Annotated in this window: 101 protein-coding genes; 36 read left to right on the top strand and 65 right to left on the bottom strand. The window is 65.2% G+C overall.

The window, feature by feature from the left end:
- Both AC1VNY_RS16520 and AC1VNY_RS16525 read right to left on the bottom strand, forming a co-directional pair.
- A partial coding sequence (locus AC1VNY_RS16520) for a GMC family oxidoreductase (RefSeq protein WP_482405947.1) occupies positions 1 to 995 on the bottom strand: 995 nt, incomplete at its 3' end.
- Complete coding sequence (locus AC1VNY_RS16525; protein ID WP_482405948.1) at positions 995 to 2122, bottom strand: mandelate racemase/muconate lactonizing enzyme family protein; 1128 nt, start codon at positions 2120 to 2122, stop codon at positions 995 to 997. The genes AC1VNY_RS16525 and AC1VNY_RS16520, both read right to left, overlap by 1 nt.
- A gap of 122 nt (positions 2123 to 2244) precedes the next feature.
- Between AC1VNY_RS16525 and AC1VNY_RS16530 the strand changes: the two genes are divergently transcribed.
- The 3 genes from AC1VNY_RS16530 to AC1VNY_RS16540 are packed head-to-tail and all read left to right on the top strand — an operon-like array spanning position 2245 to position 4823.
- On the top strand, positions 2245 to 3000 hold the full coding sequence (locus AC1VNY_RS16530; protein ID WP_225163506.1) for an ABC transporter permease: 756 nt from the start codon (positions 2245 to 2247) through the stop codon (positions 2998 to 3000).
- The gene (locus AC1VNY_RS16535) at positions 2997 to 3806 is read left to right on the top strand and encodes an ABC transporter ATP-binding protein (protein WP_482405949.1); all 810 of its coding nucleotides are present in this window, start codon (positions 2997 to 2999) and stop codon (positions 3804 to 3806) included. The genes AC1VNY_RS16530 and AC1VNY_RS16535 overlap by 4 nt, the downstream gene beginning before the upstream one ends.
- Before the next feature lie 21 nt (positions 3807 to 3827).
- Positions 3828 to 4823: an ABC transporter substrate-binding protein gene (locus AC1VNY_RS16540; protein WP_028335663.1), complete on the top strand. Its 996-nt coding sequence runs from the start codon at positions 3828 to 3830 to the stop codon at positions 4821 to 4823.
- A 23-nt stretch (positions 4824 to 4846) separates the two neighbouring features.
- Here AC1VNY_RS16540 and AC1VNY_RS16545 read toward each other — a convergent pair whose 3' ends face one another.
- The 10 genes from AC1VNY_RS16545 to AC1VNY_RS16590 form a co-directional block, all read right to left on the bottom strand.
- Complete coding sequence (locus AC1VNY_RS16545) at positions 4847 to 6355, bottom strand: glycerol-3-phosphate dehydrogenase (RefSeq protein WP_482405950.1); 1509 nt, start codon at positions 6353 to 6355, stop codon at positions 4847 to 4849.
- Positions 6352 to 7080, bottom strand: coding sequence for a class II aldolase/adducin family protein (locus tag AC1VNY_RS16550; RefSeq protein ID WP_170991820.1), 729 nt, complete (start codon positions 7078 to 7080; stop codon positions 6352 to 6354). The genes AC1VNY_RS16545 and AC1VNY_RS16550 overlap by 4 nt, the downstream gene beginning before the upstream one ends.
- Positions 7081 to 7097: 17 nt before the next feature.
- Positions 7098 to 8138 (bottom strand): 2-hydroxyacid dehydrogenase, encoded by a 1041-nt coding sequence (locus AC1VNY_RS16555; protein WP_482405951.1) that lies wholly within the window; start codon positions 8136 to 8138, stop codon positions 7098 to 7100.
- Positions 8131 to 9711, bottom strand: coding sequence for an FGGY family carbohydrate kinase (locus AC1VNY_RS16560; RefSeq protein ID WP_482405952.1), 1581 nt, complete (start codon positions 9709 to 9711; stop codon positions 8131 to 8133). The genes AC1VNY_RS16555 and AC1VNY_RS16560 overlap by 8 nt, the downstream gene beginning before the upstream one ends.
- Before the next feature lie 2 nt (positions 9712 to 9713).
- Entirely contained in the window at positions 9714 to 10829 is a 1116-nt protein-coding gene (locus AC1VNY_RS16565) for an ABC transporter ATP-binding protein (protein ID WP_482405953.1), read from the bottom strand.
- Positions 10830 to 10841: 12 nt separating this feature from the next.
- On the bottom strand, positions 10842 to 11945 hold the full coding sequence (locus AC1VNY_RS16570) for an ABC transporter ATP-binding protein (protein WP_482405954.1): 1104 nt from the start codon (positions 11943 to 11945) through the stop codon (positions 10842 to 10844).
- A gap of 4 nt (positions 11946 to 11949) precedes the next feature.
- Entirely contained in the window at positions 11950 to 12807 is an 858-nt protein-coding gene (locus tag AC1VNY_RS16575) for a carbohydrate ABC transporter permease (RefSeq protein WP_018273209.1), read from the bottom strand.
- A gap of 14 nt (positions 12808 to 12821) precedes the next feature.
- Entirely contained in the window at positions 12822 to 13751 is a 930-nt protein-coding gene (locus AC1VNY_RS16580) for a carbohydrate ABC transporter permease (protein WP_482405955.1), read from the bottom strand.
- 117 nt (positions 13752 to 13868) lie between these two features.
- Complete coding sequence (locus tag AC1VNY_RS16585) at positions 13869 to 15308, bottom strand: extracellular solute-binding protein (protein ID WP_482405956.1); 1440 nt, start codon at positions 15306 to 15308, stop codon at positions 13869 to 13871.
- Positions 15309 to 15336: 28 nt separating this feature from the next.
- Positions 15337 to 16353 (bottom strand): sugar-binding transcriptional regulator, encoded by a 1017-nt coding sequence (locus AC1VNY_RS16590; RefSeq protein ID WP_028341201.1) that lies wholly within the window; start codon positions 16351 to 16353, stop codon positions 15337 to 15339.
- A 134-nt stretch (positions 16354 to 16487) separates the two neighbouring features.
- On the opposite strand from AC1VNY_RS16590, the gene AC1VNY_RS16595 reads away from it, so the two are divergent.
- The 3 genes from AC1VNY_RS16595 to AC1VNY_RS16605 are packed head-to-tail and all read left to right on the top strand — an operon-like array spanning position 16488 to position 19674.
- Positions 16488 to 17768: an FGGY-family carbohydrate kinase gene (locus AC1VNY_RS16595; protein ID WP_482405957.1), complete on the top strand. Its 1281-nt coding sequence runs from the start codon at positions 16488 to 16490 to the stop codon at positions 17766 to 17768.
- Complete coding sequence (locus tag AC1VNY_RS16600; RefSeq protein ID WP_482405958.1) at positions 17765 to 18634, top strand: TIGR01459 family HAD-type hydrolase; 870 nt, start codon at positions 17765 to 17767, stop codon at positions 18632 to 18634. The genes AC1VNY_RS16595 and AC1VNY_RS16600 overlap by 4 nt, the downstream gene beginning before the upstream one ends.
- An 11-nt stretch (positions 18635 to 18645) precedes the next feature.
- Positions 18646 to 19674, top strand: a complete 1029-nt coding sequence (locus AC1VNY_RS16605) for a class II aldolase/adducin family protein (protein ID WP_482405959.1) — start codon at positions 18646 to 18648, stop codon at positions 19672 to 19674.
- Positions 19675 to 19702: 28 nt separating this feature from the next.
- On the opposite strand, the gene ilvA is transcribed toward AC1VNY_RS16605, so the two are convergent.
- The 5 genes from ilvA to AC1VNY_RS16630 all read right to left on the bottom strand — a co-directional run bounded on the left by ilvA (position 19703) and on the right by AC1VNY_RS16630 (position 26647).
- On the bottom strand, positions 19703 to 21244 hold the full coding sequence (gene ilvA / locus AC1VNY_RS16610) for a threonine ammonia-lyase, biosynthetic (protein WP_482405960.1): 1542 nt from the start codon (positions 21242 to 21244) through the stop codon (positions 19703 to 19705).
- A gap of 334 nt (positions 21245 to 21578) precedes the next feature.
- A complete protein-coding gene (locus AC1VNY_RS16615) occupies positions 21579 to 22769 on the bottom strand; it encodes a M24 family metallopeptidase (RefSeq protein ID WP_482406024.1) in 1191 nt (396 codons plus the stop codon).
- 19 nt (positions 22770 to 22788) lie between these two features.
- On the bottom strand, positions 22789 to 24207 hold the full coding sequence (locus AC1VNY_RS16620; RefSeq protein WP_482405961.1) for an MFS transporter: 1419 nt from the start codon (positions 24205 to 24207) through the stop codon (positions 22789 to 22791).
- Between the two features lie 18 nt (positions 24208 to 24225).
- Positions 24226 to 25017: an alpha/beta fold hydrolase gene (locus AC1VNY_RS16625; RefSeq protein ID WP_482405962.1), complete on the bottom strand. Its 792-nt coding sequence runs from the start codon at positions 25015 to 25017 to the stop codon at positions 24226 to 24228.
- 10 nt (positions 25018 to 25027) lie between these two features.
- Positions 25028 to 26647, bottom strand: a complete 1620-nt coding sequence (locus AC1VNY_RS16630) for an FAD-dependent monooxygenase (RefSeq protein WP_482405963.1) — start codon at positions 26645 to 26647, stop codon at positions 25028 to 25030.
- Positions 26648 to 26756: 109 nt separating this feature from the next.
- Here AC1VNY_RS16630 and AC1VNY_RS16635 point away from each other — a divergent pair, with 109 nt between their 5' ends.
- The 7 genes from AC1VNY_RS16635 to AC1VNY_RS16665 all read left to right on the top strand — a co-directional run bounded on the left by AC1VNY_RS16635 (position 26757) and on the right by AC1VNY_RS16665 (position 32587).
- Positions 26757 to 27653, top strand: a complete 897-nt coding sequence (locus AC1VNY_RS16635; RefSeq protein WP_482405964.1) for a LysR family transcriptional regulator — start codon at positions 26757 to 26759, stop codon at positions 27651 to 27653.
- A gap of 288 nt (positions 27654 to 27941) precedes the next feature.
- On the top strand, positions 27942 to 29315 hold the full coding sequence (locus tag AC1VNY_RS16640) for an aromatic ring-hydroxylating oxygenase subunit alpha (protein WP_482405965.1): 1374 nt from the start codon (positions 27942 to 27944) through the stop codon (positions 29313 to 29315).
- Entirely contained in the window at positions 29312 to 29830 is a 519-nt protein-coding gene (locus AC1VNY_RS16645) for an aromatic-ring-hydroxylating dioxygenase subunit beta (RefSeq protein WP_482405966.1), read from the top strand. The genes AC1VNY_RS16640 and AC1VNY_RS16645 overlap by 4 nt, the downstream gene beginning before the upstream one ends.
- Positions 29831 to 29838: 8 nt before the next feature.
- Positions 29839 to 30165 carry a non-heme iron oxygenase ferredoxin subunit gene (locus AC1VNY_RS16650; RefSeq protein ID WP_482405967.1) on the top strand — a complete coding sequence of 109 codons (327 nt, stop codon included), beginning with the start codon at positions 29839 to 29841 and terminating at the stop codon, positions 30163 to 30165.
- Between the two features lie 40 nt (positions 30166 to 30205).
- Positions 30206 to 31519 carry an MFS transporter gene (locus tag AC1VNY_RS16655; RefSeq protein ID WP_482405968.1) on the top strand — a complete coding sequence of 438 codons (1314 nt, stop codon included), beginning with the start codon at positions 30206 to 30208 and terminating at the stop codon, positions 31517 to 31519.
- A 77-nt stretch (positions 31520 to 31596) separates the two neighbouring features.
- Positions 31597 to 32109: a MarR family winged helix-turn-helix transcriptional regulator gene (locus AC1VNY_RS16660; protein WP_028341210.1), complete on the top strand. Its 513-nt coding sequence runs from the start codon at positions 31597 to 31599 to the stop codon at positions 32107 to 32109.
- 196 nt (positions 32110 to 32305) lie between these two features.
- The gene (locus AC1VNY_RS16665; RefSeq protein WP_028341211.1) at positions 32306 to 32587 is read left to right on the top strand and encodes a hypothetical protein; all 282 of its coding nucleotides are present in this window, start codon (positions 32306 to 32308) and stop codon (positions 32585 to 32587) included.
- Between the two features lie 136 nt (positions 32588 to 32723).
- Here AC1VNY_RS16665 and AC1VNY_RS16670 read toward each other — a convergent pair whose 3' ends face one another.
- The 9 genes from AC1VNY_RS16670 to AC1VNY_RS16710 form a co-directional block, all read right to left on the bottom strand.
- Positions 32724 to 34826: an adenylate/guanylate cyclase domain-containing protein gene (locus AC1VNY_RS16670; protein ID WP_482405969.1), complete on the bottom strand. Its 2103-nt coding sequence runs from the start codon at positions 34824 to 34826 to the stop codon at positions 32724 to 32726.
- Positions 34827 to 34847: 21 nt separating this feature from the next.
- Positions 34848 to 35873, bottom strand: coding sequence for a SphA family protein (locus tag AC1VNY_RS16675; RefSeq protein WP_482405970.1), 1026 nt, complete (start codon positions 35871 to 35873; stop codon positions 34848 to 34850).
- Positions 35874 to 35922: 49 nt separating this feature from the next.
- Positions 35923 to 36957 (bottom strand): DUF1254 domain-containing protein, encoded by a 1035-nt coding sequence (locus tag AC1VNY_RS16680; protein ID WP_482405971.1) that lies wholly within the window; start codon positions 36955 to 36957, stop codon positions 35923 to 35925.
- Positions 36958 to 36968: 11 nt separating this feature from the next.
- Positions 36969 to 38435: a DUF1254 domain-containing protein gene (locus AC1VNY_RS16685; protein WP_482405972.1), complete on the bottom strand. Its 1467-nt coding sequence runs from the start codon at positions 38433 to 38435 to the stop codon at positions 36969 to 36971.
- A 26-nt stretch (positions 38436 to 38461) separates the two neighbouring features.
- Complete coding sequence (locus AC1VNY_RS16690; protein ID WP_482405973.1) at positions 38462 to 39403, bottom strand: HlyD family secretion protein; 942 nt, start codon at positions 39401 to 39403, stop codon at positions 38462 to 38464.
- Positions 39403 to 39642 carry a DUF3302 domain-containing protein gene (locus AC1VNY_RS16695; protein WP_092086125.1) on the bottom strand — a complete coding sequence of 80 codons (240 nt, stop codon included), beginning with the start codon at positions 39640 to 39642 and terminating at the stop codon, positions 39403 to 39405. The genes AC1VNY_RS16690 and AC1VNY_RS16695 overlap by 1 nt, the downstream gene beginning before the upstream one ends.
- Before the next feature lie 59 nt (positions 39643 to 39701).
- Complete coding sequence (locus AC1VNY_RS16700) at positions 39702 to 39992, bottom strand: HdeA/HdeB family chaperone (protein WP_482406025.1); 291 nt, start codon at positions 39990 to 39992, stop codon at positions 39702 to 39704.
- A 201-nt stretch (positions 39993 to 40193) separates the two neighbouring features.
- On the bottom strand, positions 40194 to 41735 hold the full coding sequence (locus AC1VNY_RS16705) for a DUF1254 domain-containing protein (RefSeq protein ID WP_482405974.1): 1542 nt from the start codon (positions 41733 to 41735) through the stop codon (positions 40194 to 40196).
- On the bottom strand, positions 41621 to 43024 hold the full coding sequence (locus AC1VNY_RS16710) for a DUF1254 domain-containing protein (RefSeq protein ID WP_482405975.1): 1404 nt from the start codon (positions 43022 to 43024) through the stop codon (positions 41621 to 41623). Before AC1VNY_RS16710 ends, AC1VNY_RS16705 begins: the two co-directional genes overlap by 115 nt.
- 502 nt (positions 43025 to 43526) lie before the next feature.
- On the opposite strand from AC1VNY_RS16710, the gene AC1VNY_RS16715 reads away from it, so the two are divergent.
- Positions 43527 to 44537, top strand: coding sequence for a helix-turn-helix domain-containing protein (locus tag AC1VNY_RS16715; protein ID WP_482405976.1), 1011 nt, complete (start codon positions 43527 to 43529; stop codon positions 44535 to 44537).
- A 6-nt stretch (positions 44538 to 44543) separates the two neighbouring features.
- Here the strand turns inward: AC1VNY_RS16715 and AC1VNY_RS16720 are convergent, their stop codons facing one another.
- The 11 genes from AC1VNY_RS16720 to AC1VNY_RS16770 form a co-directional block, all read right to left on the bottom strand.
- Positions 44544 to 45530, bottom strand: coding sequence for an HAD family hydrolase (locus AC1VNY_RS16720; protein WP_482405977.1), 987 nt, complete (start codon positions 45528 to 45530; stop codon positions 44544 to 44546).
- A gap of 37 nt (positions 45531 to 45567) precedes the next feature.
- On the bottom strand, positions 45568 to 47235 hold the full coding sequence (locus AC1VNY_RS16725; protein ID WP_482405978.1) for an arylsulfatase: 1668 nt from the start codon (positions 47233 to 47235) through the stop codon (positions 45568 to 45570).
- Between the two features lie 85 nt (positions 47236 to 47320).
- The gene (locus tag AC1VNY_RS16730; protein WP_482405979.1) at positions 47321 to 48715 is read right to left on the bottom strand and encodes a BatD family protein; all 1395 of its coding nucleotides are present in this window, start codon (positions 48713 to 48715) and stop codon (positions 47321 to 47323) included.
- The gene (locus AC1VNY_RS16735) at positions 48712 to 50229 is read right to left on the bottom strand and encodes a VWA domain-containing protein (RefSeq protein ID WP_482405980.1); all 1518 of its coding nucleotides are present in this window, start codon (positions 50227 to 50229) and stop codon (positions 48712 to 48714) included. Before AC1VNY_RS16735 ends, AC1VNY_RS16730 begins: the two co-directional genes overlap by 4 nt.
- Entirely contained in the window at positions 50222 to 51220 is a 999-nt protein-coding gene (locus AC1VNY_RS16740; RefSeq protein ID WP_482405981.1) for a vWA domain-containing protein, read from the bottom strand. Before AC1VNY_RS16740 ends, AC1VNY_RS16735 begins: the two co-directional genes overlap by 8 nt.
- On the bottom strand, positions 51213 to 51704 hold the full coding sequence (locus AC1VNY_RS16745; RefSeq protein ID WP_482405982.1) for a DUF4381 domain-containing protein: 492 nt from the start codon (positions 51702 to 51704) through the stop codon (positions 51213 to 51215). Before AC1VNY_RS16745 ends, AC1VNY_RS16740 begins: the two co-directional genes overlap by 8 nt.
- On the bottom strand, positions 51697 to 52683 hold the full coding sequence (locus AC1VNY_RS16750) for a DUF58 domain-containing protein (RefSeq protein WP_482405983.1): 987 nt from the start codon (positions 52681 to 52683) through the stop codon (positions 51697 to 51699). Before AC1VNY_RS16750 ends, AC1VNY_RS16745 begins: the two co-directional genes overlap by 8 nt.
- An 8-nt stretch (positions 52684 to 52691) precedes the next feature.
- Positions 52692 to 53702 carry an AAA family ATPase gene (locus AC1VNY_RS16755; protein WP_482405984.1) on the bottom strand — a complete coding sequence of 337 codons (1011 nt, stop codon included), beginning with the start codon at positions 53700 to 53702 and terminating at the stop codon, positions 52692 to 52694.
- Positions 53703 to 53792: 90 nt separating this feature from the next.
- Positions 53793 to 55436: an arylsulfatase gene (locus AC1VNY_RS16760; protein ID WP_482405985.1), complete on the bottom strand. Its 1644-nt coding sequence runs from the start codon at positions 55434 to 55436 to the stop codon at positions 53793 to 53795.
- A gap of 17 nt (positions 55437 to 55453) precedes the next feature.
- A complete protein-coding gene (locus tag AC1VNY_RS16765; protein WP_482405986.1) occupies positions 55454 to 56446 on the bottom strand; it encodes a formylglycine-generating enzyme family protein in 993 nt (330 codons plus the stop codon).
- A 21-nt stretch (positions 56447 to 56467) separates the two neighbouring features.
- Positions 56468 to 57007, bottom strand: a complete 540-nt coding sequence (locus AC1VNY_RS16770) for a hypothetical protein (RefSeq protein ID WP_482405987.1) — start codon at positions 57005 to 57007, stop codon at positions 56468 to 56470.
- A 454-nt stretch (positions 57008 to 57461) separates the two neighbouring features.
- Here AC1VNY_RS16770 and AC1VNY_RS16775 point away from each other — a divergent pair, with 454 nt between their 5' ends.
- Positions 57462 to 58415: an AraC family transcriptional regulator gene (locus tag AC1VNY_RS16775; RefSeq protein WP_482405988.1), complete on the top strand. Its 954-nt coding sequence runs from the start codon at positions 57462 to 57464 to the stop codon at positions 58413 to 58415.
- 131 nt (positions 58416 to 58546) lie between these two features.
- Here the strand turns inward: AC1VNY_RS16775 and AC1VNY_RS16780 are convergent, their stop codons facing one another.
- Positions 58547 to 59416, bottom strand: a complete 870-nt coding sequence (locus AC1VNY_RS16780) for a DUF2066 domain-containing protein (protein ID WP_482405989.1) — start codon at positions 59414 to 59416, stop codon at positions 58547 to 58549.
- 202 nt (positions 59417 to 59618) lie between these two features.
- Here AC1VNY_RS16780 and AC1VNY_RS16785 point away from each other — a divergent pair, with 202 nt between their 5' ends.
- The gene (locus AC1VNY_RS16785; RefSeq protein WP_482405990.1) at positions 59619 to 60632 is read left to right on the top strand and encodes a zinc-dependent alcohol dehydrogenase family protein; all 1014 of its coding nucleotides are present in this window, start codon (positions 59619 to 59621) and stop codon (positions 60630 to 60632) included.
- A gap of 260 nt (positions 60633 to 60892) precedes the next feature.
- On the opposite strand, the gene AC1VNY_RS16790 is transcribed toward AC1VNY_RS16785, so the two are convergent.
- A complete protein-coding gene (locus AC1VNY_RS16790) occupies positions 60893 to 61666 on the bottom strand; it encodes an enoyl-CoA hydratase-related protein (protein WP_482405991.1) in 774 nt (257 codons plus the stop codon).
- 104 nt (positions 61667 to 61770) lie between these two features.
- Between AC1VNY_RS16790 and AC1VNY_RS16795 the strand changes: the two genes are divergently transcribed.
- Both AC1VNY_RS16795 and AC1VNY_RS16800 read left to right on the top strand, forming a co-directional pair.
- On the top strand, positions 61771 to 63360 hold the full coding sequence (locus AC1VNY_RS16795) for a gamma-glutamyltransferase (protein WP_482405992.1): 1590 nt from the start codon (positions 61771 to 61773) through the stop codon (positions 63358 to 63360).
- A 422-nt stretch (positions 63361 to 63782) separates the two neighbouring features.
- Entirely contained in the window at positions 63783 to 64154 is a 372-nt protein-coding gene (locus AC1VNY_RS16800; RefSeq protein ID WP_482405993.1) for a PaaI family thioesterase, read from the top strand.
- Between the two features lie 12 nt (positions 64155 to 64166).
- Here the strand turns inward: AC1VNY_RS16800 and AC1VNY_RS16805 are convergent, their stop codons facing one another.
- From AC1VNY_RS16805 to AC1VNY_RS16835, 7 genes are all read right to left on the bottom strand, one after another.
- Positions 64167 to 64862 (bottom strand): class I SAM-dependent methyltransferase, encoded by a 696-nt coding sequence (locus AC1VNY_RS16805; protein WP_482405994.1) that lies wholly within the window; start codon positions 64860 to 64862, stop codon positions 64167 to 64169.
- Positions 64863 to 64869: 7 nt separating this feature from the next.
- On the bottom strand, positions 64870 to 65280 hold the full coding sequence (locus AC1VNY_RS16810; RefSeq protein ID WP_482405995.1) for a hypothetical protein: 411 nt from the start codon (positions 65278 to 65280) through the stop codon (positions 64870 to 64872).
- 132 nt (positions 65281 to 65412) lie between these two features.
- On the bottom strand, positions 65413 to 68643 hold the full coding sequence (locus AC1VNY_RS16815; RefSeq protein ID WP_482405996.1) for an AAA family ATPase: 3231 nt from the start codon (positions 68641 to 68643) through the stop codon (positions 65413 to 65415).
- Between the two features lie 80 nt (positions 68644 to 68723).
- On the bottom strand, positions 68724 to 70016 hold the full coding sequence (locus AC1VNY_RS16820) for an NAD(P)/FAD-dependent oxidoreductase (protein ID WP_482405997.1): 1293 nt from the start codon (positions 70014 to 70016) through the stop codon (positions 68724 to 68726).
- 14 nt (positions 70017 to 70030) lie between these two features.
- Positions 70031 to 70762, bottom strand: coding sequence for an amino acid ABC transporter ATP-binding protein (locus AC1VNY_RS16825; RefSeq protein WP_482405998.1), 732 nt, complete (start codon positions 70760 to 70762; stop codon positions 70031 to 70033).
- Positions 70759 to 71412, bottom strand: coding sequence for an amino acid ABC transporter permease (locus tag AC1VNY_RS16830; RefSeq protein WP_057015170.1), 654 nt, complete (start codon positions 71410 to 71412; stop codon positions 70759 to 70761). The genes AC1VNY_RS16825 and AC1VNY_RS16830 overlap by 4 nt, the downstream gene beginning before the upstream one ends.
- Before the next feature lie 157 nt (positions 71413 to 71569).
- Positions 71570 to 72337, bottom strand: a complete 768-nt coding sequence (locus tag AC1VNY_RS16835; RefSeq protein WP_482405999.1) for an ABC transporter substrate-binding protein — start codon at positions 72335 to 72337, stop codon at positions 71570 to 71572.
- Between the two features lie 182 nt (positions 72338 to 72519).
- Here AC1VNY_RS16835 and AC1VNY_RS16840 point away from each other — a divergent pair, with 182 nt between their 5' ends.
- Positions 72520 to 73167 (top strand): cupin domain-containing protein, encoded by a 648-nt coding sequence (locus AC1VNY_RS16840; RefSeq protein ID WP_482406000.1) that lies wholly within the window; start codon positions 72520 to 72522, stop codon positions 73165 to 73167.
- A gap of 175 nt (positions 73168 to 73342) precedes the next feature.
- Here the strand turns inward: AC1VNY_RS16840 and AC1VNY_RS16845 are convergent, their stop codons facing one another.
- The 3 genes from AC1VNY_RS16845 to AC1VNY_RS16855 are packed head-to-tail and all read right to left on the bottom strand — an operon-like array spanning position 73343 to position 77154.
- Entirely contained in the window at positions 73343 to 75610 is a 2268-nt protein-coding gene (locus tag AC1VNY_RS16845) for a xanthine dehydrogenase family protein molybdopterin-binding subunit (protein ID WP_482406001.1), read from the bottom strand.
- A gap of 3 nt (positions 75611 to 75613) precedes the next feature.
- On the bottom strand, positions 75614 to 76660 hold the full coding sequence (locus AC1VNY_RS16850; protein ID WP_482406002.1) for an FAD binding domain-containing protein: 1047 nt from the start codon (positions 76658 to 76660) through the stop codon (positions 75614 to 75616).
- On the bottom strand, positions 76657 to 77154 hold the full coding sequence (locus AC1VNY_RS16855; protein ID WP_482406003.1) for a (2Fe-2S)-binding protein: 498 nt from the start codon (positions 77152 to 77154) through the stop codon (positions 76657 to 76659). Before AC1VNY_RS16855 ends, AC1VNY_RS16850 begins: the two co-directional genes overlap by 4 nt.
- 153 nt (positions 77155 to 77307) lie before the next feature.
- On the opposite strand from AC1VNY_RS16855, the gene AC1VNY_RS16860 reads away from it, so the two are divergent.
- Complete coding sequence (locus AC1VNY_RS16860) at positions 77308 to 77958, top strand: TetR/AcrR family transcriptional regulator (protein WP_482406004.1); 651 nt, start codon at positions 77308 to 77310, stop codon at positions 77956 to 77958.
- Between the two features lie 263 nt (positions 77959 to 78221).
- On the opposite strand, the gene AC1VNY_RS16865 is transcribed toward AC1VNY_RS16860, so the two are convergent.
- Together AC1VNY_RS16865 and AC1VNY_RS16870 are read right to left on the bottom strand one after the other, a co-directional pair.
- Positions 78222 to 78665 (bottom strand): hypothetical protein, encoded by a 444-nt coding sequence (locus tag AC1VNY_RS16865; protein ID WP_482406005.1) that lies wholly within the window; start codon positions 78663 to 78665, stop codon positions 78222 to 78224.
- Positions 78666 to 79055: 390 nt separating this feature from the next.
- On the bottom strand, positions 79056 to 79388 hold the full coding sequence (locus AC1VNY_RS16870; protein ID WP_482406006.1) for a hypothetical protein: 333 nt from the start codon (positions 79386 to 79388) through the stop codon (positions 79056 to 79058).
- A gap of 160 nt (positions 79389 to 79548) precedes the next feature.
- Between AC1VNY_RS16870 and AC1VNY_RS16875 the strand changes: the two genes are divergently transcribed.
- Both AC1VNY_RS16875 and AC1VNY_RS16880 read left to right on the top strand, forming a co-directional pair.
- Positions 79549 to 79752, top strand: coding sequence for a hypothetical protein (locus tag AC1VNY_RS16875; protein WP_038382835.1), 204 nt, complete (start codon positions 79549 to 79551; stop codon positions 79750 to 79752).
- A gap of 390 nt (positions 79753 to 80142) precedes the next feature.
- Positions 80143 to 83274 carry a multidrug efflux RND transporter permease subunit gene (locus AC1VNY_RS16880; protein ID WP_482406007.1) on the top strand — a complete coding sequence of 1044 codons (3132 nt, stop codon included), beginning with the start codon at positions 80143 to 80145 and terminating at the stop codon, positions 83272 to 83274.
- A 23-nt stretch (positions 83275 to 83297) separates the two neighbouring features.
- Here the strand turns inward: AC1VNY_RS16880 and AC1VNY_RS16885 are convergent, their stop codons facing one another.
- On the bottom strand, positions 83298 to 84563 hold the full coding sequence (locus tag AC1VNY_RS16885; RefSeq protein WP_482406008.1) for a D-amino acid dehydrogenase: 1266 nt from the start codon (positions 84561 to 84563) through the stop codon (positions 83298 to 83300).
- Positions 84564 to 84669: 106 nt separating this feature from the next.
- On the bottom strand, positions 84670 to 85998 hold the full coding sequence (gene aptA, locus AC1VNY_RS16890; RefSeq protein WP_038377699.1) for an omega-aminotransferase AptA: 1329 nt from the start codon (positions 85996 to 85998) through the stop codon (positions 84670 to 84672).
- Positions 85999 to 86158: 160 nt separating this feature from the next.
- On the opposite strand from aptA, the gene AC1VNY_RS16895 reads away from it, so the two are divergent.
- Positions 86159 to 86707, top strand: a complete 549-nt coding sequence (locus tag AC1VNY_RS16895; protein ID WP_018273259.1) for a cupin domain-containing protein — start codon at positions 86159 to 86161, stop codon at positions 86705 to 86707.
- A 67-nt stretch (positions 86708 to 86774) separates the two neighbouring features.
- Positions 86775 to 88307: a lysozyme inhibitor LprI family protein gene (locus AC1VNY_RS16900; RefSeq protein WP_482406009.1), complete on the top strand. Its 1533-nt coding sequence runs from the start codon at positions 86775 to 86777 to the stop codon at positions 88305 to 88307.
- Between the two features lie 300 nt (positions 88308 to 88607).
- On the opposite strand, the gene AC1VNY_RS16905 is transcribed toward AC1VNY_RS16900, so the two are convergent.
- Entirely contained in the window at positions 88608 to 89360 is a 753-nt protein-coding gene (locus tag AC1VNY_RS16905) for a Crp/Fnr family transcriptional regulator (protein ID WP_482406026.1), read from the bottom strand.
- 139 nt (positions 89361 to 89499) lie between these two features.
- Here AC1VNY_RS16905 and AC1VNY_RS16910 point away from each other — a divergent pair, with 139 nt between their 5' ends.
- Positions 89500 to 89931 (top strand): hypothetical protein, encoded by a 432-nt coding sequence (locus AC1VNY_RS16910; RefSeq protein WP_051447905.1) that lies wholly within the window; start codon positions 89500 to 89502, stop codon positions 89929 to 89931.
- A gap of 120 nt (positions 89932 to 90051) precedes the next feature.
- Positions 90052 to 90456, top strand: coding sequence for a DUF4864 domain-containing protein (locus tag AC1VNY_RS16915; RefSeq protein ID WP_482406010.1), 405 nt, complete (start codon positions 90052 to 90054; stop codon positions 90454 to 90456).
- Positions 90457 to 90463: 7 nt separating this feature from the next.
- Here AC1VNY_RS16915 and AC1VNY_RS16920 read toward each other — a convergent pair whose 3' ends face one another.
- Both AC1VNY_RS16920 and AC1VNY_RS16925 read right to left on the bottom strand, forming a co-directional pair.
- The gene (locus AC1VNY_RS16920; RefSeq protein ID WP_439711115.1) at positions 90464 to 91621 is read right to left on the bottom strand and encodes an MFS transporter; all 1158 of its coding nucleotides are present in this window, start codon (positions 91619 to 91621) and stop codon (positions 90464 to 90466) included.
- 187 nt (positions 91622 to 91808) lie between these two features.
- Positions 91809 to 92135, bottom strand: a complete 327-nt coding sequence (locus AC1VNY_RS16925; RefSeq protein ID WP_482406011.1) for a hypothetical protein — start codon at positions 92133 to 92135, stop codon at positions 91809 to 91811.
- On the opposite strand from AC1VNY_RS16925, the gene AC1VNY_RS16930 reads away from it, so the two are divergent.
- From AC1VNY_RS16930 to AC1VNY_RS16950, 5 genes are all read left to right on the top strand, one after another.
- A complete protein-coding gene (locus AC1VNY_RS16930; RefSeq protein WP_482406012.1) occupies positions 92125 to 92385 on the top strand; it encodes a hypothetical protein in 261 nt (86 codons plus the stop codon). The two genes, AC1VNY_RS16925 and AC1VNY_RS16930, sit on opposite strands and share 11 nt — an antisense overlap.
- 126 nt (positions 92386 to 92511) lie before the next feature.
- Positions 92512 to 92721, top strand: a complete 210-nt coding sequence (locus AC1VNY_RS16935) for a hypothetical protein (protein ID WP_482406013.1) — start codon at positions 92512 to 92514, stop codon at positions 92719 to 92721.
- Between the two features lie 101 nt (positions 92722 to 92822).
- Positions 92823 to 93119 carry a hypothetical protein gene (locus AC1VNY_RS16940; RefSeq protein ID WP_482406014.1) on the top strand — a complete coding sequence of 99 codons (297 nt, stop codon included), beginning with the start codon at positions 92823 to 92825 and terminating at the stop codon, positions 93117 to 93119.
- Positions 93120 to 93536: 417 nt separating this feature from the next.
- Positions 93537 to 95669 (top strand): flagellar biosynthesis protein FlhA, encoded by a 2133-nt coding sequence (gene flhA, locus AC1VNY_RS16945; protein ID WP_304496722.1) that lies wholly within the window; start codon positions 93537 to 93539, stop codon positions 95667 to 95669.
- A gap of 385 nt (positions 95670 to 96054) precedes the next feature.
- The gene (locus tag AC1VNY_RS16950) at positions 96055 to 96255 is read left to right on the top strand and encodes a hypothetical protein (protein WP_028341260.1); all 201 of its coding nucleotides are present in this window, start codon (positions 96055 to 96057) and stop codon (positions 96253 to 96255) included.
- Between the two features lie 193 nt (positions 96256 to 96448).
- On the opposite strand, the gene AC1VNY_RS16955 is transcribed toward AC1VNY_RS16950, so the two are convergent.
- The 4 genes from AC1VNY_RS16955 to fliI form a co-directional block, all read right to left on the bottom strand.
- Complete coding sequence (locus tag AC1VNY_RS16955; protein WP_482406015.1) at positions 96449 to 97420, bottom strand: anti-sigma factor; 972 nt, start codon at positions 97418 to 97420, stop codon at positions 96449 to 96451.
- A gap of 3 nt (positions 97421 to 97423) precedes the next feature.
- Positions 97424 to 97969 (bottom strand): sigma-70 family RNA polymerase sigma factor, encoded by a 546-nt coding sequence (locus AC1VNY_RS16960; protein WP_482406016.1) that lies wholly within the window; start codon positions 97967 to 97969, stop codon positions 97424 to 97426.
- 201 nt (positions 97970 to 98170) lie between these two features.
- Positions 98171 to 98590, bottom strand: a complete 420-nt coding sequence (fliJ, locus tag AC1VNY_RS16965) for a flagellar export protein FliJ (protein ID WP_016848565.1) — start codon at positions 98588 to 98590, stop codon at positions 98171 to 98173.
- A gap of 108 nt (positions 98591 to 98698) precedes the next feature.
- Positions 98699 to 100024 carry a flagellar protein export ATPase FliI gene (fliI, locus tag AC1VNY_RS16970; RefSeq protein WP_482406017.1) on the bottom strand — a complete coding sequence of 442 codons (1326 nt, stop codon included), beginning with the start codon at positions 100022 to 100024 and terminating at the stop codon, positions 98699 to 98701.
- 367 nt (positions 100025 to 100391) lie between these two features.
- Between fliI and ctrA the strand changes: the two genes are divergently transcribed.
- From ctrA to AC1VNY_RS16995, 5 genes are all read left to right on the top strand, one after another.
- Positions 100392 to 101093 (top strand): response regulator transcription factor CtrA, encoded by a 702-nt coding sequence (ctrA, locus tag AC1VNY_RS16975; RefSeq protein WP_016848562.1) that lies wholly within the window; start codon positions 100392 to 100394, stop codon positions 101091 to 101093.
- 167 nt (positions 101094 to 101260) lie between these two features.
- Positions 101261 to 101665: a DUF350 domain-containing protein gene (locus AC1VNY_RS16980; protein WP_057015189.1), complete on the top strand. Its 405-nt coding sequence runs from the start codon at positions 101261 to 101263 to the stop codon at positions 101663 to 101665.
- 16 nt (positions 101666 to 101681) lie between these two features.
- Positions 101682 to 102113, top strand: a complete 432-nt coding sequence (locus AC1VNY_RS16985; protein WP_482406018.1) for a hypothetical protein — start codon at positions 101682 to 101684, stop codon at positions 102111 to 102113.
- A gap of 105 nt (positions 102114 to 102218) precedes the next feature.
- The gene (locus AC1VNY_RS16990) at positions 102219 to 102440 is read left to right on the top strand and encodes a hypothetical protein (protein WP_482406019.1); all 222 of its coding nucleotides are present in this window, start codon (positions 102219 to 102221) and stop codon (positions 102438 to 102440) included.
- A gap of 32 nt (positions 102441 to 102472) precedes the next feature.
- Positions 102473 to 103630, top strand: coding sequence for a glutathionylspermidine synthase family protein (locus tag AC1VNY_RS16995; RefSeq protein ID WP_482406020.1), 1158 nt, complete (start codon positions 102473 to 102475; stop codon positions 103628 to 103630).
- A 161-nt stretch (positions 103631 to 103791) separates the two neighbouring features.
- On the opposite strand, the gene AC1VNY_RS17000 is transcribed toward AC1VNY_RS16995, so the two are convergent.
- The 5 genes from AC1VNY_RS17000 to AC1VNY_RS17020 all read right to left on the bottom strand — a co-directional run.
- On the bottom strand, positions 103792 to 104664 hold the full coding sequence (locus AC1VNY_RS17000) for a CheR family methyltransferase (RefSeq protein WP_482406021.1): 873 nt from the start codon (positions 104662 to 104664) through the stop codon (positions 103792 to 103794).
- Positions 104661 to 105827, bottom strand: a complete 1167-nt coding sequence (locus AC1VNY_RS17005; RefSeq protein ID WP_482406022.1) for a protein-glutamate methylesterase/protein-glutamine glutaminase — start codon at positions 105825 to 105827, stop codon at positions 104661 to 104663. Before AC1VNY_RS17005 ends, AC1VNY_RS17000 begins: the two co-directional genes overlap by 4 nt.
- Before the next feature lie 75 nt (positions 105828 to 105902).
- Complete coding sequence (locus AC1VNY_RS17010; RefSeq protein ID WP_018273268.1) at positions 105903 to 106268, bottom strand: response regulator; 366 nt, start codon at positions 106266 to 106268, stop codon at positions 105903 to 105905.
- A 63-nt stretch (positions 106269 to 106331) separates the two neighbouring features.
- Positions 106332 to 106802: a chemotaxis protein CheW gene (locus AC1VNY_RS17015; RefSeq protein ID WP_155262142.1), complete on the bottom strand. Its 471-nt coding sequence runs from the start codon at positions 106800 to 106802 to the stop codon at positions 106332 to 106334.
- Positions 106803 to 106824: 22 nt separating this feature from the next.
- The coding region (locus tag AC1VNY_RS17020) for a response regulator (RefSeq protein ID WP_482406023.1) at positions 106825 to 108203 on the bottom strand (1379 nt) is incomplete at its 5' end.

The raw sequence follows: 108203 nt of genomic DNA on the forward strand, positions 1-108203 counted from the left end.
CGCCCGGCCAGCATCCATTGCAGCCCCATCTTCGCGAGCTCGACAGGATGGCGGACCTGGTCATTGAGCGAGATCCGCTCCTTCAGGCGCACGATCAGCCGTGCCTGGTAATGGTCCTGCAGATTGGAGCCGACTTCGGGCGAGTCAGCGACGACGGCAATGCCGTGCTTGCGAAGCAGGTCGGCCGGCCCGATCCCGGAAAGCTGGAGGATTTGCGGCGATTGCAGCGCGCCGCCGGACAGGATGACCTCGCGATCGGCTGTCGCGCGATGAACCTGCCCCTTGCTGATCCACTCGACGCCGGTCGCGACGCAGCCGTTGAAGGTGACTTTGCTCACCTGTGCGTGCGTGATGACGGTCAGGTTGCGACGGTCGGCAATCGGTCGAAGAAAGGCGGACGCCGAGCTGGTCCGCCAATGCCGCCCGATGCCGAGCTGATAGGACCCGACGCCAAGCGTCGTCGCGCCGTTGAAGTCGGGATTGCGCGGCAGGCCGAACTGCACGCCCGCCTCCACCCAGGCCCTCGACGCCGGATTGTCGTTCCTGAGGTCGGAGACCTCAAACTCTCCGAGGCCGCCGTGAAACTGGCTCTCGCCGCCGCGGTAGCGCTCGTAGCGCCGGAAATAGGGCAGGACGTCGCGATAGCTCCAGCCGTCGGCGCCGAGACGTTCCCAGTCGTCAAAATCCTCGTGCTGGCCGCGGATGAAGATCAGGCCGTTGATCGACGACGATCCGCCGAGCACGCGGCCGCGCGGCCAGACGATGGCGCGGCCGCCGCTTCCTTCCGACGGCTCGGTCTTGAACAGGCGCGAGAAGCGCTCGTCGTACATGGTCCGGTAATACCCGACCGGCAGCTTGAGCCAGAAATTCCGGTCCGATCCGCCGGCTTCGAGCAGCAGCACGCGGCAGGCAGGATCGGCCGACAATCTGTTTGCGACCACACAGCCGGCCGACCCCGCACCGACGATGATGTAGTCGTAGCCAAGCCCCGACATCAGGCGGTCCGGTATTGTTCGATCGAGGCAAGATCGGGGGTGATGCCGAGACCCGCCTCGTCGCCGAGCTCGATCATGCCATCGCTGACGTCAAGCACGGGGCCGCAGAATTGATCCCGCAGCGGGTTCTCATTGCTGTCGACCTCCAGCAGTCCCTCGCCGCCGACGCCCGCCAGCAGATGCGCCGACGCCAACAGGCCGATGCCGGCGCCGAGATAGTGCGGACAGAACATCTTGCCTGACGTCAGGATGTCGCGGGCGATGCCGGCGCAAGCCGAAAGCCCGCCCCACTTGGCGATGTCAGGCTGGACGACACCGAGAACCGGCTCGCTCAGCACCTCGGCAAAGCCGGCGTGGCTCGCGATGTTCTCACCGGCCGCCAGCGGAAAACGGATCGTCTCGTGCAGCTGCTTCCATTCCCGCCGCGGACGGTCCGCGCGGATCGGCTCCTCGAGCCAGGCAAGGCCGAACGGCTCGAGCTGCGGCGCACGCTCGAGCGCCTGCGCGATGGTCCAACCCTGGTTGACATCGGCCGCAAGCATGCCATCGCCGACGAGGCGGCGCAGCGCGGCGAGGTTGGCCCGGTCGCCCGCCGGATCGAAGCCGATCTTCAGCTTCAAGGCGCGGTAGCCGCGGCCGAGGGCTGCTTCCGCCGCCCGCTCAGATCCGACTGGATTGATGCCGCTGGCATAGACCTTGATCCGCTTCCGCGATCCGCCGAGCAGTTTCCACAACGCAACGTTCCGGCGGCGCGCATGGAGATCCCAGACGGCGAGATCGATGCCGGCGATCGATTGCGCGAACGGGCCCGCTTCGCCGGATTGCAACGCGAGCACCGAAGTTCCCCGCGTCAATCGCTCGAATGCGGCACCAGGTTCGCTTGCCCTGAATCCGACAAGCGCCGGTGCCAGGACCTCGTTGACCAGCCGAACACGATGCTCGGCGCCCGGCGCGGGAAAGTTGCACCAGACCTCGCCCCAGCCCGCGTAACCATCCGTGTCCTCGACCCGAACGAACACGGCGGGCCGGTCTCCCATCCGCCCGAACGAGGTGATGACCGGTGTCGTCAGCGGATAGCGGAAGCCAAAGGCCTGGACGCTCCGGATAGTGAAAGGCGGCGATGTCATGCGCGGAAAAGCCTGCGGCGCCTACGACCAAAGCGGCGCTTGTATGGTCATCCTATTTATAATATGACTTGGGCAAACATCAACTGCAATCTGGGTGGATGCGTCGAATGGACGGAGCTGGCGTGAGACGCTTTGGTCTCGGGTTGATACCATGGGTCGGAGCGATCCTGCTCTGGTATGCCGTGCGCTGGAGCGGCTTCGTCAACGCGTCGCTGATCCCTGCCCCGCACCAGGTCGCCGCGAAGTTCGTCGAGCTTCTCACCAAGGAAGGCCTTTTGATCGACATCTTCGCCTCGACCAGGCGCGTCTTTTTCGGCGTCTCGCTTGGAATCCTCGTCGCGGTGCCCGTCGGCTTTCTGCTCGGATGGTATCGCCCGGCCCGCACCTTCGCCGACCCCATGATCAACTTCTTCCGCGCGCTGCCGCCGATCGCGCTGATCCCGCTTGTCATCGTCTATTTCGGCGTGGACGAGCTCGCAAAGCTCGTCATCCTGTTCTACGCCTCGTTCTTCTCCGGCGTGATCGTCATGTATGAGGGGGTCTCGCAGATCACGCCGCTCTATATCCGCGTGGCGCAGACGCTCGGCGCCAATCAGGCGGAAATCTTCCGCAAGGTCATCATTCCCCTCACCGTTCCGCACATCCTCACCGCGCTGCGGGTCGCGCTTGGGGTAGCCTGGGCGACGCTGGTGGCATCCGAACTGATCGCAGCCCAGCGTGGGCTTGGCGCCATGATCCAGAATGCGTCGACCTACTTCCTGCTCGACGTCATCTATGTCGGCATCATCTGCATCGGCCTGATCGCGCTGATCATGGACATGATCCTGCGCAAGATCACGGCCCGGTTGCTGGTCTGGCAGGATCGGGCCATCGCATGACCACGCGTGCACGGTTCGACAAGGTTTCGCTTGCCTTCGAGACCCCGAAGGGACGCCTCAACGTCGTCGAGGATGTCAGCTACGATATCAACGATGGCGATTTCATCGCGGTGATCGGCCCTTCAGGCTGCGGCAAGACCACGATGATGAGCATGCTCGCCGGCTTCCAGAAGCCGACGACCGGAAGCGTGCTATTCGACGGACAGCCGGTCGCGGGTCCCGGTCCCGAGCGCGGCGTCATCTTCCAGGAATATGGCGTCTTCCCATGGCTGACGGTGAAGCAGAACATCGCCTTCGGCCTGACGCTCCGGGCCAATCACGTCGCGGCCGACGAGCGCGATTCGATCTGCGATCACTATCTCGGCCTGATGGGGCTGTCCGACTTCGCCAACTCCTATCCGAAGCATTTGTCCGGCGGCATGCGTCAGCGGCTCGCGATCGCGCGCGCTTACGCCGTCAAGCCGCAGTTCCTGCTGATGGACGAGCCGTTCGGTGCGCTCGACGCCCAGACCCGCTCCAACATGCAGAACCTGCTGCTCAAGGTGCTCCAGACCGAAGGCAAGACGGTCATGCTGATCACCCACTCCGTGGAGGAGGCGATCTATCTCGCGTCCCGTATCGTGGTGGTCACCGCTCGGCCGGCGCGGATCAGGCAGATCATCGACGTGCCGTTCGCCTATCCGCGCGATGAATCGATCCAGGAACGGCCCGAATTCGGCGAGCTGCGAAGCCATATCAAGCATCTGGTGATGGACGAGTATCGCGCCCAGCAGGCGCAGATGCGTCCGGTCTCATTCTCGGAATAGCAACACAGCGGAGGACGACCTATGGATCGGCGACAATTTCTGACCACCACGGCCGGGCTTGCCCTGGGATCCTTCACCGCCGCAGCGCCCGCGATTGCGCAGGCAAAAACAAAAGTTCGCGTCGGCTATCTGCACACCGTTGCCGTCGACGGCCAGATCTGGACCGGCATGGACCGCGGCTCCTTCGAAAAGCAGGGGCTGGATCTCGAGCTGCGGCAGTTCAATACCGGTCTCGAAATCTTCCAGGCGCTGATCGGCGGCAGCCTCGACGTGCTGGCGACGGGCGCCGTGCTCTCGAACTTCCCCGCCCGGGGCCAGGGCAAGGTCTTCCTCATCAACGACATCGAGGTCGCGACCGCGCAGCTCTGGGTGCGCGGCGATCAGGGCATCAAGTCATTCGAGGATCTGAAGGGCAAGCGGATCGCAACTGCGACCGGCACCACCGCGCATGTGTTCCTGGACACCGCGCTGCGCGCGAACAAGGTCGATCCCAAACAGGTCGAGCTCGTCAACCAGACCATGCCTGCCGCCGTAACCGCCTTCATTTCGGGCGCGGTGCCTGCCGTTGCGCTCTGGGTGCCCTTCAACGTGACGGTTCGCGACAAGGTGCCGGGCGCGGTCAAGCTCGCCGACGCCTCAGCCTACTATCCAAAGGCCGCGATCATCGGCGGCTGGGCCGCGGCCAACGACTATTACGAGCCCAACAAGGAAACGCTGGCGAAGCTGATCCGTGGCTGGGCCGATGCCAACGACTACATCATTGCGAACAGCACCGAAGCGATGGAAAAGCTGCAGAAGGGCCATTACAGCCAGACGCCGATGGCCGACATCGACGAATCGTTCAAGGCGCAGAAGATGTTCTCGTCGCGGGACTGGAAGCGGATGTATTCCGACGGCACGGTCACCAACTGGCTGCAGCAATCGACCGACTTCTTCATGGCCAATGCCGGCATCAAGGACTTTACGCCGGCAAGCAAATATTTCGACCCGAGCCTGTATTTGAAAACGATTGCGTGACGCATCTGGATGCGGATGCCGTCCTAGAGGTAGCTCTCGAACGCGAGGCGCTGCGCCGGCGTCAAATGCAGGCCGTGCTTGGTGCGTCGGTCCAGGAAGTCGGCAGGCTTCCTGGCCCACTCGTTCTCGCGGAGATAGACCGCTTCGCATTCATAGAACTCACCGCCGAAATGACGGCCCAGGTCGACGGCGCTGCGGACCGGACCCAGCAGCTGGCGCGCACGCGTCCCATGGAGACGGGCGTAGTGATGGATGAGCGTTCGCGGCAAATCGGGATAGTCGCGCGCCAGCCCATTCGCGAATTCTTCGAAGCTGCCGCCGATGTCGCCGCCCGGCAGCGGCCGATGCGCGGTCCAGGCCGACGACAGCTTCGGAAACCACGGCGCGAGGCGCTGCAGCGCCTGCTCCGCCAGTCGGCGGTAGGTCGTGATCTTGCCGCCGAAGATCGATAGCAGCGGCGGCACGTCCTCGGCGCCGTGAACCTCGAACACATAGTCGCGCGTCACCGCCGACGGATTGTCGGCGTTGTCGTCATAGAGCGGCCGGACTCCGGAGAACGCGTGCACGATCGCGCTCGGCTGCGGCGGCGTTCGGAAATAGCGGCGCAAGACCTGCAACAGGTAATCGGTCTCGTCCTCGCCGATCGCGACGTCCTCGGCGCGGCCGTGATAGGGAATGTCTGTCGTGCCGATCAACGCGAGATCGTCCTCATAGGGGTTGACGAAGATCACCCGCCGATCGCTGTTCTGCAGCAGGTAGGCCTGCGGCCCGCTCCAGAATTTCGGCACCACGATATGGCTGCCCTTGACCAGCCGCACGCTCTGGGCCGAGTTCAGGCCCGCCACGCCCTGGATGACATCCTGGACCCACGGCCCGGCGGCATTGACCAGCGCGCGCGACCGCACGACCTGCGTTGTGCCGTCGTCGCCCTGCATGTCGAGCAGCCAGGCCTCGCCGTCGCGGCGCGCACGCACCGCCCGCGTGCGCGGCAGGATGCGGGCGCCGTTCTGCGCGGCATCGATCAGATTGAGGATCACCAGCCTGCTGTCATCGACCCAGCAGTCCGAATATTCGAAGCCTCGCCGGAACTCCTGACGCAGCGGCGTCCCCTCCGGCGCGCGCGACAGATCCAGGCTGCGGCTCGCCGGCAGCTGCTTGCGGCCACCGAGATGGTCGTAGAGCAACAGCCCGGTGCGGACCAGCCACGCCGGCCGCTGCTCCGGCGAATGCGGCAGCACGAAGCGCATCGGCCAGATGATATGCGGCGCCGACGCGAGCAGCACCTCGCGCTCGATCAGCGCCTCGCGCACCAGGCGGAACTCGTAATATTCGAGATAGCGCAGCCCGCCATGGATCAGCTTGCCCGAGCGCGACGAAGTGCCCTCGGCGAAATCATCCTTCTCACAGAGCAGCACCTTCAAGCCGCGGCCGGCGGCGTCGCGGGCGATGCCGGCACCGTTGATGCCGCCACCGATGACCGCGATATCGACCAGCCCGTGATCCGTACCTGCGACCGGCGCAGTGCCCGTCATCGCTTGCTGCTACGCCGTTTCTCGGCGCGGCGCGGCGCGGCCTTTGCCGTTGCGCGGGCCTTGTTCGGCTTCGGCGCCTGCAGACCGTAAGTGGAGAATCCCTTCGCGGTGTCGGCAATCTCCTCGTCGGTCAGGATGACGCGCGAATCGAGCGCGAGCGAGAGGTAGTACTGCCGCGCGATGGTCTCGAGCTCGACCGCGAGCCACATCGCCTTGTCGAGATTGGCGCCGAGCGCGATCATGCCGTGATTGGCGAGCAGGCAACCATTGCGGCCTTCGAGCGCCGCGATCGCATGGTCGGACAATTCCTTGGTGCCGTAGCGCGCATAGCCGGCGCAGCGGATCTCGGTGCCGCCGAACGCCGCCATCATGTAGTGGCAGGCCGGGATCGGCTTGCGCGCGATGGCGAGCACGGTCGCGTAGGTCGAGTGAGTATGGACGATGGCGCCGACGTCGGGCCGGGCACGCGTGATATCGAGATGGAAGCGCCATTCGGTGGACGGCTGCAGCGGCCCCTCCCACGCGCCATAGTCGCCCTCGAGCGGCATCGAGGCGATCATCTCCGGCTTCATCGAATCGTAGGGCGTCGCCGACGGCGTGATCAGCATCCGGTCCTTGTAGCGGGCGGAGATGTTGCCCGACGTCCCCTGGTTGAGACCCGACGCATTCATCCACCGGCACTTGGCGATAACAGCCTCGCGCAATTGTCGTTCCTCACGGGTCATACGAACTGCCTTTCTCTTCAGCACGGATTGCGTGGCGGCTCGCCGGCCAGGAAGCGACGAACCTCTTCGGCCGCCTGCCCGGCGGCCACGGTGACGGTACGCACGGAGGCGCCGGCGACGTGCGGCGTCAGCGTGACGTTGGGAAGTCGCAGCAGCGGCCAGTCCGCCGGAACCGGCTCGACCGCGAAGGTGTCGAGCATGGCGCCGCCGAGATGCCCCGATGCCAGCGCATCATGCAGCGCCTCGTAGTCGACCAGCGGCCCACGCGCGGTGTTGATCAGGAACGCGCCCGGCTTGATCCGCGCCAGCGCCTCGCGTCCGATGAAACGGGTGGTCTCGGGCGTCACCCGGGCGTGCAGCGTGACGACGTCGGCGCGGCCGAGCAATTCGCCGAGCGCGACATGTTCGACGCCGTCATTGCGGTCTTGGGCGCTGAGCTGGACATAAGGGTCGGCGACCAGGATCTTGCAGCCGAAGGCCTTCAGCAGCTTGACCACCCGGCTGCCGATCGCGCCATAGCCGATAATGCCGACCGTCATCTCGCCGAGCTCGCGCCCGGTGCGATCGGCCCGATAGAGATCGCCGCGCCATTCACCGCCACGCAGCGCCTCGTGACCGCTGCGGATCAGGCGCGTCTCGGCCAGAATGGCGCCGATGGTGAACTCCGCGACCGCGCTCGCATTGCGGCCGGGCGTATTGACCACCAGCACGTTGTGGTCGCGCGCCGCCTGCATGTCGATGTTGACCGGGCCGCCCCGCGACACCGCGATGAACCTCAGCTTCGGCAGCCGCTCCAGCATCGACCGCGAGATCGGCGCCAGATGCGTGACGAGCAGCTCGGCATCGCCGATGAAGCCGATGATCTCGTCGGGCTGCCCCATGAATTCCTTCAGGCCATCGAGCTTCGAGCCGGCGTAACCGTGCTCCATCGGCTCGTCCGGCCAGGGCTGCTCCAGGGTGCGGATATCGACGCCATCGCCGCAGGCTGATCGGATGTGCTCGGCGAACACCGAGGGCAGCATGAAGCGGTCGCCGACGATGGCGATGGACTTAGACATGATCGCCTCCGGCGCGCAGCGCGGCGAGTTGCTTCCAGACCGGCCGCGACGCCAGCCTTGCCTCGAGATAGGTCGGGAAGATGCTGGCATAGCGCTTCGCCAGCGCGGCGTCCGGCGATTGCGGCGCACTTAGATGCGGCGCGACCCACTGCTCGGCGCAGGCGCGCATGTCGGGATGAGCATCGATCGCGACCGCCGCGATCATCGCAGCACCTGCTGCACCGGCCTCGGCGCGGCTGCAGATCCGGACGTCGCAATCCAGCGCGGCCCCGAGGATGGCGCCAAGCGCACGGCTCTTCGCCGCGCCGCCCGTGATCCTGACATCGCGCGGCAGCGACCCCATCGCCGCGTAACAATCCCGTGCGGCGAAGGCCAGGCCCTCCATCACGCCGCGCATCAGGTCGCTATAGCGGTGGCGCGAGCGCAGGCCGAAGAATTGCGCGCTGGCCTCATGCGCGACGAACGGACCACGCTCGCCGGCATCGGAGATGAACGGGTGGAACAGCACCTCGCCGGGCCTCGCCCGCAGCACCTGATCGTCGAGCCGGCGGATCAGTTCGGCGCGCGTGCGCGTCACGCCTTCCGCCGCCAGCATGTCGCAGGCGAGATCGAGCATCCAGTCGATATTCAGCGTCGCCGCCATATTGGACTGCATCTGGGCATAATGACCCGGCACCGGGAACGGCATGGTGTAGCCGGTTGCCTCCCGATTCAACGTCACCGCGTCGGCGCTCGGAACCAGCCGCATATGCATGCCGGTCGAGCCGATGATCGTGCAGCCGACATCGGGTGACGGATCGTAGAGGCCAGCGCCGAGCGCATTGCAGATCACGTCCACATAGCCGAGGCAGACCGGCACACCTTCCGGCAGGCCGATCTCGATGGCGGCGGCCGCTGTCAGCGGATGCGTCATGACCGCGCCGTCGACGACCGGCGGGAACAGGCGCGTCAGGTCGGCGATACCGATCAACCGCGCGGTTTCCTCATCGAATGCTCGCCTGCGGAAATCGCCACAGGAGAAGGTGGCTTCCGATGGATCGGTTGCGCGTTCACCGGTCAGCAGGAAATAGAGCCAGTCCTTGCAGTGGAAGGCCGTTGTCGCCCTGGCGATCGTGTCGGGCATGTGGGCCTGCAGCCACGCCAATTGCGGTCCTTGCTGGCAGGCATTGAGCCCGGAGCCGGTTCGACGGTAAAGGATCGCGTTGTGCTCGCTGCCGCGAATCTCCTCGACCAGCCGCCCGGCGCGCGAGTCAAGCCACAGCAGCGCCGGCGCAACCGGCCAGCCGTCGTCATCGATCAGCCAGGTGCCGTCGCCCTGCCCGGTCACCGCGATCGCCGCGATCCGCGCCGACAGGTCAGGCACTGACTTCGCCAGCGTGCGAATGACGGCGACCGTGTCGCTCCAGGTCCGCGCCATGTCCTGCTCGACATGGCCGCCGGCCAGGCTGCTATACGCATTCGGCCGCGAAACATCGGCAAGCTGCTCGCCGGTCAGCGTGAACGCCACCGCCTTGATCAGCGAGGTGCCGGCATCGATGCCGATGATGACGTCGCGGCTTGCGGAAGCGGTCATCGTCACGCTACCTCCGCATGGCGAATGCAGGTTCCGTCGCTGCCGAAGATGTGCAGGTGACGCGGCTCCAGCGCAAACGAGATGATCTCTCCCGGCCGCGCGGCGACGCGGCCCGGCGTGACCGCGATCAGCATGCGGCCGCCGCAATCGCCGGCGACATGCGATTGATCGCCGAGCCACTGGTTGGAGACGACCTTGACCCTGACGTCACCGGTCCCGACCACGATCTTCTGCGGACGAATGCCGATCCGCACCTGCGGCGTGGCCACGAGCGTCTTCGCCGCCTCAACGTCGAGTCCGGCGCCGGCAATATCGAAACGCATGTCGGTTCCGACCGACAGGCGGAAGCCGCCATCCGACCGCGTCACGCCAGCGTCGAGCAGGTTCATCGGCGGCTCGCCGATGAAGCTCGCGACGAACAGATTGGCGGGCCGGCCCTTCAGCTCCTTCTCGCTGGCGAACTGCTGCAGCACGCCGCCTTCCATGACAGCGATGCGGTCGGCCAGCGCACTCGCTTCGGTCTGGTCGTGGGTGACGAAGATCGCGGTCATGCCGCGCTCGGCAAGCAAGCTCTTGATCCGGCCGCGCAGCACCGCGCGCAGCTGCGGTTCGAGCTGCCCCATCGGCTCATCGAGCAGATAGAGATCGGCGTCGCGCACCAGCGCCCGCGCCAGCGACACGCGCTGCTGCTGGCCACCCGAGATCGCGCGCGGATAGCTGTCGAGGATGTCCTCGATCTCGACCAGGCGGGCGATCTCGTCGACGCGACGCGTTACCTCCGCGCGCGGCAGCTGGGCGGATTTCAGCGCGAACGCGATGTTCTCGCGGACCGTCAGCGGCGGATAGAGCGAGTAGCCCTCGAACGCCATCGCGACCTTGCGACGCGCCGGCGGCAGCTCGTGGATCCGCCGCCCGCCGAGCGCAATCGATCCGGCCGAGACGTCCTCGAAGCCCGCGATCATGCGCAAGGTCGAGGTCTTGCCGCAGCCCGACGATCCCAACAGCGCGACGATCTCGCCCTTCTCGACCGCCATGTCGAGCGCGCGCACCGCATGCACCGGCTCTTTGCCGCGGCTGCGATAGACCTTGTCGATGCCTCGAAGCTCGAGCATGTCCATGACCATCCGCTCCTATGCCGCCTTGAGCCGGTGGGACGCCCCGATCCGCATCCCGGTCGCGCGATCGAACAGCATCGCGGCGTCGGGCGCGAAGCGAACGAAAACGGCATCGTCGGCCGCGCCCTGCGGTGCATCCGGCGGCAGTGCCGCCAGCCATTCCGTTCCGTCGGCAAGACGGAGCAGCAGCACCGCCTTCTCATGCATCGGCGTGACCGCGAGAATGCGCGCCGGGACGGCGTCATCAGTGAACGCCGACGAGACCGCGAGATCCTCGGGCCGGACGCCGAGCCAACAGGCACCGGCAGGTGCTGCGCCATCGGCCGCCCCGAGCCGCATCCTGGCGCCGGCGATGTCAGCCGACAGCATGCCGTGCTCCGCTACTGGCGAGACCTCCGCGAGGTTGATGGTCGGATCGCCGAACAGGCGCGCGACCGCGACCGATGCGGGCTGGGCGTAGATATCGGCAGGCGTTGCGACCTGCGCGAGCCGGCCGTCGATCAAGACCGCGATGCGGTCGGCGATCGCCATCGCCTCGCGATAGTCCTGGGTCACGTAGAGCACCGCGGCAGTACCGCGGCGCAGCAGGTTCGGCAGCTCGAGCCGCATCTCGTAGCGCAGCTTGGCGTCGACATTGCGCAGCGGATCATCCAGCAGCAGGACATCCGGATTGCCGATCAGCGCCCGTGCCAGCGCGGTGCGTTGCTTCTGTCCGTTCGACAATTCGCGCGGCGCGTGGCCGAGCACGTGCTCGATCTTGAGCAGCCTGCTGATCGCGGCAACCCGGCCGGCGACATCGCCGCCGCCGGCCCTGGCGCGCAGGCCGCTTGCGATATTGTCGCGGGCGGTCATGTGCGGGAACAAGGCAAAGTTCTGGAATGCCATGCCGATCCCGCGCCGTTCGGGCGGAGCGCCGACGACCGAGCGGCCGCCGACCAGGATGTCGCCGTCGTCGGGCTCGAACATGCCCGCGATCATGCGCAGCAGCACGGTCTTGCCGCTGCCGGACGGTCCGAACACCGCCACGATCTCGCCGGGCTCGACCGCCAGCGACAATCCGTCGGCGGGCCGTGCCGCACCGAATGCCTTGCTCACCGAGTTGATCTCGAGACGCGCCATCGGATCAGCCTTTCACCGCGCCGAGCGAGAGACCCTCGACCAGATAGCGCTGCGCATAGAGCGCAAGCAACAGGGTCGGCGTCACCGACAGCACGATCGCCGCCGCGATCTGGCCGTACTGGATGCCAGACGCGGTGACGAAGGCAAGCGCGCCGACCGTCACCGGCTGCTTGTCGGCAGAGGCCAGGATCAGCGCGAAGACGAAATTGTTCCAGCAGAAGATGAACGACAGCAGCCCCGCCGCGGCGATCCCCGGCCCCGCCAGCGGCACCGCGATCCTGGTGAAGGCCTCGCGCCAGGAATGGCCGGCGAGCCGGTAGGCATGCTCGATATCGGGGCTGATATCCTCGAAATAGCCGCGCACGATCCACAGGATCAAGGGCAGCGCGATCAACTGATAGACCCAGACGATCCCGAAGTAGGTGTCGTTGAGGCCGAGCTCCTGGTAGTACAGCGACAGCGGCAGCAGCACGAGCAGCGGCGGCGCGAAGCGGAACGACAGCAGCGTGAAGGCGATGCTCTCGCCGAGACGGAATTTGAAGCGCGCAAAGGCGTAGGCCGCGGGCACGCCGAGCAGCAGCGCCAGCAGCACCGCCGCGCTCGACAGCACGACGCTGTTGAACAGATTGCGCATGAAGGAGATCTGCAGATTGCCCGCCGCGGTGCGCAGCTGGCCGGAGATCAACGCCTCGTAATTCGCAAGCGTCGGCTCGAACAGGATTCGCGGCGGAATCCTTAAGATCTGCTCATTGGTCTGGAACGACATCAGGAAGATCCAGACGATCGGGAACATGAAGAAGATCAGGATCAGCGTGAGTGCCACGCCGCGGAAGATGCGACCGGCAAGGCTGGAATGTTCCATCGTGCCCCTCCCCGTCACGCGTGGCCGTGCGCACGCGCGCGCAACCGCAGCCAGTTCTTGATGAAGATGTTCGACAGGATGTTGGTGATGAGCCAGAGGATCATCAGCAGCGCCGCCGACCTGCCGACATTGGTGTACTGGAAGAATTCCAGATAGGCCTGCACCTGGAACACCATCAGCCGGTCGCCCGGCCCGCCCTGCGTCATCGCATAGATGATGTCGAACTGCTGGATCGAATCGAGCAGCCGGAACAGCGACGCTGTGATGATGTAGGGCGCAAGCATCGGCAGCGTGATGCGAAAGAACACGAAGCTCGCCGGCACGCCGTCGAGCGCCGCGGCCTCGAACGGCTGCCGCGGCAGCGAGCGCAGGCCCGCGAGCAGCAGGATCATGATGAACGGCGTGTAGACCCAGACGTCGACCAGTACGACCGTGAACAGTGCCGTCGACGGATCGGACGCCCATTTGAAATCGGTGACGCCGAACAGACTTACGAAATAGGACAAGATGCCGAAGCTCGGATTGGTCATCAGCTTCCACATCAGCGCGGCGATCGCCGGCGCCGTCATCAGCGGCAGCAGCAGCATGATCGACACCGCATTGTGGAAGCGGGTCGGCCGGCGCAGCAGCAGCGCGATGCCAAGACCGAGCAGCAGCTCGAGCACGACCGTCAGCACGGTATAGGTGATCGAGACCTGGAACGTATTCCAGAACGCCGGATCGGACAGGAAGTCGATGTAGTTGCCGGCGCCGATGAAGCCGCGCAGGTAAGGCAGGTTCAGCCGGTAGCGCTGCAGCGAATAGACCGCCGCGGTCACGAACGGAACCAGGATCGCCACGCAGACGAGCAGCGCCGGCAGGCTGAGCAGATAGGGCAAGAGGCGCACGCGCGGCCTTGGTTTGGCCGGCGCTGCCTGCGCGTTCGTCTGGAGAAGTTGGACCATGCTCATGATGATAAGAGATCGCGCTCGGCTGGCAAACGCCGCCGGCTCGGATGGGACAAGGGTCCGAGCCGGCGGATGGGTGCGGTGCGGGGGATCAGGCACCGCACAGTTGATCCGTCAGCCGAGACCGGCCTGCTTGAGCTGCCGGTTGATGCTGTCGGCGAGCTTGTCGAGTCCCTCGTCGACGCTGACCTCCTTCGCGACCATCTTCTGCAGCGAGGCGGCCCATTCCGTCGTCAGGTCGAAGAACAGCGGCTGCGCCGTGAAGTAGATCTTGGCGCCGGGCGACGACATGTCGTGCTGCTCGAGATAGCCGGGATAGGATTTCGCGATGCGGTCGCGGAACTCGCTGTCCTTCCACACCGATGCACGCACCGGATTGACGAAGTCCATCTTGCGCGCGCCGAACAGGTCGTGCTCGACGGATGCCGCCCACTGCATGAACAGCCAGGCCGCCTCCTTCTGCTTGGAGAAGCTCGACATCGCGAGCGACCAGATCCAGACGTTCGGGGTCGGCGCCTTGGCGGCCGGATTGGCCGCGAACGGCGCATAGCCGAGATGCCCCTTCTCCTTGTTGTCGCCGCCGTTCATGAAGTAGCCGAGGATGTCGGCATCGAAGATCATGCCCGAGGCGCCGGCGCCGAGATCGGTGCCGACCTGGTACCAGGTGTAGGTCGACCAGTTCTTCGGTCCCGAGGTCTGGATCATCTTGACCCATTTGTCGTGGAAATCCTTCGAGGCCTTGGTGTTCATCGCGGCCTTCAGCTTGCCGCCCTCCATCACGAAATCCTTCTGGCCGAAGTTCGAATAGGCCGACAGGAAGCCGGGATGGATGGTGGCCCAGGAGCGCGAGCCACGCACGCCGACGCCGTAGGGACCGCCGGCGTCCTTGGTGATCTTGGCCGCGACCTCCAGCATCTCGTCGAGGTTCTTCGGCGGCTTGACGCCCACCTTGTCGAAGACGTTGCGGTTGTAGGTGATGTTGTTGAGCTCATAGCCCCAGGGGATGCACCATTGCTTGGCCTTGCCCGAGCCGAGCTCGGAGCCGGCGACGCCGTCCCACGCCGTCGAGGCGCGAAGGCCCGGCAGCACGTCGTCCCAGGCGAAGGCCGGATTAGTCTTGTCTGGATCCTTGATGTAGGTGTTGAGGTCTTCGATCCAGCCCGCTGGACCATAGGTCCAGGTCATGTAGGCGCCGGTCATGAAGGCATCGTACTGGTCCGACTTCGACGACAGCGCCGCCGTCACCTTGTCGAAATAAACGTCCTCCGGGAAGATGTCGTAGGTGACGTTCATGCCGGTGAGCGACTTGAACGCCTCGATGTCGCCGATCATCGCATCGACATAGGGGTGCTTGTTGAGCAGCAGCTTGACGCTCTTGCCGCTCTGGGCCTTCCAGTTGAAGTCGGCGGCCATCGCCTTCGACATCGAGGAGGCGAAGGCGGCGTTGGCGGCGATGCCCGCGATGCCGAGCTTGGCGGCGCCGTCCAGGAGATCGCGGCGGCTGATGCGTTTGGCAGCGTAGGAGTCGAACAGATTCTTCTCGCGATCGAACATGTATTTCCTCTCCTTGTTGACGCTTGTTTTATGTGTCCTTCCGGGTCTTGCTTCTTGTCTTGCCGGATGTGGTCTCCGGCTTGTCGGTGGCGAGCGCCTTTGCGGTCGCTTCGTCGATGATGAGGCCGTGCAGCACGCCGCTGCGCAGCACGCCGCGCAGCGCGGTCACCTTGGCCGGCCCGCCGGCGATGGCGACGATGCGGTGTTTCCTGAGATCGGCCATGCTCATGGAGGTGGCGCGGGCCGACAGATCGGTGTCCAGCACCGTTCCGTCGGCGCTGAAGAAATGTCCGAGCAGGTCGGCGCAGGCGCCGACGCGCTTCAGCTCGACGACCTCGTCGGGCTTGATCATGCCGCTAGACACCAGGAAGCCGTCGCGGCTGACCTGGCCGATGCCGACGAACAGCAGCGAGGCCTTGCGCGCCAGCGCGAACACGTCGGCGATGCCGAATTGCTGCATCAGCACGGCGCGGTCGGCGACCGAATTGGCGAATACCGGCACCGGCAGCAGATAGGCTTCCGCGCCGGTGCGCTCGGCGAGCTTGTGAATCACGTCGAACGGATTGGCGGCAAATTTCCGCGTCAGTCCGCCGAGCAGCGACACGAATTGCGCGTCGCGCGCCGGCGTCTGCGGCATCTGCTCCACGACCGCCGCGAGCGTGCGGCCATGGCCGAAACCGATCACCTTGTCCTGGCCGCGCTCGAGTGTCTGGCGCAGGAAACTCGCGCCTTCCAGCGCCAGCGCCTTCAGCGGCAGGTCGCTCTCGCCGAGATCAGGCGCGACGCGGCAGAACGAGAGGCCGAAGCGCTGCGCGAGATCGTTTTCCAGCGCGACACATTCCGCGACCGGCCCCTCGACGAACACACGGATCATGCCCTCGCGGCTGGCGCGCGCGATCAGGCGATGCGCCTTGGTGCTCTGGATGTTGAGGCGGTCGGCGACCTCCGACTGCGTGAGTCCCGCCGCGAAATACAGCCACGCCGCGCGCGTCGCGAGCGACGCCTCGCCGTCGATTACCGGCAGCCTGTCGGGCGGGGGTGCCATATCAGGAAAAGTCCGCTTGCAAATTTCTTCACGTCCTGCAAAAAATTGCAGAGGCCGAACGGGGCGTCAATCCCCCAAACGTGCTGCAGCGCAACCAACATCGACGCGCGCGCACCAGAGAGCGATGAGGTCGCATGGGAGGTTTGTATCTCGGCATCGATGTCGGAACCGGCGGCGTGCGCGCCTGTGCCATCGACGCGCAGGCCGGCATCCGCGGCTTCGCGTCCGTCGCGCTGCCCGCACCGCGCGTCGACGGCAACGCCATCGACCAGACACCGGAGTTGTGGTGGCAGGCTACGGTTGCGGCCATCCGCAAGCTCGGCGTGAGCGTCGGTCTCGACGATGTCACGCGCATCGTCGTGGACGGTACGTCGGGCACGCTGCTGCTGGTCGACGCCGCCGGCCGCCCCTGCTCGCCGGGGCTGATGTACAATGATGCACGCGCCACGCGGGAAGCGGCGCGCGTCGCGGCGGTCGCTCCGCGCGAGAGCGGCGCGCATGGCGCGAGCAGCGCGCTCGCCAAGCTGCTCTATCTGCTGAGCCATGACTATATCGGCGATGCGCGCCATGCCGTTCACCAGGCGGACTGGATCGCCGGCCGGCTCGCGAGCCATCACGGCATCAGCGACGAGAACAACGCGCTGAAGCTCGGTTACGACCCGGTCGCGCGCGTCTGGCCGCCCTGGCTTGACCAGCTCGGCGTGCGAGACGATCTGCTCCCCGAAGTGCTGGTGCCGGGCACGCCATTCGCCGAGATCGATCCGCAAATCGCGCGGTCGCTCGGACTGCCGCCCGCAGCGCAGGTCGCTGCCGGCACCACCGATGGCGTTGCGGCCTTCATCGCAACGCGCGCCGACCAGCCTGGCGATGCCGTCACCTCGCTCGGCACCACGCTGGTGGTGAAGCAGCTTGCGACCCAGCCGATCTTCGCGGCCGACCAAGGCATCTATTCGCACCGGCTCGGTGAGCGCTGGCTCGCCGGCGGCGCCTCGAACTCCGGCGGCGCCGCGCTGCTGGTGCATTTCACCGCCGCCGAGATGGAACGGCTGACACCGCAGCTGACGCCGGACCAGCCGACCGGGCTCGACTATTATCCACTTCCAAAGCCCGGCGAACGCTTTCCGATCGCCGATCCAGCGCTGGCCGCGCGGATCACGCCGCGTCCGGCTGAGGACTGCCGCTTCTTCCAGGGGCTGCTCGAGGGTATCGCCTCGGTGGAAGCCCTCGCCTACCGCCAGCTGTCGCGGCTCGGGGCGCCGCGCCTGCGCCGCGTCATCGGCATCGGCGGCGGCGCGAAGAACGACGCCTGGACCCGGATCCGACATCGCGTTCTCGGCGTTCCCGTCTCGGTCGCCGAGCAGACCGAAGCAAGCTATGGCGCCGCGCTGCTCGCGCTGAACGGAGGCCCGCCATGAAGGCCGACGCGACCGCAATCGCCGGCCTTCACGCCATCGCCGACCGCTTCGATCATGTGCTGCTCGACCAGTGGGGCACGCTGCATGAGGGACTTGCGGTGTTCCCTGCGGCGCTGGATTGCGTGGCGCGGCTGCGCGAAGCCGGCAAGCGCATCCTGATCCTGTCCAATTCCGGCAAGCGCGCCGGCAGCAACCAGCGGCGGCTCGCGACGCTCGGCCTGCCGCCCGACGCCTATGACGGCGTGTTGTCCTCGGGCGAGGTCACCTGGCGCGGCCTGCATGCGCGCGAGCAGGCTCCCTTTGCCGAGCTCGGACGCGCCTGCTTCCTGATCTCGCGCGACGGTGACCGCTCGATCGTCGACGGTACGGACCTTGTGGTGGTCTCGAACATGCGCGACGCCGACTTCATCCTGCTCGGCGGTCTCGACGATGACGCGGCCGAGCCCGAACGCTGGCGTGAGCCGCTTGCAACCGCTGCCGCACGCCAACTGCCAATGCTGTGCGCCAATCCCGATCTCGTGATGTTCGGAGTCGCGGGGCTGATCCCTGCGCCGGGCGCACTCGCCGCATTCTACCATTCGCTCGGCGGCACCGTGCTGTTCGTCGGCAAGCCGTATCCACCGATGTTTGCCGCCGCGTGCGATCAATTGGGACGGCCGCCGCCGGACCGGATCCTCGTCATCGGCGACTCCCTCGATCACGATATCGCCGGTGGACGCACCGCCGGCATGCTGACCCTGCTGATCGGCTCCGGCGCCCACCGCGCGACGCTTGCGCAGGCGAGCGATCTGCCGCGGGCGATCAAGACCGTGGCCGGCACGGCGGCGCGGATGCCGCACTGGACGATGGACCATCTGACCTGGTGAGAACAGCCCCGATGCGACCGCCTCAAATGCTGGATGAACTGCGCCGCATGTCGGCACGCGTCGGCAGGAATATGCTGCTGGTGCAAGGTGCCGGCGGCAATTCGTCGGTCAAGGATGGCGACGTGCTGTGGGTGAAGGCGTCGGGTACCTGGCTCGCCGATGCCGAGGACAGGGAGATTTTCGTGCCGGTCGCCTTGTCGGCCGCGCGCACAGCGCTGCTGCATGGCGACGAACGCGTGCCGCTGGCGCCGAACGCCGCCACGACGCTGCGCGCCTCGATCGAGACCTCGCTGCATGCGCTGATGCCGCAGCGGATCGTGCTGCACGTCCATTCCGTCAACACCATCACATGGGCGGTGCGCACCGACGCCCGCGACGAGTTTGCCCGGCGACTGGACGGACTGGCGTGGCGTTACCTCGACTATCACCACCCGGGGCTGCCGCTCGCACGCGCGGTCAGCGAAGCGATCGCGCACGATGCGGTCGACGTCCTGATCCTCGGCAATCATGGCCTGGTGGTCGGTGCGGCCACCTGTGACGCGGCGGAGGCATTGGTCGCCGACGTCGAGCAACGCCTCGCGCTGGAGCAGCGCAGCGCGCCGGCGGCAGATCATGACGCGCTCCGCGCGATCTGCGCGGGCACCAACTATCGCCTGCCGCGGGATCCTCGCGGCCACGACATTGCCACCGACCGCTACAGCCGCGCGATCGCGACCAGCGGCTCGCTGTATCCTGATCACGTCGTCTTCCTTGGCCCCGGCCTGCCGGTCCTGGAGCATCGCGAGAAGCTGAGCGGCATGATCGCGCAGACCGCCGCGAACGGACTGCCGCCGCCGGTTGCGCTTCTTGTCCCAGACCTCGGCAGCCTCATCCGCGAGGATGCGAGCGACGGCGCGGAGGCGATGCTGAGCTGTCTCGCACTGGTCACCTGCCGCCTGCCCCTGACCGCACGGGTCAATTATCTGACGGCAGAGAACGAGCATGCGCTGCTGAACTGGGACGCCGAGCGCTACCGCCAGCAACTGACGGCCGATCGCTGACCGTTGGTCGACGGAACCGCTCGATGCTTCATCCCTTCTCGGCGGAGAGAAACAGGCGATAGGCCGGATTTTCGCTCTCGTTCCAGTAGGGATATCCGAGCGCATCCAGCGCCTGAACGAACCGGGTGCGCTCGTGAGGCTTGACCTCGATGCCTGCCAAAATGCGTCCGTAGTCGGCGCCGTGATTGCGGTAGTGGAACAGCGAAATATTCCAGTCGGGCGCCAGGCTCTCGAGGAATTTCAGCAGCGCGCCGGGGCGCTCCGGAAACTCGAAGCGGTAGATGACCTCGTCCTTGAGCAGCGGAGCGCGACCGCCCACCATGTAGCGCACATGGTCCTTGGCCATCTCGTTCTCGCTGAGATCGAGGATCGGATAGCCTTCGCGCCGAAGCAGCTCCATGACTTCCCGCTTCTCGACCTCGCCGCGGCTGAGCGCGATGCCGACGAACAGTTGCGCCGGCGCGGTGGTCTCGGCAAAGCGGTAGTTGAATTCCGTGATCGCGCGCGAGCCGAGGATGCGGATGAAGTGCCGATAGCTGCCCGGCTTCTCCGGCACGGTCACGGCAAGCAGCGCCTCGCGATGTTCGCCGACCTCGGCGCGGTCGGCGATGGTGCGCAGCCGGTCGAAATTCAGATTGGCGCCGCTGTTGACGGCAATCAGGCTGCCGTCACTGAGCGCGCCGCGCTCGGCGTAGGCCTTGAGGCCGGCGAGCGCCAACGCCCCGGAGGGCTCGGCGACCGATCGCACGTCGTCGAAGATATCCTTGATGGCGGCGCACATGGCATCGGTGTCCACCGTGACGACCTCGTCGAGCAGATCGCGGCAGAGCCGGAAGGTCTCGGTTCCCACCTTGCGGACCGCGACGCCGTCGGCGAACAGTCCGACCTGATCCAGCGCGACGACGTTGCCCTTGGCAAGCGCGGCCGCCATCGACGCGGCGTCCGCCGGCTCGATGCCGACGACCTTGATCGACGGGTTGAGGAATTTCACGAAGGCGGCCACGCCGGCCGCCAGTCCGCCTCCGCCGATCGGCACGAAAATCGCCTCGATCGGATCGGGATGCTGGCGCAGGATCTCCATCCCGACCGTTCCCTGGCCGGCGATCACATCGGGATCGTCGAACGGATGCACAAAGGTCAAACCACGCGCGGCCTCGATCTCCCTGGCCTTTGTCTGCGCGTCGTCGAACGTATCGCCATGCAGGACAACGTCACCGCCCAAACGCCGGACGGCCTCGACCTTGATGGCGGGCGTCGTCCTCGGCATGACGATCGTCGCCGGAATGCCGAGCTTGCGCGCCGACAGCGCCACACCCTGCGCATGATTGCCCGCCGAGGCGCAGATGACGCCCAACCTGCGCTGCGCGTCCGGCAGCCTGACGATCTTGTTGTAGGCACCGCGAAGCTTGAAGGAGAAGATCGGCTGGAAGTCTTCCCGCTTCAGCAGCACGGCGCGCGACAGGCGCTCCGAGAGCCGCGGCATCGGGTCGAGCGGCGTCTCGACCGCCACGTCGTAGACCCGTGCGGTCAGGATGCTTTGGGCGTAGTCGCGGAGCGCGTTGGCGGTCATCGAGTCGCTTCTGTCGATGGGAGGCAATCCTTATCGGTTGCACCTGCCCATCGTCGGCGCCGACCTGGCGAGCAGACGGCACGGAGCCGCCGCTACATCCAGCTCGAAGCATCGCATGGCCGGAGGCTGGAGTGAAGCAAAGACAGTCGCTGCCAAAATATCGAAAACAACCCCATGCAAAGTAGCCGGCGGCGGCCGGCGTCGACCGGGCCACTTGACACGTCGGGCAATTCAGGGATCTATTTCTAGTATTCCGAACTTGGCCGGCGAGCGCCTCCAGCACCGCAGCTGCGTCGGTGACCCAGCCAAAGTTACCGCCCTGGCGTTGACCGCTTCACGCCATGAGAGGCGATGAATTCCATCCCCTGCCATGGTCACCGGGCGCCTTCCAGCCCGTTTCGGAGACGATCAGCGTGTCCTCGAGCTTGATGTAACCGCGCGCGGGATGCAGCAGCGCGGTTTCGATCGAGATCACCATCCCGCATTCGAGCGGCCGGTCGGCGTCGTACGGCGCGTAAGGGACCGGGCCGGTCGCGGTGAGGCGCGGCGCTTCGTGACTGACCAGCCCAATGCCGTGTGCGGTGAAGTCGAGCACGGCGCGATGCGGGGAAGCTTTGACGGCCGCCTCGCCCGCCACGATGATGTCGCCACCCATGGCGCCCGGCCGGATCGCGCGGCGGGCCACCTGCTGGATGTCCTCGATCTCTTGCAGCAACTCGCTAAGCTCGCTGTCGGGCTCACCCAGGACGCCCATGCGGCTGAGATCGCCGATATAGCCCCGGTAGTTTCCTCCGGAATCGATCGAGATCACGTCGCCCTCCGCAAGACGTTGGTTCGACGGCGCGCGGTTATGGCTCTTGCCCGCGGCAATCAGGCAATATTCGAAGACGAGATCACGTTCCTGCTCCTCGCGGCGCAGACGAGCGACGACGTCATTCTTGGTCATGCCTGGCACGCAGACCCTGAATGTGGCCATCATCGCGTCGACGACCCGTTCGGAAGCCTCCCTGATGAGGTCCAACTCGGCGACAGATTTGACGGCACGAAGGCGCTCCAGCGTGAAATGGGCCTCACGGAATTCGGCGTTGTTCAAGCCCGAGAGCAGATGATCCCTGGCGTCGGCCGGCAGGAAACCTGTCTCGATGCCGATACGCAGGGCCGCGCCCCCGAGCTTTCTCACATGCTCGATCGCGAGGCCGACCGCATCGATCGTTCCCCACGCCTCTGCTCTGACAGTCGGCGCCCATATCCGTCCGAGCTGCTGCTCGAACTTCTCCATCCGATTGCCTACGTAGATGGAATTTTCCGGGTGCCCTTTCTGATAGACGAACACCGGCAGATAGCGGCTGGTGCCTATCGCCTCCATCACGTCGAAGAAGAAGAAGCGATATCCACCGAGCAAATACTGCACATTGTGACGCGAAGTGACGATCAGGATGTCGAGCCCTGCCTCATCCATCAGCCGATCGAGCTTTGCAGTATCGAACGGCGCTGCCGTTGCGATCGTGTCGAGCGCATGGTCCATCGTATACCCTTCCGTCTTTTCACTGTCCCGCTGCCGCTTTTGCGGCCAGCGGCTTCGGTGCGGCGCTCGCGCCGGCGTTTTCGCCAAACAGAGCCACCGGGCGCCCATGTGGCTCGACGCCGAGGAACGTAAAGGCAAGCCCGATCAGGAGACCCGCGCCAGCGAGAAAGCAGAACGCCGGCATCACCGCCGCGGCCGTCGCACTTGGGTGCACGAGATTGTCCGCACCGGCGATCAGCGCGAGACACAGGGGACCTACGATCTTGCCGATCCCGTTCGAGAGCTGGGCAAGGCCGACCGCACGTCCCGAAAGCTGGACCGGGAAAATTTCCGCGGGATAGGGCCCGATGTTCGAAAATCCACCGTCGAAGAACACGGCGCCGACGACCAGGAAGACCAGGAACAGCGGTACCGAGCCGGCAAAGTCGTTGTGAAAATAGGCGGCGAGCGCCAGCGAAACCGCGGTGCCATAGCCCATCAACTGGCCACAGGGCTTGCGGCCGATCCGATGGGCGAGGAAGGCGAAGCCGGTGCGGCCGAGCACGCCGGCGAGGCTGACATATATGAACATCTTGGCCGCATCCTGAGGAGAGACGCCAAGCAGCAGCGCCACGATCGTCGGTCCCCACAAGAACACACCGTAATTCGCCGTGCTGGCGCCGAACCAGATCAGGACTGTCAGCCAGAAGCGCCGTTGCTCGGCAAAGAGATCGGCAAATGTCGCGGAGTTCGCCGGCGGCAGCGTGGGCAGGACGAACGCATCGCCGCCGACCCGATAGAGTTTTCGGATGCTCGCCTGCGCCTCGCGGACGCGGCCCTTGCTGATGAGCCAGCGCGGCGATTCCGGCATGATGATCATGGTCAGAATCCCGAGGATGATCGGCAAGAACCCGACCGCCGCCAGTCCACGCCAGCCAACCAGCGGCAGCAGGAAGCTCGCCGTCACCGATGCCGACAGCACGCCAAAGGCGACCGGGACGACCACGAGGCTCGTGACCAGCGTGCGATGGCGGGTCGGTGCGAATTCGACGATGGCAGGAACCGCCGCCGCCGCGCCCGCGGCAAGGCCGAAGCCGACGAAGAAGCGCAGGATCGCAAACGCAACCCAGCCGTCTTCCGGAATGAACGCGATCGCACCCGAGGTCAGGCCGCAGAGCAGAACGCCTGATATCGCCAGCGGCTTGCGCCCGAAACGATCCGCGAGGATGCCCGCGACGAACGCCCCCAGCATCGCCCCGATACCGGCGCTCATCAGCATGATCGAGGTTTGCCCAAACGTCAGGTGCCATTTCGGCGCCAGCACCGACACCAGAAATCCGACCACAAAGAAGTCGAAAAAATCGACCACGCCGGTTACGGCGAAGATGATGATCGATAGCCAATAGCGCGCCGTCACCGGCGCTTCATCGAACGGCACTGCGTTCGCTTGCTCAGCCATGGTCTCCCCCTGTTGGTGTCAAGCCGCCTTCTTTTTTGAATTCAGAAATGCCGTCACCGCCTCCGCAACCCGCTCGGGGGCCTGGATCGACGCGACGTGGCCGGCGTCCGCGATGGTCATCGTCTCGACGCGCGCAAGGTCGCGGGCGAGCGCAAATGTCTCTGGATTCGGGATCAACCGGTCGTCGCCGCCCGCCAGCAGCAGCGTCGGGCGATCGAAGCCTGTCAAATCGGCGTCGACAGGCTGCGCGAGCAAGGCGCCGCGTCGCGCCTTCTGGCCCTCGTCGCGGCTGGAGCCACGGAAGATGTCGATCAGTTCTGGCCGCGCGCGCAGGTATGCTGGCGGGAAGAAGAACTCGGCAATCTTCGACGCATTGGCGATGGTGTCCGCGCGCCAGGAAGCGAGCTTGCGGAACACATCCGCATTGACGTCGAGCGGGCTTCTGTTGACCTTCCAGGTGCTGCTCAGGATCAGGCGGTCGATGCGATCGGGATGACGGGCCGCCAGCACCTGCGCGATCTGCCCACCCAGCGAGGTTCCAAAGACATGGGCACGATCGTAACCGAGCCCTCCGATCAAGGCCGCGGCGTCGTCGGCCAAATCGGCCAGCGAATAGGACGACGGAGGGTTTCGGGTGGCACCGGAGTCGCGCTGGTCGTAAGCGATCACCGTGAAGTTTGCCGCCAGGACCGGCGCGAGGCCGTCAAACATCGAATGATCGGCCTCGCCGCCATGCATCAGCACGATCGGTTCGCCATGTCCGGTTTTCTCAAACGCCGTGACGACGCCGTCGGATTCGAACGATTGCATCGGAGAGCCCTCAATGCAGCAGCGTGGAAAGCGCGCCGGCCAGTTCCTTCGCCGGATCCGACGGAAGCCACGGCATCCGCCACGCCACATGCCCATCGGGGCGCACCAGCACGGCGCCGCGCATGCCCAACTGGAATCCGTCCGCCGGATCGGCTGAGGGCAACTGCTTCAGCGACAGCGGCAAGGCGGTCTTCCCGGATACCTGTTTTCCCGCTTCCAGCCACTCGCTGCCGAGTGGCCCCGCGACGACGGTGAACTCTTTGTCGAACCAGTCGAGCGTCGATTTCTTGCGCGAAGGCTCGAGCCACATATGCGGAAAGCGCGCGCCGGGACGGTCGGTCGGCGTGTAGTAGCGGGAGTTCAACGCCTTCGCGACGGTGCCATCGGGGATCACCGCGCCCTCCTCGTAGTTGTGGCCGAGGTTCTGGCCGATGCTGTGCAAATGATTGTCCATGTCGTTGATCCAGAACCTGATCCGGTCCGGATCGCGCGACCGCACGGCGTCGTCGGTCAGCCCGAAACGCAGCCTGTTGCCGTAGCTGAAATTGGCATTGGACTGCGCGATCGGGCGGCGCTCGCTGGAATAGCTGTCGAGCAGCTTTTCATCCGCCAGACCCTTCAACACGAAGGCGAGCTTCCAGGCGAGATTATGCGCGTCCTGAACGCCGGAGTTCAGGCCGAAGCCGCCGGTCGGCGGAAAGCGATGGGCGCAGTCGCCGACGAGAAACACCCTTCCCTTTCGAAAACTCTCGGCCACCTGCATGCTGACGCGCCAGATCGAGCGGTTCAAAAGCGTGACGTCGAGGTCCGGAATGCCGACATGGCCGCGCGCGATCTCGATGAACTCCTGGTCGGTCCAAGGGCGCTCGCGATCGTCCTTGGTCAGGCCGATTTGCGTCACGGTCAGCCAGCGATCGCGGCCATTGGTGTTCAGGATGCCGGCGCGCGGCAGATCGGGCTTGTCCGGGATGATGATGAAGCCGGCGGCCTCGCGCGCGATCGGCAGCCGCGACAGATCGGCACGCCAATACTCGTTCGACATCACCGCCAGCGTCGAGGGCCCGACCATCTCGATCCCGGCGCTGCGCCGGGTCTGGCTGCCTGCACCATCGGCGGCGATCAGGTAGGTCGCCGTCCACTGCGTCACCTCGCCGGTCTTTTCGCAACGTGTCGTGACGTTGACGCCGCTGTTGGTCTCCTCGAACGATTCACAGGCCGTGTTGAACAGAACCGTGGCGTGCTTGGACTTTTCGACCACCCGCAGGATCTCCTCCTCGACGGCGTCCTGGGCGACCAGGCTCTTCCAGGCGGGGGTATGGCCGACATTCGGCTCGGGACGGGTGCGGCCGAACTCGTGACCTGCGATGCTGTCGAGGAACACGAACATGTCGGAATTGTCCTGCAGGCCGCGGTCGCGGATCGCCTGCTCGATCCCCCACTGCCGGAAGATCTCCATGGTGCGGACCCAGCAGCCGCGCGACTTGGGATGATCTGTGGTGGTCGGGCTCTTCTCGACCACCACGCAGTCGATGCCGAAGCGATCGAGCAGCAGCGACATCGCAAGACCGACCGGCCCGCCGCCGGCAATGAATACGGACGTCTGGCGTGCCTCATCGGTGGCGATGCCCATCCTCGTCTCTCCTCCGTTTGATCGTTGCGAGGAGACTGCTCCTTTTTCGGTATCTCACAAGAATATGTTTGATATGGTATCCATCTCGATTTGAGATGGAGTGCCCGTCATGGACCTGCGGCAGATCCGCTATTTCGTCGCCGTCGCCGAGCGTGGCGGCTTTGCCGCGGCGGCGAGCACGCTGAATGTCGCCCAGTCGGCGCTCAGCCGCCACGTCAAGGAACTCGAAGACGAACTCGGCGGCACCTTGCTCGAACGCGGCGCGCGCGGTGTCTCGGTTACGGAATCCGGCAAGGTGCTGCTTGCGCGCGGGCGCTGGCTGCTTGGGACGATCGACGACATCAAGGCCGAGGTGCGCACGGAAAATCGGGAGCCGAGCGGTACGGTGCGGATCGGCGCGCCACCGAGCCTCGGCGATATCCTCTACCCGCCGCTGGCCCAGACCTTCGTCAAGCAATTTCCACGCGTGCGGCTCGAACTGAGTGAGGGCCTGACGGAAAGCGCATCCGAACGCCTGCTGCGCGGTGAACTCGATCTGGCGATCGTGACGACGCCGTCGCCCAACGATCATCTCGACTATGAAACGCTGGTCGTCGAGCAGGTGTTCCTGATCGGACCGTCGCGCGATCCGCTGCTGAAGCGCGGCCGACTGACCCGCAAGGAGTTCGACGCCTTGCCATCCGCGGTGGCCCCGCTCAGTCGCAATCCGTTCCCGTCGACCATGCTCTGCGCGGTGCGGGTCGATAACAGCACACCGATGAAGCGCATGGTGGCCTCGGGTCTCGGCTACGCGCTGCTGCCCTTCTCCGGCATTCACCAGGAGGTGGCCGCCGGCGTGCTGTCGGCGGCGCTGTTGCCGTGGATGCGCGCCGAGCGCGTTCTGGCGCTTCCGCGCGGGCGGCCGGTGAGCCGGGCAACGCGTGAAGCGATCGCCGCGCTGAAGAAGATCTGCCGCGCCCTGATCGATGACGGAATCATCCTGACCGCGCCGGCGCGCAAGAGCTGAACACGCCTCGCCACGGCAAACGATCCGCTCGTTCCGCGCCGTAGCCCGACGCGCGGGCCGTATCCGTTGCATCCGGCCGTCCGTTCCAGACGGCGGGGCGGGCGCCCCACCGCGTCCAGCTCCGGCGTCCGATCAAGCAACCGCCTTGACCATAGTTGTCATGACAACTATAGAGTCACTCCAAGATTGGCGATCAAGCCGGCTGTTCCCGCCGTGAGAAGACGCGAGCCGTGACGCGGCTCTGCGGGCGACTTTTCGCGACCGGCGGTTAGTCGAAGGGAGGACGTTATGAACGCTGCTTCGCAGACCCACGCGGCAAGGCTGAGCGAGATTTCCCGGCTCATCGACGACCGCCCCGGCGAACGCATCTTCGCAGTCGATCGCCGGATCTTCACCGATCCGGGCGTGTTCGACGCCGAGCTGCGATATATCTTCGAGGCCACGTGGAATTTCATCGGCCTGGAATCCCAGATCGCCCGCCCCAACGACTTCGTCACCACCCATATCGGCCGGCATCCCATTCTGGTGATGCGGAGCGCCGAGGGCAAAGTCGGCGCATTCCTCAACACCTGCCGGCATCGCGGAACGATCGTCTGTCCCTTCAAGCAGGGCCGGCAGAAGTTTCACGTCTGCCGCTATCACGGCTGGGCCTACGACTCGGGCGGGCGCAACATCTCCGTGACGGAAGAAGCGAGCGGGCAGTATCCGCCGTCGTTCTCGAACAGCAATCACGACCTTCTTCCTGTCGCGCGGCTGGGTTCGTATCGCGGATTCCTGTTCGCGAGCCTCTCAGTCGACGTTCCGCCGCTGGAGGAATTTCTCGGCGACACCCGCGCGTTCCTCGACCTCATCATCGATCAGAGCGACAGCGGTGAGGTCGAGTTCGTGCCGGGCGCCAGCACCTACACGTTCGATGCAAACTGGAAGCTGCAGTTCGAGAACGGTCTCGACTACTATCACTTCGCGACCACGCACAGCTCCTACGTCGATATCCTGAAGAAGCGCAATGCCAGCGCCGGACCGGATGCCGGGTTCACGGTTGAGCCGGAAGGCGAGCAGGAAGGGCAAGGCAGCTTCAGCTTCGATTACGGCCACGCCGTCAACTGGTCGATCAAGCGCACGCAGCTCTATGGCCGGCCGCTCGGCATGGATCCGGCGCGTCTCGATGCCGTGCGGCAGCGCGTCGGCAGCACCCGCGCCAAATGGATGCTTCGCCAGCGCAACCTCACGATTTTTCCGAACCTGCAGGTCATCGACATCCTGTCGGCGCAGGTGCGGACCTGGCGGCCGCTGGCGCCCGACAAGACCGAGATGGTGTCGCATTGCCTGGCTCCGGTCGGCGAAAGTGTCGCCGCGCGCACGCTTCGCATTCGCAACTACGAAGATTTCTTCAATGCCTCCGGGTTGGCTAGCTCGGACGACAACGTCATGTATGAGTTCTGCCAGACCGGCTACTACGCGACGACCGCCGCGCCCACGCAGGGTTATCTGCGCGGCGTCGCGGAGATCGGCCACGGCGAGAGCGCGCACACGCGCGAGCTCGGCATCACCCCTTCCGAATGGTCGTTCGGTCCCACGAGCTTCGGCGGCGAGACGAACTTCCATCCCGGGTATCGCGAGTGGCGCAGGCTGTTGCAGCATGCCGCCGGGGAGACGGCATGATCGCTGCCAGCGCAATCAGGCAAACCGATGCCCACGCGGTCGCAGCCGCGATCATCTTCCGCGAGGCGCGCCTGCTCGATACCGGCGAATGGGCCGACTGGGTCGCGATGTACAGCGAGGATGCCGTCTATTGGGTGCCGGCATGGCTCGATGAATATACCACCACCAGCGATCCCGACACGCAGGTCTCGTTGCTCTACCACGATGCGCGGCGCGGGCTGGAAGAGCGGATCGCGCGAATCGAGTCGCGCAAATCGATCACCGCGCTGCCGCTGCCGCGCACCGTGCACCAGATCTCGAACCTCGAAGCGTCCGAAACCGGGCCTGAACAGATCACCTGCCACTCGGTGTTCTCGGTCCACGTCTACGACCCGCGCGTCGCCAAGGAGCACCTGCGCCACGGGCGTTACGAGCACACGCTGCGGCGTGACGGCGAGACCTGGAAGATCGCGCGCAAGGTCATCACGCTGGTCAATGACCGCGTCCCGACCGTGCTCGATTTCTACAGCATTTGAGAGGGCACATGACGGATGATCAGGGGACCTGGCACGAAGCTGCCGCACTCAGCGCGTTGAACGAGGGCGAGCCGTACGGCATCGAAATCGGCCGCCACCACGTCGCGCTCTATCGCGTCGGCAACGAGTATTACGCGACGAGCAATATCTGCACCCATGCGGAGGCGCTGCTGTCCGACGGCATGCTGGACGGTTGCGAGATCGAATGCCCGCTGCATATGGGCCGCTTCGATATCCGGACCGGCGAAGCGCTGACCAGTCCGGTCGAGATCGACATCCAGACCTATCCCGTCCGCGTGGCGGGCGACCGGCTGGAAGTCTGCCTGCCGGCATAAGGCAACCGCTCAAAAATCAAGAAAATCGGGGGAGACAGGGATGACCGAAATCGTGATGGACAAGGCGGCGAGTACGACCGCCGATCCGGAAATCGAACGCAGCACGATCCGCAAGGTCGCGCTGCGCCTGATGTGGTTCGTGATGGCGCTGTACTTCCTCGCCATTCTCGACCGCGGCAACATCTCCTTTGCCGCGCTGCAGATGAACAAGGAGCTCGGGCTCAATGCCGAGAAGTTCGGCATCGCGGTCGGCATCATGTACTTCACCTATTCGATCTTCGAGATCCCGAGCAATCTGATCCTCAGCAAATACGGCGCGCGCATTACGCTGACGCGGATCGCGATCCTGTGGGGCATTGCCACGGTGCTGATGGCGTTCACGCAGGGCCCGCTCAGTCTCTATGCGTTCCGCGGCTTCCTCGGCTTTGCCGAGTCCGGCCTGTTTCCCGGCGTGATGCTGCTGCTGAGCCTCTGGTTTCCGTTCAGCTACCGCGCCCGCTACAATGCGATGTTCAACTATGCGGTGCCGATCTCCTATATCTTCGCCTCGTTGATCTCCGGCGTCATCCTCGAGCTGAACGGAACGTTCGGCATTTCAGGCTGGAAATGGCTGTTCATCCTCGAGGGCCTGCCGCCGATCATTCTCGGCATCGTCGGCATCTTCTATCTGACCGACCGCCCGCAGCAGGCGAGCTGGCTATCGACGGCGCAGCGCAACTGGCTGATGGGCGCGCTGGAGCGCGATGCCAAGGCAACCGGCGTGGTGCATGCCGAAGGCGTGCTCAGGACCATCACCAAGCCGATGGTGCTGCTGTTCGGCCTGTGCAATTTCGGCCTGTTCTGTGGCCTGGCTTCGCTGTTCCCGTGGCTGCCGCAGATCATCAAGTCGTTCGGGCTGCCGAATTCACAGGTCGGTTTCGTGACCGCGATCCCGCCCGTCGCCGGCCTGATCGGCATGATCGCGTTGTCGCGGCACTCCGACCATGTCGGTGAGCGCTTCTATTATGCGGCCATGACCTTCGTGATCGCAGCGGCCGGCTTCGCAATGGCGGCCTTTTCAACGTCGCCGCTCTGGATCATCATCGGATTCATGGTTGCCAATGTCGGCGTCTATGGCACGCAGGCGGTGTTCTGGACCATCCCGCAGTCCTACATGTCGCGGCAGAGCGCGCCGGGCGCGATCGGCCTGGTCAGCACCATCGGCAGCATCGGGGGCGCCACGATCCCGATCGTGATCGGACGCGCCAAGGACGCCTCGGGCAGTTTCACCACCGGGTTCCTCGTGGTAACAGGCGTTCTCCTCGTCGCGGCGGCCCTGGTCCTGATCGCGCGCACTCAACTCGTGAAAGAATGAAGAGCCGGACTGCAACAAACCGCACCAGCGCCCCTGCCCCGCGCCGCGCCCCGCAAGGGGACGCGAGCTCGGAGCTGGTGATCGATTTCGAACGTTACGTGCCGACCGTGCTCTCGAGCCTGGTGGCGAAGTTGCGCGCCAATGCCAACGCGTTCTTCCCGCAGGCCTACGGCGTGTCGCTCGCGGAATGGCGGGTGCTGTCCTTTCTCAGGGAGCATGAACCGGCAAGCGCCTACGACATCTGGACCAATGCGCAACTGGACAAGGCTGTCGTCAGCCGCGAGACGACCTCGCTGAAGAAAAAGGGCCTGATCGAGCTGACCCCCGTGCGAGGCAGCGCCCGGAACCGCACCGAGATCCGGCTGACATCGCAAGGCGTCGCCCTACTCGACCGCAGTCTGGATGAAATCCTGCGCCGGCACAGCAACCTCACGGCCGGCCTCGACGCCAAGGCGCTGGACGGCTTCTTCCGCGTCGTGGCGCATATCGAGCACCGCATTCCCCACATGGCCGACCAGACATCGAATGCCGTGCCGGCCCATGCGCCGGTCAAACGCATCGCGAAGCGGAGACCGCCGACCGGCGCCTAGAGCTTTTCCCGTTCCGATGGAATCGGAACGGGGCTCTAGATTCTTGTTTTGACGCGTTTTCTTCACGCGAACCGGTATCCACTTCGCTCGAAAACGCTCTAGCGATACTTGTCCGGTGAGGAACCCGCGTAATTTATGTTTCAGTAAGCAAGTTGTAGCTAGGATCGATCAGTGAGTTGCGTATGGGAGACTTCCAGTGATCGACTTTGACGAACTTCGTAGTATCGCCGCGGATGTTCGTATCTTTATCGACGCGTCGGAAGACAAGGGTGGCGCCTTGAAGGCCATCGTCGAGGCCTACGACGTCGTTCTGGGGATTTTTCCGGCCGGCCCGGGAATGGAACTTCACGTGGTCAAGGGCACTGAGGTCCTCAATCACATCGCGCAGACCCAGGCCTCGTCGGGCTTTACCCACACCGCCATCGCATTCCAGACCCGTGAGCAGGCTGTTGCGCTTCAGCAACTGATGGCTGCCTAACCACCGGCGTTGCGCTCCCGCATTGCGGGGCGGCTGAAGCGATCGCATCGGCGATCGCGCGATCCCGATCGATGACCGGAGCGGCCCTTGGCCGTCGAGAGCTCGAGGGTCGGATCAAAATGCTTCGACCTGCATCTCAGGGTACCGACAGATCAAGTAGCGGCTGCTGAACGGCATTGCGCAGCCGTTCGGCATGGTATTGCGCGACACAATCCCAGGGGTACTCGACCAGGAAATCGGCGATGCGCAGCGCCGCCGCGGCGGGCTCCGCGTACCGGATCGAACTGTAGACGGCTTCCCAGCGCGCGCAGAACGTCAGCTCCGAATCGCCGCGTTCGCCGCACAGCTCGTAGACCGTGATCGCGTCGGCAAAGCCCTTCGGCCGGATCTGGTCGACGCTGCGGAACGCAAATCTGTGTTCGGCACGCGCCCTGACGGCCGCGCTCACCAGGACCTGCGTGCCGTAATTCTTGTTGAGGCCTTCGAGACGCGAGGCCAGATTGATGGTGGCGCCGAGCGCAGTGTAGCTCATGCGGGCGGCGGAGCCGACATTGCCGACCACGGCATCGCCGAGATGCAGGCCGAACCGCGTGGTATAGGCCGGCCAGCCTTCGCTGCGGAAGGCCCGGTTGAGCTCGGCGTTGCGGTGAATGCAGTCCAATACGGCCTCGCAGGCATGAACGACGTGATCGGGATCCTCGTCCGGCGCGTTCCACAGCGCCATCACCGCATCGCCGATGAACTTGTCGATGGTGCCATGGTGTTTCATGATCGCCTCCGACATCGCGGCGAAATAACGCGAGGTGAAGATCATGACCTGCGACGGGTCCGCTTTCTCCGTCTTCGCGGTGAAGTCGGCGACGTCGGTGAAGAGAACCGTGACCTCGCGCCTGATGCCGCCGAGCTGCAGCGAGGCTCCGGACTGCATCAGCTGACGGACGATCGGCTGCGGGATGAAGCTGGAGAAGTTGCGCACGACGGTCCGCATCGTAAACACCGAGCGGCCGAGCTCGTCGATCTCGTCGATGGCCGATTGCATGCGCGGCCGGTCCGCGAGCTGGAAGTGCTGGATCTCGTCGGTCTGCCGCGCCAGCTCGCGCAGCGATCGGGCGAGCAGCGAGCCGAGCCAGAACGCGAACGGCAGCATCGCGATCACAAAGCCGAGCGCGATGGCGAACAGCGCGCGCCGCTCCGAGATGATCTTGGCAAAAAACTCGTCGAGCGGGGCGACCACCGCGAGGTGGATATTGGCCGCACCGGCCGTCTCGATGCGGTGAAAGGCCGCCACAAGGGTCCGCCCGTCGGCGTCGGTGAAGAATTGCTGGGCGAGCCCGTCGCTGCGCCAGGACTGGATCGCCGCGGACAGGCCGGGAAGCTTGATGGCGTCGATCCGGGGCAATGCGTCGCTGCGTTCCGTCATCAGCTCGCGCATCTCGGGATGGCCGACGATGCGGTCGGCGTCGTTGAACAGGAAGGCCAGCCCGGATTTTCCGAGCTTTTGCCGGCTCAGCATCTCCTCGAGGCGATTGAGCAGCAGGTCGGCGGCCACCACCCCGCGGCGGCCCTCCCTGAGCGGCGTGCGCAGCGTGTAACCAGGCTCCCCGGTCGCGTAGAACACATAGGGCCCGGTGAGCAGCGTCTTGCGATCCTTCAGGGCATCGACATACCAGGGACGCTTCCGCGGGTCGTAGCTGTGCGGCCCCGCCACCTTCGCGACCTGGGTCAGGTTTTCCGACAGGAACAACGTCACCGGCGCCGCGGCGTCCGCTCCCGATCGGGCAATGACGACGACGCGGTAGACGGCGTCGGGGGCGACATTCAGCGCCGTGCGGAATTGCGGCTTGGCACGATCGATGACGTCCATCTCCAGGAAGGAGCCGTCTTCATAGCCGACATAGAGATTGAAGATCTGCGGATTGTTGCGCAGCATCGAGGCCAGCAGGGCGTAGAGCCTGACATTGTCGGCGACGTCGGCCTCCTGGATGGCCGGCAGGCCTGCCAGGATCTCGAGGTTGTCGCGCACATTCTTGAACTGCGCGTCGATGCGATCGGCGCCGATCTGCCCCACCTTGTCGATGAAGGTGCTCGCAGCCATCTGCGTGATCGACGAGACCCGCCTGAAGCTGAGATAGACCAGCGTCAGTCCGACCACCAGCACCGCGGCGATGACAACCGTGATGATCGAGGTGCGGAAGCCGATACGAATCGGCCCCCGGCCGGTCTCGCGCGCATCACTCATCGAGCTCGTCGTTCGCCTCCGCTAATACTTGCGCACGATCGGCTTCGTCGGTGTCGCAGCCGGCGCGGCCGGCGAGAGCTGGAACGTCACCCATGCCGTCCACCCTTCCGGCCGATTCTCTGCGGCGAAATCCTTGTAGCCTCGGAGGTTCAGATAGCCCTGATAGCCATCGGCAACCGGAAAGATGAATCCCACCTGCGGGCCGATGCCGGCAACGCGTCCCTTGAAATCGCCGAGCTTGGCGCCGGCTCCGCTGTCTCCGGTGAGCTGCTGGAAATAGTAGCCGGCCACACCGACATGCACGTTCTTGGCGACGAACTTCGAGAGTCCCCAGTCGACGTGGAAGTCGATGCCGTTCTGGTACTGCAGATCCTTGTTCATGCCATTGTAGGTGACGCCCGCCAGCACCGAGAACTCCTGGCCGGATTCCGGATTGAGATAAGTATAGGCGCCGCCGACGTCGATCGCGGTGAATCCGAAGCTGAGATTGGCGAGGCGGCTGCTGTCATAAGTCCCGCTCGGGATGTTGCCGAAGATGTAGAACATCTCGTTGTTGACACCCTGATTCCATTTCAGCGTGCCCTGGTAGAAGACATCGGAGACCGTGTTGCGGTTGTCGGTCGCGACGCCCGAGACCGTATTGCCCCGCGGCCCCGTCAGCGTCGCGTCGACGCCGACGCCGATATTTCCCGGCGCGGTAAGGACGGTTACGGCCGCCTGGCCTCCCAGGACCGACTGAGCCCAGGTATAGGTGAACCCTTCGATGAGAACGTCGGCATGCGCGTTGAGACCGGCGACGACGGACCCCGGCACGCGGTTGCCGATGACAAAATTCTTTCCCGCGTTGGCGCTTGTGTCGAGGTGAATGTAGATCGTCTCATACGCCCAGCCGGGCACCGCCGGTGCTGCCGTCAGGCTGGCGAACGCTCCGGGGAGCCAGAAGCTCAATCCACCGGCGTCGGCCAGCGCCGTGCGCGGCATCGCCGACAGCGCGATTGCGCCAATGATGCCGAGAACGGCGCCCTTGTGATTCCTGACGGTCTTCATCCCGAGCTCCCCATTTCGTTCAAGACATCATAGCGGATTCGCGTGCGTCTCAATTCACCGCCTGCGCCTCCGGGAATTTCCACTTCCCGTTCAGGATCTCCGGGCGCGGCCGGTAGAGCCGGACCGTGTAGTTCCAGCCCTTCATGACCGGGAGGCAGTTCGGGATCTTGCCGTCGCAGCCGCCGAACTGGATTGCGATCGACCCATCGGCGGATTTCTTCGCCGTGATGTTGTTCAGCGTGTACGCGTCGTAGGGATTCTTCTCGAAATATCCCTTCGCATCGTACACGCTGATCGACCAGAATGCGTCGACCGGCACGTCCCTGACGGTCAGCTTGTAGACCGTCGTGCCGTCGTTCCGGGCGGGCGTGATGCTGAGATAGGACGCGTCCTTGTCGGGATTGCCGCCCCAGCCGGCGGCGGTGCCGATCAAGTGCCTGACCGGATCGACCTGCCCCCTGGCCCCGAACGCGCGGGCGAAGCCGCCGGTATGGTCATTCAACACCAGAAGCGCGTCACGGATGCTCTTCTGGCCGGCCTGGTCCCAGTTCGGTGCCTCGAACTTGCCTTGTGCCTTCTGGCTGACCTTGATCGCGTCTTGCAGCGCATGGACCTGGGCGACGTCCTTTGGGTCGTTGGGATCGACCAGTGTGCGCAAACCGATCAGCATGTAACGCGTTCCGGCCTTCGCCCTGTCGTAGGTGAAGGTGCCCGGGCAATATTCGACGTTGCCGACCACATAGTGATCCTCGTTGATTGCCATCAGCGAGCGGAAGCGCTTGCCTGCATCCGGCAGCGTGATGGTCACCGGGCCGGCATCGAGGTCGAAGACACCAGAGGAGTAAAGCGTATCGCGATTAGCCCGGATCACCACCTGCTTGTCGATCGACATCGGCTCGCGGTGATGGAAGAGCTTACCCGTTCCGCCGGTATCCTTGATGTTGTTACCGAAGTAGAGATCGGATTCGGCGCGGGCGAAATTGTCGACCGTGACCGGCACGGCACTGCCGGCGGGCGACTGCGCTTGAGCGTTCGTGATCGCTGCAAAAGTTACCAAGCCAAAAGCAATTTCTCTGATCGTCATCTGTCAGTCCCCTACGAAACCTGCTGCATCGGCGGCGCCTTCCATTGGCCGGAGAGCGCCGCGGGCTTCGGCCAGTACAGGCGCATTGCCGCGAGGAACGGCCCCTTCGGCGCCGGCAGCCAGTTGGCTTCCTTGTCCTGACCGGGCGATTCGTTCTGGACATAGAGCGTGATCCCGCCATCGGCATCGCGCTTCAGGTTCGGCAACATCGGCGAATTGATCAAATAACGGTTGAGCGGGTTGGCATAGAGCAGGCTCGCCGGCAGCTGGTACATCGTGAGCGACCAGAATGCGTTGACCGGCGGCAGCTGGCCCGGAGCGAAGCGCATCGTGTAGCGATTGGCACCGTCGAGCTTCCGCTTGTCCGAGTCGACGAAATACACGGGATACATTGCCTCTTGCTTCGAATTTCCATAGATCCCGAGCACCGCCGCCGACATCCGCTGCATGTAGTCGTTCCTCAGATGCTCCCGCGTCCCGAAGCCATCAGCGCTCGACGATTTGCCGGTATCGATCTTCGTCGCCTTGAATTCGGCAAAGGCCTTCCAGGCATCGGCCATGCCATCCTGCAAGGCCTTCCGGGTCTCCGGCGCCAGCGAATTGGCATCAAACGGTTTCCCCGCGCCGATCCCAATCCTGGCAAAGCGCGCCATCAGCGCCTTCTCGCTCGGATGGGTCGGACAGAACTGCAAGATGAAGTTGAGGATGCCGAAGAATTCGAGCGAGCTGCGCTCCTGCTCGGCAGTGATCGGCTTGATGAACGCAACCTCGGGCGCAGCCGCGGGCGCCGGCTTGCCGAGAAACTGCGACAGCGTCTGCACCTTGTAGCCGGCCTGAATCTTCTTCACATTCTCGATGTCGCCGGGGTTGAAGAGCTGGGTGCGATAAAGCACGAAGGCAAACTGGGTCTCGCAGCGAATGACCTTCCTGATCCCCTTCGGCTTCTGGCCCTTCCAGGTCGGCCCCGCCAGCAGGTAGCTCCCTGCGCCATTGCCGGTGGCGCGGCTGCCGACATAGGCGAAGTCGAAGGTGTACATGTCGATGAATTGCAGCGAGTAGTAGCGGCCCTTCTCGACGGCCGGCACCGTGAACACGATCGGCTCGGCACGCAGGTCCGCGCCGACATAGGAATACGGCGTGTCCGAATTGGGGGTCTGGATCGCCTTGTCGTCGGGCGTGTAGACCCGCGCGTTGTTGAAGATCGTGTTCCACGGCGCCTTGTATTCGGCACCGCCACGATCGACGAAGTAGGAGTATTGCACCCGATAGCTGTCGACGAGCGGAAAGCCGTAAATGTAGGCATCCTTGGCGATCGCGCGCGCATCGTCCGCCGACCCGGATTGAGCCCAGGCGCGAGATGGCGCCAGCAGCCCGCTGGTCAGGAGCGCGGCGGCGCCGAGCAGCGTCTGCCGCCGATTCACGACGCCTCGCCCGTCGCGCCGCGGCAACGCCTCGTCTTCAGCAGATGATTTCCCCATCGATATCGTGCCCCTTCCCTGCCCGCTCAAAACGGATTGACATAATTGATGATCGCGACCTGGCGCAGCAGCACGCGACGGACCACATGCGTCGGCTTCAAATGCTCCGTATAGATTGCCGCCGTCCCGGCGCTGCCCGCAGGCAACCGATTAGCAAAGGTAGCATCGTCGAGCTTCACACGCACGACGAAAGGTGCCGCCTCGATCGCTTTCGGCGCCACGGCGGTGCCTGAGGTCTGGGTCTGGCCGGTCGCGATCGCCTGCAGCACGCTCTCGACCTTGCCGGAATAGATCTGCCCGGGCGCAAACTTGAAGGTGACCTCGACCTCCTGTCCCGGCGCGACGTAACGGGCATCGATCTGGTTGATCTCGACGCCGATGATCGTGTTCGAGGTATCGATGAACGCCATCACCGGCGACAGCGGCAGATTGGTTACCCGCGCGCCCTTGCGCAGCGCAACATTGGTGACGTAGCCGTCGGCCGGCGCCTTCACCACCGTCTTGTCGAGATTCCACTGCGCCGCCTCGAGCTGGCCGCTGAGCTGGTCGACTTCCGACTGGCGCTGCTCGACGTCGAAGCCGCGCCCGGCGTCGCGCTCGAAAAGCGTCGTCATCTGCGTCAGCCGTGTCTTCGACAGCTTGAGCTGCGCCGTGATCGCCATGACCTGTGCGTCGTAAGGGGTCGGATCGATCTTGAACAGCACATCACCGGCCTTCAGCGGTGCGTTGGCGGTGACGGGCACCTCGGTCACTTCGCCGGCGACGTTAGGCACGATCGACACCGCATTGCGCACCACCAGCGCCGAGCCCTGCGGGGCACCCCAGTTCATCGGGACCAGGAGACCGAACAGCACCAGGACCAGCACGATGAACGGCGACAGCTTCCAGAACAGGTTGAAGCGCACGATCTTGAAATGCACCAGCAGGAACAGCAGCACCAGATAGGTGTTGATGATCGCGACGCCCATCACACCGCTCCACTCTTGCGTTGGGGCACGTCGACATAAGCCCAGATCAGCGCGATCGGCCACAGCGCGAAGCCGAACAGCAGCGTGATCCAGCCTGCCACCGTCACGGCCTGCGCGTAGGGATGGTTGCGCGACTTCGCGATATGCCCGGGCAGCCAGCCCGCGATGCAGAACACCCCGATCGCGCTGGCAAGCAGGATGACCAGCACGATCCAGGCGAAGATGTCGTATCCGCTCATCGTTATTCCCCGCTGCTGGCCGACCACGCGGGACCAGAAGTCCCGCGTGGCTGCTCCACCTACTTCCCTTCGTTCTTCAGCAGAAGGTCGATCGCCTCGATGATCTTCACGCTGGGATGAGCCTTGCAGTAGACGATCAGTTGGTGCTCGCCTGACTTCGCCCGGGTGATGTGTGCGTAGTGCTTCTTGGCGAGGCCATTGTACCAACCGCTGTACCAGGCGGCCAGCATGTCGGCGTCTTCCTGATAGGTGCCGGCGAGCTGCGCACAGGTCATCGCCTGGACATCAATAAAGCCATTCGCATCCGCGTAGGCTGAGAGCGGGGTTTGCGCTTTCGCGGGCAAAAGCATCAGCAGACAAGAAACGACCGCCAGGCCCGTGTAACTTCCGATTTTCATGTTCTATCCTCCGTTTTGAAGTCGCTTCAACGCGCCGACAGCTCTCGTCGGCAAAATGACCGGCACGATCCAGGCGTAGATGTCATAGCCGCTCACGGCACCACCTCACATGACATCAGACCGACCAGACATGCCGTCGTCCGCACTTGCCCCTCAATTCGACTTGGCCACGTCGGGCGGTGTCCACTTTCCTTGAAGGAATTCCTCGCGCGGCGAGTAGAGGCGCATCAGCAGCGTGAACGGCGCCTTGCCGACCGGGAGCCAGTTGGCTTCCTTGTCGTTTCCGGGCGAGTCGGCCTGGAGGTAGAGATCAACGGAGCCATCGGCGTTGGCGATGAGCTTGTCGCGATCGCCGATGGCCTGACGCTTGATCGGGTTCGGGATGAAGTAACCCTCGATGTCGTAGGCCGTCACGGACCAGAACGCGTCCACCGGCGGCAGCTTGCCCTTGTCGAAATGCAGGACGTACTTGTTGGCGCCATCCAGCGCCCGGCCATCGCTGTCCGTTGACAGCGCGGGGTAGACCGCGTCCTGCGGCAGGTTCTCGCCGAGACAGCACTGGGCGATCGCGGCGCGGTAGAGATAGTCCACGCCATAGGCGCCGCTGCGGGTGGTGTAGATCCAGCCCTTGCCACCGATGCCGCTGGCCTTCTTGCCCTCGGCCAGCACCAGGGCCTTGCCGTCGGCAGAGCCGCGATTGAATGCCTGCTGGATGTTTGCCGGCGCTTTCGCAAGATCGAAGCTTTGGCCGACCTTGAAGCCCACACGTTCAAGGCGATGGATGATCGGATAGTCGACCGGGTTCGGTGGATTCTCCTTGAGCAACTCAGCGAAGCTGCCGAAATAGGTCGCCGCGTCCATCCTGTCGACCGCCACCGGCGGCGCCGCCTTCATGTCGATGTTGGGATCGATGGTGCCCTTGGCCGGGACATAATCCGCCTTGCCCCAGGCCGAGAGCGGCGTGAGCTTCATGCCGTCCTGAACCTTATGAACGTTCGTATAGTCGGCGACCCCATTGGTCTGGGTACGGCCGATGATCCATACATAGCGCGTGGGGCTTTTGATCACCTCCAGGCCCGCCGGCGCATCGCCGCGCCACTGCGGGCTTACCACCAGGAAATCGCGCGCCGTATTCCTGCCCGTCGTTCGCGTTCCGGGCACAGCGAAGACATCGCTCCACAGGCTCAGCATCGGCAGCATGAAATAGCGATCGGCCGACGGTACCGAGAGCACCATCGGCTCGGCCTTCAGGTCGAGGACGCCAGCCGAGTACAGCGTGTCCACATTGGTGCGGATGACAAGCTTTGCTTCGGGGTTGGCAAAGGCCCGCACATGATGGAATTGGTTCGGCGGCCCGTAGGCATCACCTTCGACGGGCTGCACGAAATTGCTCAGCCTCTGGACGGTCGCGCGCGTCAGCATCAGCGGGTACGCATAGACGTAACCATCCTTGGCGATCGCGTAGGCCTCCTGTTCGGAGACGTTCTGCGCTGATGCGGAGCCCGCCAGCGCCATGAGCGCAAACGGGACCAGTTTAAGAGTTGCTGTAAGCATGCTCGTCTTCTCTTGCCACTTCACCTTCACTGCATCCGCTTCACCGCGGGCGGGACCCACCGACCATCCAGCACCTCCGGCTTTGGCGCATAGAGGCGCAGCGTCGGCCCAATCAGCCCGGATTTCGGCGCCGGAAGCCAATTCGATTCCTTGTCGGCTCCAGGCGAGTCCGCCTGGACGTAGATGTCGAGCGAGCCGTCGGCGTTGAACGCCAGCTTGTCGCGGTCGCCGATCGCGAACCGATTCAGCGGATTGGGCACCTGGAAGCCCTGATTGTCGTACATTGTGAGAGACCAGAACGCGCCGGCGGGAGGCGTCTTTCCCTTGTCGAAGTGCAGGACGTACCTGTTCGCGCCATCCATCGGCTTCCCGTCTCCATCGAGGAAGGCCGTCGGGTAGACCGCGTCGGCTGGAAGATTGGCGCCAAGGCCAGCCAACGCGACAAGCGCGCGTTGCCGGTAGGACGTGCCATAGGTCCCGATATTGTCGGTCGTTATGTTCCAGCCGTTGACGTGGTTGCCGGCAGTCTTGACGCCCGCAATCATGTCATCCAGACCGTCCTTCGCGCCCGCATTGATCGCCTCGAGCGAGGCTTCATCAACCTTGCTGCGGTCCCAGCCCTTGCCAGGTTCGAGCCCGATCGCCTTCATCCGGAAGAGAATCGGGTAATCGTTCGGATGCGGAGGGAATTTCTGCATCAACTCGGCGAAGCGCGCGAACAGCTCCACACCCGTCATCTTGCCGACCTGCACAAGAGGTGGCGTCTTGGCGTCCACCTTCGCATCCACCGCCGCCGTCGCGGGTGGCGAATAGCTCTTGTCCCATCGGGCCAGCGGCGTGAGCTTCAATCCGTCCTGGACCTTGTGAACGTTGTCATAGTCCGAAGGCCCGTTGGTCTGGATGCGCCCCATCACCCAGATCATCGACGTCGGCGCGTCGATACGTTGAACGTCCGCCGGCAATTTGCCTTTCCAGCCGGGCGGGCAATAGGCAAAATTCCCGGCCTTGGTGCCGGTCGTGCGCGATCCGATCGACGAGAACACGTCCGTCCACATGTCGAGCGTCGGCACCAGATAGAAGCGCCCGCCGGTGTCGGGGACGGACAGGATCATCGGCCCCTTGCTCAGGTCGGCCCATGCGAAGGAATACAGGGTGTCGAAGTTGAAGCGGACCACATCCTTCGCATCCGCATCTGGATAGGTCCGAAAATAGGCAAACTGATTGATCGGAGCACGCCCCCTGACAGTGGTCGCGTTCGCCACTGCGGTTGATTGCCGCATCGTCACATCCATCAGCACGATGGGATAGGCGTACTGATAGACCTCACGCGCGATCTCGCGCGCCTTCTGTGCGGAAAGCCGTTCGGCCGGCACCGCCGCGCCCGTTGCTGCCGACTGTCCCCATGCCTGGGTGAGCGCCGCATTGAACACGCCCGCGGCGAGAATCGTCGCGACGCCGATGAATCCGACCCAGTTTCGCTGCATTTGAGCTCCTCGGTTAAATCGTGGCATGCGTCACCCATGCCCTCGTCCCTCGCGACGATTGGCCGGTTCGGAAGAAATGTCCGCTGCACGGTAGGTCCTTCGGTCCGTTTTCCGTCCCGACGCGCCCATCCTTCAAGCGCTTACGGTCAACCCGGCGCTCTATTTCTCGTTGAATTTCAACGATAAGAGAATTCCGACGCGATGTGACGTACAGTTTGTGCCATAATGCGTTGCTCAGTCTTGCGGGCTGAGATTGGTCTCCTGTTCGATGACGGGGGATCACTGATTGCGACCAGCTTTTAGGCAAATGCGTCCAATCCGCATGATGTCGGCGTGAACAATTCATCGCACCCGCAGGTTGGACTTTGAATAAGGGCGCTTTGGGCTTCACACTGACAGACTGGAAGTTAGAATAGATTGCGGAGCGTTTGATCTTCGAATTGTGAGGGTGGTCTTGACGACGCGTTTCACGGCGTTCGAGCGGCGGCGAATTACGGGTTTCGATCAACTTAGCCAAGCCATCGTCGGCACGCGCGCCGAGATCGTCCAGATCGAGCCGGGCAAGCTCCGCGGGGAGGTGCTCCACGCGGAGATCGCCGGGCTTCCGATCAACGTCGCGACCTTCAATCTCGGCTTGCGATCGAAGGGCGGCTCGAACAAGGAGCGCATCACAATCGGCGTGTTGGCGGGGAGCGCCGGGCGCGTGACACGCGCCTCCTATGAATCGGGCCCCGGCGACGTGTTGGTGACGCCGCCCGGTTCGGAATACGAGAACCGGTACTATGGCGGCGCGTCCATCCTCACGGTCATGCCATCGGCCGCGGACCTCGAATTGGCGCTTGGCTCTGACGCGCGTCTGGGTGCTCCATCTCGCTGGGCACGGAGCCATTTCAAGGCCAACAGCGACACCGTTCATTTGATCATCCCGCGGTTACGGCTACTCCTGGCACGTCTGGACGCCGGCGACCTGACGCTCACGGCGCACGCCGCCGAGTTTTGGCGACGCGCCATCATCGAAGCCCTGACTGCCAGCATCATGGAACGTGAGCCCGCAGAGCGTGATGGCCCGCTGCCGTCCGCTCTAAAAACCGTAAGACAGGTGGAAGACTATCTGGCCGCGCAAGACGAAGGACCGATCCACATCTCGCATATCTGCAACCGCTTGCGCATCTCGCGGCGCACCTTGCACCGCGCCTTCCACGAAGCGCTGGGGATCGGCCCGATCTCATATCTTCGCTATCAGAGGCTCTGCGCGGTCCACGCCGCCCTGCGGTCAAGTCCCCCGGACAAGGCAACCATCGGCGACATCGCGATCCAGCATGGCTTCCTGAATGTCGGCCGCTTCGCCCAATATTATCGCGAATTGTTCGGCGAGCTTCCTTCCGAAACCCGACGAGGCGACGGCGATGATCGCCGGCGACGGAGCCAGCCGCCGCCCCTCGAGATGCTGTCGGCATAACGGCGATCATTTTGGAAAGATTTCCTTCCAGTCCTGCTTCATGTCGACCACAGTCCAGCCGCCCGCCGCGGCTGCGTCGAGCGCCTTGTCGAGCTTGCCGACCTTGGATTGACGGTCGTAGGCATATTCCCGAACCTCGTCGGTGTGGTGCACGATGCCGGCGAAGCGCACTCCCGGCCCCGCCACGGTCCATTGCAGCATCTGCAGGTCGCCGTCCGAGTTGCCGAACGCGAAGATCGGGCGGCGGCCGATGAAGCGGTTGATGCCGACCGGCTTGCCCGGGCCGTCATCGATGAACTCGACCTTGGCTTGCTTCATCAGGACCGGCTTGCCGTCGGGGCCGACCTGGAATTTGACCACGCCGGATGAGCCGACCACCTGCTCCGGCGGGATGCCGTAGACCTTCTCCATCCACGGCCGCATGAACTCGACGCCGCCGCCGGAGACGACGAAGGTCTTGAAGCCGTTGGCCCTGAGATAGGCCAGCAGCTCCAGCATCGGCTGGTAGACCAGGCTGTCATACGGCCGGTTGAAGCGTGGATGCCTGGCGGTCGCGAGCCAGTCGCGGACGGACTGCGCGAACGCATCCGTAGTGATGCCGGCATGCGTCGCTGCCACGATCTGCAAAAGTCCCTTCTCGCCGCTCGCGGCCAGCGCCTTGGTGTCCTTCTCGAGAAGCGCCTTGAAGGGTTGCCGCGTCTTCCAGTCCGGGTGCTGCGGCGCCATCGCCTTGACGCGGTCGAACGCGAAGGCGAGCTGGAAATAGAACGGCTGCTCGGTCCACAGCGTGCCGTCATTGTCGAACGCCGCGATTCGCTCGGCGGGCGGCACGAAGTCGCGCCCGCCTTGCGTCGTGACGCGCGCGACGAAATCGACAATCGCCGATTTCGCCGCGCCGTCTTTCCAGGATGGCAAGGGATCCGCCGGCTGCGCCACCGCAACGGTGATGGCCACAAGACACGCAAGCAGCACAGCGGCAAGCCGCACCATCATCGCACTTTCCCTCTCTCTGTCCGTTGCTCGTCCTGCATCACTGCGGCTTTATGCGTTCGAGATCATTGAGCCGCTTCAAGGCCGCCTGCTGCCGAAGCAGTCCGTAATTGATGCCGCCTGCATTCAGCGAACTGCCCTCCTGATAGGGGAACTGGTCGAAGTCGGAGAAGAATTCCTTGATCTTCCCCTGCACCGGCACGATCAGCCACATGTTCTGGGCGAGGAACTTCATCGCCTCTCCGCCTTCCTCCAGGCCGCGCTCATAAGGATCCATGCGCAGATTGGTGATCAGCGACCACGCCGTGACCTCACGTGTGCCGGTTGCGATGTTTCCCTTTGACGAGGCAAAGCTCAGCTTCCAGTCGTTCCACCGGATGGCGTTGAGATTGCCGCCCTGGTCGAAGTAGTAGATCGCGTCGCGCGGCGGCTCCTTTGCTTCTCCCTTGAAGAACGGCATGAAGTTGTAGCCGTCGAGATGAACCTTGAAGGTCTTGCCGCCTGCGCCGGCAAATCCGGTCTTCATCTTCTCCTTGACGTCATTCATCCCCGCCGCCGCACATAGCGTCGGGAACCAGTCGATCAGCGAGATGATCTCGTTGTACTCGGTGCCGGGCTTCACCACGCCCGGCCATCGCACCATCATCGGAATGCGCATGCCGCCTTCCCAGGTGGTGCCCTTCTCGCCGTGGAACGGTGTCATCGCCCCGTCGGGCCACAGCGCGATCTCCGCCCCATTGTCCGTGGTGTAGAGGACGATCGTGTTGTCGGCGATGCCGAGATCGTCGAGCTGCTTGAGCAATTCGCCGACCATTCCGTCATGCTCCACCATGCCGTCTGCATGGATGCCCTTGCCGGTCTTTCCGAGCGACGCCGGCTTCAGATGCGTGAAAACGTGCATGCGCGTCGAGTTGAACCAGACGAAGAACGGCTTGTCCGCCTTGGCCTGGCGGCCGATGAAGTCCTTGGCAGCGCCCAGAAACTCTTCGTCCACCGTGGGCATGCGCGCAGTGTTCAGCGGACCCGTGTCCTCGATCTTTCCATCCGCGGACGATTTGATCACGCCGCGCGGGCCGAACTGCTTACGGAAGTTCGGATCCTTCGGATAGAAATAGCCTTCCGGCTCCTCCTCGGCGTTGAGATGATAGAGATTGCCGAAGAACTCGTCGAAGCCGTGCTTGGTCGGCAGATGTTCGTCGCGGTCACCGAGATGGTTCTTGCCGAACTGGCCGGTGGCATAGCCCTGGGTCTTCATGGCATCGGCGATCGTGGGCATCCAGTCCTGGATGCCGTGGGGATCGCCGGGCATGCCGATGGTGAGCAGGCCGGTCCGGAACGGCTCCTGGCCGAGGATGAAGGAGGCGCGGCCGGCCGTGCAGCTTTGCTGACCGTAGGCGTCGGTGAAGATGGCGCCCTCGCGCGCGATCCGGTCGATGTTGGGCGTGCGATATCCCATCATGCCCATGGTGTAGGCGCTGATCTGCGGGATGCCGATGTCGTCGCCGAAGATGACGAGGATGTTCGGCTTGCGGCCACCGGCCGGCGCCGCGGCGGGCGCAGCCTTCTGGGCTTGCGCGAGCGCCTGTGACGTCAACGCCGCAGCGGCAGCAAGCGATGACGTACCGAGCAGCACGGCCCGGCGATCAATGGTCGAGGCACCGCAATCGGAATTGGCGCCGGCGTCATGTGTCTTCGTCTCACTCTTCATTCGACACTCCTTAGTTACTCAAGGGTTGCTCGCTCTGGTGACTACGAATCATGCGTTCTGCTCGATCGGTCTCAATGTGCTTCGTTCATCTGGCGGGCTTTGGTCGACCAAAGGACGTGGTGGAGGAAAGCCCGACCGGGTTCAGGTTCTGAAGTAAGCGCGTGTCTTCGCGGCGTCTCGCGCGCCGACGCAGGCTGCGCCGGGCGCCGCCGACCTGGCGCAGCAGCCGGCGCGGTGACCAACGCGCCGCGCCGGGCGACGGCGCGAACAGCTCGCGCTCGACTGCGCCGATCTCGTCATCGAGCGCGGCATCATGGACGACGGCCCTGAAAGCCTCGACCGTGTGCTGCGGCGCGACCGGCTCGAACCGCTGCAGCCAGTCGAGCAGCGCGAAATAGACCGCCTTGGCGTCGCCATGGCGCGCGGCGCGCCGTAGCTCGCTGAAGGCGAACGCTTCCGAGCGCAGATAGGCCTCGCGATGCCGGCGAAGACGCGCCACGATCGCGCGGATCGTCCGCGGCATCAGCCAGCCGAGCCCGGCAAGCGCCAGCAACACGACTACGGCCGACTTCCAGCGATCGGCGATGACATCGCGCAGCGCGCCCCATGACCGGCGTGCGCCGGACGTGCCGATTGACGACGCGCCGCCGGCTGCAGGGTTTGCCTCCACGTGCAACGTCACCGAGTCGAGATGCGCCACATCGATGCTTTGCGTGTCGATGTTCCACCAGCGCAGGTCGATCGGCGGCAGCACATAGTCGCCGGCCTTCTCGAGCATGTAGACGCCGCTGTCGGTGCGCGCCGAGGACAGCACATCGGTGCGCCCATCCGTCTTGTCCTGGAGCGACGGCTGCGCGGGATAGAGCTTGAGCCCGTCGAACGCGGCGAACTTCACCGGCGGCAGCAGCATCGCCGGAATGCCTTCGGCCTTGATGGTGACGGTCCGCGTCACGGCATCCCCGGTCTTGAGCTGATCCGACGAACGGTTGACCGTCTGCTCGATCGACAGATTGCGCGCGGCCATGAACGGCTGCAGGGCGGAGGCCGCGTCCGGGATGAAGGCCTCAAACGCGATCGGCGGCAGCGCGAGCGTGGCCTCGCGCGTCGCCGGCGGCTCGGCGGCGTATTTGATGGTGATCGCCTGGCCGGCGATGGCGTAGCTGCCCGGCTCCTGCGGATGGATGGCAAATTCGAACCTGACGCCGGCATAGGTGACGCCGTCTCGCTGCTCGTTCTCGTTGATGCTCCGCAACTGACGGGTCACGGCGTTGCGGACCTGGAAGTCGGGCAGCTCGGGCGGCGCCGTCGTGTAGTTCGGCGCCAGCACGTCGATCCGCAGCGTGGCCGCCTGCCCCACCACGACGCGCGGCGGATCGATCGTCAGCCGCAGGATCGGCTCCGGCGCGTTTTGCTGGGCCAGCGCCGCGGACGGTATGAGCAGTCCGAGCATCAGGACTGCGATGGCGAGCGGATGCCTCATGGCTTCGCCCCCACCGGCCGCGACGCATCCTGGATCGCGAATTTCAGCTTGAGGAAGTCGGCCGGCGTGGTCTGGACCTGACGCATCCAGGCTTCGGCGGCACCGGCCGTGGTGAGATCCGTCGGCTTCACCTGGATCCGCTTGCCGCCCTTCTGGGTCGGGTCGACCCGCATTTCGTCCGCCTTCTCGTCCGGCGGCGCGCTGTCGTCCTGCTCCTGCTTCTTGCGCTTCTCTTCCTTCGCCTGCAGCGCCGCCACCACGATGGCACGGTTGGTCGTCGCGGCGACATGGCCGGGCGCGATCTTCAGGACCTCGTCATAGGCGGCGATCGCCTTCTCATAGGCGTGGTTCCGCGCCTGGGCATTGCCCAGCGCGAAGCGTCCCTCGAGCGTATCGACATGCGAAAATTCCTGCGCGGCCGTCAGGAAGTCGAACGCCCGATAGGCGGCGATGCCGCGCCACATCGGATCGGAGAAGCGCTTGGCCGCGGTCGCATAGTCGCCGCGATCGAAGGCGATGCGTCCTTGCTGATCGGGTGTCAGCCACAGGTCGGCGAAACGGCGCGGCTCCTCCGCTCTCGCGGACGACACGTGCGACAGGCAGACGAAGGCGACAACCCAGGCCACCGTCGTGCCGCGCCGGAACCAGAGCAGGCTGAGCAGTGCAATCGGCAGCAGCAGCCAAAAGCCCTCATCGCGCCATTGCGTACCGAACGCGTCGCCCTGCGCGGCCTGATAGCGGGTTTCGATCCGGCGCTCGAGCGCCGCGATGTCGGCGTCGTCGATGCTGACCTGGACGACGTCCGGACCGAGCGCGAACCTCTCGCCCTTGTTCGGCGTGACGCTCAGCTTGACCAGGCCGTTCCGTCCGGCGGCCTGACGAGCCGCTCCCTCGTCACCGCCGTCGTCGGCGACAAGCAGGATCGTGCCGGGCACCGTTTCGGTCGCGAGCGCCTCCGCGGCGAGCGCCGCCGCCGCGACCGCGTTCTTCCCGGCCGACGGCATCAGGCCCGGGGCAAGCGCGGCGAGGAAGGGTTCGATGACGGCGCGATCGTCGGTCAGCGGCATCACGAGATGCGCGGTGCCCGCATAGGCGATCAGCCCCGTGCGCGCGCCGGCGCGCGCCGAAAGCAGATCCCTGATCTTCTGCTTGGCGCGTTCGAGCCGCGTCGGCGCGACGTCGCTCTGCCCCATCGTTGCATCGAGCGACAGCGCGATCATCAGCGGCGCCTTGTCCTCGACGAAAGGCGGCAGCTCGCGCCGCCAGGTCGGGCCCGACAACGCGACGATGCCGAGCGACATCGCGGCGGCGACCAGATAGAGCGGGCTGACGCCGCGTCCCGCGCCCGGTTGCACGACGAGATGGTTGAGCAGATGCGGCGCGATCACCCCGCCCCATTGCGCCTGCGGGCTCTGCCGCCACCGCACCCACGCGAATACGGCAGCGACAGGAATCAGGGCAAGCAGCCAGAGCGGCCGCAGCAGATGGAACGGGATGGCGGCCGCGTCATGCATGGCCGAGCGCTCTCCGTCGTCCCAACCCGCTTTCCAGCGAAAGGCCGAGCCACAGCAGCAGCGACAGCACCACGGCAGCGCCGAGAGGCCACTGGAACAGCGGCTGCTTCGGCCGCCATGACAGCGTATCGAGCTTGGCCGGCGCGAGACGGTCGATATCCGCGTAGATCGCCTGCAGCTGCGCACCGTCCTCGGCCCGGTAGAAATGGCCGCCCGTCGTGGCAGCGACCGACCGCAGGACGCCGAGATCGACGCGGTTCTCGCCGGTCGCGGCCGGATCACCGACGCCGATCGTGTCGATCACGACGCCGTTCTGCTGTGCGATGTCTGCGGCATGCTCCGGAGGGACGCGGCTCGCCGTATCGTTGCCGTCGGTGAGCAGGACGAGAAGCTTCTCGCGTGCCTTGCTTGCCTCGAAGGTCTTGATCGCAAGCCCGATGGTGTCGCCGATCGCGGTCTGCTGTCCGGCCATGCCGACCTCGGTCTGCGCCAGCAGCGCGGTCGCGGTCTGCAGATCCTGCGTGAACGGCACTTGCACATAGGGCCTGGTGCCGAACAGCACCAGTGCGACGCGGTCGCCGTGCCGGTGCGCGATGAAATCCGTGACCACGCGCTTGACGCCGTCGAGCCGCGTCAGCATCGCGCCATCGCTGCCGCGGAAATCGCGCTGCTCCATCGAGCCGGAGATATCGATCGCGAGCATCAGGTCGCGCGCCGAAACCTCGCGCGTGACAGGGTCGCCGACCCATTGCGGCCGCGCCAGCGCCGCGACGACCAGCGCCCAGATCAACGCGGCCGTCACCATCTGGATGCGCCGCCGCTGCAGCACGACGGCGCCGCGCTGCGGGGTCTGTCCGGTTGCCGCCGCAAGGCGGTCGAAGAACGGCACCATCACCGAGGCCTGCCGCGCGCGATACGGCGGCAACAGCCACCACACGAGGATCGGCAGCGGCAGGAGCGCGAGCATCCAGGGCCAGGCAAACTCAAACATGGTGCCCCCTGATCCAGCGCCGCACCAGTTCCTGCAGCGCCGTTAGATCGCCGGCATCCGCCGTCGTCCGCCCGTACGGCGCGGTCGCGAGCAGCCGTCCGGCGCCGTGCGAGAATTCGTCCCCGCCATAGCTGCGGTCGAGGAACGCAAGCCAGCCCGCGCCGGCAAGCGGCGCGATGGTTTCGCGCGGAAAGGCATCGAGCGCAGTCTGCCGCACCAGCAGCGCGAGGCTCGCGGCCATTCCCTCCGGGACGCCACCTTGTGTCTGCAGCAGCCGGTCAAGCTCCGCGAGCGCCGCGCGCCGATAGCGGTTGGCGCGGAAACGCCGCAGCAGGCGCCACGCCGCAACGGCGACCCCCGCGGCAACCAGCACGATCACGATCCGCGACGCCCATGTCGCCGGAAGCAGGCTCACCGACGGCGGCAGCGGGATATCGATCAGGCCCGCGACGGGATCCACAATGACAGGTTGGGTGTCAGCCAAGAGCCGCCTCCGCCCTGGCGTGACCGCCACCGCGTCCGTGCCGGGCCGGCAGCCCGCCCAGGAGACGCCGGAGTTGCGGCGCCGTTTCCTCGGCCGTGCTCAGCGGCAGCACCGGAATGCCAAGCTCGCGCGTCCACGCGAATACGCCGCGCAGCCGCTCCTGCGACGCCTGCGCGATACTCTTGCGGACACTCTCGCGGCCGACTTCGAGCTGGATCTGCAGCTCGCCATCGGTGACGGTCATCCGGCTCGAGGCCGGCAAATCGCTTTGCAAGGGATCGTGGACCAGCACCGCAACCACGTTGTTATGCCGGGCGATCGCCCCGATCATCCGGCGCGTCGCGCTATCGGCGCCATCGAAATCGCTGATCAGGATCACCGTGGCGTCGTGCATCGTCCGCCGCTCGGCATGTTCGAGCGCCCGGTTGAGCATGCCTGATGCCGGAACGATGCCGCGGCCGACGCCGAGCGCCTGGTTCTGCGCGACGATGGTGGACAATATCTGCAACACCGTCGCCCGACTGCGCCGCGCCGCCAGCTCGACGACATCGCTGTCATTGAACACGATCGCGCCGACCCGGTCGCCGACGCCGAGCACACGCCAGGCGCCGATCGCAGCGGTCTCGGCCGCGGTGACCGACTTCATGGCACGCCGGCTGCCGAAGAACATCGACAGCCGCTGATCGACCACGAGCAGGGCCTGGCGGTCGCGCTCCTCGTTGAAGACGCGCACATGCGGCTTCTGCAGCCGCGCCGTGACCTTCCAGTCGATCTCACGGACATCGTCGCCCGGGCGGTAGTCCCTGATCTCCTCGAAGTTCAGCCCGCGGCCGCGCATGCGCGAGGCGAACCGGCCCGACAGCAGACTGTGCACCGGCTGGCGCGGCAGGAACGAAACCCTGCGATCCCTGAATTCGAGCGCGATCAGATCGTCGAGACTGACGTAGACACCGGGCGTTCTGGCTGATGTCTCCGTCATCACGGCCCTCACGCTGCGGCGACAAGCTCGGTGATCTTGTCGATCACCTGGTCGGGGCTGATGCCCTGCGATACGGCCTCGTAGCTCAGGATCAGCCGGTGCCGCAGGCAGTCGTGGATGACGGCCCGTATGTGGTCGGGCGTGACGAAGTCCTGCCCGTCGAGCCATGCGCGCGCCCGCGCGCAGCGGTCGATGGCAAGGCTGCCGCGCGGGCTGGCGCCGATCTGGATCCACTTGCTCAGGGGTTCGCCGTAGCGGCTGGGAAACCGCGTCGCATAGATCAGGTCGACGATGTATTTCTGTGCGAGGTCGGAGACGAAAATGCCGTCGAGCTCGCCGCGCGCGTCGAGGATCGCCTGCTGCGGCACCGGCGGCGGCTCGGCAGCTCCGGCTGCCGGCTTCCGCGCATTCTCGGCGCGGTTGAGCTTGATGATCTCGCCTTCGGTCGCCTCGTCGGGATAGGTGATCACGACATGCATCAGGAAACGGTCGAGCTGGGCCTCGGGAAGCGGATAGGTGCCTTCCTGCTCGATCGGATTCTCGGTCGCGAGCACCATGAACAGGTCAGGCATCTTGTAGGTCTTGCCGGCAACGGTGACCTGACGTTCCTCCATCGCTTCCAGCAGCGCCGACTGCACCTTGGCCGGCGCGCGGTTGATCTCGTCCGCTAGCACGAGGTTGGCGAAGATCGGCCCCTTCTGGAACTGAAACTGGCCGCCCTTCTCGGTCTGCAGGTAGATCTCCGCGCCGGTCACGTCCGACGGCAGCAGGTCCGGCGTGAACTGCACGCGCGACAGGTCCGCGGCAAGATTCTTCGCCAGCGTCTTCACCGCCCGCGTCTTGGCAAGCCCCGGCAGGCTTTCGATCAGGAGATTGCCGTTGGCCAGCAGCCCGATCAGCATGCTCTCGACCAGACGATCCTGCCCGAGCACCGATCTGCCGATGCGCGCCTTGAGATCGAGCACGGCGTCGCGGGCCGCCGAGCTCTTTGCGCCTTCCTGCTCCGTCGCGGCTTTCAACTGACTCGATCGAAGATCCGACATGTGGACTGAACCTGAAAAAGGGTCCGGCCGCCGGCGAGCGGCGGCCGGATCCGCGCATTGCTCGCGCTATTTTGCACCCGGTTGCTTGTCCAGCGTCTTCATCAGGGCATCGACCATCTGGTCGATGCTGAAGCTCGCCGACCGCTGGCTCGGCGGGAATTCCTTGAAGGTCTGCAGGAACGGAGCGACCCGCCAGACGCCGTACTGAATGAGATAGGCGTTCTTGGCCAACCAGTCGTAGTACTGGTCGGAGACCACATCGGCGCGTTCGAAGGGATCCATGCGCAGGTTGAACACTTTCGGCGCGCGCAGGCAGGTGAACGGATTCGCCCAGACGATGAATCCGCCGGGCTCACGCTGCTCGCAGAACACGATCTTCCAGTCGTTATAGCGATATGCCACGACCTGGCCGTCGTCGTTGAAGTAGTAGAAGTCGTTGCGTGCGGACTTCGGCTGTTGGCCGGTCAGATACGGCAACTGGTTGTAGCCGTCGAGATGCACCTTGAACGACTTGCCGCCGAGATCAGAGCCCTTGAGCAGCTTGTCCTTGACGTCGGTGTCGCCTGCGGCGGCCAGCAGCGTCGGGAACCAGTCGAGCCCCGACATCATTTCATTGGAAACTTCACCGGCCTTGATGTGACCGGGCCAGCGGACCATCGCCGGCACGCGAAATGCACCTTCCCAGTTGGTGTCCTTCTCACTGCGGAAGGGAGTTGTCGCGGCGTCCGGCCAGGACCACTGGTTGGGGCCGTTGTCGGTCGTGTAGACGACGATGGTGTTGTTGGCGATCCCGAGATCGTCCAGTGCCTTCAGGAGCTTTCCGACGTCGCCGTCATGCTCGATCATGCCGTCGGCATATTCGTTGCCCGGCATGCCGCTCTGCCCCTGCATGGACTGGCGGACATGCGTGAACGCATGCATGCGCGTGGTGTTCATCCAGGTGAAGAACGGCTTGTTCGCTTTCGCCTGACGTTGCATGAAATCGATCGCTGCAGCCGTGGTCTCGTCGTCGACGGTCTCCATCCGCTTCCGGTTCAGCGGGCCCGTATCTTCGATCTTGCCGTCGGCGGACGCCTTCAACACGCCGCGCGGTGTGTTGCTCTTCGTGAATGCTGTGTCGTTCTTCGGGTAATACGGCCGCTCCGGCTCCTCCTCGGCATTGAGGTGATAGAGATTGCCGAAGAACTCGTCGAAGCCGTGCTTGGTCGGCAGATATTCGTCGCGGTCGCCGAGATGGTTCTTGCCGAACTGACCGGTCGCGTAACCGAGCGGCTTCAGCGCCTGTGCGATGGTGACGTCGCGATCCTGCAGGCCGACGGTCGCGCCGGGAATGCCGACCTTGCAGAGGCCGGTGCGCAGGCAAGCCTGCCCGGTGATGAAGGTAGATCGCCCGGCGGTGCAGCTGTTCTCGGCGTAATAGTCCGTGAACATCATCCCTTCATTGGCGATGCGATCGATGTTCGGCGTCTTGTAGCCCACCACGCCGCGCGTATAGGCGCTGATGTTGGACTGGCCGATGTCGTCGCCGAAGATCACGAGGATGTTCGGCTTCGCCGTGCCCGGCTGCTGCGCGAGCGCGGGCGACCTGCCCAATGGCGACAGGCTTGTCGCGAACAAGGCTGCCGCGAACAAGGTGCGAAGTAACGGACCACGGCTACCACCATTGAGTTTGGCCGCCCCATTGTTCTTCAATTCGGCTTCATCACTCATTCGTCGCTCCCTACTCTTTAAGCTGGCTGAGACGTTCGCGACCGCACCACGCATCTGAACCCGACATGGCTGGTGGACGTGTCGACCGGTTCGGCGTGCCGCGCGGCGGGGCGATAGCGGCGGCAATAGTTCGGGGCGCAGAGATGCGAGCCGCCCTTCAGCACCTTCCGCGGAATCTTGATCGCGGGCTGGGCGGGGTCGTAGCTTGCTTCCTCGCGGCCGCCGCGCGGATTCTGCGGGATGCAGCAGGGCTTCGCGGCGTCGGCCTCATGACGGGTGGACCACCAGTCGGCGGTCCACTCCCAGACATTGCCGATCATGTCGTGGACGCCATAGCCATTCGGCGGAAACGCGGTCACCGGCGAGGTCCGGTCGAAGCCGTCCTCGCAGAGGTTCTGAATAGGGAAATTGCCCTGCCATGTGTTGGCCATGTGCTTGCCGCCCGGCGTCAAGGCATTGCCCCAGGCGAACTCCTCGGCCTCCAGCCCGCCGCGCGCCGCGAACTCCCACTCGGCTTCGGTCGGAAGTTCCTTACCGGCCCATTTGGCGTAGGCGAGCGCATCGGCATAGGCGACGTGGACGACCGGATGGCTGCCGAGCACGTTGATGTTGCTGCGCGGGCCGTAGGGGCGGCGCCAGTTGGCGCCCTTCATCAAGGTCCACCATTGGCTCCAGTCGCGCAGGGTGGTGACCCGGCGCGGCGGCTGAAACACCAGCGAGCCGGCGTAGAGCATATGCGGCAGCGCACCCGGATATTGCGCAGGGTCCGGCGGTCGCTCGGCGACCGTGATGTGCCCGGTCTCCCGCACGAATTCGCGGAATTGAGCATTGGTCACGGGCGTGCGGTCGATCCAGAAGCCGTCGACCGACGCGCGATGCGCCGGCGCCTCCTCGGGATAGTGATGGTCAGAGCCCATGCGGAACGTGCCGCCGGGAATCCAGACCATGTCGTCGGTCTGGACGCGGTCGTCACGCTCTGATTCAGCGGAGGCGATCTCTACCCGGGACATGGCGATGCACCTCTTTGCGCATTACCGTGAGCAGTAGTCCCAGAAGCCCTGTGTTCGCGACGGGTCGGTGTAGTACCAGCACATGCCCGCTGCCGGCGGCGGGCCAGCCCAGGCGGCGGCGCTCGCCGCGCTGACGAAACCGATCGCTGCGCCGGCCGCGACCGCGCCCCCGATCGGCCAGCCGTACCAGCCAGGCCGCGCCCAACCTCCCGGCCGCGGTCCGGGCCCGACCCAGCGCGTGCCGCCGCCGTGCCAGCCGGGCCGAACTCCCGGACGCACCACCGTCCGGCTACGATAAGCGACCGCACCGCCGCGCGGTCCGACCGCAACGCCGCCTCGGCGCGCGACAGCGCGCACCTGCACAACGTTACCGCTGCCTTCTTGCTGTTTGATGATCGGCAATGAAGCGGAAGAGCCGATGCTGACCGCCGACGCTGGGCCGGCTTGCGCGACGATCACGGCTGCTCCAACGAGCGCCAGACGGAAAATCCTGTTGAAGATCGGAGCCTTATGATCTCGGTGGCCGAACATCGCGCCTGATTGCGTCGTGCCTGAGTGCATTGTCGCGCCCTTCCATTTTTCTGTGCTGCACGTTTCGGCAGCGTTGATCCGTCAGGCCTTCTTCCCTTTCTCCTTCATTGCTAATTCATGTGCACATTTGCGTGCACAGGGTTCTCCATCGTGACTCGTTCCACTGGACGTTGTCACGAGCGAATTCTGCTGTCAGTTCAAACGATAGCGGAACGCACCATACAAGTGATGTGCACTTTGTGCCAATATCAACCCCGAGGCGTGCAGGCTTAACGAAAGATGCTTCAATTCGATCAATCCGATCCGGTCGGCATTGTTGCTTTCTCGAAAAAACAAGCGAAAATCTGCACGTATGCAAATCCACACCACGATCTCGCCATGCGAATCGAACCAATCTAGGCACATTGTGACGGCCGCACTTTTTGTACCGACTTCAAGCATTTGGTTTTAGTAGATTAATCGCGCTGCAGTTGTGAACGTGGATATGGGCCAGCACCTGACGGTTAGCACCGGCGAGCTTGACGGCTTCGAGGGTCTCCACGATGCCGTCAAAGGCTCGCATGTCGAAGTCATGCAGCTTGAGCGCGGCAAGCTGCGCGGCACATTGTCTCACGTCGGGATCGGTGATTTCTCGCTCAGCATCGGCGCATTCAATGTCGGGGTCCGCACCCAACGCATCTCCACCGATCCCAAGCTGATCATCGGAATGCTGCTGAACGCGACCGACCGCGTCACGCATTGGGCGTTCGACATGCAGCCGGCCGATGTGCTGGTGATTCCTCCATCGGTCGAGCATGACGGGGTCTTTCACAGCGCTTCGTCCTACGCGGCCATCCGCTTCGACCTGGCTGACCTGCCCGACATATTCGGCGGCGAGCCGCGGCTCGCCGACGCCGAAACCTGGCAGGCGAAGAACCACTTTCGCGCCGACCCCACGATCGGCATGGGCGCCGCGGACAAACTGCCGCAGATCGTCGCGCATCTCGCGCGCTATCCGGACGCCTTGACGGACTCGTCGGCCGGCTTCTGGAAGCGCGCGATCATCGATTGCGTGACCGCGACGGTCATCACATCGCTGCCGCCCGACGGAACGAGCTATCTGCCGTCGGCGATGCGACTGGTGCGCCACGTCGAGGACTATCTGCACGCCGCGGGCACGCGCCCGGTCCATGTCTCGGAAATCTGCACCGAGCTTCGGCTGTCGCGACGCAGCCTGCACCGCGCCTTCCACGAGGTGTTCGGGGTCGGCCCGGTGACGTTCCTGCGCTACAAGCGGCTCTGCATGATCCGTTCGATCCTGCGCGAAAGCACCCCGGACCAGACCACCGTCTCCAAGGTTGCGATCGAACAGGGCTTCATCGAGCTCGGGCGCTTCTCGCAATATTACCGCGCGATGTTCGGAGAATACCCGTCGCAGACGCTCGGCTACGCCGGGTAGAGCGTTTTCGAGCGAAGTGGATACCGGTTCGCGTGAAGAAAACGCGTCAAAATGAAAATCCAGAGCCCCGTTCCGATTCAATCGGAACGGAAAAGGCTCTGGCGCAAATCAGCCGTTGCGCCCGCACAAGCTCATTTCGATCGCCCCGGATCGCCATTGCCCGACAGTAGCTGCGCGGCGCCGCCGACGCCGCGGCGGAAGGCTTCGTCGAAGGTAACGCCGCGGAACTGCCATTTGTAATCCTTGCCGTGCCAGGCCATCCGCCATTGCGTGGCCCAGCCGAGGTCCTTGTCGTTCCAGACCAATCGTCCGAGCAGGGTGGCCTCGCCGCCCTGCGGCGCGACGATCGAACTCAGCTTCGCCGGCGGCGTGTTCAACAGTTCGGCGGCGGTGAGGTTGGCACTCGTCAACGCGGCTGCATCGGGCAGCACGAAATGCATGCCGCGTTTGCCGGCCGCGGCCGCAAGCGCATCGCGTTGCAGGTCGGACTGCGTCCCGTCGGATGTGACGATGTAGTCCTTCGGACCGTGCTGCATTTCCGCGAAGACGCCGAGCACCGGCCGCCGCGACCGCCACGGCTTGAGATCGAGTCTGGCGAGAATGCCGTCGATCTTCCTCTCGTCGAAATCCACCGTGAGGTCGTAGGGCCGGTCGCGGGTGCCCTGCTCGTCATGATGCGGCTTGCCGGCATATTGATCGTGATAGTCGAAACTGCTGACGAACTCCTTGGCTTTCGATTTGTATGCGGCAAGCCGGCGGTCGCCTGCCAGCATTGGCTGACCGGAAACCTTGATCAGGACGTCTTCCAGACATGCACCGAAGCCGATGATGCGGTTCGGCTCGCCCTGGCCGGTGACGACGGTCTGCGCGCGGTAGAGGCTGTCGTCCGCTGCGGCCATCGCACCACCGCAAGCGATCCATGCAGCGGCAAGCAGCACGCGGACCGCGTTGCGTGCGAGCGTGGCGATCGGATCGCGCTTCGTCTCAAGCAAGGCAGCCATCGTCACCTCCGCTCGGTCACTTCATTGACGGCACAGATTGGCGGTATTTTCGGGCAGCGCCAACGCGTTCGGACATGGGCGCCATTCCATCGGTCCCGCTGCGCGCTATGGCCACGCGCGGCAGGCCTGACATATGCTCGGAGCATGCGCGGCGGCGCCGCGAGCGCTGCCCAACACAAGAGCACCGAGCAGGAGACGTTCCGTGAAATGCTATGAGTTGCAAGGCCCCGGCGGCGTCGACGCGCTGGCGCTGGTCGACAAGCCGGTTCCGCAAGCCGGCCCCGGCGAAGTCCTGGTGCGGCTGAAGGCGGCGACGCTGAATTATCGCGACCTGCTCACGGTCAAGGGCGGCTACGGCTCGCGCCAGAAATTTCCGCTGGTACCGGTCTCCGACGGCGCCGGCGTGGTCGAGGCGGTCGGCGCCGGCGTCAGAAGCTTCGCACCCGGCGATCGCGTGATCGGCAGCTTCTTCGAAAGCTGGCTCGGCGGCGAGCCGAGCGAGGCGCGGATGCGCGCGGCGCTCGGCGGCAGCGTCGACGGTGTGCTGACCGAGTACCGGGTTTTCCCCGCGCATGCGCTGGTGCGCACGCCGGATCATCTCAGCGATATCGAGGCCGCGGCACTGCCATGCGCCGGCCTCACGGCGTGGAGCGCGGTGGTCAAGCTCGGCGACCTCAAGCCGGGGCAGACGGTGCTCACCCAGGGCACCGGCGGCGTCTCGCTGTTCGCGCTGCAATTCGCCAAGATGTGCGGCGCCCGCGTCATCGCGACCTCCTCCAGCGATGCCAAGATCGCGCGGCTGAAACAGCTCGGCGCCGATGTCACGCTCAACTACAAGACCACGCCGGACTGGGGCAAGAAGGCGCGCGAGCTGACCGGGCGCGGCGTCGATCTCGTCGTCGAGGTCGGCGGCGTCGGCACGCTGAACGAATCGATCCGCGCCACCAGGATCGGCGGCACCATCGCCTTCATCGGCGTGCTCGCAGGTCCCGCCCCGTCCGACACGCGACTGCCGCTGATGGTGATGCAGCAGCAGCGGCTGCAAGGCGTCACCGTCGGCTCGATCGAGGATTTGCAGGCACTGTGCGACGGCATCAGCCTGCACGGCGTCAAGCCCGTCATCGACAAGGTGTTCGCGTTCGACCAGGCCAAGGCCGCGTTCGCCCACATGGCGAGCGGCGCGCATTTCGGCAAGGTCGCGATTGCGATCGGCTAGCGCGTGATGTTGTGACGCAGACTCAATCAGGCGACATGCCCGCTGCACCTCTCCCGCTTGCGGGGGTCGAGACGAGCGAAGCTCGCTCTTAGGTCGCATCGCATCCGATGCGATGCGGGTGGGGGCTCTCTCCACGATGCGACTCGCGGAGAGAGCCCCCACCCTAACCCTCCCCCTCAAGCGGGAGAGGGGACGCAATCCCAATGCGGCTATGGCTTGATCCAATTTCATCATGCTCTAGAGCAGGTCGGCGACAAAGCCTAGTGCCCCGTGAACTGAGCCTTGCGTTTCTCGACGAAGGCCTGGCGGCCTTCCTTCGCGTCGGCACTTTCGCGGATCACCTGCTGCAGCTCGATCTCGCGGCGGAACTGATCGGCGTAGCTCGCGTGGTCGCTCTCCTCGAGCAGCTGCCGGGTCGCGACCAGCGCGCGCGTCGGTCCGTCCGCGAGGCGACCGGCGAGCGCCTTCGCCTCGTCGAGCAGTTTTGCATCATCGACCACATCGCGCACCAACCCCCACTCCTTGGCCCGCTCGGCCGGCAGCGGCTCGTTCAGCAGCATCAGGTCGAGCGCGCGCTGGCGGCCGATCAGGCGCGGCAAGAGCCAGGTCGAACCGAGATCGGGCACCAGGCCGATCCGGCTGAACACCTGAATGAAGCTCGCCGAGCGCGCCGCCAGGATGATGTCGCCGGACATCGCGAGGCTGAAGCCGCCGCCGGCCGCGACGCCGTTGACCGCGACCACGACAGGCACGCGGCATTCGCGCAAGGCCTGCATCGCCGGCCAATAATGCCTGATCACGCCGGTATAGATATTGTCGCCGAGCGACTGGAACGCCTTGAGGTTCTGCCCGGAGCAGAAGCCGCGCCCCTCCCCGGTCAGGACCAGCGCGCGAATGCCGGGATCGAGGCTCATCTCGCCGACGGCGAGTGCGAGATCGCCGAGCAGTTCCGGCGTCATGGCGTTCAGGCTCGCGGGATCGTTGAGCGTCAGGATGCCGGTCTTGCCGTCCCGTTCACGCTTCACACCAGTCATTTTCCGCTCCCTGAAATTGGTTCTTGTTGTTGCACTGACAGTGCCATGCTTGGCATGCTACGCCAACGTGCCCCACCCGCAACAAGAACAGCGAAAGCAACGCCATGTCCGACCAGTTCTCCAACTCGCAAGTGATCCGCAAACCGGCCGTCAGCGCCAAGGGCGGCATCGTCGCCGCACAGTCGCGCCGGGCGGCCGAGGTCGGCGCGGAGGTATTGGCCGCGGGCGGCGATTGCGTCGACGCCGTGATCGCGACCACCTTCGCGCTTGGCGTCGTGGAGCCGTGGATGAGCGGCGCCGGCGGCGGCGGCGCGATGGTGCTGTATCGCGCCAAGGAGAACCGCGTCGAGGTGATCGACTACGGCATGCGCGCGCCCGACGGCCTGCGCATCGAGGATTATCCGCTGACCGGCGGCGCGGCCTCCGACCTGTTCCCCTGGGCGCGGGTCAAGGACGACCGCAACCTGCACGGCCCCGGCTCGATCGCGGTGCCCGGCGTCGTTGCCGGCATGGAGGAAGCGCATCGCCGCCACGCCAGGATGCCGTGGAAGGACCTGCTGGCGCCGAGCGTCAAGCTCGCCGGCGACGGCCTTTTGGTCGATTGGTGGACCACCGCGATGATCGCAAGCTCCGCGGCCGATCTGCGGCGCTATCCCGCCAGCGCCGCAGCGTATCTGCAGGACGGCCTGCCGCCGAACGCGCAATGGGGCATCAGGTCGGTGGTCCGCATGCCGCAGGACAAGTTGAAGGCCACGATGGCGCAACTCGCCGCGGCCGGCCCGCGCGATTTCTACGAGGGCGATCTGGCGCGCAGCATCGCCGACGACATCCAGGCCGCCGGCGGCGCGCTGTCGGTGCGCGACCTCGCCGCCTTCCGCGCCCATCTGCGCGAGCCGCTGAAGATTCCCTACCGCGGCGGCACGGTCTATGCGACGCCGGAGCTGACCGCAGGTCCGACCATGGCGCGCACGCTCGGCCTTTTGCAAAAGGCGCTGGCGCCCGCGCAAGGCGGTCCGGATGCGGCGACCTACGCAGCCTATGCCGAGGCGCTGCAAGCCGCCTATCGCGAACGGCTGAAGGACATGGGCGATGTCGACGGCCGCCGCGCGCTCGGCGCCGAAGCGATCGCGCCAAGCTGCACCACGCATTTCTCCGCAGTCGACCGCGACGGCAACATGGCCGCGGTGACACAGACGCTGCTGTCGACCTTCGGCTCCAAATTCGTGACGCCGAACACCGGGCTGACCATGAACAACGGCATCATGTGGTTCGATCCGACGCAAGGCAATCCGAACTCGCTCGCGCCCGGCAAGCGCTGCCTGACCAACTACACGCCGGTCGTGGCGCAGGCCGCCGACGGCCGCACGCTCGCCGCGGGCGCATCGGGCGGCCGCCGCATCCTGCCGGCGGTGTCGCAGCTGCTCTCCTTCGTGATGGATTTCGGCATGGATCTCGACGCCGCGATCCACCAGCCGCGGATCGACGCCAGCGAGGGCGCCGTGGTGATCGGCGACAAGCGCCTGCCCGCCAGCGTGCGCGAGGCGCTGCGCGGCCGCTTCGACTTCGAGGAGGCCCGTATCCAGACCCTGCCGATGAAGTTCGCCTGCCCGAGCGTCGTGCTGCGCGACGGCACCACCAACAGCGGCGTCACCGAGCCGTTCCAGCCCTGGGGCGATGCGGTCGCGGAGGGGTGAGTTATACGCACGACTCCTTCTCCACCGTCGTCCCGGCGCAGGCCGGGACCCATACGCCGCAGCGAGAATTGTTGATCGCGCTCGTCGTTCCAGCATCGCGAAACAACGACCATCGGTGGTTATGGGTCCCGGCCTTCGCCGGGACGACAGTGAATGTGTTGCACGACCTGTGAGTCACACGCTCGCATTCTCGCGACACGATCTGCCCGCGCTTTGCTCTTCGTTCCGCCCCCTCTCGATCGGAGGGCGCAGGGAAAGCCAGGTGCCGATCGCACCCATGGGCCTCGTGCAAAAGGTCGGGCCGCTCAGTGATTTGGCGCTTTTCGCCACCCGCGCCCGCGGACATTGCATGACCCGAACGGGCTGATACATTTGGACCGACAACAATTGCGGTGACCGGCTTGAGTGAAGCAAGCGCAGACGTGCCGCCCGGCGCGCAACTTCTTGGACGCGAGTGGCTGGGCTTCGACGGTGAAATCGCCACAGTCCGCTTCGAGGCGCAACCCTTGTTCACCAACCGCCATGGAACGATCCAGGGCGGTTTCCTTGCCGCGATGCTGGATTCAGCGACGGGCCTCGGCGCTCTCGCAGCGCTGCCCGCAACGCGGACCGTCGTGACGAGGACGCTGACCACGCGGTTTCTCAAACCGGCGCGCATCGGCCCGATCACGGCCAAGGCGAAGGTCATCTCGCAGACCGACCGCGACATGATCGTGGAAGCCGATCTGATCGACGCCAACGATGTGACGGTCGCCAGCGCCACGGCCGAGTTCCGGATTCTGGACAAGCGATAGTCCGCAGCCCGATCAGCAATCCCTACATCGCGCCAGCAGGGTGACTTCGTTCATTCCGTAACCGTCGATCGTCTCGACGGCGCAGCCAAGCTCGCGTTCGCAATACTGGATCCACGGCTCGGGGCTCGTGCAATACAGCTGCACCTGCGCCGCATCCGCATCCGCGGTGGCTGCGGCCTCCCCGGTGACGAAGTTGACGCTGAAGCCGCGCAGGCTGGCGCGGCGCAGGTCGGCCAGCATCTCGGCGACGAATGCCTCCCAGGATCGGCGGCAGCCGCCGACATCGACATTCATGATGCCGCTCGCGACCGAATAGGTCGCGCGGCGCAAGCTGCACTTGCCGACCTTGAAGCGGCGTCCCGGCGTCGAGAAACGGCGACGCGCGCGGCTGATCATGGCGAGCGACAAATCGATCCCGAGATAGTCGATCTCCGCTTGCGGATGGCGCCTTGCGAGATAGGCGCACAGCGCGCCGTATCCGCAGCCGATGTCGTTCAGGCTGAACGGCGCGGAGAAGTCGCAGAGCTTCAGCAGCTGGACGAACCGGAGGTCCTGAGTGGCCTGGCACGACCAGTCCACCCCGCGCGGGGTGGCGCCGTATTTGGCGACCCGCGCGCTGTAGTAGGATTCGACATCAGCATAGAGGCCGGAGAACCGCGCCCGGTCGCCTTCGGCGCCGAAACCTGCGGTCTCCGCCGCGATGCTCACGTCTTGCTCACTTCTTGGCTTTGGCCCGCCGCTGCTTCGCCATCGCGGCAAGCTCCTTGCGGGCGACCTGGCTTGGCTTGGTCGGGATCGACAGAACCCGATACGACTGGGTCGAGTAGATCAGCGGCGTGTGGCCATCGGCTGCAAACGTCACCTTCGGATTTTCCTTCATGGCGTGAACGCTAACCATCACCGGCAGATACGGGGCCTGCGTGAGCGCCTGGCGGAACGCCTGGACCACCCGCTTGTATCCGCTCACATTGGGCTGATCGGACGGATAGTCCTTCAGCGTGCCGAGGAAGGTGTACCAGCGCTTCCGTTCGATCCGGTCGGCCGGCTCGATCCCGATCAGCCTGAACGACTGCTCGAGGGGATGATTGGGAGAGAAGATGTCGAACTCCTTTTGCAGCTCGACCATTTCCATGATCCCGCCGGGACCAAACCGCTTGTTAAGCAGATCCAGAACATCGCGCGTCGTATCGTCTTGAATCATCCGTCCCATTAGAACCCCCTCAATACCTTGTTTCCAGAAATGAAAAAATCGTCGCGTCTAGCGGCGTCGCTCAAGATGCAATCGAAGCTGATCGAGTTGTGGCGTGAAGTAGACTGCCCCCGAGACGTCGAGCAAATTCTGGGCGCCGCCGACAATCTCGTCAAGCTCATCATGTGACGTGCTGCCCAAGGCGCAAATGATCAGTCCGCGCAGCACGGTCGCGTGCAGCTCGGCGACGCGATCGGTCCTTCGCCGCGCGACCATCAGCGCCTCGTCCACCGCTTGCAGGGCCGCATGGTGGTCGGCGGCGCGATAGAGCGCCTCGGCCAGATCCGCCAGCATGCGGGCCTCGAATTCGAGGCCGGCTCGCGCAGAGCGCGCAAAGTCGATCGCTTCCTGAAGCTGGGCGGCAGCAACCTTGAGGTCGCCTGCGGCGCCGCTGGCGAGGCCGGCGCTGGCGAGCGCCGCGACCCGCAGATAGGGCGTGCCGGATTGCTCGGCCAGTTCGGCGATCCTCGCCGCATGCGGCTTGGCGAGTTCCGGCCGACCGCGGCTCCAGCCCATCTCCACCATCGCAAAATGCGGAATGAACTGCACGACGGCGGCGAAGCGCTCCGGCTCGGCCCGCAGCACCTCGGCGATCCGCCGCTCGGCCTCGTCGAACCGGCCGAGCCGCACCAGAATTCTGGTGCCAAGGCACCTGATCCAGTGCTCGACGTCGAAGCCGAGAATCTGGTTCGGGTTGAGACCGAGTGTGACGTTGTTGTGAAAACCGCCCTGCTCGGCAATCGCGGCAACCGCCACCTGCCCGGCGTCGAGCGCCTCGGCAAGACGACCCGACAGGAAGAACGCCTGGCTCAGCATCGCATTGACCGTCGCAAACCGTCCGACGTCCCCGGTGCCGGAAGTGAGCTTCAAGGCGTCCTGCACGAGATTCACATAGTCGTCGGCCGCCGCGGTCGCGGCCAGGATCCTGCCGTAGGCGCCGAGCAGGATCGGCTCGTGCACCGGGTCCGCCGCGCGTGCGTATTTGATCGCCTCTTCGGCGTAGGGCTTGACCTCTTCGGCGGACATGCCCTCACGCCAGCCGAAGTTGAGGATCTGGCCGCTCGACATCGCCCGCAGCCGGTCGACATATTCGGACTGGGGCTGGTCCTGCAGCAGGGCGCGAACCTTTTTCCAGCTTTTCATTGCCTCGGCGGAGTTGGTCTTGCCGATCCAGCGCGCCGCACGCTGCAAATGGGTGACCGCCTCCAGCGGCTGACCCGCGGCCTCGTAGTGATAGGCGAGCAGCCCGGCAAACTCGTCGAGCTTGCCCCAGTCGAAGCCCTCGATGGCCTTGGCGACGGTCGCATGCAGCGTGGTCAGCCGCGACCGCAACTGGGTTGCATAGGCGACCTCCTGGATCAATGGATGGCGAAACGCCAGCAATCCCTTGTCGTAGGGCGGCAGGTCGTACAGCAGCTCGGCCTGGCGGAGCTGCGCGATGGCGTTCTGCAAATCGTCGTTCGGCAGCGCCGCGACCGGGCGCAGCACCGACATCGCGACCAGCCGGCCGATCACGGCCGCCGTCTCGAGCACCTGCTTGGCGATATCCTCGAGGTGATCGATGCGGGCGGCCACGACGGCCTGCACCGTTGCGGGCAGCGGCACCGCATCGACGCCATGCTTGAGCCGGTAGTTGCCGCGTTCGCCCTCGACATTGCCGCGCTCCACGACGGTGTTGGCAAGCTCCTCGATGAAGAACGGATTGCCCTGCGCGCGTTCAATGACATTGCTGCTCAGCGAGGCCAGCGAGGGATGCCTGCCGAAATGCTCGCGGAGCAGCTCGTTCGAATCGGACCACGGCAGCGGCGGGATGGCGATCTGACGGTAGTGAGACCGCTGCATGAAAGGTGCCGTGAAGCTCGGCCTGAAATTGACCACCAGGAACGTCGCGGTGCCGACGATGGCATCGACCAGCGTCTCGACGAACTCTTCGCTCGCCGCATCGATCCAGTGCAGGTCCTCGATCATGACGACCGCCGGCGTGTCCCCGGGGCGCGCATGCACCAGCGTTCGAACGAGATCGAGCAGCTGCAGCCGCAGCGCGCGCGGATCGAGCTTCGGGGCCGGATGCTCCGGATCGGCAAGCCCGAGAAATTCAAGCAGCACCAGCAGCTCCTGCTCCGACGCGGCCATCTCGGCAAAGCGGTCGATGACGCGACGCCGGGATGTCTCGATCGGCTCCTTGACGCGGATGCCGAAGATGTCGCGCAGCAGCTCGAGCACGGGCTGGAACGGTGTTGCGCGGCCATGCGCCAGCACGCGCGCCTCGTAGACGCGAATGCCCTTGCGGCGGCAATTTTCGGCGAACTCGAAGCAAAGCCGGCTCTTGCCGATGCCGGCATCGCCGACCATGCCGACGACCCGGCCGTCGCCGGCAACCGCACGTGACAGCTCATGCTCCAACGCCGCCATCTGCTCGGTGCGGTTGACCATCGAGGTCAGGCGGCGGCCGCTGCGGAAAACGTCGCTGGCGGGCGCGCTGAGCAGCCCGGTCAGCCTGAACACCTCCACCGGCATCGAGATGCCGCGAATGGTCTGCATGCCGAGCGGCACGACCTCGACGAATTGTCTGGCGCCGAGATAGGTGTCCCGCGTGATGAGGATCGCCCCCTCATCGGCCATCTGCTCCATCCGGTTGGCGATATGGACGTTGGCGCCGGCGGCGTCGTAGGTCTGGTAGATGGTGTTTTCCACCGTCTGAACGACGACTTCGCCGGTGTGCAGCCCGACCCGGATCTGCATGCCGGGATCGGCGAGCCTCGCCACCGAATCCTGCATGGCGAGCGCGGCGAGACAGCCGCGGACCGCATGGTCCTCGTGCGGGCGCGGCGGCGCGCCGAAGAGCGCCATGACGCCGTCGCCCTGGATCTTGTTGACGATGCCGTCGTAGCGGTGGACGGCCTCCTTCATCAGGTCGAGCACCGGCTCGAGGCGCCGCATGCCGAGCTCGGGATCGCCGAGGCTGTCGATCAGGTTGGTCGAGTTGCGGATATCGGCAAACAGCAGAGTGAGGTTCTTGCGCTCGCCGCCCTTGGTGCTGAGCGAACGAAGCAGCCGTTGCGAAGGCGCATCGGGACGGACGCCGCCCGCGGCGACCGCGGTGCCGCAGCGGCCGCAGAAGCGGCTGGAGGGCCCGTTCACATGCTGACAGGAGTCACATTTGAGGCCTAACGGCGCACCGCAATCTTCACAATAATCGTTGCCAGCCCGGTTTGCGCGGCCGCATCGCTCGCACTGCATGAACAGCCTTCCAGTAAAGACTGCGAATATATCCGACGCGCGAGATTAGCCCAGCACATTCTGTAATTGTGTTAAATGCCTCACACACCGAGCCGGTCCCGCACCCGGCCGGTCAGCACGGCCGTGGTGACGCCGACCCGCCAGAAGGCGTGCATCGGGATCGGTTTGATACCGGTCACGGGCATGTCGATCTCGGCCTTGGGGCCGCCGATCAGGCGGCGGGCCAGCTCTGCGCCCATCGCGGTCGAGAGCGCGACGCCGCGGCCGTTGCAGCCGAGCGAGATCAGCAAATTCTCCGCGGGCTCATGGACATGCGGGTAGTGATCGGCGGTGATGGCAAGGCGGCTGTTCCAGCCGTGGGTCCAGCTGACGCCTTTGAGCTGCGGCCACAGCCGCTCGGCGTAGCGGATCAGATAGGCGACGTCAGTCGGCTTGCTGATCCAGCGCATCGGGCCGCGGCCGCCCATCAAGAGCCGATTGTGCTGGTCGATGCGGTAATAGACCGTGATGTGGCCGCTTTCGTAGAGCACGCGCCGGGTCGGCATGATCGCGCGCGCGATCTCGTCGGACAGCGGCGCGGTCGCCGCGATCGACGAGAACACCGGCACGATGCTGCGGCGGAGTGCCGGCCAGAGATCATCGGTAAAGCCGTTGGTCGCGAGCAGCACCTTGTCGGCGAGCACGACCGCGCGCGGCGTCTCGATCCGCCACCGGCCGCCGTCGCGGCGGAGCGACAGCGCCGGGGTCTCGCCATGGACGGCGACGCCGGCCCCGATCGCGGCGCGCGCGAGCCCGCGCGCATAGCTCAGCGGATGCAAATCGCCGCCGCGCGCATCCAGCATGGCGCAGAGGTAACGGTCGCTGCCGGTCACCGCCCGCATCTCGGCGGCGTCGAGCAGCTTCACCGGCATGCCGCGCCGGATGCACTGCTTGGCCGTGGTCTCGATCGCTGCCGCGCTGGCTTCGTTGTAGGCGGCGCGCAGCGTGCCGCTCTGCCGCGCCTCGCAGGGGATCTGGTAGCGGCGGATCAGATCATGCGTGAAGTCGGTGGTGCCGTAGGAGAATTCGATCATGCGGCGGCCGAGATCGGCGCCGAAATCCTGCTCGATCCGGTCGGGATCGTGCTTGAGCCCGGGATTGGTCTGGCCGCCATTGTTGCCGGAGGCGCCCCAGCCCGGCTCTTGCGCCTCCAGCACGGTCGCGAGCACGCCCTGCTCGGCGAGATGCAGCGCAGTCGACAGGCCGGTGTAGCCGCCGCCGATGATCGCGACCGGCACGCTCTTGTCCGATGTCAGTTGAGGCGTCGGCGTCGCCTCCACCGCGGTGTCGGCGTAGAGGCTCGGTGGCAGCGGCAGGCGAATAGGCGCGTTCATTACAGGTGACCTGATCACAGCGGATGCAGCACGCGGCGCAGGAAATCCTGGGTGCGCGGGTGCTGGGGTTGGTTGAGGACGGATTTGGCGGCGCCCTGCTCGACGATGACGCCGCCGTCGATGAACAGCACGCGGTCGGCGACGTCGCGGGCAAAGCCCATTTCATGGGTAACGACAACCATGGTCATGCCGTCGTCGGCGAGCTTGCGCATCACCGACAGCACCTCGCCGACCAACTCGGGATCGAGCGCGGAGGTCGGCTCGTCGAACAGGATCGCCTTCGGCTGCATCGCCAGCGCCCGCGCGATCGCGACGCGCTGCTGCTGGCCGCCGGAGAGTTTTGGCGGATGCACCTCGGCCTTGTCGGCGAGCCCGACCTGCGCGAGCAGCGCGCGGCCGCGGGCGACCGCCTGCTCGCGCGGCTCCTTCTTCACGTAAAGCGGCCCCTCGATGACGTTCTCGAGCGCGGTGCGGTGCGGGAACAGGTTGAAACGCTGGAACACCATCGAGACCTGGGTGCGGATCGCCACGATCGAGCGGTCATTGCTGTCGACGCGCGCACCCTCGACGCTGATCTCGCCGCGATCGTAGCTCTCGAGCCCGTTGATGCAGCGCAGGATGGTCGACTTGCCGGAGCCGGACGGGCCGATGATGCAGACCACCTCGCTCTTCGCGACGGAGGCGGTGATGCCTTTCAGCACCTCGACCTTGCCAAAACTCTTGTGGACGTCGCGGAGCTCGATCATTTGCGGTTCGCCTTGTTCTCGAAGTGCCGAACCAGCAGGATGAGCGGAATGCTCATGGTGAGGTACATCAGCGCCACCAGCGTGAACACGCTGGTGTTCTTGAAGGTCGAGGAGGCGATCAGCTTGCCCTGCAGCGCCAGTTCGGCGACGGTGATGGTGGACGCCTGCGAGGAATCCTTCAGCATCATGATCATGATGTTGCCGTAGGGCGGCAGGATGATCCGAACCGCCTGCGGCAGCACCACGCGGCGCATGGTGAGCCACCAGCCCATCCCGATGGTCTGCGCCGCCTCGATCTGTCCCTTGTCGATCGCCTCGATGCCGGCGCGGAAATTTTCCGCCTGATAGGCCGAATAGGCGATGCCGAGCCCGATGATCGCGGCCTGCAGCGCCGACAGCGCGATGCCGAAATCCGGCATCACGAAATAGATGTAGAACAGCAGCACGATGATCGGGATGCCGCGGATCACGTTGATCAGGGAGGCGCTGAGGCCGACCAGGACGCCGATGCCGGACACCCGCATCAAGGCCCACACCAGCCCGAGCACGGTCGAAAGGACGAGCGAGCCGACGGTGACGACGATGGTCAGCCAGACACCCTGCAGCAGGATCGGCACGAACTCGACGGCGTCATGGAAGAATTTTTGCATCGGCTCAGCTAAACGTATCCAGTTCCGTCACGTGCACGAATATTGTTTCCGTCACCCTGAGGAGCGCGCAGCGCGTCTCGAAGGGTCGACGGCCACCAGCCGGGCCGTGCATCCTTCGAGACGCGCTACGCGCTCCTCAGGATGACGGATCGCGCTGTCACGACGCGCTGGCCTTCTGGCCCCACTTTTCCAGGATCTTTGCGATCGTGCCGTTGGCCTTCAGCTTCCCGAGCGAGGCGTTGATCTTCGCGAGCAGCTCGGTGTCGCTCTTGCGGACGCCGATCGCGACCGTGCCGACGGTGACCGGCTTGTAGCCGTCGACCAGCCGCACGTCGGCGAAATTGCCCTGCTGCAGATTGTAGGCGAGGATCGGATAGTCGGCGAAGCCGGCCTTGAGGCGGCCGGCATTCACGTCGCGCAGGATGTCGGGAATGGTGTCGTAGACCTTGACCTCGCTGAACAGCCCGGTCTTCTTCAGCGCGTCGACAAAGGCGGTGCCAACCTGGGCGCCGACCACCGTGCCCTTCAGATCCTCCTGCGAGGCATAGGCCTTGGTGTCGGCCTTCGGCACCACGAGGCCCTCGCCATAGGTGTAGACCGGCTCGGAGAAGTCGATCACCTCCTTGCGCGCGGCGGTGGCGAACATCGCGGCGGCAATGATGTCGATCTTGTTCGCGGTCAGCGAAGGGATCAGCGCCGAGAACTGCATCGGCTCGATCTGCACGGTAAAGCCGGCGTCCTTGCCGATCTCGGTGGCGAGATCGACCATGATGCCCTGGATCGAATTGGTCTTGGTGTCGAGGAAGGTGAAGGGAATGCCGGTCGGGGTCGAGCCGACCTTGAGCACCTGCTGCGCCCCTGACGGCGCGCTCAAGGCAAGGGCAAGCGCCGCGACCGCGGCCTGGACGAGACGCTGAAACGACATCGCAACACCTCCCGAAGCTGGCCCTGGCGCCGCATCGCCCGCGCGTTTCGCGCTTTTGGTTGCGGGCGGCGCCGTTCCGGCCTATTTTCACCAATATGAAATTGTGGTCACGAAACCGCGGTCAATGCAAGCGATTTTCATGCACATGAAGGAAGCGGACTGACGTGAGCGGCGGCAAGAGAATGCGTAAAGGCGCGGCAGCGAAGCCCGCAACGGCACGCCGCGCCGCCAGAAAGCCGGCCAGCAAGCCGGCCGAGCCCGCGATGGATCTCGCGGTCGGGCGCCGCATCCGCGACCTGCGCCGCAGCAAGGAGATGTCGCTGGAGGCGGTTGCCGCGCGCACCGATCTGTCGATCGGCTTCATCAGCCAGATCGAGCGCGGCCTGTCGTCGCCCTCGCTGCGCGTGCTGGCGACATTGGCCGACGTGCTCGGCGTCGGCATCGCCGCGCTGTTCGGCGCGACGCCCAAGGATGACGGCGCCGGCGGCGTCGTGACCCGCGAGGTGCAGCGCGCCGAGCTGAAGCTGTGGCGCACCGGAATTTCAAAGCAACTGCTGAGTCCCGCCGGCAGCGAGAGCCGGCTCAATCTGTTCCTGGTGCATCTCGAGCCCGGCGGCAACACCGGCGACGAGTTCTATACCCATGACGGCGAGGAAGCCGGCCTCGTGCTCCAGGGCGAGATGACGCTGACGGTGGACACCGAGACCTGGACGCTGAAACAGGGCGACAGCTTCCGCTTCGCCAGCCGCCGCCCGCACCGGTTTTCCAACCCGGCGCGCGATGCGAAGGCCGTGGTGCTGTGGGTGAACTGCGTGACGGCCGCGGGGTGACGGCCCCACTCTCTCCACTCGTCGTCCCGGCGAAAGCCGGGACCCATAACCACCAATCTTGACTGTCGAAGGGGAAGCGGCCCCAGCGTCCTGCCATAACTCACATTCGTGGTTATGGGTCCCGGCTTTCGCCGGGACGACACCTGTTATTACGGAGCCCTCACGTCAAGACGCATCACCTCAACCCCATCACCACTTCCTCGATCTTGATCGGGAAATTCCGCACGCGGATGCCGGTGGCGTGGAAGACGGCGTTGGCGACGGCTCCTGCGCTGCCGGTAATGCCGATCTCGCCGACGCCCTTGATACCGAGCGGGTTCACATGGGGATCGTGCTCGTCGACCGTGATGACATCCATCGGCGGCACGTCGGCATTCACGGGCACATGATACTCGGCAAGGTTCGCATTCAGGATGCGGCCGGACCGCTTGTCCATCACCGCCTCCTCGTGCAGCGCGAAGGAAAGGCCCCAGATCATGCCGCCGCGGAGCTGGCTCTGCACCATCAACGGATTGATGATGCGCCCTGCGGCGAACGCGCCGACCAGCCGCGTGGCGCGGATCTGGCCGAGTTCCGGATCGACCTTCACCTCGGCAAAGACAGCGCCATGCGCGTGCATCGCATATTGCGATTGCGCCGCCGGATCGGCCGCACCCGTGCCGGAGGCCTCGACCTCGGCAACGCCGGCACGCGCCAGGATCTCGGCGTAGCTTTCGCTGCGCGCGTCATCGTCGCGGCGATGGAGCCGCCCAGCCCGCGCCACCACGCCGGCATTGCCGGCGCCGAACAGCGGCGAGTGCTGGTCGGAGGTCGCAAGCTCGGCGAGCTTTGCGATCACCGCCGCACCGGCATTGTGGATCGCGGCACCGACCGTTGCAGTGTGCGCGGAGCCGCCGGCGATGCCGGCATCCGGCAGGTCCGACGTACCCGACAGGAACGAGATCTGCTCGAGATCGAGCGCGAGCGCGTCGGCCGAGATTTGCGTGAGCGCGGTCCAGGCGCCCTGCCCCATGTCATGCGCGCCGCTCTCCATCACGCCGCGTCCGTCGGCGCGGATCACGGCGCGGGCATTGCCCTGGAACATCAGCGCCGGGAAGGTCGCGGTGCCCATGCCCCAGCCGACCAGAAAGCCGTTCTCGTCGCGCATCTGCCTTGGCTGCAGCGGACGCCCCGCCCAGCCGAAACGTTCGGCCGCCCTGGCGTAGCACTGCCGCAGCGCCTTGGAGGAAAACGGCTTGCCGGTGGTCGGCTCGACCTCGGCGTAGTTCTTCAGCCGGAATTCCAAGGGATCGATGCCGCACGCGAACGCCGCCTCGTCGATCGCGCTTTCCAGCGCGATCGATCCGGTGGCCTCGCCCGGCGCGCGCATGAACAGCGGCGTGCCGGTGTCGACGCGCACCGCCTCATGCGCGGTGCGGATTGCCGGGCTCGCATAGAGCGTGTGCGAGGCGTCGGCCGCAGGCTCGTAGAAATCGTCGAAGCTCGATGTCGTGACGCGCGCTTCGTGATCGAGCGCGGTCAGCAGGCCGGCATCGTCGGTGCCGATCCGGATGCGCTGGCGGGTCTGCGGACGATGGCCGACCGGGCCATACATCTGGCTCCGCCGCAGCACCAGCTTGACCGGACGCCCGACCAGCTTTGCCGCCATGACGCCGAGCACCTGCGGCCCGGAGACCAGGCCCTTAGAGCCGAAGCCGCCGCCCAGGAACGGGCTGTTGATGTGGATATTGCCGGGCGGAACGCCGAACAGGCCGCCGATCCGCATCTGCGCCATCGCCATGCCCTGGCTCGGCGTGTCGAGGAACAAACGGTCGCCGTCCCACACCGCGACGATCGCGTGCGGCTCCATCGCGTTGTGATACTGCGCCGGCGTCTCGTAAGTTGCGTCGATCCGCTTCGATGCCGCGGCAAGGCCCGCGTCGATATCGCCGTGGCGGACCTCGGCGGGATTGCCGATGCCGACCACCGGCGGCGCATAGGCTTCGCCGGCGTCGAGACCGACACGCGCGATCTCGACCTGATAGCGCGGCGACAGCAGCGCGGCGCCTTCGGTGGCAGCCTCCAGCGTCTCGGCAATCACGACCGCGATCGCCTGGTTGGCGTAGCGCACCTCGTCGCTCTGCAAGAGCTCCATGCGGAAGGCGAACGGATTGCCCTTGGCGTCGGGGTCTTCAGCCAGCTCCGGCTTGTGCGCCGGCGTCATCACGTCGATGACGCCGGGGTGGCGCCTGGCGGCGGCGACGTCGAGCGCGGTGACGCGGCCGCGCGCGATGCAGCTGGTCGCGATCACGGCATAGACCATGCCGGGCGGATGATTGTCGGCGGCATAGCGCGCCTTTCCGGTCACCTTCAGCGTTCCGTCGGTGCGGGTCAGCGGCTGGCCGATATTCGAGCCGTGCCTGAGGTGGGCGGGGTCGCGGGTCAGATTGAGTTCAGCCGTCATGCATTACGCTCCTGCAACGGATGAGAAGGGAGAGCCCGGCAGCGCGGGAATGCGATCCGGCGTGCCTGCGGCAGCAAGGGTGAGCGCGCGCACGACGATGCGCTGCGCGAGCTCGATCTTGAAGGCGTTGTCGCCGGACGGTTTTGCGCCTGCGAGCGCCGCGCGCGCCGCCTCGCGATAGGTCGCCGCATCCAGCGTGCGGCCGGCGAGCAGCTGCTCGGCTTCGCGCGCCCGCCACGGCTTTGCCGCGACGCCGCCGAGCGCGAGCCGCGCCTCGCGGATTTTTCCATCCTCGATGCGCAAGCCGGCCGCAGCCGAGACCACGGCGAACGCATAGGAGGTGCGCTCGCGCACCTTGATGTAGCGGGCATGCCCGGAGAAGCCTTGCGCTTCCGCCGACAGCCGCAGCGCGACGATCAGGTCGCCGCGCTCCAGCGCCGTCTCGCGCTCCGGCGTCTCGCCCGGCAGACGGTGCAGCGCCTCGAGCGGCAGCTCGCGCCGGCCGGTCTTGCCCTCGATCTCGACGACGGCGTCGAACGCGACCAGCGGCACGCAGAAATCCGACGGATGGGTCGCGATGCAGCCCTCGCTCCAGCCAAGCACCGCGTGCAGGCGGTTCTCGCCCTTCAGCGCGTCGCAGCCGGCGCCCGGCCAGCGCCGGTTGCAGGCGCTGCCGGCGTCGTAGAAATAGGCACAGCGCGTTCGCTGCATCAGATTGCCGCCGACGGTCGCGGCATTGCGCAGCTGGGCGGAGGCGCCCGACAGCAACGCCTCGGCGACCGCCGGATAGTTGCGCGCGAACCCGGTGTCATGCGCGAGATCGGCATTGCGCACCAGCGCGCCGATCCGCAAGCCGCCGTCGGCCAGATGCTCGATGCGCTCGAGCCCCGGCAGACGCGTGACGTCGACGAGAAGGCTCGGCCGACTGACGCCGCTCTTCATCAGATCGAGCAGATTGGTGCCGGAGGCGAGATAGCTCGCGCCCTTTTCGGATGCCGCCGCGATCGCGTCCGCGACGCTGGCCGGCCTGACATAATCGAAGTTCATCATGCGGAGCGCCTCTGCCTGGTCGCGTTGATGTCGCCCTGCGCCTCGAGCACGGCCTCGGTGATTCCCTGATAGGCCCCGCAGCGGCACAGATTGCCGCTCATGCATTCGCGCACGCGCTCCGGATCGTCGCCGGCCTGGCCTTCCTGGATCAGGCCGATGCCGCTCATGATCTGGCCCGGCGTGCAGAAGCCGCACTGGAAGCCGTCATGGGCGATGAAGGCGGCCTGCACCGGATGCAGCTGGTCGCCGCGCGCGACGCCTTCGATGGTTGTGATCTCGGCGCCGTCGTGGCTGACGGCAAGCGCGAGGCAGGAATTGATGCGGCGGCCATCGACCAGGACGGTGCACGCGCCGCACTGGCCGCGGTCGCATCCCTTCTTGGTGCCGGTGAGATCGAGGCGCTCGCGCAACAGGTCGAGCAGGGTCACGCGGGGGTCGTCGAGGACAATTTCCCGGCGGACACCGTTGATGGTGAGACTGAGTGGGAGATTCATGCAGGGCTCCGATCCGTGTATGGTCGGGTTGAATCGAGGCAACGGAAGCCCGTGGCCGCCGATGCAGTATCGGCGCGCCTTGTCAGGCCCGGTGCTGGTCGCCATATACGGAGGCATCCTCCGTTTACAAGGGAGGGTGAAAAGAAAAAGCCAATGAAAAAACTAATGGCCGGTCGATCGCCAGAAATTGCACGCAAGCCCCGCGCCGACGCCGTGCGCAATCGCGAGCGCGTGCTGGAAGCGGCCAAGGCCGTGTTCTCGGCCGGCGGCAGCGAGGCGAGCCTCGAAGCGGTGGCGCGCCATGCCGGCGTCGGCATCGGCACGCTGTATCGCCACTTTCCGACCCGCGAGGCGCTGTATGAGGCGGTCTATCGCCGCGAGGTCGAGCAACTCGGCGATCTGGCCGAGCAACTGGAGAATGCGCCCGAGCCGGTCGAGGCGCTGCGGCGCTGGCTGCGCGCCAATGTGGAATTCGTCGCCACCAAGAAGGGCATGGTCGCGGCACTGGCGCTGGTCGCGCACGGCTCGACCGAATTGCATGCCTATTCGTTCGACCGCCTGACCAAGGCGATCGGCACCCTGCTCGCGCGCGCGGTCGCCGCCGGCGCGATCCGCGGCGACATCAGCGCCGAGGACGTGCTGCGGGCGCTGATCGGCATGTGCTACATGCACGACCAGCCCGGCTGGCAGACCACTGCGCTCAGGCTGTTGGACGTGTTCGTGGACGGCTTGCGGGTGCAGCCGGTCGGCACAACGGCAAAGCTCGCGAAGAAGGCCAACCCAAAGCCGTCGCGCCGACCGTAACCATCGTAGCCCGCGGTGAGCGAAGCGGCGGCCGCCGCTCAAGGACGTCCGGTCCGTGGCAGCAGCCAACGCATGATGATTGCATGCGGTGTTCGCCGGCTGCTGTGCGGCAAGTCATGCCGCTGCAGCGCCGACGCTGCGAAGGCCGATGCCTGCTCGCTGGATTGCCGTTTTTCGCGTGCCAGCAACATCCATTCGCGGATCACGGCGCGTCGCACCTTGGACATGGCGGTTTCCCTTAGCAATAAGCCGCGATCAGCGCGTCACGCCGCCAGCTGCAGCGGATGGGCTTGCGACCGCCGCGCCGACAGCGCGCAGCCGCATTGATGCACGATGCCCTGCTCGACGACGAAGCCGCGCCGCTCCAGCGACGCCCGCAGGCTTTGGTTGGCCGGGGCCTTCTGTGCATCGACCCACACCACCAGCACCGCGCGGGCGCTGAGGACATTCGTCAACCAGTCCAGCGCCGGCTCGAGTGCGAGAAGCGTGCGCCGCCGCCAATCGACCAGCGCAACGTCGTACTGACCGGCCGGGCGGCCGCAATTGCCCGACGCCGCCGCGCGCGCATAGCCGCGCCGCTGCAGCTCGAACATCAATTCCATGCTCCTCGTGCCGGCCACGACGATGCGCTGTTGCGTCGTGCAGCCGGCAAGCGCGATCATCGGCTCGATGATCCGGTCGCCGATAGCAATCTGAAGCGAAGACATGACATCACCTATTCCCGTTCGCTCACGCGCGTCCGGCCGAGCCTCGGCGGCCTGGCGTCCGCGGGAGCGCTTGCATTGGGCTCAATATCTTCAGGGCGGGATATGAATTCGAGAGCGCCGCAGGCTCTGCGGCATATGAGCCGCATAAGCCCGCGGCCGGATGCGATGGCGGCGGCCGATGACGAGGCGTGAGCCGAACAAGAAGGCCGCGCCAGTGTGCTAAAGTGCACAGACGATCAGATCGGCATTCGGCTAGATCGCCGCATTGCCAAGCCTGGTACATACATATCTGTTCATATTTGCAATTCAGCCCGGCCATTGTGCCGGGCTTTTTCATTGGCCCATCGCGCCCGTAACGAAAAACCCCGCGCTGAGGCGGGGCTTTTGCGATCATCGCGGATTGGTCCGCGTTCCGCTGTTGTTGCCGGGCAGGTTCGACGTCCCGGTCCCTGTCGCGGAATTGTTGTTGGGGTCGGTCGAGTAATTCGGCGTCGAGGTGCCCGGGTTGTTCATGTTGCCGGTCGTGCTGCCGGGTGGATTGCTCATTCCCGAGCCCTGGCCCATGCCGGTGGTGCCTCCGGTACCGGTTCCCGTACCCGAACTGCCCGTCCCCGCGCTCGCACCGCCCGCCGATCCGCCACCGGCGCCGCCCCCCTGCGCGAAGGCGAACGAAGTCGACAGCATTATCGCCGCAGCGAGACCGATCGTTGCCAGTTTCTTCATGCGAAATCCTTTCCTGGTTCGGACCGGAGCAACGTGTTGCGCAAGGCGGGCGTTCCTAAGCCATCGCCGCAGGATGGAGCGGCGTTCTGCGCGGCGCGAGGAACTTGAACTGGCCGGCCTTGTTAGGCCGGAGAACGAACGTTCGGGAGGTGCTCCCCGCATGAAGACACTTCAAATGCAGCACGAGATCACGGCCGAACTGGAAAGACGGTCCGGTGTCACAGGCCTGAAGCTGATCCGGCTCAAGGGCTATACGCCGAGCTGGGATCTCGGCGGCACACGCGAGACCGCGCTGGATGAGGCAAAGGAAAGAGAGCTTCGCGCCACCGTGACGGCGATGCAGGACGAGTTCGACATCGCCTAAGACCGTTGCACGAGCAAGTCGCAGCAAACAGCCCGAAGCCGTGCGTGAACGGTCATGACGCTCCTGGTGGCGTCGAGCCAACCGGGCGCGCAATAATATGTCGTCCCACGATATATTCCACGCCAGGGACATGTTTGACGCGTCCCAAACGGCGATAACGATGCGCGAATCCCGGCCATTGAACGAACGTCGAATGCGCGATCCGACGTTTCCATTCGCGCGCCGTGCTCCGGAATGATTATGCTGGCAAAAAACAGGTAGACGCGGAGGCAAACTCCGCGATCTGCCGATCGGCCATGGCGAGGAAAACGCGCGTTCGCGCTCGAGCTTTCGAGGACGACTCCCGACATTCGGGAAAAGATGCGCCTGCCGTTCATTTGGATCGCAGAAATGAACGAGAGCATCTCATCTCGGTTTATCCGCTACCCGATCGGCACCTCGCTGCTGATGGCCGGCATTCTGTTCGTCGGAATGGTCGCCTATCCCCTGCTGCCGGTCGCGCCGCTGCCGCAAGTCGACTTTCCGACCATCCAGATCTCCGCAAGTCTCCCCGGCGCCAGCCCCGAAACCATGGCCTCCTCGGTTGCGCAGCCGCTGGAGCGGCAATTCGCGCAGATTCCGGGCATTGCGCAAATGACCTCGACGAGTTCGCTCGGGTCGACCGCGGTCACCATTCAGTTTGACCTGAACCGCAGCATCGATGGCGCCGCCAACGACATCCAGGCGGCGATCAATGCCGCAGGCGGCCAGTTGCCCAAGAACCTGCCGACGCCGCCGACCTATCGCAAGGTCAACCCGGCGGACTCGCCGATCCTGCTGCTGTCGGCGACCTCGGACACCCTGCCGCTCATCACCGTGAGCGATGCGGTCGACGCCCAGCTCGGGCAACAGATCAGTCAGATTTCGGGCGTCGCCCAGGTGTTCATCGGCGGGCAGCAGAAGCCTTCGATTCGCGTGCAGATCGATCCCGCCAAGCTGGTCGCCAAGGGGCTCTCGCTGGAAGATATCCGCAGCCAGATCGCGATCACGACGGTCGACAGTCCGAAGGGCAACATCGACGGCACGAGCCGTGCCTACACGATCTACGCCAACGATCAGCTGCCGGATACCAAGGACTGGAATGACGTGATCATCGCCTACCGCAACGGCGGCCCGTTGCGGATTCGCGACATCGGCCAGGCCGTCGCCGGGCCGGAGGACATGAAGCGGGTCGCCTGGGCGGACGGCAAACGCGGCGTGTTCCTCGTCATCTTCAAGCAACCCGGCGCCAACGTCATCGGAACGGTCGACAGGATCAAGGAGCAGCTTCCGAGGCTCGTTGCCGCGATTCCGCCCGCCATCAAGATCAAGATCATCAGCGACCGGACATTGACCATCCGCGCCGCCGTCGAGGACGTGCAGATCACGCTGCTCATCACCATCGTTCTGGTCGTCATGGTGATCTTCCTGTTCCTGCGCAGCTTCTGGGCGACGGTGATCCCCGCCGTGACCGTGCCGCTCGCGCTGCTCGGCGCCTGCGCGCTGATGTGGGTGTTCGGCTACACGCTCGACAACCTTTCGCTGATGGCACTGACGATCGCCGTCGGCTTCGTGGTCGACGACGCCATCGTGATGCTGGAAAACATCACGCGGTACGTCGAGCAGGGCGCGCGGCCGCTCGCGGCAGCACTGCAGGGCGCCGGTGAGATCGGGTTTACGATCCTATCCATCAGCATCTCGCTGGTCGCGGTGCTGATCCCGCTGCTGCTGATGGGTGGCGTGATCGGCCGGCTGTTCCGCGAATTTGCGGTGACCCTTGCGATGGCGATCTTCGTCTCCCTGGTGGTGTCGCTGACGCTGACGCCGATGATGGCATCGCGCTTCCTGCGCGCGCATGGCGAGACGAAGCACGGCCGGCTCTACCAATGGAGCGAGGCGGCATACGACAGGATGCTGCATGGCTATCAACGGGGCCTCGACCTGGCGCTGAGCTGGAGCCGGACCACGCTCTGCATCTTCTTCGCGACGGTCGCACTGTCGGTCTATCTGTTCGTGATCATTCCGAAGGGATTCTTCCCGCAACAGGACAACGGCTTCCTGAACGCCGTGTCGGAGATGGCCCAGGATATTTCTTTCGCCGACATGGAGCGGCATCAGGAAGAACTCAGCAGGATCGTTCGGGCCGATCCCGCGGTGGAGAGCATGGCCGAGTTCATCGGCGGTGGCGGCACCGCGCTGAATTCGGGTCGCATGTACATCACGCTGAAGCCGCGCGAGGAGCGCGACGCGAATGCGCAGCAGATCATCGCACGGCTGCGGCCGAAGCTCGAGGCGGTCGAGGGAGCACGTCTCTACATGCAGGCGTCCCAGGACGTCCGGCTGGGCGGCCGCGCCACGCGGACCCAGTTCGAATACACGCTGCAGGATGCAAAGCTCGACGAGCTGAACGAATGGGCGCCGAAGATTCTGGCCAGGATGAAGACGCTGCCGGAACTGCGCGACGTCGCCACCGACCAGCAGACCGAGGGAACGACGCTGACGCTGACCATCGATCGCGACACCGCGTCGCGCTTCGGCATCCAGCCGCAACTGATCGACGACACGCTGTACGACGCGTTCGGCCAGCGCCAGGTGACCCAATACTTCACCCAGCTCAACAGCTATCACGTCATTCTGGAGATCCTCCCCGAATTGCAGGGCAAGCTCGACACGCTCAACAAGATCTACATCAAGTCGCCGACCACGGGGGACGAGGTGCCGCTCTCCGTGTTCTGCAAGTGGACCACGATTCCGGTGCGCCCGCTCGCGATCGCGCACCAGGGGCAGTTTCCTGCGACCACGATCAGCTTCAACCTCGCGCAAGGGGTGGCGCTCGGCCAGGCCACCGATGCGATCCAGAACGCCGTCGCCGATCTCGGTGCTCCAGCCACGCTCAGCTCGAGTTTCCAAGGCACCGCGCAGGCCTTCCAGCAATCACTGAGCTCGGTGCCGCTGCTGATCCTGGCCGCCTTGGTCGTGGTCTACCTGATCCTCGGCGTGCTCTATGAAAGCTACATCCATCCGCTCACGATCCTGTCCACACTGCCATCGGCCGGGGTCGGCGCGCTGGCGATCCTGATGGCGTTCGGGTTCGATTTCAGCCTGATCGCGCTGATCGGCATCATCCTCCTGATCGGGATCGTGAAAAAGAACGGCATCATGATGGTCGACTTCGCGATCGCCGCCGAACGCGAGGAGCATCTGTCGCCGCGTGAATCGATCCGGAAAGCGGCCCTGCTGCGCTTCCGCCCGATCATGATGACGACGATGGCGGCGCTGCTCGGCGGCGTCCCGCTAATGCTGGGCACCGGAACGGGATCGGAAATCCGCCAGCCGCTCGGCTATGCGATGGTCGGCGGCCTGATCGTGAGCCAGGCGCTCACGCTGTTCACCACGCCGGTCGTGTATCTCTATCTCGACCGGTTCTCGAATGCGCTGTCGAACTGGACGGCAACGAAGCGAGACGACGATGTCGAACCGCCCGTGAAGAACGCCGCCGAATAGTGGCTCGCGTGCGGCGATGAGGCCTAACCGAACCTGACATCGTAGCGCTTGATCGACAGCTCCTTGGTGTCGATCTCGGGCTGCTTGCCCGAAAGCATGTCCGCCAGCACCCGGCCGGAGCCGCAGGCCATCGTCCAGCCCAGCGTGCCGTGGCCGGTGTTGAGGTGGAGATTGGCAAAGCGCGTCGCGCCGATCACCGGCGGGCCGTCCGGCGTCATCGGGCGCAGCCCGCACCAGAAGGTGGCCCTGGGCAGGTCGCCGCCGCGCGGAAACAGGTCGGTCACCGAATGGTCCAGCGTCGCGCGCCGCGCGGCGTAGAGCTTGGTCGAATAGCCCGAGATCTCGGCGGTGCCGCCGACGCGGATGCGATTGCCGAGCCGCGTGATCGCGACCTTGTAGCTCTCGTCCATCACGGTCGATTCCGGCGCGCCGGACGCGTCCTTGATCGGCACGGTGATCGAATAGCCCTTGACCGGATAGACCGGCAGCGAGATGCCGAGCGGCCGCAGCAGGATCGGCGAATAGCTGCCGAGCGCCAGCACATAGGCATCCGCCGTCATCATCCCCGCGCTGGTCGCGACGCCGGTGATCCGCGTCGTGTCCGCATTCAACCCGTCGATGCCGACATTGAAGTTGAAGCGCACGCCGAGCTTCTCGGCTTCCAGCGCCAGGGCCTGCGTGAACATGTGGCAGTCGCCGGTCTCGTCATGCGGCAGCCGCAGGCCGCCGGCGAACTTTTCCTTCACGCCGGCCAGCGCGGGCTCGGCGGCGATGCAGCCCTCGCGGCCGAGCACCTCGAACGGCACGCCGTACTGCTTCAGCACCGCGATATCGTCGCCGGTGTGATCGAGCTGGGCCTGCTCGCGAAACAGCTGCAGCGTGCCGCGCGCACGCTCGTCATAGCGGATGCCGATCTCGCTGCGCAGCGCCTGCAGGCAGTCGCGGCTGTATTCCGCGATCGGGATCATCCGGCTCTTGTTCACCGCGTAGCGCGCCGTGGTGCAGTTGCGCAGCATCTTCAAGAGCCAAAGCCACATCACGGGATCGAGCTTGGGGCGGATCACCAGCGGGCCGTGCTTCATCAACAGCCACTTCACCGCCTTGACCGGCACGCCGGGGCCGGCCCAGGGCGATGAGTATCCGGGCGACACTTCGCCGGCATTGGCAAAGGAGGTTTCCAGCGCGGGCCTCGGCTGACGGTCGATCACTGTCACCTCGTGGCCGGCGCGCGCAAGGTAATAGGCGGAGGTGACGCCGATCACGCCACTGCCGAGAACAAGGACCTTCACTTTTCCTCACATCCTGCAGCGAAAACGCAATCGCCGCTGCGAAACCACTCTGCTTCGCAACGGCGACAGGAATTTGTAGAGCCAGCTAAGATATAGCTAGCAATTATCAGGCCACGCGCTTGATGGAGTCGCCGAGGATCGAGACGATGTCGTCGATATGCGACTTCTCGACGATCAGGGGCGGCGACAATGCCAGCGAGTCGCCGCTCATGCGGAAGTAGAGGCCGCGGTTGAAGCAATCGACCATGATGTCGTAGCCGCGCGCGCCGACGGCACCATCGCGCGGCGCGACTTCGACCGCACCCATCAGGCCCTGGTTGCGGATGTCGACCACGTTCGGCAGGCCCTTCAGCGAATGCAGGGCATCGCGCCAGTAGTCGGCGAGCGAGGCGCCGCGGGTCAGCAGAGCTTCGTCCTTGTAGATGTCGAGCGTGGCAAGACCCGCCGCGCAGGCCACCGGATGCGCCGAATAGGTGTAGCCGTGGAACAGCTCCATGGCGTTGTCCGGGCCAACCATCAGCCCGTCGTGGATCTGGCGGCTGGTGAACACCGCGCCGCACGGCACGGTGCCGTTGGTGATGCCCTTCGCGGTCGTCATCATGTCGGGCGTCACGCCGTAGAAGTTGGCGGCGAACGGGGTGCCGAGGCGGCCGAAGCCGGTGATGACCTCGTCGAAGATCAGGAGGATGCCGTGCTTGGTGCACAGCTCGCGCAGCCGCTGCAGATAGCCCTTCGGCGCCGGCAGCACCGCGGTCGAACCCGGCACCGGCTCGACGATCACCGCCGCGATGGTGTCGGCGCCATGCAGCGCCACCATCCGCTCGACATCGTCGGCGAGCTCGGCGCCGTGCTCCGGCTGATCCTTGGCGAAGGCGTTGCGGGCGAGATCATGGGTATGACGGATGTGGTCGACGCCGGGCAGATGAGTGGCGAACTGGCGTCGGTTGGCGACCATGCCGCCGACCGACATGCCGCCGAAGCCGACGCCGTGATAGCCGCGCTCGCGGCCGATCAAACGGGTGCGGCTCGGCTGGCCGGCGGCGCGGTGATAGGCCAGCGCGATCTTCAGCGCGGTATCGACCGATTCAGAGCCCGAATTGGTGAAGAAGACGCGATCCAGCCCCTTCGGGGCGATCTCGGCGAGCCGCTCGGCGAAATCGAACGCCAGCGGGTGGCCCATGTTGAACGAAGGCGCGAAGTCCAGCGTCGACAGCTGCCGCTCGACCGCGGCCGCGATCTGCGGGCGGCCGTGGCCGGCGTTGACGCACCACAGACCGGCGGAGCCGTCGATCACCTGCCGGCCGTCGACCGAGGTGTAGTACATGCCCTTGGCGGAGGAGAACAGCCGCGGCGCCTTCTTGAACTGCCGGTTGGCCGTGAATGGCATCCAGAACGAGTCGGTCTTGATGGTGTTCGGAATCTGATGAACGGTCACGGCGGCGCTCCATTGCTGACTGATGCTAGTCGGACCACTCTTCCAGGCACTCAACAAGTCCTTTTCTGCCGCACGGCAAGCCATTGATCTTGTTGAGGCGCTCTGCCAATATTTGTTCGATCCGCAACACCTGCAACAGGGATTTGCCAAAGGAACTGTCATGAGCGTCGACATCGGCGGGCGGCTTCGATTCATCCGCGCGCGGCACAAGCTGTCGCAGCGCGAGCTCGCCAAGCGCTCCGGCGTGACCAATTCGACGATTTCGCTGATCGAATCCAACCAGATGAACCCGTCGGTCGGCGCCCTCAAGCGCATCCTCGACGGGATTCCGATGGGGCTTGCCGAATTCTTCGCGATCGAGCCGGAGCGGCCGCGCAAGGCGTTCTATCGCGCCGACGAGCTGACCGAGATCGGCAAGAAGCCGATCTCCTACCTGCAAATCGGCGACAGTCTGTTCGGCCGGGCGTTGCAGATCCTCAAAGAGCGCTACGAGCCCGGCAGCGACACCGGCCGGGTGCCGCTGGTGCATGAGGGCGAGGAAGGCGGCATCGTGGTCTCGGGCCGGCTCGAGGTCACGGTCGACGACGAGCGGCGGGTGCTCAACGCCGGCGACGCCTATTACTTCGAAAGCCGCCGCCCGCACCGCTTCCGCTGCATCGGCGCCAAGCCGTGCGAGGTGATTTCGGCCTGCACGCCGCCGACATTTTGAACCCGGCGCACGCGGCGGGCGACCCAAGCCGCAGGGGCCGCATGGCGCGGCCGCGCGGGTGACGTCGATGCCTTGCTCTCCACGGCTTGCGGCCGCCGTCGCGGCCATCGCGGTCCTTGCGTGCGGCCCGTCCGTTGCGATGGACGACGATCTGCGGGCATCGAGCGGCGCGCCGACCGCGATCAGGCTGTGCGGCGATAGCGGCGACAGCACGATCAGGACCGCGGACTGCAGGAAGGCCGGCACCGACAGGCTGGTGACGCAGATCGACCGGGCGTTCGACGCGGCGCTCGGCAAGATGCCGGCGAACATCAAGCCGCTCTTGAAGCGCGACCAGGCCTGGTTCAACGAGATGATCATCGACGCCGCCGAGGTGCTGGCCGAAAGCGACGCGGACGAATTGAAGGAGAGTTTTGCGCAAGCCCTGCGGCGCCGCGCCGCCGCGCTTGAGGGAATGGCATCCGGCCGTTCCGGCTTCGCCGGCAACTGGGTCAATGCCTTCGGCAGCCTCACGCTGACGCCGGCCGACGGCGGCGCCTATCGCCTCGCCGCCGATCTGCGCGGCGACTATGGCGGCGACCGGCGGCGAAGCTGCAAGCTCACCGCCGACCTGAAGCCTTCGGGTAGTGGCTGGCTCGCCGGCACCGTGGCGGTCAATACGGATACGGCGGCCGACAAGCCGAAAGCCGACGCAGCGGCCGCTCCCGCCAAGCCGCCGTCACTAAAACTCCGCCGCCAGGGCGAGACCTTGCGGATCGTCGGCACCATCGACGACGAGGAAGGGGACGGCCTCGCCGACTGCTCGTCGATGTGGCAGGTCACCGGCAGCTATTTTGCCGCCGGCAAGGATACGGCATCCGACAGTGCGGACACCGCCTTCGTCGTCCCGACCTTCGACTGCACCAGGCCGGAGACGGCGACGGACGAGGAAATCTGCGCCGACCCTGATCTGGCCGACAACGACCGGCGGCTGAACCGCGCCTGGAAGGCGTTGCAGCCGCACCTCGACGAGGCGACGCGGCGCGCGCTGATCGACGACCAGCGCAGCTGGGTGAAGAGCCAGGCGCAGCAATATCCTGAATTCCTGCACCCGGCCTGGAACAAGCAGAGCTCCCAGGTTCACTTCACCGTCGATGCCCGCGGCCACGTCGACGGACTACAGCGCGAACGCCTGGCGCTGCTCGAGGGCTTTGACGACAAGCGCGACGGGCTTGCCGGCATCTGGCTCGCCCATAACGCCATCATCAAGATCACCACCGAGAGCAACGGTACCGTGAAAGCGACGGGATGGAAGTGGGACCAGGGCGACTGGAAGGCCGGCTGCGACTACGAGATGACGGGCAAGATCGTCGGCGGCACGTTCCGCTCCGACGAGCAGCGCAAGAATCCCGACACGCTCGAGCGCGACCACGCCATGCTGATCGTCAACCGGCAGGACGATTTGTTCGCGAAGAAGCGCTACTCGAACAAGGACCGCACCGAGAACAAGGACGCCGACGAAGCGAAATGCAAGCGCCGGCTCGACAATTCCTCGACCGCGCGGCTGTTTCCCGCCCGGCCCTCGCCGGACGTCGACAATTTCAAAGGCTCGATCAGATAGAGCGTCTTCAGCGAAGAGGATACCGGTTCGCGTGACGAAAACGCGTCAAGGCAACAATCCAGAGACCCGTTCCGATTCAATCGGAACGGAAAGGCTCTGATCACACGACAGTATCACAGATCGCGCGTCTGCCGGTCGCCCCACGCAATAACGGCGGCAATGGTGGCGAACATTGCTGTGACCGCGATCATGACGAGGATGGTGTCGAGAGGCATGGGTCGTCTCCTGCATATGATGCAGAGACCTAGCGCGCCTGCGCGCGTATCGCCTTGTGCTGGATCAAAAGCCGACGCCGGAGCGTCAGCTCGCGCCGCTCAGCTTGAGCCGTTCGAGGTCGAGCAGCCGCACGCCATCGGGCACGATCAACACCACCTTCTCGCGCGCAAGGCGGGTCAGCGTACGGCTCACCGTCTCGATGGTGAGACCGAGATAGTCGGCAATGTCCTGCCGGCTCATCGGCAGCGGCACGGTGACGGACACGCTTCCGATCCGGGCGTATCGCGCCTGCATGTTGAGCAAGAATGCAGCGATCTTTTCCTCGGCACTGCGCCGTCCGAGCAGCAACATCTGGTCCTGCGCCAGGCTCAACTCGTGCCCCGCGAACTCATGCAGGCGGCGCAGCAGATGCGGCTTGCCGTCGACATAGGCGAGGAACGCCGATCGCACGAAACGGCAAACCGCGACCTCGTTGACCGCCTCCGCGGTGACGCCGTAGCGGTCTTGCAGCGCAAGTCCGAGGAAGTCGCCCGGCAGCGCGAAACCCACGATCTGACGGCGGCCGTCGGGCAATGATTTGTAGAGCCGCACGACGCCGTCGGTGACATTGAACACGCTCCCCGCCAGCGCACTCTGCTCGAACAGCGTCGTTCGTGCCGGAACCAGCTTTGCCTGGCTGATCCGGTCGAGCTCCTCGAGTTCGGACGGCTCCAGCGCAGCGCAGACGCTGAACAGCCTGACCTTGCAGTCCTCGCAGCCATTCGTGGCGTGGCCGTGCCTGCAGTCGGAACGCGTCGCGCCGGCACACGAATCCTGCAGTGGCTCGGCAATGCTCATGGCTTCGAGGGTCCGCATGGTTAGGTGCTTCACACTATCAACCCCGATTTGATCTGGATCAACCGCCAACGGCATTGATGCAGATCAATGCTGCGCCGCGCTTTCCCCAGCAGTTTCGCCATCATCGGGGAATCCGGCGATGAACGAGCAATTCCAGGCACTTCCGATCGACCATCAGCATGCGATCGTGGCCTATCCGCTGGTGTTCATGCATGACGCCAGTATTACCACGGATCAGTGGCTGCGGTTCGTGCGCCGGCGCTGCCGCGGCAGCTCGCCCGATACCGGGCTGATCGCGATCCGCGATCGCCGCGGCGTAATCCATGCCCTGTTCAGTTACCGCATCGACAACGACCTGCGCGTCCGCAAGCGGCTCAGCATCGGCGACCTGATCGTCGCGCATCTGCCCGGCTCGCGGATCGACGACGCGGTGTCGAACGTCATCGCCGAGGTTTCGGCGCAATACGGTTGCCAGATCGTCACCATCGAGCAGCCGTTCGCAACGCGTCATGCGCGGCACGCCGGATGCCCGACTGCCGAGGCGCTGCGGCACCGCCGGCGCGTCAACTGACATCGCGCCGCTCGATCGTTCGGAGCCAGCCGCCGAAGGCGCCCTGCTCCGTTGCCGCCGTGATCGTGCCGGAGTAGCCTTGCGGCGGCTGGAAGGTCCGACTGCCGACGGTGCCACCGCATGCGCATCATCCTGATGTTCGTCGCTATTCTGCTCGGCTCGCTCGCTCCCGCAGCGGCCGATGACGTCGGCGCCGCGCAGGCCGTGATCCGCGCGCAGGAGCAGGCGTTCGGCCGCGACGACGCCGCGGCGGCCTATTCGCATGCCGCGCCCGCGATCCGGCAGATCTTTCCGCAAGCCGACATCTTCATGTCGATGGTGCAGAACCAATACGCGCCGGTCTATCGGCACAGAAGCTTCGAGTTCGGCAAGGCGCGCAGCGACGGCGACCGGATCGCGCAGCGCGTCCATATCGTCGACGCCAATGGCGAGGCATGGGAGGCGCTCTACACGCTGGAGCGGCAGGCCGACGGCAGCCTGAAGATCACCGGCTGCTCATTGCTCAAGGCCGGCCAGTCGGTGTGATCGCGAATTACGCCAGCGCCAGCCGCTGCCGCGCCCGCATCATGAGCAGCAGGATGATGCTGACATTGAGCAGGTTCCAGGCAAGGCCGTTGGCGAAGGCGGCGGCATAGGAGCCGGTGGCATCGAAGATCACACCCGAGATCCAGCCGCCAAACGACATGCCGAACACCGAGGCGAAGATCACGATGCCGATCCGCGTCGCGGCCTCCGACGCCGGCATCGCCTCGCGCACGATGATCGCGTAGCTCGGCACGATGCCGCCCTGGAACAGGCCGAACATCGCCGAGATGATGTAGAGCGAGGTCAGGCTGTCGAAGAACAGATAGAACAACAGCGCTGCGCCTTGCGCGACCGCGCCGATCAGGAGCGTGCGGATGCCGCCGATGCGGTCAGCGAGGAAGCCTGAACCGATCCGGCTGATGATGCCGAAGCCCAGCATCAGCGACAGCATCTCGGCGCCGCGCGCCACGCCGTAGCCGAGATCGCCGCAATAGGCGACGATATGGACCTGCGGCATCGACATCGCCACGCAGCAGGAAATCGACGCGAGCGACAGGATCGCGGTCAGCGCGTTGGTGGAAAGCTTGAGGTCGACCCGCGGTGGTGCCGCGTTGACATGGCTGCGCCTGGTCGCCGCGCCCATCAACACCCGCAGCACCATGAGTGCCAGCAGCATCGCGATCGCGGTGAAGATGCCGATTGCAATATGGGTGGTGCGCCAGCCGACACTCTGCATGCCGAAATTGACCAGCGGCGGCCACACCGTACCGCCGACGTAATTGCCGCTCGCGGCGATCGCGACCGCGAGACCGCGGTAGCGCTCGAACCAGTGCGACGCCTCCGCCATCAACGGACCGAAGGTCGCCGCCGACGACAGGCCGATGGCAAAATGCAGCAGGATGAAGGCCCAGATCGACGGCGCGTAGCCGGCGCCGACATAGCCGAGGCCGAGGATGCCGATCCCGGCGCCGATCGCCGCGACGATGCCGTAGCGGTCGCTGATCTTGCCGGTCACGACCTGGCCGAGGCCGAAGCCGAGCATCACCATGGTAAAGGCGAGCGAGGCCGTTCCGCGGGTCGCGCCGAAGTCGGTCTGCACCACGGGCAGCGCCACCACGACCGACCACATGCCGACGCTGCCGAGCGAGCCGATCACCACGGCCACGACAAGGCGCAGCCATGCCCGGCGCGAGTCGGGAATGAACGTAGCGACTTCAGGGGAAAATTCAGAAGAAATTACCACGGCAGGCGGAACTTCGTCGGCATTTGCCTCCGGGTCAAGCCACATTGCCGAGAGATTAGGCATGCGCGAACAAAGGGACGCGCGTCCTGCGACGGGAAAGTGAGCCGAATCAATTGCCGAAATCGGGATCCTGCGACTGGAACGGGCCGCACTTCGCGTGCTTGGCGAACCGCTGGTCGAAATCGACGGTGCCGCCGGTGACCGGAATGCGGGTCGGCGGCAGGCTCCGGAGGTACTGATCGACGGTCACGGTCTTCTGGTCGGTGCTCAGGGTGACACGCACCGGCTCGAGCGGCTTGCCCTTGTTCACGTCGGTCAGATCGAGCGCGTAATAGCCGATGACGGATTGTCCGCCCCGCATATGGCGATCGACCGAGAGCGGCAGATAGACCTCCATCCGGACGCCCTCTCCGTCGCAGGTGATCATGCGGATCATCACCGCCTCGGAACCCGGCGGCTTCGCGGCGGCGGCGGTCGCAACGCAAGCCGAAATCGCCGCGACAAGTCCCCGCTTCACGAGCCCGTGCCTTCTCTTCAATGCGATGGTGCAGCGCATCGGGTTTGGCAATCCAGCATCCCTGACCATGACGTGCAATCTGCACTTCGTCGAGCGCAGGCTCCGGCAAGTTCAATCCACCGCCTCAGCAGGTCGGGAATATCGTGCGTCAAATCGCGATCCATGCTGACGAGGAAAAATGATACACTGCGAGCCGGTTCACACTCGCGACGCGCAACCCGGACTATCATTGCGCAGGGATGGCACGCGACTCGCAAGGTAAAGGATCGAAGCGCTTAACTGTCGGAGGGTCATCATGCGTTCGTCGTCAGCAGAGTGGTTACCCGTTGCATCAGCGCCGTCGGACCACGAGCTCGAAGTCTGTGTCCTCGATTATGATGGCATGGTCCACGCGCTCATGTTCCCGTGCCACCGCGATGGCGCCGAATGGGTCGACCATGCCGGCAGCAAGCACCTCGACATCCAGCCGACGCATTGGCGCAGATGGACGCAATCGGCCAACTAGCGCCGCTTTGATCGGCCGAGGCGGCCGGCGCCGATCTCGCGCCGGTCCGCACCTTGGGCTAGAATGGTGACGTGGGTTCAGGGTGGGCCAGGAGGCTCGTCATGAAATCACACGTGGTCCCTTTCGAAAATCGCTGGACCAACGGCAAGCATGCCTGGGAGTGGCACTGCGAGCTCGAGCGGCTGGGCGTGCCGACGGTCCGGACGATGTATTGCGAGCATGAGACCCACCATCGCAACAAGTCGGCGGTGGTGTTCGACATCCCCGCGGGCTTTGTCCACGACTGGCTGGCCTTCCACGACCGGCGCACCGCCCGGCAGCAGCTCTTGTGGCGCGCCAGCGTCATCACGCTCGGCATCATCGCCGCATCGGGCGTCGTGCTCGGTGCGCTCAGATAGAGGCCGCAAGGCCGGCGGCGTCATCCGTGGCCATCCTTCGAGACGCCCGCCTTTGGCGGGCTCCTCAGGATGACGCCGTCTGCGGGGCAAAATCCTGGTCTGGACCCTCATGATAAGGAGCGCCGCTTGCGGCGCATCTCGACCACGAGGCCCTCTCACCCCTGCTCCCAGCCGCGAATCCCCCATGCCCGGCGCCTGCGACGACCCGTGCGGTCGCGCGAAAGCACTTATTAACCCTTTGCTAACCATACACCCGGCAAGAATTGCCGAGTGAAGTCGAGTGTCGTCGAACGCGTCTAACGGGCGGAGATCCCCGTGAACGCCAGCGCGGTGCCTCACTTTCGGAACGGCGGCCCTGCGGCCGTCGCGCAGACGCTTGGCGGCCGCAGCCGCCAGTCGCGGGGGAGAGCGGCTACCATGGTCGACATCACGGCAGGTCAGGGCACGGCAGGCAAGAGCGGATTGCCGAGCCTCGGCGAGATCGGCGACATCCTGAAGCGCGGCGATATCGCGCTGGCAATCGGTGTCCTCACCATCCTGGTGGTGCTGATCCTGCCGCTGCCTTCGATCGTGCTCGACCTTTTCCTGGCGGTCTCGATCACGGTCTCGATCCTGATCCTGATGACCTCGCTGTTCATCCAGGCGCCGCTGGAATTCTCGTCGTTTCCGACCATCCTGCTGATCTCGACCATGCTGCGGCTGTCGCTGAACATGGCCTCGACCCGGCTGATCCTGAGCCACGGCCATGAGGGCACGGCGGCCGCCGGCCACGTCATCGAGGCGTTCGGCAACTTCGTGATGGGCGGCAACTTCGTGATCGGCATCATCGTGTTCGCGATCCTGGTGATCGTGAATTTCGTGGTCATCACCAAGGGTTCGGGCCGCATCGCCGAAGTCGCGGCGCGCTTCCAGCTGGACTCGATGCCCGGCAAGCAGATGGCGATCGATGCCGACCTCTCCGCCGGCCTGATCGACGAGAAGGCCGCCAAGGAGCGCCGCAAGGCGCTGGAAGACGAGAGCGGCTTCTTCGGCGCGATGGACGGTGCCTCGAAATTCGTCCGCGGTGACGCCATCGCCGGCCTCTTGATCGTCGGCATCAACATCGTCGGCGGCATCATCATCGGCGTCGCCCAGCAGGGCCTCTCCTTCAGCGAAGCCGCCCGCACCTACACCGTGCTGACGGTCGGCGACGGCCTCGTCACCCAGGTGCCGGCGCTGATCGTCTCGACCGCCGCGGGCCTCCTCGTCTCCAAGGCCGGCATCACCGGCGCCGCCGACAAGGCGCTGATGCGCCAGCTCTCGGGCTATCCGCAGGCGCTCGGCATGTCGGCCGGCGTGATGCTGGTGCTGGCGCTGCTGCCGGGCATTCCGACGCTGCCGTTCCTGGCGCTGGGCTCCGGCGCCGCGGTGCTGGCCTGGAATGCACGCAAGCAGAAGCGGGCTGCGAAGGCGGCCGAAACGGCGGCAGCCGCCGCCCCGGCCGCAGCCGCGGCCGCGGCCGCTGCAGCCGCGGAGGAGCCGATCGCCGCCGCACTGAAGATCGACGACCTCAAGATCGAGCTCGGCTACGCGCTGCTGCCGCTGGTCAACGGCCCCGACGGCACCGACCGCCTGACCGAGCAGATCAAGGCGCTGCGCCGCTCGCTTGCCATCGAGATGGGTTTCGTGATGCCGGCGGTGCGCATCCTCGACAACGTCCAGCTCGAAGCCAACAGCTACGTCATCAAGATCAAGGAAGTCGACGCCGGCACCGGCAAGATCTGGCCGAGCCAGTTCATGGTCATGGACCCCGCCGGCAACCAGGTGCAACTGCCCGGCATCCACACCATCGAGCCGACCTTCGGCCTGCCGGCGACCTGGGTCGACGCCGGCCTGAAGGAGGAAGCCGCGCTGAAAGGCTACACCGTGGTCGACGCCGCCACGGTGCTGTCAACGCATCTGACCGAGCTGCTCAAGACCAACATGGCGGACCTGTTGTCCTACGGCGAGGTGCAGAAGCTCTTGAAGGACCTGCCGAAGGAGCAAGGCGAGCTGATCAAGGACATCGTGCCGGGCCAGGTCACTGTGTCGGGCATCCAGCGCGTGCTGCAATTGCTGCTCGCCGAGCGCATCTCGATCCGCGATCTCTCGACCATCCTCGAGGGCATCGCCGACGCGCTGGCGTTCTCGCGCAATCCGGCCACCATGGTCGAGCACGTTCGCGCCCGGCTGGCCCGCCAGATCTGCGCGCAAAACACCTCGCCGAACGGCTATTTGCCGCTGATCGCGCTGTCGGCGCGCTGGGAGCAGGCGTTTGCGGAATCGATCGTCGGCCAGGGCGACGACCGCAGCCTGGCGATGCAGCCCTCGAAACTGTCGGAGTTCATGACCGCCGTGCGCAACGCCTTCGAGCAGGCGGCGCGCGAGGGCGAGGCGCCGGTCCTGGTGACGTCGGCCGCGATCCGGCCGTTCGTTCGCTCACTGGTGGAACGGTTCCGCTCGCAGACCACCGTGTTGTCGCAAGCCGAGATCCATCCCCGCGCCCGGCTGAAGACGGTCGGCAGCGTTTAGGGCCTCTTGTTCGGAAGCGTTTTCTTCACGCGAGCCGGGCGTCCACTTCGCGCGAAAACGCGCTAGCGGCCGCAAATCACTTGCGTTTTCGTCTGTGTTTTCTCGCCACAGGCAACTGATTTATCTGGAACAGGCCGGAACGGCCCTATCTGGGATGCAACATTCCAGCACCAACTCAAGACACTGATATTAAATAGATTTAATGCGTTTCAGATTACCAAAGGGTCATTTTTGATCGCGCCCGATCACGTCTCATCACGGCCTTGTGATGGCCTCTAGGGAACGGAATCGGCAAATCCTACGTTAGCGGGGCACGAGACGTTGAACCGGACAACAGACCGAACCGACAGATTTACTGAGAGCAGGAAGGCGGCAGGAGACTTCCATGAACCACTCGATCTACAGCGCCGATCGTATGACGCACCTGAAGATTGTGGTCGTGGCGTTGTTCGCCGGTATCCTGGTCGCGGGCTTCGGCATCGCGGCACATAATTCGTCGGATGATGGATACACGCAGACGGCGCGGGTCATGAAGGCCGGCAAGCCCGTCGCGATCACCAGCACCAGCAACTCGCTGGTCCGCTAACAGGAGAGTTTCACGAATTCACGTAGTGTTCTTTACAGCCCCCCAAAGTCGCTGCGTGGATATTTAAGACCCCCAACTACCCCCAAGTTGACTATCGAAAACGCCCGCTCCCCACGGGCGTTTTCTTTTTTTCGGGTGGCCGGAGCGGCGCAATGACGAGCACCCTGGATTCAGTTGCTGCAGCAGGCGCAAATTACCGCGGTGTCGAACCCGGCGCAGGCGGCACGGTCTCGATCAGCTTGCCGGTGAAGATCGGCGCCGAGGTCGGCTGGCCGTTCGGCGAACCGCCGGCCTGCTCGACGGTCACCGCATAGGTGGCGCCGTTGATCACGTCGGGGTCATAGCCCGACAGCACCGGACGCGCGGTGAAATCATCAGCGCCGATCACGCCGAGCGAGCGCGGCTGCGGCAGCTTGTCTGAGATCAGCCAGAGCTCAAAACTCCTGCCGGGCTCCGACGCGGCGCCGACCTTGCGGACGGTAAAATTCTTGGTCGCGCCGTCGATCGTCAGGATGAAGGCCGGCCCGCCGTTCTGCCCCTGCAACAGCGCGACATACTGCGCGGACGGCGTCAATGCCGGCGCCGGCGTCTTCACTTCGACGGTCTGGATGCGCGGCTTTGGCCTCATCGCATTCGGCAAGGCGTCGGGCTTGTAAATCTGCAGGCCGAGCGTCGCCAGCAGGGCGGCCGCGATCGCGGTCGCGGCCGACGCGATACCGCGCCAGCGCTTCACGCGGCCCGTAAGCGCGGTCACGTTGCGTTCGTCGAAGATGACCCGTGGCTGTCGGGCCTCGGGCAGCCTGCGGATCTCGGACGGCGGCTGGGGCTGGTCCGGATCGAACGCCGAGCCGAATTCAGGATCGTCCGTGATCGGCGAAGGCGGCGGCGTCACTGTCGTGGCCGGCGTCTCCGGCAGCACCAGCGGCGCCTGCGGCGCGCTCGCGTGGCCGATCGCCGCCTTGATGTTGTCCCAGACCACCGGACGCGGCTCGACCAGGCCGACCATCTGATTCAGCGGACCGAGCCTGAACTGCCAGGCCTGCACCAGCGCTGCGAACTCGCTGTCGACGGCCATCATGGTCTCGACCTGCGCGCGCTCCTCGGCATCGAGCGTACCGAGCGCATATTCCGCGGCGAGCGCGATATGGTCTTCGCTATAGGCCATCAATCAGAGTCCAAGACACTCCCGGATATCCATCAGGCTGCGGCGCAGCCAGGTCTTCACCGTGTTCACCGGTGTCTCGAACTTTGCGGCGAGCTGCTCGCGGCTCCAGCCGTTGTAGTAGGCGAGCAGCACGAGCTTCTGACGATCCGGCTCCAGACGACCGACGCACTCCAGCAACCGCTTCAACTCTTCCGTCATTTCCCGTCGCGCCAGCGGATCGGGCGAGTCGGCGGCGACCTCCATCGCGGTCGGCTCGTCTTCGAGCGATACCTCGCCGCGCTTGCGCACCACGTCGATGGCGCGGTTGCGCGCGATCGACGTCATCCACGTGATCGGGGAAGACAGGGCTGGGTTGAACTGCCCGGCGCTGTTCCAGATCTTGACGTAAGCCTCCTGGAGGACCTCCTCGGCGAGATCCTGTCGCCGCAAGATACGGAGCACGACGCCGAAGAGTTTCGCGCGGGTCGCGGCGTACAGCCGCTCAAAGGCGGCCTCATCCCCCTTGGCAACGGCGGCGATCAGCCAGACCAGCTCAGCCGGCGTCAGCACTTTGCGCCCTCCAAGCCTCGATCCCCCATCGCGTCATTGCCATCGTGCCGCCGATCATCCCGTCCGGACCGGTGGTAGCATATTTTGGGACACCACGATCCGCCAAATGGCCGACAGGTCGCCGGCTTGTGGACAGCGCCCAGCAAAAAGCCCGGGCGATCGGCCCGGGCTCTCAATCTGGTCGGCGGAGGGAGCGAGGGTTCAGGCGATGACGCCGAGACGGGCCCGCATCAGGCCGATCGAATCCATGTCGGCTTGTTCGCGAGCGCTCTCCTCCGCGCGTTCGCGCGCTTGGTCGCGCTCGTCGAGCAGCTCGACCTTCTTCAATTCCTCGAATGCCTCCGACAGCAGCGCCTTGGCGTCGTCGAGCTGGGCGCGCAGTTCGTCGGCCGAACGGGTCAGGTTCTCACGGCGCTGGATCGCGGCCTTGGCATAGGTCGGATAGGCGAAGTGCGTGGGGTCGTTGATCCCGGCGCGCTCCTGCTCGGTCTGGATCTCGCGCTCGAGCTCGACCGACATGCGCTGGAAGTCGGCGATCATGCCTTCGATCTGGGTAACCCGACGGCGCTTTTCGTCGACCTGAAATTTCTTCAGGCGGATCAGCGTTTCACGTGACTTCATCGACTCATACTCCCCAGAAGTCCCAAATCTGAACGCGGGACAGAGCCGGCTCCCCGCTGGGCCCCGCCGGCATAGCTATGGTGTGCCGGCGATGATGGCCTGACAAAGTTAGCGTTCCGTTTCCAAACCCGACAGGATTTGAGCCAGTTGCCGGTAGCCGTCGGGAAGGCTGGTCGCCTCGTCCTTGGCCTGGCGCAGGTAGGCCTCCAGCGGCTCATGCAGCCGGATCGCCTCGTCGACCTCCGCGCTGGAACCCGGCCGGTAGGCCCCGAGCCGGATCAATTCCTCCATGTCGGCATAGGTCGCCATCACCTGCCGTGCCTTGTTGATGTAGGGCAGGAAGTCGGGGTCGGCCGACCGCGGCATGGTGCGCGACACCGACTTGAGGATGTTGACGGCCGGATAGCGGCCGCGCTCGGCGATCGCCCGCTGCATCACAATATGACCGTCGAGGATGCCGCGCACCGCATCCGCGATCGGCTCATTGTGATCGTCGCCGTCGACCAGCACCGTGAAGATCGCGGTGATGGTGCCGTCGCCGGTGCCCGGCCCTGCCCGCTCGAGCAGCTTCGGCAATTCGGTGAACACGGTCGGCGTGTAGCCCTTGGCGGTCGGCGGCTCCCCCGCCGAGAGGCCGATCTCGCGCTGCGCCATCGCAAAGCGCGTCACCGAGTCCATCAGGCACAACACGTCCTGGTCCTCGTCGCGGAAATACTCCGCGATGGCGAGCGTCAGATACGCCGCCTGGCGCCGCATCAGCGCCGGCTCGTCCGAGGTCGCGACCACCACGACCGAGCGCGCCAGCCCTTCCTCGCCAAGATCCTCCTGGAGGAATTCCTGCACCTCGCGGCCGCGTTCGCCGATCAGCCCGATCACCGAGATCGCGGCATCGACGTTGCGCGCCAGCATCGACAGCAGCACCGACTTGCCGACGCCCGAGCCGGCGAAGATGCCGAGCCGCTGGCCGCGGCAGCAGGTCAGGAAGGTATTGAGACCGCGCACGCCGAGATCGAGCGGCGGGCCGACCCGCTTGCGCGAATGCGCCGGCGGCGGCGAGTTGCGGTAGGACATCGGCGAGGCGCCCTGCACGAGCGGGCCCTTGCCGTCGATCGGCTCGCCCATCGCGTTGACGACGCGGCCGAGCCAGGCCGGCGACGGCCGCACCTGGCTCGCCGCATTGGCGATCACCGCGCGGCAACCGCGCCTCACGCCATCTAATCCGCCGAACGGCATTACGACCGCGTTCTCGCCGGAGAAGCCGATCACCTCGGCGGGGATGAAGCGGCCCGCGCCGACGTCGATCACGATGCGGGCGCCGACCGACATCGCGTGAATGGGGCCCGCGATCTCGACCATCAGCCCGCGGACGCCGACCACACGGCCATAAATATTGACGCCGTCGATGTCGCCGATCTGCTCCGCGAGCGCCTTCATTGCGAAAACCTTAAGTTTCCACGATTTTGCGCCGGCCGCTTAACTTCGTGTTTACCCGCATCATTAATCATTGCGTCACTGTCTTTGGTGACTGAGGTCGCTTGCCCATCAGAAGAAGGGCGAGTCGCGAGAGTCGGTTAGGCCCGGCTCTTAATGTGGAAACTGAACGAGCGCGGTTAGGAAAAGCTTCTTCTACGCAATATCTTAGGGCGATTCGACAAAAATTGCACGGTTAGAACTTGCGTCGAGGAATCAGTTTTTGTTAACCATATCTCGTCAGGATCCGAATCAGTTGTTCAAAGGCGTTTTGTGAGTGCCGCAAGTGCGGCCGACCTGACGCCCGGAGCGGCGACTATAGGGGACTGGCATGCGCGTTTTGCTGATTGAAGATGACAGCGCCGTCGCGCAGTCGATCGAATTGATGCTCAAGTCCGAGAGTTTCAACGTCTACACGACGGACCTCGGCGAAGAGGGCGTCGATCTCGGCAAGCTTTACGACTACGACATCATCCTTCTCGACCTCAACCTGCCCGACATGTCCGGCTACGACGTGCTCAAGCAGCTCCGGGTGTCGAAGATCAAAACTCCCATTCTGATCCTCTCCGGCCTCGCCGGCATCGAGGACAAGGTCAAGGGTCTCGGCGTCGGCGCCGACGACTACATGACCAAGCCCTTCCACAAGGACGAACTGGTCGCCCGCATCCACGCGATCGTGCGCCGCTCCAAGGGTCACGCCCAGTCGGTCATCCAGACCGGCGATCTCGTCGTCAATCTCGACACCAAGACGGTCGAGGTCGGTGGCCAGCGCGTGCACCTGACCGGCAAGGAATACCAGATGCTGGAGCTGCTCTCGCTCCGCAAGGGCACCACGCTCACCAAGGAAATGTTCCTCAACCATCTCTACGGCGGCATGGACGAGCCGGAGCTGAAGATCATCGACGTCTTCATCTGCAAGCTCCGCAAGAAGCTCGCCAATGCCTCCGAAGGCCGCAACTTCATCGAGACCGTGTGGGGCCGTGGCTACGTGCTGCGCGAGCCGCACGAGGCCGACGAGCGCATTCCCGCCTGACCTTCTGGGCCCGCAGAGAACCGCAAGGTTCGCTCCTTTCGACCTGAACCCCGCCGTAAATGGCGGGGTTTTTGTTTGGGATTGAACCGGCTGTCGGCATGCGCCGACCAAGGGAACGTGCAATCCTGCCTCGCGCGAATCCCGACGAACTCCCGGACCGCCCCGACATGATCCTGCAATCCCTCGCCGGCCTGCCGGCGTTCCTGGTCTATTTCTGCACGGCGCTGATCGCCGTGGTCGCCTACCTCTTCGTCTACACGCGCGTCACCCCGCACGACGAATTCCAGCTGATCCGCGACAACGATCCGGCGGCGGCGATTGCGCTGGGCTTAAGCCTACTCGGCTTCGTGCTGCCGGTGGTCAGCGCCATCGCCCACTCCGCCAATGTGGTGGACTGCCTGATCTGGAGCATCATCGCGCTGATCGTGCAGATCATCGTCTATTACATCGTGAAGATCCCGGTGCCGAACCTGTCGGGGCGGATCGCCTCCGGCGAAATGGCGCCGGCGATCTGGCTCGGGCTGTCCTCGCTGGCCGCAGGCGCGCTGAACGCGGCCTGCATGATCTACTGAGCCGTTGAGCCAAACCATGGCGCGCAAACCGAACCCGGACTTCGGCAAACGGCGACCGGTCGTGCCGGCGGTGCCAACGCCGCCGCGGCCGGAGGCGCCATCCAAGCGCTCCAACCACGTCGCGCTGCTCTTGATGGGCACGCTCGCGGTCGGCGGCAGCGCCTACGCGCTGATGCCGCGGCCGAATTGCCACCCGGTGCCGCTGACGCCGCCGGGCGTCACCGCACCGGGCGTCGCCGCGCCGGTCCCGCCGCAACCCGGCGTCGACTGCACGGCGCGCAGTTCGTCGTCCGGATCGGGCGGCAGCGGCGGCTCGTCGCGCAGCAGCTTCTACAGCAGCTCCTCGTCGAGCGGCTCCTCTTCTTCCTCGAGCTCATCGTCAAGCTCGTCGGTGAGCCGCGGCGGCTTCGGTTCATTCGCGCATGCGTTCGGCTTCAGCGGCGGCTGATGCAAGTTGCCGTGTCATCGCCATGTCATCCCGCTTTCGCTTGCCCGGCGAACGCAGCTGATGGAAACTCGGCGCTCCGCAGACGGCAAGGCAGGGATTGCGTCCATGAAACGCTCGCGCCGCGTATGGCTGAAATTGATGGGAAGTATCGCGATCGGCGCGGCGTCGATGGGCCTGACGACAAGCCATGCCCGCAGCCACCATCACCACGCAGGACACGACGCGAAGCGAAAGCCCGCGGAACGGTCGCCGTCCGGCGGCTTCGGCGGCGCGCCGCGCACTATCGCCCGCTACGGCGACGACGATCCGTCGCATGGCGGAAGCTGACACCAGGCTGACGAGCGAACGGGTTTCCCCTCATGCAACGCATCGCATGTCCCGAACGCGACGATTGGCGGACGACTGCCGAGAATGCCGGCTTCACCTTCCACACCATCGACGGCGAACGTTACTGGGACGAGCGCGCCTATTACGCCTTCACGCTGGACGAGATCGAGCGCTCGATCGAGGCGCCGACCGGCGAGATCGACGCGATGTGTCTCGAGCTCGCCGGACGCGCGGTCAGGGATGAGCGCTATCTGCGCCGGCTGAAGATACCGGAGACGTTCTGGGATCTGATCGCGGCAAGCTGGCGCCGCAACAATCCGAGCCTGTACGGCCGGCTCGATCTCACCTTCGACGGCCGCGGCCCGGCCAGGCTGCTCGAATACAATGCCGACACGCCGACCTCGATCTTCGAGGCCGCGGTGTTTCAATGGACCTGGCTCGAACAGGCGATCCAACGCAACATCATCCCGAAGCGCGCCGACCAGTTCAACTCGATCCACGACCGGCTGATCGAGGCCTGGAAGAGGATCGGCGCGACCCACCCGCTGCATCTCACCGGACTGACCGGAAATCCCGAGGACGCCGGCACGCTCGCCTATCTCGAGGACACCGCGGCGCAGGCCGGGCTGAAGACCACGCTGCTCGACATCGAAGAGGTCGGACTGCGCGACGACGGTCAGTTCGTCGACCTCGATGAACGCCCGATCGCGCTCGCGTTCAAGCTCTATCCATGGGAATGGATGTTCCACGACGCGTTCGGCAAGAACCTCTCGACCGCGCCGACGCAATGGATCGAGCCGCCGTGGAAGGCGATCCTCTCCAACAAGGGCATCCTGCCGCTGCTCTGGGAGATGTTCCCGAACCATCCCAATCTGCTGCCGGCCTATTTCGAGGACGACCCGCAGGCCGCCCAACTCGGCACGTCGTTCGTGCGCAAGCCGATCTATTCGCGCGAGGGCGCCAATGTCGAACTGGTCAGCGCCGGCGTCACGCTGGTCGCCGAGCAAGGCCCCTACGGCGCCGAAGGCTTCATCCGCCAGACGCTGGCGCCGCTGCCGAATTTTTCAGGGCAGTACCCGGTGCTCGGCAGCTGGCTGGTCGACGGCACGCCCTGCGGACTCTCGATTCGGGAAGACGAAAATCCGATCACCGGCAACACCTCGCGCTTCCTGCCGCACGCGATTTTGTAGCGGTGTCGGTCGTCCCGTTCCCCGTCATCCTGAGGAGCCGCGAAGCGGCGTCTCGAAGGATCGACGGCCCGGCTGGTGGCCGTGCATCCTTCGAGACGCGCGCAAGAGCGCGCTCCTCAGGATGACGGGGAAACAATTGACGATCGCTCAGGAAAGCGCACTCACCGCGCGGCGGACGCAACCGCCTTCAGCACATGCAGCGCGGCGCCGGCGCGCGCGACTGGCGCAGTGTTCGGCTGATACAGCCCGCGCCGGTCGGGATAAGGCCTGAACAGATTAGTGATGCCGACCACGGATTCCGCCGCACCAAGCGCCAGCACGCCGTCAGGCTCGAGCATCCGGGCCACCTTGCCGAAGATGCCGGCCTTGGTCTGCTGATCGAAATAGATCAGCACGTTGCGGCAGAAGATCACGTCGAACGTGCCGAGATGCGAGACGTCCTGCAGCAGATTGAGCTGGCGATGCTGCACCATGCCGCGGATATCGGTGTTCAGCTGCCAGAGCTCGCCCTTCTGCACGAAATACTTCACCAGCAGCTGGATCGGCAGGCCGCGCTGCACCTCGAACTGGCTGAACAGGCCGGCCTTGGCCTTTTCGAGCACCGCCTGCGACAGGTCGGTGGCGATGATCTCGATGCGCCAGCCGGCAAACAGCGCGGTCATCTCCTTCAGCAGCATCGCGATCGAATACGGCTCCTGCCCGGTCGACGACGCCGCGCACCAGATACGCAAGCTGCGGCGCGCCGCGCGCGCCTGCGCGAGTGCGGGCAGCACCGCTTCCTTCAGATGGTCGAACGGGATCTTGTCGCGAAAGAAGAAGGTCTCGTTGGTGGTCATCGCTTCGACCACCTCCGATGTCAGCAACTCCGCGCCGCCCTTCATCCGCTGCACCAGCTCGGGAATTCCGGCGAGGTTCGACCGGCGCGCCAAGGGCAGCAGGCGACTCTCGACGAGATATTGCTTGTCGGCGGAGAGATCGAGGCCGGAACGCTCTTTCAGCAGCTTACGCAGATACTCATAGTCCAGCGGCGTCACGAACGGTCTCCCGCAAACACGCGAACAAGCTTCGGTGCGATCTGATTGAGCGGCAGCACCGCGGCGCAGATGCCGGCATTGACCGCGGCACCGGGCATGCCCCACACCACGCTGGTCGCTTCGTCCTGGGCGATCACGCTGCCGCCGGCGGCGACGATGTCCTTGCCGCCGCGCATGCCGTCGGAGCCCATGCCGGTCAGGATCACCGACATGATGCTGCCCTGCCAGACGTCGATCGCGGAGGTGAACATCGGATCCACCGCGGGCTTGCAGAAATTGACCGGTGGCCCGTCGTCGAGCGCTATCGTGGCATCGACGCCGTGGCGCGCGATGCGCATGTGGCGCCCGCCCGGTGCCAGATAGATCTGACCCGGCTTGATGCTCTCGCCGTCGATCCCCTCATGCGCCGGCCGCTTGCTGGTGCGCGCCAGATGCTCGGCGAGAATGGTCGTGAAGGTCGGTGGCATGTGCTGGGTGATCAGCACCGGGAAGCGATCGATCACCGGGCCGATCTCGGCGACCAGCGTCATCAGCGCCTGCGGTCCGCCGGTCGACGAGCCGATCAGCAGCACCTTGGGCGGCAGCAGGCCGAACGAACGGCGCGTGACCTGGGCCGGCGCCGTGTGCGCGGCAGCGGGAGCCGACGGACGCGGTCTGTCATGACCGGGCGCAAGCGGCGGGCTTGCCGTCGTGTGCACCGGGCTGCGGCGCGCCTTGGCGCCGAGATGACGGATCTTCTGGATCAGGTCGTGGCGGAAGGTTTCCGCGGCGGTGGCCTCGCGCGTGCTTTCCGGCTTCGGAATGTAGTCGGACGCACCGAGCGAGAGTGCCTTCAGGCTGATCTCCGCGTTGCGGCGGGTCAGCGTGGAGGCCATGATGACGACGAGATCGCGCTTCTTCGCCAGCAGCTGCGGCAGCGCCGAGATGCCGTCGAGGTCGGGCATCTCGATATCGAGCACCGCGACATCGGGGTTGATGCGCTCGAGCTGGTTGACGGCGTCGAGGCCGGTGCGCAGCGAGGCGACCACCTCCATGTCGGGCTCGGCGCCGATCCAGCGCGAGATCATCCCGCGGATCACCACGGAATCGTCAACCACCATCACCCGCACCTTGTCGGTACGGGTCGATGTCGGGACCGCAGTACTTGTCAACGCAACACTCATGACTTCACCAGCGACGCAACACGACGCACAACAACCGTTGAGCCGAAGGCTTCTGCCGCCGGATCGAACGTAGAGTTAAATCAAACCGACTTCCTGGAACTTCGCGGTGACGATGTCCCGGTCGAACGGCTTCATGATGTACTCGTTGGCACCGGCATGCAGCGCGCGTGCGATATGCGCGACGTCATTCTCGGTGGTGCAGAACACGACCTTGGGCTGATCGCCGCCGGGCATGCGGCGGAGATTGCCGAGAAACTCGTAGCCGTCCATGACCGGCATGTTCCAGTCGAGCAGCACCGCTTCCGGCATCGCGCGCTTGCAGGCTTCGAGCGCCTTAGCGCCGTCCTCGGCCTCGACGATCTGGAAATCGAGCCCTTCCAGGATGCGGCGGGCGACCTTGCGAATGACGCTTGAGTCATCGACAACAAGACAGGTTCTCATTTGCGACCTCTACTTCCTCATCCCCGGTGGGATGTTTCAGTTCTTCTGTTCTATCGGCCCTGTTCACGCCGCCTTGGCGTCGGGCACCAGTTCGAGCACGCGATCGACATCGAGGACGACCATGAGCTGGCCGTCGAGGCGATGGACGCCGCCGGCGAGCTTGGCCATGCGGGGATCGAGATTGACCGGGTTGTCCTCGCGGCTGTCGTCGGGCAGCCGCAGCACCTCGCCGATCTGGTCGATCAACAGGCCATAGGATTCGCCGCGCTGGTCGACGCCGACCGCCATCGGAGGCTTACCGTCGTCGGCCTTCGGCAGCCCGAGCCGGGCGCGCATGTCGACCACGGTGACGATGCGGCCGCGCAGATTGAGCACGCCGGCGATCTCGCTGGAGGCCAGCGGCACCCGCGTCAGCCGCTCCGGCATGAACACGTCCTGCACCCGCGAGATCGGCAGCCCGAACAGCTGCCCGCCGATCACGGCGGTGACGTATTCGGCCATCGCGCCTTCGCTGGTCTCGGTCTTGCTGGTCATCGATGTGTTTCCCTGAATCCCATCAAGCCGCTTTCCGGATCTCGGCGGTCTGCTCTTTCAGCGCCGCGATCAGCCCGGGACGATCAAACTTGGCGACATAGTCGTGGAAGCCGGCCTGCCGGCCGCGCTCGATCGCCGCCGGCGACACCATCGCCGACAGCGCGATGATCGGCAGCCCGATCAGGTTATGGTCGCTTCGGATGTTCTCGGCGAACTCGAAGCCGTTCATCTCGGGCATCTCGATGTCGGTCAGCACGACGTCGAAGCTTTGTCCCGAACGCAGCGCGGCGAGCCCTTCCTGCGCGCCGCCCGCGGTCCGCACCTTGTAGCCGGCGGCCTTCAAGACCGGCGCCAGCATGTTGCGGAAGAACGCCGAGTCATCGACCAGCAGCACCGACTGCGCCGAGGCCGACGGGCGCATCTCCTTGCGCGAGAACCAGTCGGCGAACGCCATCGGCAGGAAGTGGCCGACGTCGATCACCTCGGTGGCCTGGCCCTTGATCACGGCCGAGCCGAGGATGCCGTCCTGCGAACCCGCGACCTCGATGTTGAGCCGCTCCTCGACGATGTCGATGATCTCGTCGACCACGAGCCCCATCGAGCGGCCGTCGTCGGCGAACACCAGGATCGGCTGCGAGCCTTGCGACTGCACCTCGACGCCGGCCATCTGCACCAGCGGCATCAGCTGCTCGCGATACTGCACCATGTAGCGGCCGTTCGAGAGCTCGATCTTGTCGGTTGCGATCTCCTCCAGCCGGGTGACGAGGCCGAGCGGCACCGCCTTGGGCTGCGAGGAGCCGGCGCGGAACACCAACAGCGAGGTCAGCTGCTCGCCGCTTGCGGCATGCGCCGCGGCATGGTCGTCGGCAAGGTCATGGGCCGAGGAGCCGGACGCGCCGAGCGCTTTGGCGATGCCGTTGGGGTCGATGATCATGATGACGGCGCCATCGCCCAAAATGGTGTTGCCGGAGAACATGTCGATGTGTCGCAGCTTGGTCGACATCGGCTTGACCACGATCTCCTCGGTATGGAACACGCCGTCGACCACGATGCCGAAGGTCTGGCTGCCCACTTGCGTGACCACGATGAAGCCGTTCTCGGCGTCGGTGGTGGTCGCGCCGTCGTCGATCTTCAGCAGCTTCTTGAGGTGGATCAGCGGCAACAGCTTGTTGCGCAGCCGCAAGACCGCGGTGTCCTTGATCCGCTCGATGCGGTGCTCGGAGTTGGCGCGGGCCCGCACCAGCTCGACCACAGACAATTGGGGAATCGCAAAACGGTCGCCGCCGGCTTCCACGATCAGCGCGGAGACGATCGCCAAGGTCAGCGGGATCTTGATGGTGACCGAGGCGCCCTCGCCGGCCACGCTCTTGATGTCGATGGTGCCGCCGATCTGGTCGATAT

This window comes from Bradyrhizobium ferriligni, assembly GCF_056837965.1.

Excerpts from the sequence above, each read along its gene's own strand:
- AC1VNY_RS16525 (WP_482405948.1), bottom strand. The coding sequence starts at position 2,122 with ATGACATCGCCGCCTTTCACTATCCGGAGCGTCCAGGCCTTTGGCTTC.
- AC1VNY_RS16535 (WP_482405949.1), top strand. The coding sequence starts at position 2,997 with ATGACCACGCGTGCACGGTTCGACAAGGTTTCGCTTGCCTTCGAGACC.
- AC1VNY_RS16540 (WP_028335663.1), top strand. The coding sequence starts at position 3,828 with ATGGATCGGCGACAATTTCTGACCACCACGGCCGGGCTTGCCCTGGGA.
- AC1VNY_RS16545 (WP_482405950.1), bottom strand. The coding sequence starts at position 6,355 with ATGACGGGCACTGCGCCGGTCGCAGGTACGGATCACGGGCTGGTCGAT.
- AC1VNY_RS16550 (WP_170991820.1), bottom strand. The coding sequence starts at position 7,080 with ATGACCCGTGAGGAACGACAATTGCGCGAGGCTGTTATCGCCAAGTGC.
- AC1VNY_RS16555 (WP_482405951.1), bottom strand. The coding sequence starts at position 8,138 with ATGTCTAAGTCCATCGCCATCGTCGGCGACCGCTTCATGCTGCCCTCG.
- AC1VNY_RS16560 (WP_482405952.1), bottom strand. The coding sequence starts at position 9,711 with ATGACCGCTTCCGCAAGCCGCGACGTCATCATCGGCATCGATGCCGGC.
- AC1VNY_RS16565 (WP_482405953.1), bottom strand. The coding sequence starts at position 10,829 with ATGGACATGCTCGAGCTTCGAGGCATCGACAAGGTCTATCGCAGCCGC.
- AC1VNY_RS16570 (WP_482405954.1), bottom strand. The coding sequence starts at position 11,945 with ATGGCGCGTCTCGAGATCAACTCGGTGAGCAAGGCATTCGGTGCGGCA.
- AC1VNY_RS16575 (WP_018273209.1), bottom strand. The coding sequence starts at position 12,807 with ATGGAACATTCCAGCCTTGCCGGTCGCATCTTCCGCGGCGTGGCACTC.
- AC1VNY_RS16580 (WP_482405955.1), bottom strand. The coding sequence starts at position 13,751 with ATGGTCCAACTTCTCCAGACGAACGCGCAGGCAGCGCCGGCCAAACCA.
- AC1VNY_RS16585 (WP_482405956.1), bottom strand. The coding sequence starts at position 15,308 with ATGTTCGATCGCGAGAAGAATCTGTTCGACTCCTACGCTGCCAAACGC.
- AC1VNY_RS16590 (WP_028341201.1), bottom strand. The coding sequence starts at position 16,353 with ATGGCACCCCCGCCCGACAGGCTGCCGGTAATCGACGGCGAGGCGTCG.
- AC1VNY_RS16595 (WP_482405957.1), top strand. The coding sequence starts at position 16,488 with ATGGGAGGTTTGTATCTCGGCATCGATGTCGGAACCGGCGGCGTGCGC.
- AC1VNY_RS16600 (WP_482405958.1), top strand. The coding sequence starts at position 17,765 with ATGAAGGCCGACGCGACCGCAATCGCCGGCCTTCACGCCATCGCCGAC.
- AC1VNY_RS16605 (WP_482405959.1), top strand. The coding sequence starts at position 18,646 with ATGCGACCGCCTCAAATGCTGGATGAACTGCGCCGCATGTCGGCACGC.
- ilvA (WP_482405960.1), bottom strand. The coding sequence starts at position 21,244 with ATGACCGCCAACGCGCTCCGCGACTACGCCCAAAGCATCCTGACCGCA.
- AC1VNY_RS16615 (WP_482406024.1), bottom strand. The coding sequence starts at position 22,769 with ATGGACCATGCGCTCGACACGATCGCAACGGCAGCGCCGTTCGATACT.
- AC1VNY_RS16620 (WP_482405961.1), bottom strand. The coding sequence starts at position 24,207 with ATGGCTGAGCAAGCGAACGCAGTGCCGTTCGATGAAGCGCCGGTGACG.
- AC1VNY_RS16625 (WP_482405962.1), bottom strand. The coding sequence starts at position 25,017 with ATGCAATCGTTCGAATCCGACGGCGTCGTCACGGCGTTTGAGAAAACC.
- AC1VNY_RS16630 (WP_482405963.1), bottom strand. The coding sequence starts at position 26,647 with ATGGGCATCGCCACCGATGAGGCACGCCAGACGTCCGTATTCATTGCC.
- AC1VNY_RS16635 (WP_482405964.1), top strand. The coding sequence starts at position 26,757 with ATGGACCTGCGGCAGATCCGCTATTTCGTCGCCGTCGCCGAGCGTGGC.
- AC1VNY_RS16640 (WP_482405965.1), top strand. The coding sequence starts at position 27,942 with ATGAACGCTGCTTCGCAGACCCACGCGGCAAGGCTGAGCGAGATTTCC.
- AC1VNY_RS16645 (WP_482405966.1), top strand. The coding sequence starts at position 29,312 with ATGATCGCTGCCAGCGCAATCAGGCAAACCGATGCCCACGCGGTCGCA.
- AC1VNY_RS16650 (WP_482405967.1), top strand. The coding sequence starts at position 29,839 with ATGACGGATGATCAGGGGACCTGGCACGAAGCTGCCGCACTCAGCGCG.
- AC1VNY_RS16655 (WP_482405968.1), top strand. The coding sequence starts at position 30,206 with ATGACCGAAATCGTGATGGACAAGGCGGCGAGTACGACCGCCGATCCG.
- AC1VNY_RS16670 (WP_482405969.1), bottom strand. The coding sequence starts at position 34,826 with ATGAGTGATGCGCGCGAGACCGGCCGGGGGCCGATTCGTATCGGCTTC.
- AC1VNY_RS16675 (WP_482405970.1), bottom strand. The coding sequence starts at position 35,873 with ATGAAGACCGTCAGGAATCACAAGGGCGCCGTTCTCGGCATCATTGGC.
- AC1VNY_RS16680 (WP_482405971.1), bottom strand. The coding sequence starts at position 36,957 with ATGACGATCAGAGAAATTGCTTTTGGCTTGGTAACTTTTGCAGCGATC.
- AC1VNY_RS16685 (WP_482405972.1), bottom strand. The coding sequence starts at position 38,435 with ATGGGGAAATCATCTGCTGAAGACGAGGCGTTGCCGCGGCGCGACGGG.
- AC1VNY_RS16690 (WP_482405973.1), bottom strand. The coding sequence starts at position 39,403 with ATGGGCGTCGCGATCATCAACACCTATCTGGTGCTGCTGTTCCTGCTG.
- AC1VNY_RS16695 (WP_092086125.1), bottom strand. The coding sequence starts at position 39,642 with ATGAGCGGATACGACATCTTCGCCTGGATCGTGCTGGTCATCCTGCTT.
- AC1VNY_RS16700 (WP_482406025.1), bottom strand. The coding sequence starts at position 39,992 with ATGCTTTTGCCCGCGAAAGCGCAAACCCCGCTCTCAGCCTACGCGGAT.
- AC1VNY_RS16720 (WP_482405977.1), bottom strand. The coding sequence starts at position 45,530 with ATGATGGTGCGGCTTGCCGCTGTGCTGCTTGCGTGTCTTGTGGCCATC.
- AC1VNY_RS16725 (WP_482405978.1), bottom strand. The coding sequence starts at position 47,235 with ATGAAGAGTGAGACGAAGACACATGACGCCGGCGCCAATTCCGATTGC.
- AC1VNY_RS16730 (WP_482405979.1), bottom strand. The coding sequence starts at position 48,715 with ATGAGGCATCCGCTCGCCATCGCAGTCCTGATGCTCGGACTGCTCATA.
- AC1VNY_RS16735 (WP_482405980.1), bottom strand. The coding sequence starts at position 50,229 with ATGCATGACGCGGCCGCCATCCCGTTCCATCTGCTGCGGCCGCTCTGG.
- AC1VNY_RS16740 (WP_482405981.1), bottom strand. The coding sequence starts at position 51,220 with ATGTTTGAGTTTGCCTGGCCCTGGATGCTCGCGCTCCTGCCGCTGCCG.
- AC1VNY_RS16750 (WP_482405983.1), bottom strand. The coding sequence starts at position 52,683 with ATGACGGAGACATCAGCCAGAACGCCCGGTGTCTACGTCAGTCTCGAC.
- AC1VNY_RS16760 (WP_482405985.1), bottom strand. The coding sequence starts at position 55,436 with ATGAGTGATGAAGCCGAATTGAAGAACAATGGGGCGGCCAAACTCAAT.
- AC1VNY_RS16765 (WP_482405986.1), bottom strand. The coding sequence starts at position 56,446 with ATGTCCCGGGTAGAGATCGCCTCCGCTGAATCAGAGCGTGACGACCGC.
- AC1VNY_RS16770 (WP_482405987.1), bottom strand. The coding sequence starts at position 57,007 with ATGCACTCAGGCACGACGCAATCAGGCGCGATGTTCGGCCACCGAGAT.
- AC1VNY_RS16775 (WP_482405988.1), top strand. The coding sequence starts at position 57,462 with ATGGGCCAGCACCTGACGGTTAGCACCGGCGAGCTTGACGGCTTCGAG.
- AC1VNY_RS16780 (WP_482405989.1), bottom strand. The coding sequence starts at position 59,416 with ATGGCTGCCTTGCTTGAGACGAAGCGCGATCCGATCGCCACGCTCGCA.
- AC1VNY_RS16790 (WP_482405991.1), bottom strand. The coding sequence starts at position 61,666 with ATGACTGGTGTGAAGCGTGAACGGGACGGCAAGACCGGCATCCTGACG.
- AC1VNY_RS16795 (WP_482405992.1), top strand. The coding sequence starts at position 61,771 with ATGTCCGACCAGTTCTCCAACTCGCAAGTGATCCGCAAACCGGCCGTC.
- AC1VNY_RS16810 (WP_482405995.1), bottom strand. The coding sequence starts at position 65,280 with ATGGTCGAGCTGCAAAAGGAGTTCGACATCTTCTCTCCCAATCATCCC.
- AC1VNY_RS16815 (WP_482405996.1), bottom strand. The coding sequence starts at position 68,643 with ATGCAGTGCGAGCGATGCGGCCGCGCAAACCGGGCTGGCAACGATTAT.
- AC1VNY_RS16820 (WP_482405997.1), bottom strand. The coding sequence starts at position 70,016 with ATGAACGCGCCTATTCGCCTGCCGCTGCCACCGAGCCTCTACGCCGAC.
- AC1VNY_RS16825 (WP_482405998.1), bottom strand. The coding sequence starts at position 70,762 with ATGATCGAGCTCCGCGACGTCCACAAGAGTTTTGGCAAGGTCGAGGTG.
- AC1VNY_RS16830 (WP_057015170.1), bottom strand. The coding sequence starts at position 71,412 with ATGCAAAAATTCTTCCATGACGCCGTCGAGTTCGTGCCGATCCTGCTG.
- AC1VNY_RS16835 (WP_482405999.1), bottom strand. The coding sequence starts at position 72,337 with ATGTCGTTTCAGCGTCTCGTCCAGGCCGCGGTCGCGGCGCTTGCCCTT.
- AC1VNY_RS16840 (WP_482406000.1), top strand. The coding sequence starts at position 72,520 with ATGCGTAAAGGCGCGGCAGCGAAGCCCGCAACGGCACGCCGCGCCGCC.
- AC1VNY_RS16845 (WP_482406001.1), bottom strand. The coding sequence starts at position 75,610 with ATGACGGCTGAACTCAATCTGACCCGCGACCCCGCCCACCTCAGGCAC.
- AC1VNY_RS16850 (WP_482406002.1), bottom strand. The coding sequence starts at position 76,660 with ATGATGAACTTCGATTATGTCAGGCCGGCCAGCGTCGCGGACGCGATC.
- AC1VNY_RS16855 (WP_482406003.1), bottom strand. The coding sequence starts at position 77,154 with ATGAATCTCCCACTCAGTCTCACCATCAACGGTGTCCGCCGGGAAATT.
- AC1VNY_RS16860 (WP_482406004.1), top strand. The coding sequence starts at position 77,308 with ATGAAAAAACTAATGGCCGGTCGATCGCCAGAAATTGCACGCAAGCCC.
- AC1VNY_RS16865 (WP_482406005.1), bottom strand. The coding sequence starts at position 78,665 with ATGTCTTCGCTTCAGATTGCTATCGGCGACCGGATCATCGAGCCGATG.
- AC1VNY_RS16870 (WP_482406006.1), bottom strand. The coding sequence starts at position 79,388 with ATGAAGAAACTGGCAACGATCGGTCTCGCTGCGGCGATAATGCTGTCG.
- AC1VNY_RS16875 (WP_038382835.1), top strand. The coding sequence starts at position 79,549 with ATGAAGACACTTCAAATGCAGCACGAGATCACGGCCGAACTGGAAAGA.
- AC1VNY_RS16880 (WP_482406007.1), top strand. The coding sequence starts at position 80,143 with ATGAACGAGAGCATCTCATCTCGGTTTATCCGCTACCCGATCGGCACC.
- AC1VNY_RS16895 (WP_018273259.1), top strand. The coding sequence starts at position 86,159 with ATGAGCGTCGACATCGGCGGGCGGCTTCGATTCATCCGCGCGCGGCAC.
- AC1VNY_RS16900 (WP_482406009.1), top strand. The coding sequence starts at position 86,775 with ATGCCTTGCTCTCCACGGCTTGCGGCCGCCGTCGCGGCCATCGCGGTC.
- AC1VNY_RS16905 (WP_482406026.1), bottom strand. The coding sequence starts at position 89,360 with ATGAGCATTGCCGAGCCACTGCAGGATTCGTGTGCCGGCGCGACGCGT.
- AC1VNY_RS16910 (WP_051447905.1), top strand. The coding sequence starts at position 89,500 with ATGAACGAGCAATTCCAGGCACTTCCGATCGACCATCAGCATGCGATC.
- AC1VNY_RS16915 (WP_482406010.1), top strand. The coding sequence starts at position 90,052 with ATGCGCATCATCCTGATGTTCGTCGCTATTCTGCTCGGCTCGCTCGCT.
- AC1VNY_RS16930 (WP_482406012.1), top strand. The coding sequence starts at position 92,125 with ATGCGGATCATCACCGCCTCGGAACCCGGCGGCTTCGCGGCGGCGGCG.
- AC1VNY_RS16925 (WP_482406011.1), bottom strand. The coding sequence starts at position 92,135 with ATGATCCGCATGATCACCTGCGACGGAGAGGGCGTCCGGATGGAGGTC.
- AC1VNY_RS16935 (WP_482406013.1), top strand. The coding sequence starts at position 92,512 with ATGCGTTCGTCGTCAGCAGAGTGGTTACCCGTTGCATCAGCGCCGTCG.
- AC1VNY_RS16940 (WP_482406014.1), top strand. The coding sequence starts at position 92,823 with ATGAAATCACACGTGGTCCCTTTCGAAAATCGCTGGACCAACGGCAAG.
- flhA (WP_304496722.1), top strand. The coding sequence starts at position 93,537 with ATGGTCGACATCACGGCAGGTCAGGGCACGGCAGGCAAGAGCGGATTG.
- AC1VNY_RS16950 (WP_028341260.1), top strand. The coding sequence starts at position 96,055 with ATGAACCACTCGATCTACAGCGCCGATCGTATGACGCACCTGAAGATT.
- AC1VNY_RS16955 (WP_482406015.1), bottom strand. The coding sequence starts at position 97,420 with ATGGCCTATAGCGAAGACCATATCGCGCTCGCCGCGGAATATGCGCTC.
- fliJ (WP_016848565.1), bottom strand. The coding sequence starts at position 98,590 with ATGAAGTCACGTGAAACGCTGATCCGCCTGAAGAAATTTCAGGTCGAC.
- fliI (WP_482406017.1), bottom strand. The coding sequence starts at position 100,024 with ATGAAGGCGCTCGCGGAGCAGATCGGCGACATCGACGGCGTCAATATT.
- ctrA (WP_016848562.1), top strand. The coding sequence starts at position 100,392 with ATGCGCGTTTTGCTGATTGAAGATGACAGCGCCGTCGCGCAGTCGATC.
- AC1VNY_RS16980 (WP_057015189.1), top strand. The coding sequence starts at position 101,261 with ATGATCCTGCAATCCCTCGCCGGCCTGCCGGCGTTCCTGGTCTATTTC.
- AC1VNY_RS16985 (WP_482406018.1), top strand. The coding sequence starts at position 101,682 with ATGGCGCGCAAACCGAACCCGGACTTCGGCAAACGGCGACCGGTCGTG.
- AC1VNY_RS16990 (WP_482406019.1), top strand. The coding sequence starts at position 102,219 with ATGAAACGCTCGCGCCGCGTATGGCTGAAATTGATGGGAAGTATCGCG.
- AC1VNY_RS16995 (WP_482406020.1), top strand. The coding sequence starts at position 102,473 with ATGCAACGCATCGCATGTCCCGAACGCGACGATTGGCGGACGACTGCC.
- AC1VNY_RS17005 (WP_482406022.1), bottom strand. The coding sequence starts at position 105,827 with ATGAGTGTTGCGTTGACAAGTACTGCGGTCCCGACATCGACCCGTACC.
- AC1VNY_RS17010 (WP_018273268.1), bottom strand. The coding sequence starts at position 106,268 with ATGAGAACCTGTCTTGTTGTCGATGACTCAAGCGTCATTCGCAAGGTC.
- AC1VNY_RS17015 (WP_155262142.1), bottom strand. The coding sequence starts at position 106,802 with ATGACCAGCAAGACCGAGACCAGCGAAGGCGCGATGGCCGAATACGTC.